Source organism: Mitsuaria sp. RG (genome assembly GCF_028369275.1).
In the GTDB taxonomy this organism is placed as follows: Bacteria; Pseudomonadota; Gammaproteobacteria; order Pseudomonadales; family Pseudomonadaceae; genus Aquipseudomonas; species Aquipseudomonas peradeniyensis.
Genome location: NZ_JAQMYQ010000026.1, coordinates 1 through 84,273 on the forward strand (window position 1 = coordinate 1; position 84,273 = coordinate 84,273).

The window sequence follows — 84,273 nt, forward strand, 5'->3', positions numbered from 1 at the left end:
ATTAGGCATGGAAAGTCCCTGTCCGCCTTCTGACGGTGGCTGAAGCCCGGGCAGGCGTGCCTGCCCGGAACCCTGCGGTCGGGTCAGACGACGGGCGCGCGCCAGTCGTCGGAGCCCGCGGTGCCCGCGACGGTGTGATCCCAGGTGATCTTGCGGTAGGCCAGGGACACCTCGATCAACTGCGTGAAGTCGGCGTTCTCCTTGTCCTGGGCATGGGGCATGACGGTGTTGATATCGACGATGGTGGCGTCGGTGAGCTCGGTGGTGAAGAAGTGCTCCTGCTTGCCCTCGACCGAGGTGCGGTACCAGTTGACCGTGACCTTGGGCAGCATTTCACCGGACGCCAGGGCGTTGTACATCAGCGGGGTCGCCTTGTTCAGCGCACTGGTGAAGATGAACGGCTTGTGTACCCGCTGCCCGGTCGGCTGGCCGCTTTGCGGGTCGGTGGGCACGGTCACCTTGTGCTTGATTTCCTGCACCAGGATCTCGTCTTCATGGCCTTCGACAAACACGTTGCCGACGGAGTCGGAGGTGAAGGCGCCTGCGGTGAGCAGGCCTTGGGTCTTGCCTTCGATCTTGATGTAAGCGGGTGTTGGCATGGCAGATATCTCCTGCATCCATGTGGGTAAACACGCACACGGGAAGTGGCGTGGCCATCGGGCTCGATGGGCTTGTCAACGGGGCGCAGGCCCCGAAAATCCATTGCTGCGGGCGCGCCGTTCACGGCTGCAGCAGGGTGTTCAGCGCCTCGATCGCCTCGCGGGTAAGCAGGTCCAGGCGGTAGCGGTAGTAGCCGTACAGCCCGGCCAGGGCGATCGCCGAAATCATCAGCGGGCTCCACCAGGGCCATTCGCGGCGCAGGCGCACGTCTCGCGGGGCGACGTTGGCCAGCGGGTCGCCGAAGAGGTCAGGGGGCGGGCCGCGCAGTTCGAGGATGATTTCGCGCAGCTTGAGAATGAGGGCCTGCAGCGCCTCGTCGCCCTTGGGGTCGATGCCGTACTTGCCGCGCAGGCCCAGGCACAGGCACAGGTAGATGAACTCCAGAACGTCCTGGTAGCGCTTGGGCTCCTGCATCATGCGCGACAGCACGGTGAAGATCTTCTCGCCGCCCCAGGTCTCGTGGTGGAAGACGCTGAGCAGGGGCTTCTGGCTCCACAGCGAGCTCTTGCCCCATGGCGTGGACATCACGGCCTCGTCGATATACAGGCACAGCGCGTAGGAGTGGGCCTGCAGTTGGGCCGGCTCGTAGTCGTACCGGCGCATCTCCTCGACGATGGCGTTGACCTGGTTGTAGACGGCGTTGTAGAGGAAAGGGATATCCCGGTGGCTTTCCTGCTTGCGCAGACGCATCACCAGGCCGAACAGGGGCATCGCCGCATCGATCATCTGGTTGCTGAAGGCTCCACGGAGCTGGAAGTCCGGGTCGGGTACGTAGTCCGGGTGGTCCATCGCGTTGGCGGGGGCCGGCACGGACTGCTGTGTCTGGCTCTCGCCGGCGAGCGCGCTCAGTAGGCTGGCGCCCGGCTCAGTGGGGCGATTGTTGGCAGCTTCGGTCATTTCATTCGCTCCGTATCGCCCAGAACTGCAACTGGAGCCCCGGGAACTCCCCCGCGACATGCAGGCCAAAGCCGTTGCTGTCCTTCATCGCGGCCCAGTTCGGGCTGCGCCGGTCGAGCTCGAAGTAGCTGAAGCCGGCATGGAACGGCAGCTCCCGCGGCGCCACGGGCATCGGTCGCAGCGCAATGCCGGGCAGTTGCAGCGGCACCAGGTCACCCAGTGCCTCGAGGGAGGTGATCTTGGTTTTCTGCAGGAACGACTGCTGGAATGTCTCGGCGGGCAGGTCGGCGTGCACCGCGAGGATGAACGTTGCTTCGTCGATCAGGCGGCGATCGTCCAGGGTCACGGTCAGCACGCCGAACGGCTGCTCCACCAATGGCAGGGAAACGGCCCGCGGTTGCCGGACGATGCTCAGGGTACGGCGCAGTGCATCCTCCAGCGGCTTGAACGACTGGCGCAGGGCGTTGTGCCGGTAGGCTGGCGGCTCCGGCGGCAGGCGCTCGTCGTCGGTGAAGGTCAGCAGCTCGCCGCACGCCTGGCTCAGGCTCAAGTACAGCTGCTCAGGGTGGGTATGGGGCTGACGGGCCAGGTGCTGGAAGCACGGCCACCAACGGTTCATGGCTTGCAGCAGATTGAAGTCGCGGATGTCGGCCACCCCCGACTGACCGGGCGAGCCGATACGCGCCGCGAGGTTGCGCGCGCGCTCGCGCAAGGTGTTGCTGACTTCGTCGAGAAACCGCTTGAGTGCCGGGGCCGCCTGAATCGAGACACAGGTGGGGTAGAAGTCGTCGTCCAGCAGCAGGCTGCCGTCGGGCCGGCGCTCGAGGATCCAGGCAAGAGACAGCCGGGAGTAGGCGCTGTTGTCCTCGGTCTCGCGCATGAGTTGAAGGTTGGGGACCGCCAGGTCCACCTGCACCAGGTCGCCGTCGGCGCTGTGGGTGTCCTTGATCTCCAGGGGCTGGGCGCCGTAGCGGTAGTTGCCGCCGCTCTCGGGCCAGCTGACTTCGCGTCCCCCTTCGGTGCGCAAAGGCAGGCACAGGAACACCTCGTTGCGTTGCGTGCCGTCGTCGGTGATTTCCAGGGCGGGCGGCGGCGGCAGGTCGCCGGGAATGTCGAATACCGTGCCGTCCGGCATGATGCCGCGGGCCCGGGTGATGGCCACCTTGCCAAGGCTCAGGTACTCCTGGTTCAGCTGCAGTTCGCTGAAACCGTAGAACGCCGCATTCAGGCTGCTGACGCGCTGCTGGACCGCGGCGTCGCTGGCCCTGGCCTGTTGCTGGAAATGCTGTGGCTTGACGAACATGCCTTCGGGCCAGAGAACTGGATTGCGTGAGCTCATGGGCGCTCCAAATAAAGGGGGAGGGTGGAGACCTGCAGGCGGGGCATCAGCTTTCCTCCTGCAGCAGGATCTGCGTGCCATCGAGGGTCACGGCGAGCACGACCTGACGGCCGCGTGGCGCGATGCGTATCACCTGCCGCCAGTCGGCGTTGGTGATGTCGTTGAACTTGGCGATTACGGCGATGAAGCGCGTGTCGGCGGCGATGGGCTCGAAGCGCACGAACTTGAACTGCCCCGGTGCCAGCAGGTAGTCGTCGTCGCGGATGTAGGTGCTGCGCAGGGCCTTGGCGAGGTCCTGGTCGAGTTGCGTATACAGGCTGTTGCGCAGCAGCGAGTCGTCACGCAGTTGCAGGATCTTGATCGCGACGGGGGTGGCGATCGACGGCGTCGCTTTCTGGCTGGGGGCGGCCACGTCGAACCGGACGTCCTTGGCGTCATAGCTGCCTGGGCCTTCATGCTCCATGGGTGAATGGGCCGGTGCCTGTTGGTCGTTCGGCTCCACGGGGGACATGGCTGGAAACAGCGCTTGAAGATGCGCCAGCAGACCGGCGACCTGCTCAGTCAACGCCAGCGGATCGCCTGCACGGAGGCTGACCGCATAAGGCGTGGGCTCCAGCGCTTCACCGGGTACCTTCGCATCGAGGCTGTGGGGGTTGGTGTTGATGGTTGGGCTGGCGTGCAGGCTGAAGGCGACCTCGGTGGGCTGGTCCGACAGCGCGCCCACTGGGATGGAAGGGTCCATCAACACCTGGCCGATCTTGCCGAGGGCCGTGCAGCCTGTGGCCGACCCGAGGGCAAGCAGAAGCGTGGCTACCCTCAGTGGATGAGACGTCATGGCTTCCCTCCGGCGATGAGTCGCTGCAGGGCGCTTGCCCCAGGCTGGGCCGGTTGCTGCGGTGCAGTTAGTGCGGCCAGGGGATCCGGGGCCTGAAGTCGATCGAACAGCGTGCAGATATCGACCGGGAGACTCGCTGTACGGGGCGCGGGATGCCAGGGGCTGGCCAACGAGCTGTCCAGCAGCGCTTCGAGCGCCTGCCGGCCAGGCTTGAGCAGGTCATCCAGGTCGCCGCGGATGAAGCTTTGATCGCTTGGCCCGGCTTGATAGCGGGCGTGCAGTTGATAGGGGCCGACCTGCAGGCAGTCGCCTTCGCGCACGCGCACCGGCTTGCCTGGGCCGGGAGGCAGCGGGCTGTCGTTGAGCAGGGTCTGGCCGCAGAGGTCGATCACGCAGAAGCTGCCTTCCAGCCAGCGGATCGCACAATGAGCGGGGTGAATCCGCCGCTGGCGATCCAGCAGCAACCAGTCGGCTTTGCGGCTGCCGATGATGCCGCCATCGCGGTCGAACAGATGGCACGCGACGACGCCGTGGTGCAGGCGATCGAGATTGGCGATGCTGAGGGCGAGTCTGGTCATGCGCGACCCCGTATCCGCACGACCGGGCTGACTTCACCCTTGCGGTCTTCGATGAAGCTGGTCCAGCCCAGGTGTGCACCCTGCTCGCGGTGCAGGCGGAACGGTGGCAGTTCACGTGGCTTCAGGCGCAGCTCGAGGTCATAGGCCAGGCCGTCGCGGAGCAGGAAGTCGATCAGTGCACGCAGTCGCTCGAAGTCGACGCCGCCGGGCAGCAGGCTGCGCAGGCGTGCCAGGTCGAGGTCGCCGATCAGCAAGGTGAACTTGCTGCTGCGGGTTCGCGTGCGGTCGCCGAGCATGAAGCTCTCGCCCAGTTGCCCGTTGCAGCGTCCCAGGCGCACCACCTGGCGGTGTGCGATGGTCACCGTGCGGGTCTCGAACTCGCGGATTTGCACCGACGGCAGATCGAAGCAGTGGGCAATGATCCCGGCGACCACACCGGGTGCCCGGCTGCGGCTGGCAATGACGCCGACGAAACTCAGCAGACGGCTCCAGGGCAGCGGCGTGTCGCCACGCAGGCGTTCGTCGCCGAGGCCGATCAGGGCGAAGGCGTAGCGCGAGAAGTCATCGCTCGCCCCGGTCTGGAAGCGCACGTAGTAGCGGTATTTGCGCCAGATGCGGTGCAGCAGGCTGAGCAGGCAGTGGTTGAAGAAATCGAACAGCGCGGGGCGCACGCCGATGCCCTGGGCGTATTCGTAGGCCAGTTCGTCGAGGTAGTAGCTGGGCAGGGGCGAGTCGGTGCCGTGCAGCCCCAGGAAGGTGGTGCGCACGCGATAGCGCGACGGCGCCTCGGCGATCCGCTCGGCGGCCAGCACATCGGCCACCGGAAAGCTCAGCCGCGGGTCGCTGGCAAGGTGCACGCGCTGGCGTGTGGAGGTGTCTGGCCAGCGCGGCTCGAGGTTGTCACCGTGCAAGCCATGCAGCCGCTCCAGCAGTTGGAAGAAGCTGTGCCGGTGGGCCTCGGCGAGTAGCGTTTCGGCTAGATCAGCGGTTGTCTGCCGGTCAGCAGTGGCCATGTGTAGTGCTCGTTGTTGGTGGTATTGATCACTTCCAGCTGGTGGAAGGAGTTGGTGCTCGCGTAGAGGGCGAAGAAGTGGGACAGCACGCAGCCGAACAGGTACAGGTCGCCTTCGCAGAGGAAGGCCTGCTGGTCGAGCCGCAGGCGGGTACGCAGGCCGCGAATGGGCAGGCCCTTGATCAACCAGTCCAGCGGTTCGGTGTGCGCCTCGCCGATGCCGTCCAGGCGTTTGCGCGTGGCCCTGGCCTGCTGGATGTCGTGCAGGGCGGCGAAATCGTAGGCGCCGATCACCGCCTTGAGCGGGGCGGCCGAGAGCAGCGACAGGTAGTTGAGCGAGAGGTTGGAGATGAGAGTCCACTGCAACTGGCCATCCAGCACCGGACGGTACGGGCGGGTCGGCAGGCAGATGTTGCGGTAGCGGATCAACGGCGCGGTGGCCTGGTTGATGACATCGATATCGCCCAGGCCCAGCGCCATCGGCAGGTCCCGATTGGTGCAGGTCAGCTCGATCGAGGCGGTTTCCATGTGACCGATGAACTGGCTTTCGTCGCCCCGCACGAAGGCGATCTGGTGATCCAGCCCGTCACCGAGCAGCGATTGCTCGACCCGGCAGCGGTAGTACAGCGCGGTGCGTCCCTGCACATGCTCGATCTCGTGGGCGAACGACTCGAAAGGCTGGAACACCCGCAGTTGCTCGCCAGGGCTGCCATCGGCGCTGGTGCGGGTGCTGATCACCCGGTCGACGCTGAAGATCTCGTGGCTGTCGCGGCGCAGGCCATGGGGTACCAGGCGATGCTGGTCAGCCGTTCCGGACAGGTCGATGGGCTCGGCTCCGTGCTCGAACAGATTTATGGCAGGGGCGCAGAACAGCCTGAAGTCATCGGGGCCGATCCGCGTCGAGCCGGGCAGTGGGCGCGCGAGGTGGAACTCGATGCGGATCGTGGAGCTGGCGTGCGCCGGCCAGATCCTGCCCAGGCCGGTCAGGTTGAAGAAGTGGAAGCGTTGCGGGAAGACCAGGTACTCCTGGAGGATCCGGTAGCCATCGAACACATTGCGCGGGTAGGGAAGCAACGCCTCGTCGGGGCTGAAGCCGGAGAAGCTCAGGTGGTTGGCCGGCAGGCGACGCACCTGGCCGTCGATGGTCACGCTGATGTGCTCGAGGTATTGCGCCAGCCACAGGTAAAGGGTCTGGGCGTTGCTGCGCTCGCCACCGAGGTGGAACTCCAGGCTGTCGCAGCCCAGGGTGTTCAGCGGGCGTTGCACCTGGGTCTCGAGCTGGAGGTGAATGACCGAGCTGTCGGGCGTCAGGGTCGCGCTCACCTCACCGAGCGTGAAGGGATAGAGCTTCACCTCGGTGCAGGTGCGGAACTCGCAATCCACGCCATCGACCGGCCGGGAAAACAGGCGTGAGCCTCTGGGAACGATCTGGGCCTGGCTGAGCGAAGCGTCCAGGGGCGAGAACTGAATGATCGTCGCGCTGGGCAGGGGCCGCAGGTAATTCGGCCAGAGCAGTTGCAGCATGCCATGGGTCAGTTCCGGCACCTCGTCCTCGAGTTTCAGGCGCAGCTTGGCGGTCAGGAAAGCGAGGCCTTCCAGCAGGCGCTCGACGCCGGGGTCGCCACTGTCCTTGCCCAGATAGCGGCTGAGCTGGGGATTGTCCCGCGCAAAGTCCTCCCCCAGTTCGCGCAGGTAGCGCAGTTCTTCGCCGAAGCGGTCCTTCAACGACATGGCCTACCTCACCTGGGTGTTGCGGTTGTGGCCGTTGACCAGCAGTTCGATCTGCAGCTGTTCGGCGTGGTTTTCCACCCGCACCTGGCAATCCAGGCGAAAGTGCAGTTCCAGCGGGTTGTCCGTGTCTGGCTGCCCCTGCAGGTTCAGCACCTGGATCCTCGGCTCGTAGCGCCGGATCGTGCGCTGGATGTCCGAGCTCACCTGGCGCAGCAGGTCGCCGTTGCCCTGGTCATGGCCGTTGAAGTCGCGCAAGCCGAGGTCGGGGCAGCTCTGCGAGCAGCCCCGACGGGCGTTGAGCAGCGTCTCGAGGTGGCGTTTGATCCGCTCGACGGTGCGCCCGGTGCTTTCTCGGCGGCCAGCGGGAGCGTCGCTGGCCAGGCGGTCGAAGAGGCTGCTCATTGGGTGTCGAGCCGGCCGACCAGGGAGATCTCGAAGTTCGCCCCCATGTACTTGAAGTGCGGGCGCACCGCGAGCGAGACCTGGTACCAACCCGGATCGCCCGCGACGTCGCTGACTTCGATCTGCGCGGCACGCAGGGGGCGGCGACTGCGGATGTCGGCCGAGGGGTTTTCCTGGTCGGCGATGTACTGCTTGAGCCAGCGGCTGAGCTCGCCTTCGAGGTCGTTGCGCTCCTTCCAGCTGCCGATCTGCTCGCGTTGCAGCACCTTGATGTAGTGGGCGAGCCGGTTGACGATGAACAGGTAGGGCAACTGGGTGCCGAGCTTGTAGTTGGTCTGTGCCTGCAAGCCTTCGGATGTCTTGGGGAACTGCTTGGGTTTCTGCACCGAGTTGGCCGAGAAGAATGCGGCGTTGTCGCTGTCCTTGCGCATGGTCAGGGCGATGAAGCCCTCTTCGGCCAGCTCGAACTCCTTGCGATCGGAGACCAGCACCTCGGTCGGGATCTTTGCCTGCAACTGCCCGAGGGCTTCGTACAGGTGCACCGGCAGGTCGTCCACGGCGCCACCGGATTGTGGGCCGATGATGTTCGGACACCAGCGATAACGGGCAAAGCTGTCGTTGATGCAGCTGGCCATCAGGAAGGCGGCGTTGCCCCACAGGTAGTTCTGGTGTCGAGCGTCGATGTTTTCGTCGTAGCTGAAGCTGCTGATGGGGTGTTCCTGGCGGTCATAGACCGAGCGCAACATGAAGCGCGGCAGCACCAGGCCGATATGGCGGGCATCTTCACTGTCGCGCAACGACCGCCACTTGGCGAAGCGTGGCCCTTCGAAGATGTCCTTGACCTCCTTGAGGTCGGGCAGGTCCTCGAAGCTGCTCAGGTTGAAAAACTCGGGAGCGGGGGCGGTGATGAAGGGGGCATGCGACATGGCGCCCACGGAGGCGACATAGCTCAGCAGCTTGATGTCAGGCGAGGAGGGACCGAAGTTGTAGTTGCCGATCATGGCCGCCACGGGTTCACCGCCAAACTGTCCGTAACCTGCGGTGTAGACATGTTTGTAAAGCCCGCTGCAAGTGATGTCCGCGGCATTGTCGAAGTCATCGAGCAAGTCGCTCTTGCTGACATGCAGGACTTCCAGCTTGATGTTCTCGCGAAAGTCGGTACGGTCGACCAGAAGTTTCAGCCCGCGCCATGCGGACTCCAGCGCCTGGAACTCGGATTGATGAAGAATGGCATCCATTTGTTTGCCGAGAAGTCGGTCGACTTCGGCAATCATCTGGTCGACCCGGTGCTTGTTGACCAACTGGTCCGGGGTATCGTCCTTGAGCATTTCCGATATGAATGCAGCCACGCCTTGCCTGGCGATCTGGTATCCCTCCTGGCTGGGTACCAGCATGGTTTCGACCATGATCTGGTCGAGCAGTGTCGAGTTACCGATGGTTTCAGCCGTGGTATCGGCAGTGATTGTCGTGTTGTTTGTGGTGGACATCCGAGACGCTCCGTTGTCTATGTCATATGCCATCTGTCAGAAGTGCGTTTTCATTCCGCTGGCGGGGCTTCGACTACCAGGTCCAGCTCCTGCGCGAGTTGCTTGCGTGCCTGCTGGTCCGTCAGCAGGTGCTGCAGGTGCCGGCGAAATGCCGGGACATTGCCCAGCGGGCCTTTCAGGGCGACCAGGGCCTCGCGCAGCGCCAGCAGCTTGTTCAGCTCCGGCACCTGGCGAGCGATCTGGTCGGGGCCGAAGTCGTTGATCGTCCTGAACTGCAGCTCGACCGCCAGCTCGGCGTCGGCGACAGGGTTGAGTGCCGAAGGGACCGAGAGGCTCAGCTTGACGTCGGCGTCCTTGAGCACGCTGTCGAAGCTGTGCTTGTCGATGCGCATGGGTTGGCGGTCCTCCAGGTTGCGGTTGTCGACCAGGCCGAAGTCACCCAGCACCAGCATCTTGTGCGGCAGTTCAACCTCGGCCTGTTGATCCCCCGTGGCGGGTACATACTTGATGTTGATGCGCTCTTTGGGCGCAACGGAACTTGAGTTTCTGGACATGATGTAAGTTTATTCCTGATGCTGAAGTTTGTGGGGTATTGTGCTTGTGGGAAGTTTTTTAGAATTTTGTAGGAGGGGTCCTACATATTTGTTTTTATATACACGTTAATGTTTTGGTGCTGTAAATTGCCCTTAGACGATGCTGAAATGAAGTAATCAAAGTCGAGTCTAAAAATGTAAGAAAATATTTGATTGTTTGTGGTGGTGAGGTTGTTCTAGGCTTGCGTCAAGTCTGTTTTTTAGCGATGGCTAATTGTCTTTTTTCTATTGCTTTGCATGTTCCCAATAAGAAGTTGCATCGAGCCGTGAGGTCTAATTCTGGTGTGCAATCCATATAGTTGCGTGCTTGGTCTGGCATTGTTCGCGCTGCTGGAACCGACCTTTGCAGCCCCTGTGCGGGACTGCACGGGGATTGTTTCCAATGTCGAGCGCCTGGCGTGTTTCGATGAGGCGGCGGGAACGCCGGCGCGCGTGCCGACGATCGGCAAGGGATGGTCGGCCCCGGAGCTCGATGCCCCGAGCGTGGCTCGGGTCATGGCCAACGAGACCCGACGAGCGCCCGACAATCTGGCATTCATCCTGGGGGCCGAGGACGACAAGCGGACAGGGCGGCGGCAGGTCGTGATCTCCGCACCGGCTATCGCGACCTCCGAGCCGCGCCCCTATCTCGCCGTCAGCTGTGTACAGAACATCTCCAGGCTGCAGTTGCTCACCGCCGAACCCGTCCAGGGCAATCGGGTGACCTTGCAACTGCGTACGGAGCATCGGTCGACCCGCTCGCTGGCCTGGCAGGTGCTGGAAAACGGCCAGGTGCTGGATGCCGGGCGCGGCTTGCCCGCCATCGAGCAGATCAAGGTACTGCAGGGTGCCCAGCGCATCCTTGTGGTCAGTGATCATCCGGCCCTCGATGGCTTGCGTTTCGATGCGCAGGGGTTGGACCCGTTGATTGACCAGGCGCGCACAGCATGTCGCTGGTAGCGCCGGTGTCGACCGAGGAGGTCGCCAGGTTGCTGGCGCCCGTCGACCCGCTCGCGCCAGCGGGTTATTTCGATATCGAGGACGAAACCTACCAGGCGATCGATCAGGAGATGGTCAAGCTGGGAGGGCTGCATGAAGCCGCCATCGATTGGCCCTACATCGAGGAAGCCTCCCGTCACTACCTGAGCGGCCAGTGCAAGCACTTGCGTATCATCGGGCACCTCAGTGTCGCCTGGCTGCGCACGGGATGCTGGGAGCGCTGGTGTTGCACGCTGACGTTGCTGGCAGGCATGGTCGAGCACTATTGGGAAAGCGCCCATCCCAAGCCAGGCCCCAAGGGCTTCCTGGGCAAGCGCAAGCTGGTCGGGCTGCTGCTCGGGCGCCTGTCGGCGGCGCTGCCCGGCCTCGACCGCTTCAGTTACACCCCGGCCTGCAAGCAGGCCGCCCAGCAGGCATTGGCCTGCCTGCAACAGCAGGCACCCCTGGCGCAGCTCGATCCTGCCGCGCTGGGCGAGCTGGAGCGCGCGCTGCTCAAGCAGGCCGAGCAGGCGATGGGGACTGCGCAACCCAGTCGCAAGGAATCCTCGCCACCCCAGGCGCCCGTCGCACCACTGACCGATGTGTTTCGACCTGCCAGTACCACTCTCTCCCTGGGGAACGAACGTGAGACCCGTCGTGCGGTACTGGGTATGGCCGAGTTCATCAACCAGCAGGATATCTACGATCCGACGGGCTACCAGCTGAGGCGCTTCGGCCTGTGGGCGCATATCCAGACACTGCCCTCCACGCGTCAGGGGCTTCGCACCGAGTTGATGGCGGTGCCGGCCGACATTGTCGGCGGGTACGAGGACGCGCTGTCTGCTTCGGCGATCGACCCGACCCTGCTGATGAAAGTCGAGCGAAGTGTCGCGGCCGCCCCTTACTGGATTCGCGGCAGCTATCTGGCGGCGGGCATCGCCACGCGCCTGGCAATGAACGAAGTCGCCGAGGCCATTCGCTGTGCCACCGCCAGGTTTGTGCGACGCCTGCCGGCGCTTGAGCAATTGTGCTTCAGCGATGGCACCGCGTTTGTCGATGACCAGTGCCTGGCCTGGCTCAGGGGCAGCCAGGCAACGCTGGCAGGGGATGGCGCCACTCAGGCGTTCATCGGCCTGCGCGAGGAGCTGGCCAGCCAGCTCGAGGTCGAGGGCGTGGAACCGGTGTTGTTGAAGCTGCAAGGGCTGCAAGCGGACTACCGCTCACCACGCGAGCGTTGCCATAGCACGGTGATCGCCGCCGACCTGCTGGCCTCACGGGGCGTGTCCTGGCTCGCCCAGGAGCTGTGCGCGAATGTCGCTCGCACCATGCGTGGCATGACTGCCGAGGCGTGGGAGCCCGAGGTCTACCAGCAGCTGCAGCAGTTCACCGCGACATCAGGATTGAACGATCAGAACAGGGAGTCTTGAACCGCCATGAGCAAACTCTGGGCGCTTTTCAAACGTTGGGGCCTGCCGCTGGCGTCCCGAATCAATCTGGCCATGCCGCTGTTGCTGGGGCTTGGGGCGGTGTTGCTGCTGGTGCTGATCTGGTGGCTCGGGCCGCAATGGCAGTGGCACGGGCAGCAGCCACTGGCCAGCCTGGCGCATCGCAGCGTCGCCACACTGCTGCTGGTGTTGTTGCCATTGCTGATCTGGCTGTTCGTGCTGCGTGCGCGCTTTCGCCGGCTGCAGGCCGAACGCCAGCGGGATATCGAGGCGAGCGCCGATCCAATACTGCCTGTGCTCCTGGCCCAGCAGCGTGCCCTCGATGCGGGGTTGGCAAGCTACCTGGAGCATGCCGGCGGGTATGGTGCGCTGTATCGGTTGCCCTGGTATCTGCTGCTGGGCGACGAGGGCGCGGGCAAGACCAGCCTGATGGAGCGCTCGGACCAGCGCTTTTCCCTGACGCGGATCGGCAAGGTCCAGGCACACGGGCGCCAGGACGAGGCGTTGGCCTATCCCGTGGACTGGTGGATCAGCGACGATGCGGTGGTCATCGATCCGCCGGGGGCGCTCATGACCCGGCAGGCCCCGGATGGCAACCTGCCCGACACGCTCGACAAGGCCAGGCCGGTACTGCCGGCTGGCACCCAGGCGCGGCTATGGATGCACCTGCTGGGTTGGCTGGCCCGCACGCGCAGTCGTAACGCCCTCAATGGCGTCGTGCTGGTCGTCGATCTTGCCGCCTTGCAGCTGGCCACGCCGCAGCAGCGCATGGCCTTGGCGCAGGTGCTGCGGGCTCGCCTGCATGAGGTAAGCAACCAGTTGGGTGCGCGTTTGCCTGTGTATGTGGTGCTGAGCAAGTTCGATTTGCTGGATGGGTTCGAGCAGTTGTTTGCGCGCCTGACGCAAGCCGAGCGAGAGCGGTTGCTCGGGTTCACCTTCAGGCTGGATGCCGTCAGCGCGTTCGATGCCTGGCTGGATGAACTGGCCGAGCAATACGACTGGCTGGTCAGGCGGACCGAGGAGCAGGTGCTCAACGACCTGGGCGTACTGGGCAAGACCGACCTGCGTGAACGGCTGGTGTCATTGCAGGGCCAGCTACTTGGCCTGCGTCCGATACTGCTGGCGTTCCTGCGCGAGATGCTGGTAAGTGATCGCTTCACCACGCCGGCACTGGTGCGGGGCCTGTATCTGTCCTCGATGCTTCAGCAGGGCCAGGTGCTCAACGCCTTCCAACGCAATGTGGCCCATCCCTTCAAGGCCGATGCGCCGGTCAGCGAGGGCAAGCCCCAGGGCAGGCAACAGGCGTACTTTGCCCAACGCCTGTTCCAGCAGGTGGTGTATCCGGAGGCCGGGCTGGCCGGCGACAACATCAGGGTGGCGCTAGGCAAGCGACGCCTGCTGTGGGCCGGCTCGGGGGTCGGGGCATTGGCGCTGGTCGTCATGGGCAGTGCCTGGCAGCGCTACTACGAGGCCAACAGCGACAAGGTGGCCAGCGTCCTGGACATGAGTCGGGCATTTGGCAGCCATGAACTGGATCAGCGGCTGGACCCTACCGGGCGCAACCTGCTGGCGCCACTGGAGCAGATTCGCGAGGCAGTGGCCGTGTTCGGCGACTATCGATCGGCCTGGCCGGTGGTGGCGGACCTGGGGCTCTACCAGGGGCGCCTGCTGGGGCCGCGGGTCGATGAGGCCTACCTGAGCCTGTTGTCCAGGCGCTTCCTGCCGGCCGTTGCCAGCGGAGTGATCGATGCCATGGATGCCGCTCCTGTGGGCAGCGAGCAGCAGATGGCCGCGCTCAGGGTGTACCGGATGATCGAGGACCGCCACAACCGTCGGCCGCAATGGGTCGAGCAGTGGATGGCCCGGCAATGGCAGGCAGCCTTTCCTGGCCAGGGGCAACTGCAGCAGGCCCTCATGCGTCACCTGCAATACGCCCTGGCCTATGCCGATACCGAGCTGCCACAGTTCCGCCAGCGGCTTGACCAGGCCCAGCAAGGCCTGCGTGAGGTGCCACTGGCGCAGCGGGTGTATGTCAGCCTGAAGCAGCAGGCCCAGGAGCAGTTGCACAATGGCCTGGACCTGCGCCACGAGGTCGGGCCTGCCTTCGATTCGGTGTTCCAGCTCAGGTCCGGCGATGCCCAGGTGCCCGCTGACCTGTTCCTGGCGCCCATGCTGACTGCCAAGGGCTTCAGCGAATACTTCATGCCCCGCAGCGCGCAGGTCACCGACCTGGCAATGGTCGATCAGTGGGCGCTGGGCGAGCGCCGCCAGTTGGACTATTCACCGGCTGATCGCGAAGTACTGATCGAGGGTATCCACAACCTCTACAGTGCGGACTATATCGACAGCTGGCGGCGAGCCCTGAACGCACTCGCGATTGCCCGTTTCCGCGACCTGGAGCACGGGGTCTCGGTACTGGGGCAATTGACCGGGCCGGCAGAGCCGTTGCGTCGACTGCTGGAGAGCGTGCGCGCCAATACGGCAATGCCCACACTGGCGGACAACGCAGAGGCCCCGAATCTGGCGGTGCAGGCGGCCGACCAGCATCTGGTTGGTGTTCGCCGGGCCTTCTTGGGCTTGAACGACATGCTGCAGGCCAAAGGCGACAGGCCCAGCTATTACGATGAAACCTTGAGCGCGATTGCCGCCGTCCACGACCAGGCGAGAGGGGTACAGGACAGCCCCGACAGGGGCAAGGCCGCTCTGCAGGCGGTGCTGCAGCGTTTTTCGATGAGCGGCGCGGACCCGATTGCCACCTTGCAGCGGGTTGCGACAGGGCTGCCAGAGCCGGTCGGACAGCAGGTGAGGGCCGTCGCGGACCAGACGGCGCAAGTGCTGGTCGTAGAGGCGCTGCGCGAGCTCGAGCGGCGCTGGGATGCCGACGTCTACAGCTTCTTCCAGCAGCGGCTGGCAGGACGATATCCCTTTGTGGCCGGAGGACCTGATGCCGCCCTCGATGATTTCGAGGCGTTCTTCGGGCCCAAGGGGCGCCTGCAGCAGTTCCAGGACCGGTACCTGAACGCATTCATCAAGGACAACCTCGACGCGCTGTACGCCGAGAACCAGGATGGCTACCTGATTCGCAACGAAGTCATCGACCAACTCGCCCTGGCAGACCGTATTCGCGAAACGTTCTTTGACCCGCGCGGCAACCTCGGCGTGCAGTTCAGCATCGAGCCCCTGGGGCTCAGCGCCAATCAGAGCACCAGCTTGCTGGACCTCGATGGTCAACTGGTCTCCTACACCCACGGCCCCAGCCAGATCATCGGTGTGATCTGGCCCAACACGCTTGGCCAGCAGGTACGCAGCAACCTCACCCTGCTCAGGCTCAATGGCAACAGCAGCAGCCTGGAATACCGGGGCCCCTGGTCGATGTTCCGCCTGCTCAGCCGTGGCGCCCTGAATGGCCGCAGCGCCACCGCGGTGGACCTGAGCTTCAAGACCGGTGACGGTGTGATGCGCTATCGGCTCAGTTCGGAGAAAGCCTTCAACCCGATCACCCAGCAGCCGTTCAAGGGCTTCAAGTTGCCGCGTACCTTGCTGCAGCAACCTATCGCAGATGCACCGCAGGCCATATGAGCCAAGGTTGATAGTGCACAAGAAACGGAGAGCTTCCCGGCACCACGCCACCCGATAGTACCCCGCGCACCCTGCACCCAACTTCAGGACGAGGTACTTATCATGCAACTGGCAGGCAAAGTGGCAATCATCACCGGCGCCAGCTCCGGTATCGGCCGAGCTGCGGCGACATTGTTCGCCCGGCACGGCGCCAACCTTGTGCTCACGGCTCGGCGCGAGGTCGAGCTTGAGCAGTTGACGGCGGACATCGCGGCGGCAGGGCAAGGCCAGGCCGTTGCCGTGGCCGGCGACATCACCGATACGGCATTGGTCAGGGAACTGGTGGACGTGGCGGTGGCGCGCTTCGGTGGCCTGGACATTGCCTTCAACAATGCCGGTACCCTCGGTGAACTGGCTGCCGTTCCCGAATTGTCCCTGGAGGGCTGGCAACACACCCTGCACACCAATCTCACCAGCGCCTTCCTCTGCGCCCAGGCGCAGATTCCGGCGTTGCTGGCCCGTGGCGGCGGCTCGCTGATTTTCACCTCGACCTTTGTCGGCCACAGCGTGGGCATGCCGGGCATGGCCGCCTATGCGGCGAGCAAGGCCGGGCTGGTCGGGCTGGTCCAGGTCATTGCGGCGGAGCAGGGCAGTCGCGGCATACGCGCCAACGCGTTGCTGCCCGGCGGTACCGATACGCCCATGGGCCGCAGTGCGATGAACAGCCCCGAGGCCAGGGCCCATGTCGAAGGGTTGCATGCCCTCAAGCGCCTGGCCCGACCCCAGGAAATCGCCGAGGCGGCGTTGTTTTTGGCGTCGCAGGCATCGAGTTTCATGACCGGGACGGCCATGGTGGTGGATGGCGGGGTGTCGGTGGTGCGGGGGTGAGGTGGGCTGCAGGTTCCGCGTGGCGCTGTAGAAACGATCGCGGGGCAAGCCCGCTCCCACGCAAGTCCAGTTACTACACGCAAGTTCAGTTACCAGTAGATTGAACGGGGCTGCCAGGCAGCCCCGAGTGCTTGTATCAATCCGCCGGCTTGGGCGCGAAACGCAGGATCAGGCAGGCGATCACCGCCGACAGCAGCGAGCCCAGCAGGATGCCGATCTTGGCCGCGTCGATCTTCTCGGTCTGGCCGGGGAAGGCCAGCTCGCCGATGAACAGGCTCATGGTGAAGCCGATGCCGCACAGCATTGCCACGCCGTAGATCTGCAGCCAGCTGGCGCCATGGGGCTTGCTGGCCAGGCCGGTCTTGACCGCCAGCAGCACGCCGCCGAACACGCCGAGCTGCTTGCCCAGCAGCAGGCCCAGGGCAATGGCCAGTGGCAGCGGGGCGAAGATGTCGCTCAGGCCCAGGTCGCCGAACGAGACGCCGGCGTTGGCGAAGCCGAAGGCCGGCACGATGAGGAAGCCGACCCAGGGCGCCAGGCCATGTTCCAGCTTGAGCAGCGGGCTGGCTTCGCGGGCCTCGCTGTCGCCGGTGCTGTAGGGGATCAGCAGGGCACCGACCACGCCGGCGATGGTGGCGTGCACGCCCGACAGCAGGGTCACGTACCACAGCGCGGCCACGCCGATCAGGTAGGGCCACAGGCTGACCACACGCAGGCGATTGCACGCCAGCAGCACGGCGACGATGCCGGCGGCGCCGGCCAGGGCCAGCAGGTTCAGCGACGAGGTGTAGAACACGGCGATGATCGCCACCGCGCCCATGTCGTCGATGATCGCCACCGACACCAGCATCACCTTGAGCGACAGCGGCGCGTGCCGGCCGAGCAGGGCCAGGGCGCCGACGGCGAAGGCGATGTCGGTGGCGGCCGGGATCGCCCAGCCGTCGGCCAGGCCCGGCTCGCCACGGGACACCGCCAGGTAGATGAGCGCCGGCACGGCCATGCCCATCAGTGCCGGCAGGGCCGGCAGGCGACGCTGCTCCCAACTGGCCAGGCGACCGTCGACCAGCTCGCGCTTGATCTCCAGGCCCACCAGCAGGAAGAAGATCGCCATCAGGCCATCGTTGATCCACATGTGCACGGTCATCGGGCCGAGCTTGTCGGTCAGCACCGGGCCGACGGGCAGGTGCAGCAGGTGCTGGTAGGCACTGGCCCAGGGGCTGTTGGCGATGACGATGGCCAGCGCGGCGGTGAACATCAGCAAGACGCCGCCGGCCGCCTCGGTGGCCAGCAGGTGCCGCAGCATCGAGCGCGGCTTGACGGGTGGAAGGGGTGCGGTCATGTAACGCTCCTCGTTCATGGCATCACCCTCGCGGTGGCAGTGGCGCGGCGGGCAACGGGCACGGCGGGACGCTGGCTCCGGACAAGACGGGCCACTGCGGCGAAGGGCGAGAAGAAGGATGGGGAATGCGGCGCAACAACCCACGCCGTGAAGACACGGGGCAGGAAGGGCCATGGGGAATGGAGGCATGCGTGCAACATGGACAAATCTCACGGAAAACAAATGAATGTTCTCCGTATTCGGGAAGGCTCCCGGGCGCACGCAGCACACGCCAGGCGGCCATTCTAACGGTACGGGCGCAGGTGTGTGTTGCATTTTTGCATCGAAATGTTGCCAAGCGAAGGTATCGCTTCGTGGCATCGTGTTCGACGACAGAGTTGCAGCGTTCTTGAGATCGAGCGCCGCGCGGGCGGCGTTCGATCTCATAGGCGCTGCAAGGGTTGCGGCGAACACCTGGAGACCCCCACCCGGTCTAACGTCGGCGGTTTCGTCATCGGTGGCGCGATGGCCACGGTGCTGGCCCACATGCTCGGTTAGCTGCTGATGACCGAGCCGGCCATGCCCACGCCGGACAGGTCAATGCCCGACCAGTTGCGCCAACAGGCGCTGCTTGTGCTGGAACAACAGCGCCGTATCGCGTTGTCGCGGATGTGCCAGCTCCAGTTGCACCTGCTCGCCGATGCGCCCCGGATTGGCCTCCATCACGATCACCCGGTCCCCCAGGTACAAGGCCTCCTCGATATCGTGGGTGACCATGATCACCGTGCAGCGCTCCTGTATCCAGATGCGCTGCAGCTCCTGCTGCAGGCGCACGCGGGTCAGGGCATCGAGGGCGCCGAAGGGCTCGTCGAGCAGCAGCACCTTGGGCTTGTTCACCAGCGCCCGGGCGATCGCGCCGCGCTGGGCCATGCCGCCGGAGAGCTGGTGCGGATAGGCCTGCTCGTAGCCTCGCAGGCCGACCAGGGCGATGTGCTCATCGACCAGGCGCTGCTTCTGCGCCGTGCCCAGGTCATGGTTCTTCAAGGCCAGGGCGATGTTCTGCTGCAACGTCATCCAGGGGAACAGGCGGTGGTCCTGGAACACGATGCCGCGCTCCAGGCCCGGGCCGTTCAGCGGCTGGCCGTCGAGCAGGATCTGCCCCTGGTAGTCCGGGTCCAGGCCGACGAGCAGGCGCAGCAGGGTGGACTTGCCGCAGCCGCTGGCGCCAAGGATGCTGACGAACTCGCCAGGGCGGATGTCCAGGTCGATGCCTTGCAGCACCGGCACGGGCCGGCCCTTGAGCGGGTAGGTCTTGCTCAGGTTGCGGATGCTCAGCGCGCCGGTCTGCACGTGGGCGGGAAGGGATTGGGCGATGGCGGTCATGGTCGGGCCTTTCAACGGGTGGGGCGCCAGCGCAGCAAGCGGCGGGCGAGCAGGGTGGACAGCCAGGTCATCAGGTAGCCGCACAGGCCGATGCACAGCACGCAGATCACGATGATCTCCATGCGTGCGCCGGCCTCGGCGTTCATCATCAGGTTGCCCAGGCCGGCGCCGGAGGCGAGGAACAGCTCGCTGCCGACCGCCGTGACCCAGGCGAAGGCCAGGGCCTGCAGCACACCGGTGACGATGCTCGGCAGGGCGGCGGGCAGCAGCACCAGGCGCAATTGCTGCCAGTGCCCGAGCGCCAGCACCTGGCCGACTTCGCGATGGCGCACATCGACCTGGCGCAGGCCCTCGAAGGTGTTGAGCACCATCGGGTACAGTGCCGCCAGGCTGACGATCAGCAGCTTCGACGCTTCGCCGTTGCCCAGCCATAGGGCGATCAGCGGGATCCAGCCGAGCATCGGCACCTGGCGCAGGGCGTGGAACAACGGTGCCACCAGGCGGTTGGCCAGGGGCGACAGGGCCATGAGCGCGCCCAGAGCGACGCCACCGACGATGCCCAGGGCGAGGCCGGCGCTGGTGCGGGCCAGGCTGGCCAGCAGGTTGACCAGCAGCTCGCCGTTGCCCAGCAGTTCCACCAGGGCCTGGCCGATGGTCGCCAATGGCACGAAGGCGTAGGCGCCGGCGGCGTCCTGGCGCGAGGCCAGTTCCCAGGCGCCGATCAGCAGCAGTGGCAGCAGCAGGCCACGCAGGTTGCGCAGATTCATCATTACCTCCCGGCTTGCCAGCCGGACAGGCGCCGTTCGACACGGCGCAGCGAGAAGTCCAGGGCAAAGCCGATCACCCCGGTGATCGCCACGCCCACCATCACCACATCGATGCGCAGCATCTGCCGGCCCATCTCGATCATCTGCCCCAGGCCGCTGTCGGCCGCCAGCAACTCGCAGGCCACCAGCACCACCCAGGCGCGGGTCAGGGCCACGCGCACGCCGGTGACGATGGCCGGCACCGCGGCGGGCAGGGCGATGCGTGCGACCAGGGTCGGCCAGCGCAGGCGGTACACGGCGGCCACTTCGAAGTGGCTGCGGGGGATGGCGCGGATGCCCTCGACCGTGGCCAGGGCCACCGGGAAGAACGCGGTCTTGGCGACGATCACCACCTTGAAGGTCTCGTCGATACCCAATAGCAGCACCAGCATCGGGATCAGGGCGATGCTGGGGATCTGCCGCAGGGTATGGAACAGCGGCGCGCAATAGGCCTCGACCGTGTCTGACAGGGCCATGGCCGTGCCGAACGCAAGGCCGGCCAGCGCGCCGGCGGCGAAGCCCAGCGACAGGCGCGACAGGCTGCCGGCCAGGTGCTCCTGCAATTCGCCGGTGGCCAGCAGGTCGGCGAAGCTGCGCCAGACCTCCAGGGGCGGCACCAGCAGGTTGGCCGGGAACAGTGCGGCGTCGGCGACTGCAGCCCACAAGGCGAGCAGGGCCAGGGGCGAGACCAGCCAGGTGAGGGCTTTGAATGGGGACATGGCGAACCTTGTGCACGGCGGGTGATACCGAGGTATCGCAATCGCCGTGCCAGGGATCAGGTTACGGTTTTACAGGGGCTGCGAGCGGGGCTGCTGGTGGCGCAGCAGTGGGGTGTTGCTGTGGCAACAGTCGCTCAGCAATGGCTCGGGATATTCGCGGGGGACTGGCTTGCAGCGTCCTGGCGGGAAAGCCAAGCCACGGCACACAGCGCCATCCCCGCCACATTCAGCGAAACCGGGTTGAAGGCATCCACCAGCATCGAGGGTTGCATCACCGCCACATCCACCAGCAGGCCCAGCAATACCGCTGCGCCGACCAGCAACGGCCAGACCAGCCGTGGCATCAGCAGCAGGGCGGCGAGCGCCAGTTCGGCCACGCCGGCGGCCTGTGACAACCAGGTGGCGTGTGCCAGCCCGTGGGCTTGCAGCAGCACCTGTTCACCGGGGCTAAGAATGATCAGCTTGGGTACCAGCCCATGGTAGGCGAACACGAAGGCCAGGCTGGCCCGGGCCAGCCAATGGACCTGGTGGAGACGGCTCATGGCTGCTCCTCGAGGAAACGATGCCGGTGGTCCGGGCTGGGCAGCAGGCATTGGTCGTATCGGCCGAACAGCCGATAGCGGTTGAGCGCCACGCGGTCGTACAGCCAGTCCCGCAATCTGCGGGGACACAGGCGCAGCACGCGCAGCAGCGGCCAGGCACCGGGCAGCTGGCGGACCACCTCGAAGAAGGCCTCGGAGCGTACCCAGTAGTGTCGATCGCGGATCACCGCCATGGTGTCGAACGCTGTCACCGGCAGGCCTGCCCAGGCCAGCAGGGCCTGGCCTTGCGCTGATTGGACCGTGGCCAGGCGGATACGCAAGTGGCGATCATGGCGGATAACGAACCTCGCCCAGCCGTTGCACAGCCTGCACACACCGTCGAACAGCAACACGGTTTCCCCTGGCGCAAGCAGTGGGGCAGGGGAAGGGCGTATCAGTGAGGCGAGCATGGCTTGCTTCCGTTCAGGCTGGAAGTGGCATTTTAGAGGGCTTGAGTGGGAAATGGCGAGCCACCGGCGGTGGGCGCAAACCACTTCCTCAGGGATGGGTCGGTTCAAGGGCGATAGCCGAACCGTTATCATGCGCGCCCGACATTGGAGTGCCCCATGGCCAAAGACATCGACAACCCCTGCGTCTCGCTGTGCCAGCTCAACAGCGAGTTGTGCGTGAGCTGCGGCCGTACCCGGGACGAGATCCGCAAATGGCGGGGCATGAAACGCCCGGAGAAGATGGCGACCGTGCAGCGGGCCGCGACGCGGATGAAGGCCATCGTCAAGAAAAACGCCAGGCGTTCGATCTGAGAGACGCCGAACACCTTGAGAGGGCTGGCCTAGACTTGCGCTGACGACCGTATCCGTGGGAGAGCCCCATGCGCAGACTCTGGCAAAAGTACCTCGCACTGCTCGACGCCGACCTCAGTGCCAAGGTCTTCGACAATTTCAAGAACCTGCTGGTGTGCGCGCTGCTGTTCGCCGCAGGCACCGAGGCGATCCACGGCAACCAGCAGGTCCTGCTGGGGCTGTGGGTGTTCAGTTTCACCGGCTGGGGGTTGATCCTGGTGTCGGCGCTGCTGTTTCTGCTGAATGTCAGCGATACCTTGCACCGCCTGGCGAAGTTGCCCTATCACACGGTACTGCAGGTGACCCTGTGCCTGGTCTACCTGATCCTGGCGTCGCGGGTGGTCGAGATCGTCTGGAGTTTCAGGGCGGAGTAGGCATCGCGGCGGATTCGGGCCTGGGGTTGTCCCTTTTATGGCCTTTGGGGTGTAAGGGTTATTGACCGGGTGAGGGCCTCCAGGTGTCCACCGCAACCGTTACAGCGCCTATCAGATCGAGCGCCGCCCGCGCGGCGCATCGCGGCACAAGGCCGCTCCCACAGGCGTGGCGCGTGGCTTTAGGGCTGCACGGTCGCTGTGGGAGCGGGCTTGCCCGCGAACACCGGCATAGCCGGTGCCAGGTACCGCGTCGCCTGCTTCGCGGGTAAACCCACTCCCACAGGGATCGCGCCAGATTCTAAAAATTGAGCAAGACAGTTGCTCCCACATCTGTTTCGGGCCAATTTCTCCTGTGCCATTACCTGGTCCGCCTTGTTGGTACAACGCGGTTTCAGCGTGGGCACCACTGTCGCTCCACCTGTCTCAAGACATGCGCCAAGGCGGGCAACCATGGCCTGACAGGTTCGGCACGTTGCAACAAATGTGGGAGCGGCCTTGCGTCGCGATGCGCCGCGTGGGCGGCGCTCGATCTCATAGGCGCTGCAACGCTAACGTCGAACACCTTGAAAAGCCCGGGCACCGCATGCAGGTGAGCGGCCGACCTCCAACTCGTCGCCAGCCAACACTTCCCGGCAAAAATCCCGGATAATGCCCGCCATTTATCCGTTCCCGCCCGCTTTTGGTACCCCTGCGCATGGAAATCAAGGTCAATTTTCTCGACAACCTTCGTCTCGAAGCCAAGTTCGACGACTTCACGGTGATCGCCGACCAGCCGATCCGCTACAAGGGCGACGGCTCGGCCCCGGGGCCGTTCGACTACTTCCTGGCGTCGTCGGCCCTGTGCGCGGCGTACTTCGTCAAGCTGTACTGCCAGACCCGCGATATTCCGACCGAGAACATCCGCCTGTCGCAGAACAACATCGTCGACCCCGAGAACCGCTACAACCAGATCTTCAAGATCCAGGTCGAGCTGCCCGAGGACATCTCCGAGAAGGACCGCCAGGGCATCCTGCGCTCCATCGACCGCTGCACCGTGAAGAAGGTGGTGCAGACCGGCCCCGAGTTCATCATCGAGGAGGTCGACAACCTCGACGCCGATGCCCAGGCGCTGCTGATGCCGGTGTCCGACAGCACCACCTACATCCCGGGCAAGGACCTGCCGCTGGAGCAGACCATCGCCAACATGTCGGCGATCCTCGCAGGCCTGGGGATGAAGATCGAGATCGCCTCGTGGCGCAACATCGTGCCCAACGTCTGGTCGCTGCACGTGCGCGACGCGCAGTCGCCGATGTGCTTTACCAACGGCAAGGGCGCGACCAAGGAAGCGGCGCTGGCCTCGGCGCTGGGCGAGTTCATCGAGCGGCTGAACTGCAACTTCTTCTACAACGACCAGTTCTGGGGCGAGGACATCGCCAACGCGGCGTTCGTGCACTACCCCAACGAGCAGTGGTTCAAACCAGGGCCCAAGGACGCGCTGCCGGCCGAGATCCTCGACGAGCACTGCCTGCAGATCTTCAACCCCGACGGCGAGCTGCGCGGTTCGCACCTGTACGACACCAACTCGGGCAACAAGGAGCGTGGCATCTGCTCGCTGCCGTTCGTGCGCCAGTCGGACGGTGAGACGGTGTACTTCCCGTCCAACCTGATCGAGAACCTGTACCTGAGCAACGGCATGAGCGCCGGCAACACCCTGGCCGAGGCGCAGGTGCAGTGCCTGTCGGAGATCTTCGAGCGGGCGGTCAAGCGCGAGATCCTCGAAGGCGAGCTGTGCCTGCCGGACGTGCCGCAGGAAGTGCTGGCCAAGTACCCGGGCATCGTCGCCGGCATCCAGGGGCTGGAGGAGCAGGGCTTCCCGGTGCTGGTCAAGGACGCGTCGCTGGGCGGTGAGTTCCCGGTGATGTGCGTGACCCTGATGAACCCGCGCACCGGTGGCGTGTTCGCCTCGTTCGGCGCTCACCCGAGCTTCGAGGTGGCGCTGGAACGCAGCCTCACCGAGCTGCTCCAGGGCCGCAGCTTCGAGGGCCTGAACGACCTGCCGCAACCGACCTTCGACAGCCTGGCGCTGACCGAGCCGAACAACTTCGTCGAGCACTTCATCGATTCCAGCGGCGTGGTGTCGTGGCGCTTCTTCGGCGCCAAGGCCGACTTCGAGTTCGTCGAGTGGGACTTCTCGGGCCACGGCGAGGACTCCAACCAGCAGGAGGCCCAGACCCTGTTCGGCATCCTCGAAGACCTGGGCAAGGAGGTGTACATGGCCGTGTACGACGACCTCGGCGCCACCGCCTGCCGCATTCTGGTGCCGGGCTATTCGGAGATCTACCCGGTCGAGGACCTGATCTGGGACAACACCAACCGCGCCCTGGGTTTCCGGGCCGACATCCTCAACCTGCACAAGCTGGACAACCGTTCGCTGAAGCTGCTGCTCAAGCGCCTGGACAACGCCGAGGTGGACGACTACACCACCATCACCACGCTGATCGGCGTCGAGTTCGACGACAACACGGTGTGGGGCCAGCTGACCATCCTCGAGCTGAAGCTGCTGATCCACCTGGTGCTGCAGCGTTTCGAGGACGCCAAGGAGCTGGTCGAGATGTTCCTGCAGTTCAACGACAACACCGTCGAGCGCGGGCTGTTCTACCAGGCGCTGAACGTGGTGCTGGAGGTGGTGCTGGACGATGAGCTGGAGATGGCCGACTACGAGCACAACTTCCGGCGCATGTTCGGCAATGAGCGGATGGACGCGGTGCTGGGCTCGGTGGATGGCAGCGTGCGCTTCCATGGGCTGACGCCGACCAACCTGCAACTCGAAGGGATGGACCGCCACCTGCGCCTGGTGGAAAGCTACAAGAAACTGCACGCGGCGCGGGCGCGGGCGGCAGGGCTCTGAGCCGAGCCGCTCGAATGAGTGAAAAGGGTCGCCTGGCGACTAATGCCAGTCAGTTAAGACCGTTGGGTCGCTGCGCGACCCTTCGCGGGTAAACCCGCTCCCACAAGTACAGCGCTCGCTTCAGCGTTTGCGCGATCCTGTGGGAGCGGGTTTACCCGCGAAGGGCTGCAAAGCAGCCCCAATAAGTGCGATGAAGCGCAATCCCACAGGCATTAGCCTGGCAACCCTTTTTCTTTAGCGCAACCGCAGCACCCGGTCCAGGGACAGTGCCCCGCCGCCCCGGGCGATCAGCAGCAGGAGCAGGCCGGCCCAGGAAAGGTGGGTGGGCCAGGCATCCGGGTAGACGAAGATCTCGATCACCAGGGTCATGCCCAGCAGGGCCAGGGCCGACAGTCGGGTGAACAGGCCGAGCACCAGCAACAGCGGGAACAAGTGCTCGGCGTAAGTCGCCAGGTGCGCCGCCAGCCAGGGTGACACCAGTGGCAAGGCGTACTCGCTCTGGAACAGCTCGTAGGTGCCGGGGGTGATGCTCAGCAGGCCTTCGACCTTGGTCCGACCGGACAGAAAGAAGATCGAGGCGATGCCCAGGCGGGCGACCAGGCACAGGACACTGTCGCCGAGCAAGCGTTGCAGCTGTGCGGCGGCGCGGTTCCAGTAAAGGCGCAGGCCGTGGGGCGATGGGCTGGCGTGGCTGATGTCCATGGCGTTTTCCTCAGGCGAAGGCGAGCGGGCGCAAGGCCCGGGCATTCAGCAGCCCGCCAAGCAGGTCACTGAAGTCCAGGTCGGGTTGGGCGTGCAGGGCAAGCTGTGAGGCCTTGTCCAATGTGTAGCCGGCGGCACAGGCATCGAGGAAGGTGCATCCCCCCAGGCTCAACGGCTGGTGGACGACGCCTTCACGGGCGCCGCTGAGCAGGGCGCCCTCGGCCACCCAGGGCCGATCCTCGGGCCAGGCCCTGCCGTCGCGGCTGTGGTGCCAGAGGCTGTAGGCAGGATGCTGGTCGAACCAGTGCCAGCGTACGCCGGAGCACGGGCTCAAGTGGCTGCGTTCGAGGTCCGAGGCGGTCATGCCGGCCAGGTCGGCCAATGTCAGCCAGGGCTCGTCGTCGGCGCCGAACGCTTCGCACCAGGCGTAGTCCAGCCGTGCGACGTCCGCCAGGTAGCAAAGCCCATGGACGGGCTGCAACGCCTCGAGAAATGCCGGAAACGCCGCGCCATATCGGATCAGTCGCACATCACAGGGCGGCGATTGCCGGGCATATTCCGCGGTGGCGTCGTGCATCCATTGGCGCCCGACCAGGGTTTCGACGCTGGGAAAGTTGGCGCGCAGGGCCTCGACGCAACCGGCCAGCACCGTGTTGCGGTACACCGTGAACGCGGGCTGTGCTGTCAGTGCCGCCAGCTCAGGCGCGGGGCGCTGATAGACGGCGTCGATGAAGGCATTCTGGAACTGTCCGAGGCGCAGGTTCATGGCAAGGCTCCTGCCAGGTCGAGGGTGGCCTGGGCGAGGGCGCGTTCGGCGAGCAGTTCGTCAAACGCGGGGATGTTGCCGTCGCGTTCAATCAGGGTCGGACGCGGACCGATGCGGGCGATCAACTGCTGGTACAGCGACCACACCGGCGCGGCGATGGCGGCGTCGTGGGAATCGACCAGCAGTGCGCCCTGGGCGTCGTGACGGTGTCCGGCCAGGTGGATCTCGGTGATGGCCTGGGCAGGGAAGCGGGCGAGGTAGTTGGCGGCATCGAAGCCGAGATTGTAGGCACTGACGTACACATTGTTGACGTCCAGCAACAGGCCGCAGCCGGTGCGTCGCACCAGCTCGGCGAGGAAGTCGATCTCATCCAGGTCATGGCCCTGCAGGTGCAGGTAGTGGCTGGGGTTCTCGATGGAGATGCGGCACCCCAAAGCGTCCTGGGTGCGCTGGATGTTGTCGGCAATGCGGGCCAGGGCCTCGTCGCTGCGGGGGAAGGGCAGCAGGTCCGGATGATACTGGCCGCGCCAGGTCGACCAGGCCAGGTGTTCCGACACCAGGGCCGGGTGTACCTGGTCGATCAGGGTACGCAGGCGCCGCAGGTGCGTGGCGTCAGGTTCGGCATCCGCCGCCAGTGACAGTGCCACGCCGTGCAGCGACAGCGGATGGCGCTCGGCCATCCGCGCCAGCCAGGCCAGGCGAGGGCCGCCGACCATGTAGTTTTCCGGATGGACTTCGAACCACAACCCTTCGGCGTGGCAGGCCCAGGCCTGGTCATAGTGCTCGGCCTTGAGGCCGAGCCCTGCGCCCATCGGCGTATTTCCGTTCATGGTCGATGGCCTGTGCTCAGGATTTGATCGGGGTCAGCGAACCCATGCCGTTGGGGGTCTTGATCGAGGTGCAGGTACCCGTCGGCACGTTTTTCCACTGCATGCCGTCGTAGTCTTTTTTCGCGCTGCCGGCGCAGGTGGTGCCGGCGCCGGCCTTGCAGTCGTTCTTGCCGGCCATGGCCACGCCGTAGCATTTCTCCATGGTGGCCGCCTTGGTGGTGTCGTCGGCCAGGGCTGCGCCTGCCAGCGAGGCAAGGGCGAGGGCGGCGGTGGCGAGGGCGAGGGTTTTCATGGTGTCGTCTCCAGAAGATGGGGCCGTGGCGATGTACCGGCGGCTCATGGAGTAGTTCGCGGCGATAGGCGAGGCGGTTACAGCGCTTGCAAAATATTTTTCGCCACCTGCGCCGGCCACCTAAGGTAAGGAAGCGGCGTCGGTGCTTGCGCAGGGCGTTGCGGCGATGGTTGGATAAAAAAGAAACCCACAGACGGTGTAACCCCGGCGGCCGATGCAACGAACTAACCCACAGGATGTGCTCAGTGCACGCGAATCACAGCTGCAGGCCCTGCTGTTGCTTGGTCTGGCCGGTGACGCCGGGGCCTATCGCGAATTCCTCGCGGCGCTGGCGGTGCACTTGCGTGGTTTTTTGCGTCGGCGCCTGGCGCAACGACCGGCCGAGGTCGAAGACTTGCTGCAGGAGGTGCTGCTGGCGGTGCACAATGCCCGCCACACCTACCAGGCGCAGCAACCGTTGACCGCCTGGGTGCAGGCGATCGCCCGCTACAAGCTGGCCGACCACTGGCGCGGCCAGGCCCGGCGCGAGGCGCGCCACGAGCCGCTGGAGGATGACAGCGAGTTGTTCGCCTGTGGCGAAGAAGAGCCGGCCCAGGCCAGCCGGGACCTGAACAAGCTGCTCGGGCAGTTGCCCGACCGCCAGCGCCTGCCCATCGTTCACGTCAAGCTGGAAGGGCTGTCGGTGGAGGAAACCGCGCGTATCACCGGGTTGTCCAGTTCGGCGGTGAAGGTGGGCATACACCGGGGGCTCAAGGCCCTGGGAAGGTTGATTCGAGGTAAAGACGACCATGAAGACCGATGAGTTGATCAGCCTTTTGGCGACCGCCGCAGAGCCGGTGGATCGTCACGTGCTGGCGCGCCGCCTGCTGCTGGCGCTGCTGGCCGGCATGCTGGGCGCATTGTTGATGACCGTGGCCATCTACGGCGTGCGCAGCGATCTGGCCGAGGTGGCGCGCACGCCGTTGTTCTGGGCCAAGCTGGCCTTGCCCACCAGCCTGGGCCTGCTGGCCCTGTGGCTGACCCAGCGCCTGGCCAGGCCAGGTGTGCGCGGCGGCGCGCTGTGGGGATTGCTCGGCCTGCCGCTGCTGCTGGTGTGGCTGGGGGCAGCCGTCAGCCTGGCCGGCGCGCCGGTGGAGGCCCGCGCCGACCTGATCTTCGGCCGCACCTGGCGCACCTGCGCGTTGAACATCGCCCTGCTCTCGGCACCCGTATTCGCCGCCGTGTTCTGGGCCCTGCGCGGCCTGGCGCCGACCCGGCTGCGCCAGGCAGGCGCCGCCGGCGGGTTGCTCGCCGGATCCACCGCGACCCTCGTGTACTGCCTGCACTGCCCGGAAATGACGGTGCCGTTCTGGGGGCTGTGGTACCTGCTGGGGATGTTGCTGCCGACCGTCGTCGGGGCGTTGGCAGGGCCTCGGCTGCTGCGTTGGTGATCGGGTGCGGTTTTGCCGCACTAGACATTGGTCTATTGGCGCATTTGCGGGGATGGTCTTTTCTGTTGCATGCCCGACGTTCGAGCGTATGGGCGCAATCGATGTTTCGACCAGGGAGGTCATCATGAATGGAAAATGGCTGGCAGCCGCGATGCTGCTGTGGATGTTCTCGCTGACGGCACAGGCCGACTGCGCGGTACTGGGGCCAGGGGAGGATCCGTGCGCAGGTCCGGTGCTGGGCCCCACGACCTGCGTGTGCGAGCCCTGATCGCCTGAGGGCGCAAGGAAGACAATCATTGACCAGGAGGTTATCCGTGAAGAAAGCCATGTTGGCTGTGCTGCTGTCGTGGGGGCTCGTCGCCACGGCCCAGGCGTCGTGCCCGGTGTTTGGTCCAGGTAAGGATCCATGTGCCGGGCCGGTGTTCGGCCCAACCACCTGCCAGTGTCCCTGAAGCTCGATCAGGGCAGGAGCCGCGCTTGTGTTTCCCTGTAGGAGCGGCCTTGTGCCGCGAAAGGGCTGCGCGTAGCAGCCCCGGCGATTTTGCATGATGTAGAGATCCTGGGGCCGCTACGCGCCCCTTTCGCGGCACAAGGCCGCTCCTACAGGGCAACGTGTGAAGCCTTCAGGCTGTGGTGACCAGGGGCAATGTCACCTGCAGCGCCAGCCCGCCCTCGGCCCGGCGCTGCGCCGAAATGCGGCCGCCATGGGCCTCGCAGATCGCCTGGGCGATCGACAGGCCCAGGCCACCACCACCGCTGACCCGTGCCCGTGACTGTTCGGCGCGCCAGAAGCGCACGAACATGTTGCCCAGGTCCTTCTGCTCGACCGCTTGCCCACGATCAAGAAACTCCAACTGCACGCAGCCTTTGGCCTGGCACACGGCGACGCTGAGCTCGCGGCCGTCGGAGGCATATTTCAGGGCATTCTCGATCAGGATGTTGATCAGCTGGCCAACCCGCGCCGGGTCGGCCTCGATCACCACGTCATCGGCCAGCGCCGAGTGCAATTGCATTCCGGCGGCCTCGAACTGCGGCGCGAACCAGGCCAGGCGCTCCTCGACCAGCCTGGCCGGGGAGAACAGGCTGATGTGCAGGGGCAACTGCCCGGCATGGGCCAGGGACAGCAGGTGCAGGTCGCCCACCAGGGTATTGAGGTTGTACAGCTGGTTCTGCACCAGGCGCAGTTGCTCGGGGCACAGCGGGAACACCTCGTCGAGCATCCCCTGTACCCGGCCCAGCGCGGCATTGAGCGGGGTGCGCAGTTCATGGGCCAGGTTGGAGCTCGACTCGGCCACTTCGCTTTCGTACAGCGCCAGGCGCTCGACCAGCTTGTTGAAGTCGGTGCACAGGCGCTGCATTTCCTTGGGCTGGCGCGGGTGCTGGCTGACCCGCACGCTGAGGTCGCCCTCGGCCACCCGCCGTGCCCCTACGGCGATCTGGCGGAACTGCCGGGACAGCGGCCTGGACAGGTACAGGCCGACCATCAGGGTGAACGGGATGACTACGATGACAAAGCCGTACAGCACCAGCCAGTCGATGCTGTTGCCGGGGCCGGGGAGAAAGTCGTGGATGTCGTAGTAGGTCTGCAGCAACTGCCACAGCCGGGACTCGTTGCGCGGCACATCGGCCAGGCCGGCCAGCAGCGCGGCGCGGTCCTCGGGCCGCATCGACTGCAGCACCAGGTAGTCGCTGATCCAGAAGTACAGGTACATGCACACGGTGATGGTGATCACCGCGCCAACGGCGAGCAGGGTCATTCTCAGGCCGACCCACAGCCACAGCGGACGTTTGCTCATGGCGGTCAGCGGAACCGATAGCCAACGGAGCGCACGGTCACCAGCGCGCCGCTGACGCCCAGGGCTGCGAGCTTGCGCCGCAGGTTGAGCACGTGGGTGTCGATGATACGTACCAGCGCATCGCTCTCGGGCATGCACAATTCGAGCAGTTCCTCGCGGCTGAAGGCCTTGCTCGGAGTGCGCAGCAGCGCGGCGAGCAGGAGCAGTTCCGAGCGGGTCAGGTCGAGCACCTGCTCCTCGCCATCGCTGGCCCGCACCCCGGCCACGAAACGCTCGGCATCGACCCAGACGCCCAGGCATTCCAGGCGCTGGCGACTGTCGGCCGATGCGCCGTAGCGGCGCAGCACCGCGTGTACCCGGGCCACCACTTCCTTGGGGTTGCAGGGCTTGACCACGTAGTCGTCGGCGCCGTAGCGCAGGGCGCCGATCTTGTCCGGCTCGTCGCCGATGGCGGTGACCATGATCACCGGGGTGTCGGCGCCGCGGCGGATCTCGGTCAGCAGCTCCGGCCCTGACATTTTTGGCAGCATCATGTCCAGCAGCACGATCGCTGGCGTGCGCTGGCGGAACAGGGCCAGCCCGCGGGCGCCGTCCTCGGCGATGTCCACCTCGAAGCCATCGCGCTTCAGGTAGGCTTCCAGAATGCTTGCACTATCGGCGTCGTCCTCGACGATCAATACGCGCTTGGCGCTCATGGGTTGCCTCGTGGGTCGCGCAGCCCGGACAGCACCTCGGCGGCGGTAGTGACGTGGCCGAAGTGGTGTTTCCACAGGTCGATGCCCAGCTGCCCGGAGCGGTCCAGCGAAGAGCCCATGGTCAGGTCGGTAACCAGCGTTGGCGTCAGGCCCGCATCGAACAGGGCGAAGCCGGCGGCCAGCACGCAGGTTTCGGTTTGCAACCCGCAGACCAGCACCCGCTCGACGCCGAGGCGCTTGATGTAGTCGAGGGTCTCGGTGGCCTGGCCGTAGCCATGCTTGACGAACACCTTGTCCGCCTCGACCAGGGCCACATCTTCAGCAGCCGGGTGCCAGCCGAGCTGGCGCTGGAACGGGGTCACCTGCTCGTCGTGCAGCTCGATCGAGGCGATGGTGGGGATGTGCGCCGACAACACGCGGATGCCATCCACCAGTTTCTCGGAGGGGCTGAAGGTGGATTGCACATCGACGATGAGCAGGACTTGCTGCATGGCGGATTCCCGGGCGCGGTTCGAAGGTGGGCGAGTATACCGCCGCGCGCGGGAATTTTGCGCCAAGGGGCCGACACCGGGCTAAGCCAAGGCTCACGGACGGTGAATGTGTAACGTGGGAGCGGGCCTGTCGGAACGCCGCACCGCCCGGAACACCGGCACCGCCCGTGCCATGCATCGCGTCGCCTGCATTCCGGGCGGTGCGGCGTTCCGACAAGCCCGTTCCCACGCAGCCCTCTCACCGCAAGGGCTCATACAAGCTGCTAGGCCGCCAACCGCCCGCTGGCAATCGCCTCCGATGCCGCCAGCATCGCCCGCAGCAGCACCGCGCAACCGGCCGCGAGGTCCTCGGGGGCGGCGTTCTCGATTTCGTTGTGGCTGATGCCGCCCTCGCAGGGCACGAAGATCATCCCGGCCGGGCCCAGCTCGGCGAGGAAGATCGCGTCGTGCCCGGCGCCGCTGACGATGTCCATGTGCGCCAGGCCCAGGTTGCGCGCAGAGTTGCGCACCGCCTCGACACAGCCCTTGTCGAAGTACAAGGCGGGGAAGTCGGCGGTGGGCACCAGCTCGTAGCTCAGCCCGTGTTTCGCGGTGGTGGCCTCGATCACCTGGCGCACCTCGGCGATCATCGCGTCCAGTTGCTCGCCTTCGAGGTGACGGAAGTCCAGGGTCATGCGCACTTCGCCGGGGATCACATTGCGCGAGCCAGGGTAGGCCTGCAGGCAGCCGACCGTACCGCAGGCATGGGGTTGGTGGGCGAGGGCGGTGCGGTTGACCGCCTCGACCACGGCGGCGGCGCCGACCAGAGCGTCCTTGCGCAGGTGCATGGGGGTTGGGCCGGCGTGGGCCTCGACACCGCGCAGGGTCAGGTCGAACCACTTCTGGCCGAGGGCGCCGAGCACCACGCCGATGGTCTTGCGCTGGTCCTCGAGGATCGGGCCCTGTTCGATGTGCGCCTCGAAGTAGGCGCCCACCGGGTGGCCGGTCACGACGCGGCTGCCGGCGTAGCCGATGGCGTTCAGTGCCTCGCCGACGCTCACGCCCTGGGCGTCGCGCTTGGCCAGGGTCTGTTCGAGGGTGAACTTGCTGGCGAACACCCCCGAGCCCATCATGCACGGGGCGAAGCGCGAGCCTTCCTCGTTGGTCCACACCACCACCTCCAGCGGTGCCTCGGTCTCCACGCCCAGGTCATTGAGGGTGCGGATCACCTCCAGCCCGGCCATCACGCCGAAGCAACCGTCGAACTTGCCACCGGTGGGCTGGGTGTCGATATGGCTGCCGGTCATCACCGGTGGCAGCTTGGGATTGCGGCCTGGGCGGCGGGCGAATATGTTGCCGACCGCGTCGATGCTCACCGTGCAGCCGGCCGCCTCGCACCACTGCACGAACAGGTCGCGGGCCTGGCGGTCGAGGTCGGTCAGCGCCAGGCGGCAGACGCCGCCCTTGGCCGTGGCGCCGAGGCGGGCGAGGTCCATCAGTGACTGCCACAGGCGGGCGCTGCTGACATGCTGTTCGGTGGACTGCAGGACTTCCTTGGCGGGAGTGGTCATGGGTGCCTCCTCAGGTTGTTTTATTCTTCGGCCCTGTTCGCCGGCAAGTCGGCTCTCATGGCGCTGCACATCACTTATCGATTTTGCAGGGGCCTGTGGGAGCGGCTTTAGCCGCGAACACCGGCCAAGCCGGTGCCATCCACCGCGTCGCTTGCTTCGCGGCTGAAGCCGCTCCCACAGGGAACATCACGGCAACGGCTTGGCCAGCCGCGCCGGCCCGCGCACCGCGAGGCCGCCGAGTGCGTAGTAGAGCCCGCCGCCGAGCAGCGAGCCGGTGAACCAGCCATAGTCGTAGAACCAGCTGAAACTGCTGTTGCCGATGGCCATCACGGTCAGCGCCACCGGCACGCCGAAGGCGACGAACCCGGCCCAGTTCCAGGCCGGGTACACGTCGTCGCGGTACAGCCCGGCCAGGTCCAGGTGCTGGCGGCGCACCAGGAAGTAGTCCACCACCATGATCCCGGCGATCGGCCCGAGCAGGCTGGAGTAGCCCAGCAGCCAGTTGGAGTACACGCTCTCAAGGCTCAGGTCGGAGACGATCCAGCCGAGCTTCTTGAGCAACTCGTGGCCCATCAGCGCCAGGCCGATGAAACCGGTCAGCCAGACCGCGCGGCTGCGCCCGATCAGGCGCGGGGCGATGTTCTGGAAGTCGTTGGTGGGCGAGACGATGTTAGCCGCAGTGTTGGTCGACAGCGTGGCGATGATGATCAGCGCCATGGCCAGGGCCACCCAGCCGGGGCTCTGGATATGGCCGATCAGGCTCACCGGGTCGGACACTGTCTTGCCCACCAGCGAGGCGGACGCGGCGGTCATGATCACGCCCAGCGAAGCGAACAGGAACATGGTCAGCGGCAGGCCGAAGATCTGCCCGAGGATCTGGTCCTTCTGGCTTTTCGCGTAACGGCTGAAATCGGGGATGTTCAGCGACAGCGTGGCCCAGAAGCCGACCATGGCGGTAAGCCCGGCGCAGAAGTAGCCGACCACGCTGGCGCCCTCGGGGCGCTTGGGTGGCTGCGCCAGCAGCTCGCTCATCGACATGTGCGGCAGCGCCCAGAACAGCAGGCCGACACCCACCGCCACCAGCAGCGGCGCCGACAGCGTCTCCAGCCACTTGATCGATTCGGCGCCGCGCAGCACCACCCACAGGTTCAGTGACCAGAACAGCATGAAGCCGATCACCTCACCGGTGCCGCCCAGGGCCTTCCACTCGGGGAACAGCGAACCGAGGAAGAGGTGGATGGCCAGCCCGCCGAACATCGTCTGGATACCGAACCAGCCGCAGGCCACCACGGCGCGGATCAGGCACGGTACGTTGGAGCCGAAGACGCCGAACGAGGCGCGCAGCAGCACCGGGAACGGGATGCCGTACTTGGTGCCGGGGAAGGCGTTGAGGGTCAGCGGAATCAGCACGATGAGGTTGGCCAGCAGGATCGCCAGCAGCGCCTCGCCCACGCTCAGGCCGAAGTAGGCGGTGAGCACGCCGCCGAGGGTGTAGGTGGGCACGCAGATGGACATGCCCACCCACAGCGCGGTGATGTGCCACTTGTTCCAGGTGCGCTGGTGCACCTTGGTCGGGGCGATGTCGTGGTTGTAGCGGGGGCTGTCGAGGACGTCGCTGCCGGCGTCGAGCTCGAACAGGCCATGCTGCTCGACCACTTGCGATCTGCTCTGTTGCATGGGGTTCTCCAGGTCTTTTTTCTTGTAGTTGTCGCTCATCGGGCTGACGCGATGGCCGGAGTACACACACCACCAGTACTGCACCTGCGGCCCGGCCAGGCGGTTGTGGCCTGCGTTTTCAACAAACGTGCCGGGAAAGCCCGCGCCTTCCCGACGGCCGCCGCCAACCGGAGGTAACTCACTGTCTTGCAAAGGCATTCTTCAGCGCGACGACGAGGGCGGGGTGGGCACCCTGGTACGCCGTCTGTCTGGCCGGTCCATCACCCGCGTGGTTCAAACGGGTGCAACCTGGGAAACCACCGGCGCGGCCTGCGCCATCCAGCCAGGAAACAAACAGCTGATTTTGCATAGGAAATCTTGACCAATTTGGCTTCCTGTCAAGTGCGTCAAAATGGTGAAGGGGTGTCACATTTTGGTGATTTTGATAAATTATTGTTAATAATCAATAAGATACAAAATAAGATATTTGCATATATTTTTTCTTGATCAATATCCGATCAGATACTAGCCTCGATTCTTGTCAGGCCTGACAGGATTGAACGAATCGCCTCCAGCGCCCGGCCCGAAACAATTCCAAGAACCGGCCAGAAGACCGGTCAGCCTGCGAGGAAAACGGCATGTCCCTGTTGATCCGTGGCGCCACCGTGGTTACCCATGAAGAGAGCTACCGTGCAGATGTCCTGTGTGTCGATGGCCTGATCCGCGCCATCGGCAGCCACCTCGAAACCCCCACCGATTGCGAAGTCCTCGACGGTTCTGGCCAGTACCTGATGCCCGGTGGCATCGATCCGCATACCCACATGCAACTGCCGTTCATGGGCACGGTGGCCAGCGAGGACTTCTTCAGCGGCACCGCCGCAGGCTTGGCCGGGGGCACCACCTCGATCATCGACTTCGTCATCCCCAACCCGCAGCAATCGCTGCTCGAGGCGTTTCACACCTGGCGCGGCTGGGCGCAGAAGAGCGCCAGCGACTACGGCTTCCACGTCGCCATCACCTGGTGGAGCGAGCAGGTGGCCGAGGAGATGGGCGAGCTGGTGGCCAAGCATGGGGTGAACAGCTTCAAGCACTTCATGGCCTACAAGAACGCGATCATGGCCGCCGACGACACCCTGGTGGCCAGCTTCGAACGCTGCCTGCAACTGGGCGCGGTGCCGACGGTGCACGCCGAGAACGGCGAGCTGGTCTATCACCTGCAGAAGAAACTGCTGGCCCAGGGCCTGACCGGGCCCGAGGCGCATCCGCTGTCGCGCCCGTCGCAGGTGGAGGGCGAGGCCGCCAGCCGCGCCATTCGCATCGCCGAGACCCTCGGCACGCCGCTGTACCTGGTGCATGTCTCCAGCCGCGAGGCGCTGGACGAGATCACCTATGCCCGGGCCAAGGGCCAGCCGGTGTACGGCGAGGTGCTGCCGGGCCACCTGCTGCTGGACGACAGCGTCTACCGCGACCCGGACTGGGCCACCGCCGCCGGCTACGTGATGAGCCCGCCGTTCCGCCCGCGCGAGCACCAGGACGCACTGTGGGGGGGCCTGCAGTCGGGCAACCTGCACACCACGGCCACCGACCACTGCTGCTTCTGCGCCGAGCAGAAGGCCATGGGCCGCGACGATTTCAGCCGCATTCCCAACGGCACTGCAGGTATCGAGGACCGCATGGCGGTGCTGTGGGATGCCGGGGTGAACAGCGGGCGCCTGTCGATCCACGAGTTCGTCGCGCTGACCTCCACCAATACCGCGAAGATCTTCAACCTGTTCCCGCGCAAGGGCGCCATCCGCGTCGGTGCCGACGCCGACCTGGTGCTGTGGGATCCGCAGGGCACGCGCACGATCAGCGCCCAGACCCATCACCAGCGGGTCGACTTCAACATCTTCGAAGGCCGCACCGTGCGCGGCATCCCCAGCCACACCATCAGCCAGGGCAAGGTGCTCTGGGCCGATGGCGACCTGCGTGCCGAGCCGGGCGCGGGGCGCTACGTGGAGCGGCCGGCGTATCCGTCGGTGTACGAGGTGCTGGAGCGCCGGGCCGAGCACCAAAAACCGACCCCCGTTTCGCGCTGATGCCCTGATCTGCGTGGGAGCGGGCTTGTCCCGCGATGACCATGGCCGCCATCGCGGGGCAAGCCCGCTCCCACGTTGAGCCATGCCTGCACCTATAAAAAAGAGGCTACTCACCGTGATCGATGCCCTGAACCACTTGCCGCGCCCCCGGGCCGGCGCCGACCAGCTGGCCGAGGCCTTCAGCGACCTCGCGCCCCCGCTCACCGCCCGTCAGGCCGCCGTCGAAAGCGCGCGCTGCCTGTACTGCTACGACGCGCCCTGCGTCAATGCGTGCCCCAGCGAGATCGACATCCCCTCGTTCATCCACCGCATCAGCGACGAGAACCTGCAGGGCGCCGCCGAGCGCATCCTCTCGGCCAACATCCTCGGCGGCAGCTGCGCCCGGGTGTGCCCGACCGAGATCCTCTGCCAGCAGGCCTGCGTGCGCAACAACGCCCAGGAATGCGCGCCGGTGCTGATCGGCCAGCTGCAGCGCTACGCCCTGGACCACGCCGGCTTCACCGAGCATCCGTTCCAGCGCTCGCCGGCCAGCGGCAAGCGCATCGCCGTGGTCGGCGCCGGCCCCGCCGGGCTGTCCTGCGCGCACCGCCTGGCCATGCACGGCCATGACGTGGTGATCTTCGAGGCGCGGGAGAAAGCCGGTGGTCTCAATGAGTACGGCATCGCCCGCTACAAACTGGTGGACGACTACGCCCAGCGCGAGGTGGAGTTCCTGCTGGGCATTGGCGGTATCGAGATCCGCCATGGCCAGCGCCTGGGCGGCAACCTGTCGCTGGGCGAGCTGCATGCCCAGTACGACGCGGTGTTCCTCGGCCTGGGCCTGGCTGCCGTGCGCCAGCTGGGCCTGGCGGACGAGGACGCGCCGGGCCTGCTCGCCGCCACCGAGTACATTCGCGAGCTGCGCCAGGCCGACGACCTCACCCAACTGCCGCTGGCCGACCGCTGCCTGGTGCTCGGTGCCGGCAACACCGCCATCGACATGGCCGTGCAGATGAGTTGCCTGGGCGCCCGTGACGTCAACCTGGTGTACCGCCGCGGCGTGTCCGACATGGGCGCCACCGACCATGAGCAGGAGATTGCCAAGCACAACCAGGTGCGTCTGCACACCTGGGCCCGGCCCGATGCCGTGCTGCTGGATGAGGCAGGGCGTGTACGCGGCATGCGTTTCGCGCGCACCCAGCTGGTCGACGGACGCCTGGGCGATACCGGCGAGACTTTCGAGCTGGCGGCCGACGCCATCTTCAAGGCCATCGGCCAGCGCTTCGACGACACAAGCCTGGCTGATCCGCTGGCGGCGCAATTGGCCCGTGACGGCGAGCGCATCCAGGTGGACGCGCACCTGCAGACCTCCATACCGGGCATCTACGCCGGCGGCGACTGCACCGCGCTGGGCCAGGACCTTACCGTCCAGGCCGTGCAACATGGCAAGCTGGCCGCCGAAGCCATCCATGCCCAACTCATGCTCAACGTGGAGGCTGCGTAAATGGCCGACCTGTCCATCGAATTCGCCGGCATCAAGGCACCCAATCCATTCTGGCTGGCCTCCGCGCCACCCACCGACAAAGCCTACAACGTGGTCCGCGCCTTCGAGGCCGGGTGGGGCGGGGTGGTGTGGAAGACCCTGGGCGAGGACCCGGCGGCGGTCAACGTGTCGTCGCGCTACTCGGCGCACTTCGGCGCCAACCGCCAGGTGCAGGGCATCAACAACATCGAGCTGATCACCGACCGCTCGCTGGAGATCAACCTGCGCGAGATCACCCAGGTGAAGAAGGACTGGCCCGACCGCGCGCTGATCGTGTCGCTGATGGTGCCGTGTATCGAGGAGTCCTGGAAGTTCATCCTGCCGTTGGTGGAGGCCACCGGCGCCGACGGCATCGAACTCAACTTCGGTTGCCCCCACGGCATGCCCGAGCGCGGCATGGGCGCCGCCGTCGGCCAGGTGCCGGAGTACGTGGAGATGGTCACCCGCTGGTGCAAGACCCACTGCGCGCTGCCGGTGATCGTCAAGCTCACCCCCAACATCACCGACATCCGCCAGTCGGCGCGCGCCGCGCACCGGGGCGGGGCGGATGCGGTGTCATTGATCAACACCATCAACTCGATCACCAGCGTCGACCTCGACCGCATGGTCGCCCACCCCATCGTCGGCGACCAGAGCACCCATGGCGGCTACTGCGGTTCGGCGGTCAAGCCGATCGCCCTGAACATGGTCGCGGAAATCGCCCGTGACCCGGAGACCCATGGGCTGCCGATCTGCGGCATCGGCGGTATCGGCACCTGGCGCGACGCCGCCGAGTTCATCGCCCTGGGCAGTGGCGCGGTGCAGGTATGCACGGCGGCGATGCTGCACGGCTTTCGCATCGTCGACGACATGAAGGACGGCCTGGCGCGCTGGATGGACCAGCACGGCCACCGCAACCTCGAGGCGTTTCGCGGCCAGGCCGTGGGGCACACCACCGACTGGAAGTACCTGGACATCAACTACCAGTCGGTGGCGCACATCGACCAGGACGCCTGCATCGGCTGCGGGCGCTGCCACATCGCCTGCGAGGACACCTCGCACCAGGCCATCGCCAGCACCCTCAAGGCCGACGGCACCCACGCCTACAGCGTGATCGAGGCCGAGTGCGTCGGCTGCAACCTGTGCCAGATCACCTGCCCGGTGGAGGGCTGCATCGACATGCAGGCGCAGGACACCGGCAAGCCGTACATGAACTGGACGCAGGATCCCCGTAATCCCTATCGCGAGGCGGGTTGAGGTCGGCGCAAGCCCGCTCCCACGAAGTTTTCGTCTACCCGGCCAGACCGCCGCGCAAGGTCTGCTCGATCACCTCGACGAACGCCCGCACCAGCGGGCTGCGCTCGTGCCTGCGGGTCAGCACCAGCAGCGGCGCGCAGGCGCCGGGCTCGGCCAGCGGCAGGTAGGACACGCCACGCCTGACCAAGGTCCGGGTGCACTGCGGCACCACCGCGACACCACGACCCGCGGCAACCAGGGCGATGATCGAGGTGATCTGCCGACCGCTTGGCGCCGGGCGCGGCGTCAGCCCGTGGCGGCGGTACAGGCCGAGGATGATTTCGTTCAAGCCCGAGCCGTAGTCCGGGGGGAAGGTGATCAGCGGCAGTTCGCCGAGCTCGGCCAGGCTGACCTGCAACTGCTGGGCGAGGGGGCTGTCGCTGGGAACGGCCGCGACCAGTGGCTCGTTGTCCACACAGATGGCCTGGACCTGAGGATCGTCACCTGATGGGCGCATGCGGCTCATGCCGATATCCAGGCGGCCTTCGATCAGTTGCGTCCACTGGGTGCTGGAAGCACCTTCCTCCACATTCAGTTGCACATCCGGGTACTTCGAACAGAACGCCTGGATGGTATGGCTGAAGGTGTCCGACAGGGCGATCGAACTGGCGTAGCCGACCGTCAGTTGGCCGGCCGAGCCCGCCGCCAGCTTGCTGGTGATCGCCGTGGTCAGGTCGACCTGTTCGAGCACGCCGCGGGCGTAGGGCAGCAGGTGACGGCCCGCGGTGGTAAGGCTGACGTTGCGGGTGCTGCGGTCGAACAGGCGAAACCCGAGCTCCGTCTCCAGGGCCGATATCTGTCGGGTCAGCGGCGGCTGGGCCATGTGCAGGCGCGCTGCCGCTCGGCCGAAGTGCAATTCCTCGCTGACAACCAGGAAACAGCGCAGACGGCGCAAATCCATCATGTTCATCCTTGAGTATCAATCGGTCGGGAATAGGTATTGGATCCAAAGTTCGTCCTACCTTATAAACCTGTAACAATTTTTTACGAGTGTTTGTATGCGTTTTCCCGCCGATTTCCCCCGAATTGCCCTATTTCTTGGCGGATGTGCCGCATTTCTCAACCTCTATTCCACCCAGGGCCTGCTCACGGAACTGACCCGGGCTTTTCCGGTAACGCTGCGCCAGGCCAGTTGGAGCATTACCGTGACCATCCTCGCCGTGGCCTTGACCGCGCCTTTTGTCGGCTGGCTGACGGCACGCGGCGAACAGCACCGGGTCATCGCCGGGGCGGCGCTGTTGCTGGCGCTGCCTGCATTGTTGGCGGCGTGGGCGGGCAGCTATGGCGAATTCCTGCTGTGGCGTTCGGTGCAGGGGATGTTCATCCCGATGGTGTTCGCCACCAGCGTGGCCTACATCGGCGTGCGCTGGCAGGGCGGTGCTGTGACCGAAATGACCAGCATCTATGTTGCCGGCACGATCTTCGGCGGTTTCTGTGGGCGTTTCCTCACCGGTCTGGTCACCGAGCTTGCCGACTGGCGCGTGGCATTGACGGTCCAGGCGGGGCTCAGCCTGGCGGTTGCGCTGGGTATCGCGCTGCTGTTGCCGCGCAATCCACCCGCAGCCAGGCGCGAGCCGCTGGCGCTTGGCGAACTCGCCAGCAGGCCATTGCTGGGGGCCTATGCCGTGGGGTTCTGCGTCTTGTTTGCCCAGGTCGCGACCTTCACCTATGTCGGCCTGCACCTGAGCGAGGCCCCGTTTGCCCTGGGTACCGCCGCGCTGGGTGCCATCTACGCCGTGTTCCTGCTGGCGCTGGTGGTGGTGCCGCTGGCCGGACGTCTGAGCAAGGCGCGGCCCCATGCCGACCTGGTGCGGGTAGCCGGTTGCCTGGGCATCGCCGGCTCGGCCCTGACCCTGTCCGCGTCGCTGTGGTTGATCGTGCTGGGCCTGGCGCTCAGCTCCACTGGCGTGTTTCTCGCCCAGGCCGCTGCCAATGCCTTCATCACCGCCCAGGCGCCACGGCAGAAATCCGCCGCGGTCGGCCTGTACCTGAGCTGCTACTACCTGGGTGGCAGCTTCGGCGCCTTCGTGCCCGGCGGGCTGTGGGAACGCTGGGGGTGGGGCGGCTGCGTCGCCCTGATCGTGGTGTTCCAGCTGCTGCCGCTGCTGATCGCGCGGGGCAGCTGGCGGGTGGCGCCGGTCCGTGGGCCGGCGGTCCAGCCATTGCAATGAATCGCTTCCTCAACGCGCTACATCATCATCCAACAAGGAAAAGAGTGAGATGACCGTGAGTAACTTGCCGACCGTGCACAGCCAGTTGCTGTATGTGATTGAACCGGTGTTGCAGGAGATGCCTGCCGGTGTGCTGAAACAGGCGCTATGGGATGAGTTCCGCAACCAGGAGGCCGCGCTGGTCGACATCGAGCAGGCGTTCCAGGTGCTGACTTCGCGGCGCCATGGCGCCGCGGCGTTGCGCAAGTTCTTCGCCAGTTGGTCGAAGACCAACAATTCGGCCGCCAGCGTCTCCGGCCTGGCCAATCGCCTGACCCTGCTGGCGCGTTCCGAGCAGGGCAGCGCCGCGGCGCAGCAGATCTACCAGGTGTGTGGCAGTCTGCAGCGGATCACCGACGAGGACCTGGGGGCGCTGGGCAACACCTTGCATGCCGACCTGTTCTACAACATGGCCACGCCCCTCTGCGGCGACGACCAGTGGTTGCTCAAGGAAAACTGCCTGCCGTCGGCGCAGGCGTTCAAGGACTGGACCGATGCCCGCCGCCTGCGTGATCGCGACCTGCTCCAGGGCCTGCTGACCACGCTGGTGCATGAGGTCTACACCCACGGTGAGGTGGAGTACATCCATCCGCTGTACACCCGCTGGTTCGAGCGCGACATGGGTGTCCCGCCCGAGCAGGTGCGCAAGACCGTGGCCTGGGTCACCGTGCATACCGGGGGGACCGAGAGCAATCATTTCGCCCACGCGGTCGAGGCGGTCGAGGCCTTCGTCAAGGCCATGGGCATCGCGGTGGACAGGACCACGGCCCGTGAAGTGTTTGCCCAGTACCTGCAGCGCAAGGCCGAGGTGATGCGCGACTGCGCCGCCTGCCTGATCTGACCGGCTGAATCCTGCGTGAAAGTCGCCTGCCATGTTCCCCGACATGGCAGCGCTTTCGCGCGCCTTGCAAACCGCCTGCGCGGGCAAGGCGAGGAGTATCAATAACGACTGAATCGGTATTGGCATCGGCCACCGACTCCTCAGCAGAATCATTGGTGAGCCTGGCCCTGATGCCTGGTCACTTTCTGACTCATGTAAGCACGCAAGGAACGCCCCATGCAGCTGATCGTCTTCTGTCCCCCCAAGATCATTCTCCAGCACAGCGCGCAAAGCTGGGCCGACGCGCTAGGGCCGGGAGGCATGCTGCTGAGCTGCAACTCCCGCGCCCAGGAAATCACCGCGCACCTTGGCGAACAGGTGGCGTACCGGTTGTTCGACTATTTCAACGACAACGCGCTGGTCGAGGTGGATGTCCATGACATGGCCCGCGAGATGCGTGATCCGCTGTGCGTGGCACTGGCCGAGATCGACGTGCTGCGGGTGGCGCGCATCAATGACCGACTGGGTGTCAGCCAGGGCGCCGAGGGGCGCGCGATGTTCTATCGCGACAAGTTCTTCATGAAGCAGCGGGCCCGCGACCGTGGTTTCGCCGTCGCCGACATGGCGCCGCTGACCCACGCCACCGGGGCGATCCAGTTCAGTGAGCAACACGGCTTCCCGGTGGTGGTCAAACCGCGCGATGGTCGTGGCTCGAACGGCGTGGAAGTGCTCAGGGACCTGCCGCAGCTGCGCCAGTGGCTGGCCGCGCGCGGCGCCACCACTTTCCACAACCTGATGATCGAGCGCTATGTGCGGGGCAGCCACTACATCGTCAACGGCCTGTACATCGACGGCAAGCCGATCCTGGTGTCGCCGGTACGGGTGATGACCTCGGCGCTGGACTTCCTCGGCGGCAAGGCCCACGACCTGCACATGCTCGATGCCGGCAATCCGATGCGCGACAAGCTGGTGCGCTACGCCCGCGCGCTGGTCGAGGACGTGTTGCCTTCCGAGCCGACCCTGCTGTTCCACCTCGAACTGTTCGTCACCGACGCGGGCGAGATCGTCCTGTGCGAAATCGCTTCGCGGCTGGGCGGGGTGTTCTTCAACCAGGAGATCAGCCATGCCTGGGGCCTGGACCCGCGCATGAGCTTCCTGCGCGCGCTGCGCGATCCCGAGTATCGTCCGGCGGCCATGATCGAGCCGCGGCAGATGGTCGGGCACATCAGCATTCCACCGCGGGTCGGCCTGTTGCGCGAGGTGCCGAGCGACTGCCCGCTCGACGGCGTGCTGGAGTACCGCATCTCGGCGAGCCGGATGACCGCCTACCGGTCGATGGAGTTCACCAACTCGGAAATCCTCAACGCCATCGTCGCCGGGCGCAACGAGCGTGAACTGCAATTGCGGCTTGGTGAAGTCGAGCGCTGGTTCCACGAAAGCTGCGACTGGGCGGGCAACGAAGCGGCCGCCGTCTAGCCGCTGATCCGTCCCGTTCCTCCATCACTTTTGCTGACCGTGCCGCCAGTCGGGACGGTCATGCCTGCAGACAGGTGACGATGCCATGAAACCTTTGATCGAGAGCCTCATCCCCATTCCGGTCGCGGCCCTGGGCGCCTGGCTGGGATTTCTCACCGGGCTGCCGCTCGGTGAACTGATCGGCGCCATCTGCGCGGTCACGGCGCTGAGCAAGTGGGGCGTGCGCATGCGCATGCCGTTTCCGTTCGTGGCCACCGTGCAGTTGCTGCTCGGCATCAGCGTCGGCTCCACGGTCACCGCCTCGATGATGCACGAGCTCACCGACGTCAGCATCCTGCTCGGGCTGCTGGTGTGCATGACCACGCAGATCCTGGTGGGCTACAACTGGCTGCGACGCATGGAGAAGTGGGGCCATATCGAAAGCCTGCTCAGTGCCATCCCGGGCGCCATGGCGGCGGTGATGACGGTGTCGGGGGAAGAGGGGCCGGCCTCCGGACGCATCGCCTTCGTGCACATCGTCCGCCTGCTCGCGCTGTTGCTGGTGGTCACCCTGATCGCCGGCGGCCATGGCGACAGCGCGGCGCATGCGGCCGGAACCCTGGGCGACTACCTGCGCATCGTGCCGGTCGCGGTCGTCGCGGTCGTTGCCGGCTACTTGCTGGAACGTCTGGACGTGCCTGCGCCCTACATGCTGACCGGGCTGGTGTGCGCCGCCGCGGTGAACATCGGCATGCCCCAGTTCAACCTGCATGTGCCCGACCCGGTGGCGATGGTGGCGTTGATCCTGCTGGGCGGCTTGATCGGCATCCGCCTGCGCGACATCACCCTGGGGGACGTGCTGCGCTACGTGCGTGCTGGCCTGGTGGTGACCACGCTGACGTTCTGCACCACCTTGCTGGTGGCCGCGCTCGCCGCCCAGATCACCGGCAAGCCCTTCCTGGCGCTGTTCATGTCCTGGGTGCCGGGCGGTGTCGAGGTGATGACCGCGGCAGCCCTGTTGCTCAAGCTCGACCCTGCCTTCGTCATGCTCAACCACGTGGTGCGCATGTCGATCATCCATATCTCGCCGGCGTTCCTGCCCAAGCGGCTGCTCCAGCCCGAGCCGGCTGCCGACGCTCCACGCAACTGAACCTTCGATCACAAGGACTCGATCTCGATGACCGCTGCAATCGCCATTCATGATCCGACCCTGCGCGACGGCAACCATGCCGTTTCCCATTCGTTGAGCCTGGAGGATATCGCCGCCTATTGCCGTGCCGTCGACGGCTGCGGCCTGAGCGTGGTCGAGGTGGGCCACGGCAACGGCCTGGGGGCATCGTCCCTGCAACTGGGCCTGGCCCGCCATGCCGACACCGAGATGCTCGAGACGGCGCGTGCCAACCTCAGTCGCACGCGCCTGGGCATCCATATGATTCCCGGCTTCGCCAGGCTCGACGATATCGATACCGCCTTGCGGATCGGTGTCGAGGTGTTGCGCATCGCCTCCCATTGCACCGAGGCGAGCGTGACCGAAAGCTATATCGAGCATGCCCGCGGCAACGGCGCCTATGTGCATGGCGTACTGATGATGTGCCACATGGCCAGCCCCGAGCGCTTGCTCGAGGAGGCGATGAAGCAACAGGGCTATGGTGCCAACGCCATTGTGCTGATGGACTCGGCGGGCCACCTTGATCCGGACAGCACCCGTGAGCGTATTGCCTTGCTCAGCAGCGAACTGTCGATTCCGCTGGGCTTCCATGGCCACAACAACCTGGGCCTGGCCATCGCCAACTCGCTGGCCGCGGTCCAGGCCGGGGCGACCATCGTCGACGGCTGCATGCGCGGCTTCGGCGCCGGCGCCGGCAACACCCAGCTGGAGACATTGTGCGCGGTGCTGGAGCGCTACCGCTTCGCCACCGGCGTGGACATCTTCGCCCTGTGCCGCGCCATCGAGCAGCTGGAGAGCATCGCCCCGGTCAGCACGCCCACGGTCGTCAAGACCGCCAACCTGATCAGTGGCCTGTATGGCGTATGCAGCGGTTTCGAGAAGCATGTCGCGCGCGCCGCCAGCGAGTTCGGCGTCGAACCACGGCGAATCTATGAAGCCCTGGCCGAGTGCAATGCGGTGGCCGGCCAGGAAGACCTGATCATCTCGGTGGCCAGCCGCCTTTCCCAACCTTCCGTTGCCTGACCCTGGAGTGCATTCATGTCCCTGAAAACCGCCATCATCGGCAGCGGCAACATTGGCTGCGACATCCTGTGCAAGGTCCTGGCCCACCCGGACCTGGACTGCACGCTGGTTGCCGGACGTTCCCCGCACTCCGCGGGCCTGGCCTTCGCCCGGGAGCGCGGGGTCGCCACCACCGCCGATGGCATCGACGGTCTGTTCGCCCGGATCGGCGAGTTCGACCTGGTGTTCGACGCCACCTCGGCCGCCGACCATGAGCGCCACGCGCCACGCCTGATCGAGGCCGGCAAGGTGATCATCAACCTCACCCCGGCGGCCCTGGGTCAACTGTGCGTGCCTTCGCTCAACGGCCTGGAGCTGACCGGGGCGAGCAACGTCAACATGATCACCTGTGGGGGGCAGGCCTCGATTCCGCTGGCCGCCGCCATCGCCCGGGCCAACCCGGGGGTGCGCTACATCGAGGTGGTGTCGTCGATCAGCGCCGAAAGCGCAGGCCCCGCCACCCGCCGCAACCTGAGCAACTACATCACCACCACCGAACAGGCGTTGCGGCGCTTCACCGGCTGCGCTCAGGTCAAGGCGATCCTCAACATCAACCCGGCCAAGCCCAATGTCTACATGCAGACGGCGGTCTCGGCACTGATCGCCCAGGCCGACCTGGCCGCCACCCGTCGCGAGGTGGAGCGGGCCGTGGCGCTGGTGCGCGAGGCCGTGCCGGGCTACGAGGTGATCGTCGACCTGCATTACAGCGAAGGTCGCCTGTTCACCATGGTGCGGGTCGAGGGGGCGGGGGACTACCTCGATCCGAGTGCCGGCAATCTCGACATCATCACTGCGACGGCCACCCACATGGCCGCGCTCATGGCGCGTGGCCGCATGGCCGTGCGCGCCGCCTGAAACGGACTTCTGGAGAATCCTGCATGCCTACGCTTTCAGCAGACCTGGAATTCGCGCGATTCTGTCCGATCCTCGGGGTGGCGCAGAAGGTCAGGGAGGCGCCGCAGCCGGTCATCGACCTGGGTGTCGGCGTGCCCGGCTTCCTGCCGGCGCCCCATATCGTCGAGGCGGCAGTGCGGGCGGCCCACGAGGACACCGGCGGCTATGGCGCCAGCCGTGGCGATCCGGCATTGCTCAAGGCCTACCTGGGTTACCTGCGGCGCCTTGGCCACGTGCATTTCGACGAACGCAACCTGGTCGCCGGCCTCGGCGCCAAGCACCTGCTGTTCAGCGTGCTGCGGGCGATCATCCGCCCGGGCGACAAGCTGCTGGTGTCGACCCCGTGCTGGCCGACCTACTTCGATATCGCCGATCTGGTCGGGGCGGGTGTCGTCGATGTGCGCTGCACCGCGCAGAGCGGCTACAAGATGTCCCCCCAGGCCCTGGAACAGGCGCTCGACGAACAGGTGCGGGTGGTGCTGCTCAATTCACCCGGCAACCCTACGGGCGCCGTGTACTCGGTCGAGGAGCTCCAGGGGCTGGCGCAAGTGCTGCGCAAGCATGACGTCTGGATCATTTGCGATGACGTCTACCAGCGCTTCGTCTACGACATGGACCGCTGTCCCGACCTGCTGACGGTAGCGCCGGATCTCGCCGGGCGCATCATCAAGATCGACAGCGTCTCCAAACTCTATGGCATGCCGGGGTGGCGGGTCGGCTTGCTGGCGGCGGACCGGCGGATCGCCGACGCGGTCACCACGCTCAACTCCAACTCGATCTCCAACCTGCCGGCCCCCGCGGCGGCGGCGGCAACGGCGGCACTCGACGGTGACCAGGCGTTCTCCATCGCCGCCCGGCAGCGTCTGGCCGGGCAGCGCCAGGCCTTGCTCGAGGTGCTGCGCGGTACACCGTTGCTGCGCTTTTGCGAGCCGGCCGGGGCGTTCTACCTGTTCCTCGATATCGGCCAGGCGCTGGGCCGGTCGTTCCGCGGGCAGGTGATCAGTGATGACGAGTCGTTCTGCGACGTACTGCTCAGGGACTTCGGCGTTGCCCTGATTCCCGGCAGTTTCTTCGGCGCGGCGGGGCATGCCCGGCTGTCGTATTCCGGCGAAGCCGGCAACGTCCTGGGCGGTGCCGAGCGCATCAAGGCCTTCCTGGGCGAGCTCGCCTGAGGCTGGAACGCAATCCGTGGACAGGGAAGCATTACTGGAGAGGGACGCACGTTGATGAAAAACACCTTTGCAATCGTCGGCTGCGGCGCGACGGCCATCGCCTTCCTGCAACGCCATCTGGACCGCGTGGCCGCCGGCAGCGCGCCGGCCGGCGTCATCCACCTGTTCGAGAAGCGGGATGATTTCGGGCGCGGCGCGGCCTACGAGGCCGACCTGGAGAGCAACCTGCTCAACACCAGGACCGGCCTCATTACGCCATACCCGCATCTGCCCGGGCATTTCCTGCAGTGGTTGCAGCAGAGCCCGCAGGCCTGGCGCCGCGCGTACCCCGATTTTCGTCCAGAGGCGGACGGTTTCGCGCCTCGGGCCCTGTTCGGCATCTACCTGCAGCATCAGCTCAAGCAGATCGTGCTGCGCGGCGCGACCCTGGGTTGCCAGCTGGTGCAATTGCACGCGGAGGTCTGCGCCATCGACCTGATCGATGGCGTGGAAACCCTGCGCACACGTTGTGGCCTCAGCCTGCCGACCGGCAAGGTCGTGCTGTGCTGTGGCCCGCTGGGCAAGAAGCCGGAGCCGTCCGGCGACCCGCGGGTGCTGGATACGCCGTATCCGGTTTCCCGCCTGCTGCGCGTGGTGGCGCCCCACGAGCGGGTGGCGGTGGTCGGCGCACGGCTGAGCGCCATCGACACCGTCATAGCCCTGATCGAGCGGGGGCATCGAGGCCCCATCCGCATGCATTCGCGCAGTGGCTACTTTCCCGTGGTGCGGGGTACCCAGGAGCCGGTCACGCTGCGCTACCTGACCCGCGAAGGCCTCCATGCGCTGGTGGCGCAGAACGGCCGCCTGCAGATCAGCGACCTGGTCGGCCTGTTCCGCAAGGAGCTGGCCTTCCAGGACCCGGGCAAGGCCAGCGCGGTGATCCCCATGCCCGCGCCACCGGCCGACATCGCCGGTTTCATCGAGGCTGAACTCGAGCATGCCCGCTCACCGCGGACCTGGCAGGCGATCCTCTATGCCACCAATGGGTTCGTCGAGGACATCTGGCAGGCACTGGACGATGCCGCGCAGGCGCGTTTCCTGCGCGAGTACTTCAGCTTCTTCATGGCCTATCGGGTTTCCATCCCGGCGCAGAATGCGCGCAAGATCCTCAGCTACCTGCGCAGTGGCCAACTGGAGTTCGTCGCCGGGCCATTCACCGCGCCGCAGCAGGGCGGCGACGGGTTGGTCCTGCAGGGCAGCGGCTGGCGCCATGTCTACGACCGGCTGATCCATGCCATCGGCTCTCCGCGCGACGCCGACCTGCTCGACTCGCCGTTGCTCGCCACGCTGCTGGAAAACGGCACGGTCACCCGCCACCCGCAGGGGGGGATCTGCATCGATCCGACGAGCTATCGCGTGCAGGGGCGGGCCGGCAGCAACCGGCAGATTCATGCGGTGGGCGAGCTGACGGTTGGCCAGTTCTTCTTCACCTCCGCGTTGGACATCAATGGTCGCCACGCCGCCAGCTGCGCCGATGGGCTCGACTGGAAGCAGGGCGTGCACACGATCGGGCGTGTGGAGGAGCATGTCTGAGCTATCGTTGCCGGGGCACCTTTGACCGGCAACTTCACAGGATGAACCATGACCTATCGATTCGAACGCATTCTGTTGACCAACGACGATGGCATCGACGCGCCCGGCCTGGCCGTGCTGGAACAGGTGGCGGCCAGGCTGGCCAGGGAGGTGTGGGTGGTGGCGCCGCACCGGGACCAGAGCGGCACTTCCCATTCGCTGAGCCTGCACGCCCCGCTGCGGGTGAGCAGCCATGGCGAGCGGCGCTTCGCCGTCACCGGCACGCCGGGTGACTGCGTGGCGCTGGCGCTGGGGCATCTGCTCAAGGATGCCAGGCCCGACCTGGTGTTATCCGGTATCAACCGTGGGGCGAACCTGGGCACTGAAACCGTATTCTCCGGAACGGTCGGCGCGGCGATGACCGGGCTGCTGCTGGGGGTACGTTCGATCGCCTTGAGCCAGGCCTATGGCGACCGCGACGCAGTGCCCTGGGACATCGGCCTGAACCTGGCGCCCGAGGTGATTCTCGGTGTGCTGGACATGCCATGGCCGGCCGATGCCTGCCTCAACGTCAACTTCCCTGATTGTGCCCTGGAGGCCGTCCGGCCGTTGAAGGTGACGCGCCAGGGTGTCGGGCCGTTGAACAGTGTCTCGGTGCGTACCGAGGTCGACCCGCGACACTTCGAGTACCACTGGTTGCAGCTGAACAATCACCGCACCGAGGATGAGCCCGGCAGCGAAATGGCGGAACTGGCACGAGGTCACGTGACGGTGACGCCGTTGCAGTTCGAGCGTACCCATGGCGCTGTAGAACAAGCCATGTCTGATTGATTGGCCGGGGCTGCAGACGCGCAGTCGCCTAGGCAATCGCGGTTTCATGCAGGCAGCGCCACACCACCCCGCGATCGCCGCATTCGAGCAAAGCCAGCGACCAGCGCGCCTGCGCCATGCCCTGCAAACGGTGGGTTTCCTTGTAGCGCACCGCCACATTCAACCCGGCCTGCCACACCACTTGCACATCGCTGACGGTGATCTGCAGGCCTGGCCTGGTCCCGGCGGCCCCCTTGAACAGCTGCTCGACCTGCTGGCGAGTGACCTGCGTGCCTGTCGTGGCAACCATGCTGAAATCATCGGCGAACACCGCCATCAGCCCACCGAGCACCGACTGGGATTCGGCCACCGGGCGAGTGAAGACCATCTGGATCAGTTCGTGGACGTGATGAATGCTGCGTTCGGCGCGGGCAATCGCGTGTTCAGGCATGGGCGTGGTTCTCCTTGGGTAGTGTGTTCAGTGATAGCAGTGGCGCCAACCCCAGCAGCGCGGCCAGGGTAAAGGTCAGGTGATAGGCTGCGGACGCGTCCAGGCCCACCCGCAACAGGTTGAAGATCATCAGCAGCAAGGCGGCCCCAACGCTGAAAGCCATTTGCCGATTGAGGTTCCACAGCACGCTGGCCTGCTGCATCCGCTCGCCGCTGAAGTCGAGCAGCGTGAGCGTGGTGGGCAGGGCGGCCTACCAGTCCAATGCGTCCCACGCCATCCGCGCGATGGCCTGCGCCGCGCTGGGAGTGGCGGTGCTGCCTGCCTGGCTGGTCGAGGAGGATCTGGTCGCCGGCAAGTTGCGGCAGGTGTTGCCGGACTACAGTCTGCCGGCGCAGCCGATCAGCGTGGTCTACCCCAACGGCAACCATGTGCCGCACAAGACCCGGGTGTTCATCGACTTCCTGTGTGAGCACCTGGGGCGCTAAGGCTCCAGGCCGATACCGCGCAGGATGACGCCGGTGACGGTCTGCACCGCTTGCTCGAACGCCAGGTCGGACAGCGGCTCGCCGCCATTGAGCAGGTTGACCTGGTAACCGAAGTCGGCGTAGTGCTGGGTCGCGGCCCAGATCATGTACAGCAGCGCCGACGGCTCCACTGGCAGGATGCGCCGGTCCGCGACCCAACTGCGGATCTTCGCCTCCTTGAGCTGCGCCCAGGGCACCAGGATGTCGTCCAGGCTGGCGCCGAGCAGCGGGGCGCCATGGAGCATCTCCTCGGCCCAGATCTTCGAGCCCAACGGCCTTGAGCGCGAGTGTCCCATCTTGGCGCGGATGTAGCTGGTCAACACCACCCGCGGGTCGTCGAAGTGCTCGAAGCACAGGGCGTCCTGCTTCCATACATCCAGCAGGTCCTGCAGCACGGCGCGGTACAGCTCGTCCTTGGTGCTGAAGTAGTAGTGCAGATTGGAGCGCGGCAGTTGCGCCAGCTCGGCGATATCGCCCATGGAAGTGGCGCCGTAGCCCTTGTCGGCGAACACCTGCTCGGCGGCTTGCAGGATCTTCTCGACATTGCGCCGGCGGATCTCGATCTTGTGGTTGGCCATGGGCTGTCCGTGGTGACCTGAACAGGGCAAGGCTAACAGCTTTGCCGTGCCCGAGGTAAACGGCCGTGCGCGATCCCTGTAGGAGCGGCCTCGTGCCGCGAAAGGGCCGCAGAGCGGCCCCGGCAATTTCGGCTGCGAAGCTGAAATCCTGGGGCCGCTACGCAGCCCTTTCGCGGCACGAGGCCGCTCCTACAGGTGAGCGCGTCAGCCCTGGGTGTTCGGCAGCAGGGTCAATGCCTGGCGGCTTGCGTCGCGCAGGTCGTGCGCGGGTACGCCGTCGCGGGCCTGCACGGAAATGCCGTGGAGGAAGGTGGCATAGAAGTGGCCGAGTGCCTCGACCTGCGTGTCGGCCGGCAGTTGCCCTTGTTCACGGGCCAGACGCAGGCGCTCGACGATCGACTCGGTGCGTTGCCGGCGGTGCCCGGACAACCACTGCTGGACGGCCAGGTTGTCCGGCGCCACGCCGCTGGCGGCGCTGACCACCAGGCAGCCCCTGGGCTCGTCGGCGCGGGTGTAGGTGCTGATGGCGTCCTCGAACATCCGCGCCAGGGCCTGGTGGATGTCCGGCAGGGCCAGGGCGCGGTCGGCGAAGCCGCCCTCGGCTGACTCGTACAAAGCCACGGCCTCCTCGAACAGTTGCTGCTTGCTGCCGAAGGCCGCGTAGATCCGTGCGGAGGCAATGCCCAGCGCGGATACCAGGGCCGACATCGAGGTGCCCTCGTAGCCATGCTCCCAGAACAACCGCATCGCCTTGCGCAGCGCCTGTTGCTTGTCGAATTCCCGAGGTCGCCCTGCCATCGCTCGTCTGCCTGATTACGCAAAACGCGCATTCTAGCCAATTTGCGATTGACGGGAAGCGTCGTTCGATTCTATTGTTTGTCGATCGACAAATAATGAGATCGCATCATGAGAACACTCAAGGGACCCAGCCTGCACCTCGCGCAGTTCAGCAGCGACAAACCGCCGTTCGACAGCCTGGACAGTATTGCCGATTGGGCGGCGGGGCTTGGCTTCAAGGGGCTGCAGGTACCGGCCTGGGATGCCCGGCTGTTCGACCTGGAACTGGCCGCGCAGAGCACGGGCTACTGCGATGAGATCAAGGGGCGACTGGCCGAGCGCGGCTTGCAGGTCAGCGAGCTGACCACCCACATGATCGGCCAGCTGGTCGCCGTGCATCCGGCCTACGATCCGATGTGCGATGCCTTTGCCCCGGCCGCGCTGGCCGGACACCCGGCGCAGCGCACCGCCTGGGCGATCGAACAGATGAAGCTGGCGGCGCGGGCCAGCCGCAACCTGGGGCTGGACGATATGGGCACGTTCTCCGGCGCGCTGGCCTGGCCCTACCTGTTCCCGTTCCCGCAGCGTCCCCAGGGCCTGGTCGAGGCCGCCTTCGAGGAACTGGCGCGGCGCTGGCGGCCGATCCTCGACTGCTGTGACGAGCAGGGCGTCAACCTGTGCTTCGAGATCCACCCGGCCGAGGACCTGCACGACGGCACCAGCTTCGAGCGCTTCCATGCCCTGGTGGGGGAGCACACGCGTTGCCGCATCCTCTTCGACCCCAGCCATTTCGTCCTGCAGCAGCTCGACTACCTGGCCTACCTGGACCTTTACCACCCGTTGATCCGCATGTTTCACGTCAAGGATGCCGAGTTCAATCCGAGCGGCCGGCAGGGTGTGTACGGTGGCTACAGCGACTGGACCGAACGTGCCGGGCGCTTCCGCTCGCTGGGCGATGGCCAGGTGGATTTCAAGGCGATTTTCTCCAAGCTGGCGCAATACGACTTCGCCGGCTGGGCAACCCTGGAGTGGGAATGCTGCCTGAAGAACCAGGAGGACGGCGCCCGTGAAGGCGTCGAGTTCATCAACCGCCATATCATCCAGGTCACCGACCAGGTGTTCGATGACTTCGCCGGCGCGCCGATCGACGCCCGGCAGATCCAGCGCATGCTCGGCATCGACAAGGAGGTACGGGTATGAGCCTGTCCGTCGAGTCCTTGGGCGATGCCTTCGAGCATGTCTATGTGCAGGTACAGGGCCAGCGTCTGCACTGCGTCGTGGCCGGTGCGGGCGAGCCGGTGCTATTGGTACCGGGCTGGCCGCAGACCTGGTACGCCTGGCGCCATGTGCTGCCGATCCTGGCCGCGCGCGGCTTTCGCGCCATCGCCATCGATCCGCCGGGCCTGGGGGATTCGGACCGTCCCGAGCAGGGCTACGACACCGGCAACGTCGCCCGCGTGCTGCACGCCGCCATGACCCGACTGGGGCATGAGCGCTACCACCTGGTCGGCCACGACGTGGGGATGTGGGTCGCCTATGCCATGGCCAGCGACCTGCCGCAGGCGGTCCGTTCATTGACGGTGGCCGAGGCGGTGATTCCCGGGCTGGCCGAGGCGCCGCCGATCTTCGTGGCGCCGCAGGAGAACATCTTCCTCTGGCATTTCCTGTTCAACCAGGTGCGCGACCTGCCGGAGTTCCTGATCGCCGGGCGTGAGGAGGGTTACCTCAACTTCATGTTCGATCGCTGGGCGGTACGCCGCCACGCGGTGGCGGCGGATGTCTATATCCGCGCCTACGCCTCGCCGGGCGGAATGCGGGCGGGCTTCGCCTATTACCGGGCGATCCCCGAGACCATCCGGCAGAACCGCGAGCGGGCCAAGCGTCCGCTGCCCATGCCGGTGCTGGCGATCGGTGCCGAGCACGCCACGGCCGATGCGCCACTGCTGACGATGCAGGGGCACGCCGACTCGGTGCGCGGCGTGATCCTGCCGGGTTGCGGGCATTTCGTGATGGAGGAAGCGCCGGTGTCGTTCAACGAGCACCTGCTGGCGTTCCTGGCGGAGGTCGAGCTCAGCCGCTGATCGCGGTCCTGGCCGTGGCGGCGTCGGTCACCACCTGTGGGTGGCCGGCGCGCGACACAGCCAGTTTGCGCTGCTCGTATTCCTCCAGACTCAGGCCCTGACGCTGCAATGCTTCGAGTTGCAGCTGGCGGGTTTCCTCGGCGGTATAGGGGCGCAGCTCGGGATGACTGGCACAGCCGCTCAGCACGGCGATGGCCAGTGCAGCGAGGAGGAGGCGGGCGGTGGTGTTCATCGGGGCGGTTCCGTGAGCCTGGGATTCGAGGGTGTCGAATCGATGAGCTCAGGTTATGGGCCACGTTGACGCTTTGGAAATTGCTGCGCTCGATAGTGATTATCGAAGCATACGCATATCCTGCAGGTATGGGCCTGCGCTGTTTGGTTCTTCCTCATCGCCAGCCCTTTCAAGGTGTGAGAATTGGCGTCCGGCTTGGCCTTGCCGGGGCTGCTTTGCAGCCCTTTCGCGGCACAAGGCCGCTCCTACAGACGACCGCGTGCCCCTGTAGGAGCGGCCTTGCCGAGGCGTCGGACCGGCCGGAAAGGGTCGCAAAGCGACCCCGGCAATCTTGAATTCGAGCGGTCATATCCCCCGAAACGCGAAAACTTTGAAAGGGGTGGTCCTCAACGCGGCATGTAGCCCAGTTGCCAGGCCCGCGGAATGAACACCGTCACCAGCGCCAGCAGACAGGCCAGGCCGCAACTGGCCGCCAGCGCCTGCAAGCCGAGCCGCTGCTGCAGCCAGGCGCCGAGCGCGGCGCCCAGCAGCATGCCGCTCCAGGGCACCAGTTGCACCCGCCAGCCATCGCGCCGCTCACCCAGCAGCCAACGTCCCAGGCCACGGCCGAAGCGCGACAGCGCGCCGGTGACGTAGGTCAGGCCGATCGGCAGGCCGTTCACCTGCTCGACCACGGCATTGAGCATGCCCATGGCCAGGGTGGCCGCGATCAGTGCGGGGAAGGTGATCGACGCCGGCCAGACTGCGGCGAATGCCAGCAGGGTGGCGACGATCAGCAGCAAGGGTGCGGCGCGCCGGTTCAGGCGCCGGGCCAGCAGGACACCCAGGGTGTTGCCCAGCACGAAACCGAGGATCGCCAGGGCCAGGCGCAGGATCAGCGCCAGGTCCGCCTGGCTGATGGCAACCGCCAGGCGCGTGGTGTTGCCGCTCATGAACGAGACGAAGTCGCCCAGCGCCAGCAGGCCGATGGCATCGGTCATGCCGGCCAGCACCGACAGCCCGGCCACCAGCCCCAGGCCGACCCGCCCGCGCAAGGCCTGCAAGCGAACGCGGCGGGCACTGTGCTGGGAGGAAGCGGTGGGCAGCATGGGACGGGTCTCCGGGGCAGGGGGCTCTGATCTTATACCCGGGCCATGGCCTTGCGCATGGGGATGCAGGACAGTTCGAGGCCAAAGGGCGACTGGTAGGTCGATAGCGCGTCGCCGACGTAGCCGCAGCGGCGATAGAACGCGGCGGCGTTGAGGGTGGCATCCAGATGGACCGTTTCCAGGCCTTCGGCCCGGGCGATGCCTTCGAGGTGTTCGACCATCCTGCGGGCGATGCCCCGGCCCTGCTCGGCTACGGCATCATGGCTTCGCCCGCCTGCTCGACTGACCGGGTTCAGAACGATCCCGTCTGCACCTCGCCGCTACGCACGTAATGCGCCAGCAGTACCCCATTGGGCGTGCTGTTCGATTCCACCAGCTTGAAGGCCGCGGCCTGTGCATCGTCACCGAACAGGCGCTTGCCGCGTCCCAGCAGCAAGGGATGGATCAACAGGCGCAGCTCGTCCACCAGCCCGGCCGCCAGCAGCTGGCGTACCAGTTCACCGCTGCCCTGGGTCAGCAGCGCCGGGCCGGTCTGTTGCTTGAGCGTGCGTACTGCCCCCGTCACATCGGCGCCCAACGGGTGGCTGTTTTGCCAGTCGATGGATTCGGGGCGGTGGGTGGCGACATGCTTGGCCACGCCATTGAACAGGTCGGCCAATGGACGATCCGGCGCATCGGGCCCGACTTCTGGCCAGAACCCGGCGAAGATGTCATAGGTGCGCCGCCCCAGCAGCAGTTCGAACGGTTGGCTGAACAAGGTCTGCATGGCCTGGCCGAAGGCCTCGTCGGCCAATGGCGGGATCCAGCCGCCATGGGTGAAGCCGCCGCTGGTGTCCTCCTGCGGACCGCCAGGGGCCTGCATGACGCCATCGAGGGTGATGAAGGCGGCGACGATGAGCTTGCGCATGGGATGAGTCTCCTCGGGTGGGTGTGCTGGATAGTCGAACGGGGTTGGCGAGAATCGACAGCAGTGCTGAACGATAGTCAGGGTTCGACGGGTAGGTGCACGGGAGGAGAGAAAGCAGGGGCGGGATATGCGTTCGTCTGTAGGAGATCGCCCAGCCCTTTGGGGCTGCGCTGTCGCGCAGGGAACTGAGTTCGCGGGTAGCCCGCGCGCCCTGTGGGAGCGGGTTCACCCGCGAACACCGGCGCAGCCGGTGCCAGGCACGGTGTTGGATTCTTCGCGGCTAAAGCCGCTCCCACAGGGTCCTGCTAAATCAATGAGTTATGTTCAGTTCCATAGGAGCGGCTACTACAGCCAGTAGGTCACCGCCCACCAGCCCAGGCCACCCATGACCACGGTGTAGGGCAAGGCCATCCACACCATGCGTCCATAGGACAGTCGCACCAGCGGCGCGATCGCCGAGGTCAGCAGGAACAGGAACGCCGCCTGGCCATTGGGTGTGGCCACGCTGGGCAGGTTGGTGCCGGTGTTGATCGCCACCGCCAGGGTCTCGAAGTGCTCGCGGCTCATCGCGCCATTGACGAACGCCTGCTTGACCTCGGTGATGTAGATGGTGGCGACGAACACGTTGTCGCTGATCGCCGACAGCAGGCCGTTGGCCAGGTACAGCATGCCTGGCTGCTGCTCGCTGGGCAGGGCCAGCACCCAGGCGATCAGCGGGCTGAACAGCTGCTGCTGGTGGATCACCGCGACCACGGCGAAGAACACCACCAGCAGCGCGGTAAACGGCATGGCGTCCTGGAACGCGCGGCCCAGGCGGTGTTCGTCGGTGATGCCGGTGAAGGCGGTGATCAGCACGATGACCATCAGGCCGATCAGGCCGACCTCGGCAATGTGCAGGCCCAGGCAGACGATCAGGATCAATGCGGCCAGGCCTTGCACCACCAGGGCGACGCGCTGGGCCGGGGTACGCGCGGCGTCGTCCTCGGCGGCGTAGGCGGCCAGCACCTGGCGCACGCGTTCGGGCATCAGCGTGCCGTAGCCGAACAAGCGCAGCTTCTCCAGCAGCACGCAAGTCACCAGACCCGCCGCCAGTACCGGCATCGACACTGGCGCGACCTTGAGGAAGAAGTCGGCGAAGTGCCAACCCATTTCATGGCCGATCAGCAGGTTTTGCGGCTCGCCCACCAGGGTGCACACGCCGCCCAGCGCCGTGCCCACCGCACCGTGCATCAGCAGGCTGCGCAGGAAGGCGCGGAATTGGTCGAGGTCGTCACGGTGCAGTTGTTCGACCTGGTGATCGCTGTCCAGCGCCGACTCCTCCCGTGGGTTGGTGCCCGAGGCGACCCGGTGGTAGACGGCATAGAAGCCCACCGCAGCGCTGATGATCACCGCGGTCACGGTCAGGGCGTCGAGGAACGCCGAGAGAAACGCCGAGAGCACGCAGAACAGCAGGCTAAGTATCGCCTTGGAGTGCACCCCCAGCAGGATCCGCGAGAATAGATACAGCAGCAGCTCCTTCATGAAGTGAATGCCGGCGACCATGAACATCAGCAGCAGGATCACCGGGAAGTTGTGCTGCAGCTCTTCGTACAGGGCCTCGGGCGTGGTCATGCGCAGCAGCAGCGCCTCGACCAGCAGCAGGCCGCCGGGCATCAGCGGGTAGCACTTGAGCGCCATCCCCAAGGTGAAGATGAACTGGATCACCAGCACCCAGCCGGTGACCACCGGGCCAAGGGTCGCCAGCAGCAACGGGTTGAGGACCAGGAACAGGCAGATGACGGCCTTGTACCAACGCGGCGACTGGCCCAGGAAGCCGTGGGCGAGGGCGCCGGTCAGGGAACGGGACATGAATTTGTATCCTTTTGATTCAGCAGTGGCGCAAGGTGCCGCATCGCGCCTCGGGGTGCAAGTCATCCAGTCCGGCTTTTGGCACATGTGCAGCCTTGCGGGTGCGCTAAGATCCGGCGTTGTGAATCCTTTTCCCACAGGAGTGCCGCTCGTGACCGAATACACCGCGTTCAAGGTCGAACTGACCGACAACATCGCCCACGTGCAGATCAATCGCCCGGACAAGATCAACGCGATGAACGCCGCCTTCTGGGAAGAGCTGGTCGAGATCTTCCAGTGGATCGACGACACCGACGCGGTGCGCGTGGTGGTCATCAGTGGCGCCGGCAAGCACTTCTCTTCCGGCATCGACCTGACGATGCTGGCCACCCTGGCGCAGCAACTGGGCAAGGATGTCGGACGCAACGCCCGGGTGATGCGCCGCACCATCCTGCGCCTGCAAGGCTCGTTCAACGCCGTGGACAACTGCCGCAAGCCAGTGCTGGCGGCGATCCAGGGCTACTGCATCGGCGGCGCCATCGATATGGTCTCGGCCTGCGACATGCGCTACTGCGCCGCTGACGCGCAGTTCTCGATCAAGGAGATCGACATGGGCATGGCCGCCGATGTCGGCACCCTGCAACGTTTGCCGCGTATCATCGGCGACGGCATCATGCGCGAGCTGGCCTACACCGGCCGCCGGGTCGACGCCCAGGAGGCGCTGCGCATCGGCCTGGTCAACCGCGTCTATGATGACCAGGCGGCGCTGCTCGACGGGGTCTTTGCCATCGCCCGCGAGATTGCCGCAAAATCGCCGATCGCCGTGGCCGGCACCAAGGAGATGATCAGCTACATGCGCGACCATCGCATCGACGATGGCCTGGAGTACATCGCCACCTGGAACGCGGCCATGCTGCAGTCCGAAGACCTGCGCGTGGCCATGGCCGCGCACATGAGCAAACAGCAACCGACGTTCGCCGACTGACTGGACAGAGGCGGGCGCCATCAAGGGACCCGAACCATGTCAGCACGCTGGACAACCGCAGTACTCGACCCGCAGATCACCGGGGGGCTGGCCGTCGCCCGCAGCCCGGAGGGGTTCCTGGTGGACGCCAACGGCGCGCTGTTTCCCCGCGACTGGCTCAAGCGCCAGGACCTTGATGTGCTGTGCGAGCATGGTATCGGCCATTTTGATGGCCAGCCGGTGTTCCTGCTGGAGCTGCGTGGTGCCGGTGAAGTGCCGGGGTGTCACTGGCAGGGGCTGCGCCGGTTCATGCTTGAGGGCGACTTCGACACCTACAAGGTACTCGGGTACGCCGCGCAAATCGGTACCTGGGCTCGCGAGCACCGTTTCTGCGGCAGTTGCGGGCAGGCCATGACGCAGATTCGCTGGGAGCGGGCGATGTACTGCCAGCCGTGCGACTTGCGCAGCTATCCGCGGATTTCACCGAGCATGATTGTGTTGATTACTCGTGGCGACGAGGTGCTTTTGGCCCGTTCGCCGCGTTTCGTTACCGGGGTCTACAGCACCCTGGCGGGCTTTGCGGAACCGGGGGAGTCGGCCGAGGACTGCCTGGTGCGCGAGGTGCGTGAAGAGGTGGCGGTGGAGGTCAGGAACATCCAGTACGTTGGCAGCCAGTGCTGGCCGTTTCCGCATTCGATGATGCTGGGGTTTCATGCCGAGTACGCTGGGGGGGAGATTGTCATGCAGGCGGATGAGATCGAGGATGCGCGGTGGTTCAATGTGCATGAGTTGCCGCCTTTGCCGGCGGGGCGGTCGATTGCTCGGTATCTGATTGATTTGTATGTTGCTCGGCGGTTGGGGCTTCCTGAGCCGGTGTTGTCTGCCTGAGTTGTTTTAGTTGGTTTTAGTTCGTTTCAGTTGGTTTTTGAAGTTGTATGCGCATTCATTTGTGATGTCGACGCTTATTCACCTTTCCGCCCTTACGGCGGGTTACTTTGGTCTTAACTCGCCGTCCGCGGCCAAAGTAACCAAAGCCGTTGCGCTCCATTCATCCGGCCCTACGCTTCGCTCCGGGTTCCCTCACTCCGGCCTTGCTCCCGGGAGGACCGCGCTGCAGGGCCCATCCTGGGCCCCAGCGCTTGACGGGCATCCATGCCCGTCACCTCCCTCCGCAAGTCCTGCGTTCGGCCTCCTGAAGTCGCGAAGTTACGGGCGGCGCCTGGACTGGCGCAGCTGTCGCTAGTGGGAGCTTAATTAATCTCTCGATCACATCGCGGGGCAAGCCCGCTCCCACGCAATAGTCGTCGCTATATATAACCCTGTAGGAGCGGGCTTGCCCCGCGAAAGGGCCGGAACAGCCAATACATAACTAACTGTAAAATAACTAACTTCGCATCTCTTGCTCTTGCTCTTGCTCTTGCTCTTGCTCTTGCTCTTGCTCTTGCTCTTGCTCTTGCTCTTGCTCTTGCTTCTAAGCGCGCGATAGTCCAGGCAACACCAATTGCGACTTCAGGAGGCCGAGCGGAGTTCTTGCGGAGGGAGGTGACGGCCATGGATGGCCGTCAAGCGCTGCGCCCCAGGATGGGGCGTTCAGCGCGGTCCTCCCGGGAGCAAACAATGGCGTGAGGGAATCCCGCCACGAGCGGGACGGATGAACGGAGCGGAACGGTTTTGCCTACTTTTCCCTAGAGAAAAGTAGGTCGCCGTAAAGGCGAAAAGGTGACTAACTGTCGACATCACCTACGAATGTGCATGCAAAAATCAAAAAAATCGCCAAAAAAACCTACCCGAACCAGTGTTGCCACGCCAAGCGAATGGTCAACGCCAACACCACGGCAATAAACACCGGCCGAATAAACTTGCTCCCCCCGCTGATCGCCGTACGCGCCCCAAAGAACGCCCCGACCATCACCGACACCCCCATGCACAGCCCAACGATGTAATCCACCTGCCCGGAAATGATGAACACCGTAAGCGCCGCGATATTGCTGACAAAGTTCATGCTCCGCGCCACGCCACTGGCGCGAACCAGGTCGATCGGATAGAGCAGCAACGTGCTAACGGTCCAGAAAGCACCGGTACCCGGCCCGGCGACGCCGTCATAGAAACCCAGGGTGAAACCTTGCGGGAACTGCCACTTCTTCCTGATCGGCGCCTCGGCGTCCAATGGCGCCTTGGGCGTGCCGCCGAACAGCAGGTAGACGCCACAGGCGAAGACGATCACCGGCAACATCTTGTTCAGCCATTCGGCGGGCATGTAGTGGGCCACCACCGCGCCGATCAGCGCGCCCACCAAGGTGCCGACGATCGCCAGGCGCCACTGCGCCGGATGGAACAGCTTGCGCCGGTAGTAGGTGATGCTGGCGGTAGCGGCACCGAAGGTCGAGCTGAGCTTGTTGGTGCCCAGCACCAGGTGCGGCGGCATGCCGGCGGTGAGTAGCGCGGGAGTGGTCAGCAGGCCACCGCCGCCGGCAATGGCGTCGATGAAGCCGGCGACGAAGGCGACCAGGGCGAGGATCAGCAGGGTGAGCGGTTCTACGGTGAGTTCGAAGGGCATGGGTGGTGTGCGCAGGCTGGAAGGCGGGGTGCGGCAAAAGGCCGCGCTAGAGGTGGTGCATGGTAATCCTGGGCGGCGCGTGATTCCAGTGCCAGCCTCTTCGCGGGTAAACCCGCTCCCACAGGTACGGCACTGGATTCTGGCTCAGTGGAACACCTGTGGGAGCGGGTTTACCCGCGAAGAGGCAGCAACAGTGCCTACAGGAACCAGCGATATTCCCGCGCACTGACCTCCTGCAGGAACGCCAGATGGTCCTGGCGCTTGTTCTCGCAATAGACCATCACGAATTCCGCACCCAACCCTTCGTTGACGGCCGGATGCCCGCGCATCGCCGCCACCGCGCCGAGCATGTCCTTGGGAAAGTCGATCCCGCTGCCACGATCCTCGTTCAGCGGTGCAATCGGCTCCTGCGCGGTGTCCAGCCCATGCTCCATCCCGCAGAGGATCGCCGCCAGTACCAGATACGGATTGGCATCCGCCCCGGCCAGCCGGTGCTCGATCCGCAGGTTGCGCGGATCCGACTCTGGAATGCGGATGCACGCGTCGCGGTCCTCGAAGCCCCAGCTTGCGCGGCTGGCGGCATTGACCATGGCGCCGTAGCGGCGAAACGCGTTGTGGTTGGCGGCGAACACCGGCATGCAGTGCGGCAGCAGCGCCAGGCAGCCGGCCACGGCGTGGCGCAGCGGGCGCTGGGCGTCGGCGGCGAGCAGGTTGTTGCCGGCCGGGTCGTAGAGGCTGACATGCACATGCATGCCGCTGCCCGGCGCATGCAGGTAGGGCTTGCTCATGAACGAGGCACGCAGCCCATGCTTGAGCGCCACGCCCCGAGTGCTGCGGCAGAACAGCGCCGCCCAGTCCGCGGCGCGCAGCCCATCGTCGCAGTGGCCGAAATTGATCTCGAACTGGCCAGGGCCCAGCTCGGCGGTGATGACGTTGGCGTCCACCCCCTGGGCGTTGGCGGTCTCGACCATCTCGCGCAGCACATCGGAAAACCGCGACAGGCGCTCGATATGCATGTTTGGCTGATCGTCGGCATCGCCACTGGCCGGGTCGCGGGGGAACTGCGGCAGGCCGTCTTTCAGCGCCCGGTCGAGCAGGTAGAACTCCAGTTCGAACGCCACCACCGGGCGGATGCCCCGGCGCTCCAGGCGTTGCAGGACACGGGCCAGCACCTCGCGGGGCTCGAATTCGATAGGCGCCGCGGTGCCGTCCGAGGTGATCAACATCTGCCCCAGCGGCTCACGCTCCCAGCTCACCGGTTTCAGCGTGCCGGGTACCAGGCGGCGCGGGGCGTCCGGGTCGCCGTCGTTGAAGCAGTAGTCGCCGATGGGGAACAGCCCGCCCTGCACGCCGAGCAGCACGCAGTTCTGCGGCAGCTTGAGCGGGCTGCCGGCGGCTACCTTTTCCAGCATGTCGATGGGATAGCGCTTGCCGTAGAAGTGCCCAGGGATGTCCAGGCTGAGCAGGTCGACGTAGCGCACCTGCGGGTGTTGGACGCGGAAGGCGCGTACTTCGCTGAGCAGATCGGGGAAGCCTGTTGTACTTGTCATTGGCATGCTCTCAACGGAAGACCCAGAGAACCCGGGTCGTTCGGGCGGTCAGGTTGGCGTAACGGAACTGGCTGTGGGGCGGCAGCTGGAAGCTGTCGTTGGGGTACAGGGTGATCGCATCCTCCTGGCCTTCGAGCCACAGGGTCAGCTCGCCCTCGAGAACGAAACCGCCCTGTTCCGAGCTGTCATCCAGATGCCCTTCGCCACTGCTGGCGCCGGGCGCCAGGTGGCTTTCGAGCATGGCGAAGCGGCCGGTGAGGGTCGGTGAGACCAGCACGTCGGTGACCCCGGCGGCGTAGTACAGGGTGCGCCGCTCACCGGGACGGGTGACCCAGTCGATCGCCCGGGGCGGCACGGCCTGGTAGAAGTAGGTGGTGGGGACCTGCAGCGCCTCGCTGATGGCGGTGAGGTCAGCCACCGTGGGGCGTGACAGGCCGCGCTCGACCTGGGAGAGAAAACCCAGCGAGCGCTTGACCCGACCGGCCAGCTCGTCCAGGGTCAGCCCGCGGTGCTTGCGCAGGTCGCGTACCAGCCGCGCCAGGCCCTGGTTGTCGTCGATCGGTTCAGACATGGTCGCGCATCCTGTACCAGGCCTTGGCGGCCGCTTCCAGCGGCGCGGCCAGCAGGTCGCCGCCGGGGAAGCGGCCATTTTCGATGCCCTGATAAAGCGCGAGCAGGTCGTCGTCACCCAGAATCGCGTCACTGACGGCGCGTGCGCCGGCCAGGGTCGGCAGCACGCCGTGGCCGGAGAATCCTTGCAGCCAGTAGCGTTGGCCCTGACGGCCGATATCCGGGGTGCGCTGGATGCTGCAGTCGATGTGGCCGCCCCAGGCATGTTCGATGGCCACCCCGCGCAGCTGTGGGAACACCCGCTCCAGATAGGGCCGGGTGGCGCTGGCGACGTCCTTGGGGATGCCGCCCAGGTAGGTGCAGCCGCCGCCGAACAGCAGGCGGTGGTCGGGCGTCAGGCGGAAGTAGTCGGGAACGAACTGGTTGTCGATCACGCAGCTGTTGCGCGGCAGCAGCGAGGCGGCGAACTCGGCATCCAGGGGGGCCGTGGCCACCTGGTAGGAGCCCACCGGCAGTAGCCGGCGCGAGAGCGTGCGGTCGAGGCGGTCGATATAGGCATTGCAGGCCAGCACCAGTACGCGACTGCGCACTTCGCCCTGTTCGGTGCGGGCGACGAAGCCGTTGGCGTGTTCGTGGTAGTCGAGCACCTGGCTCTGCTCGTAGATCCGCCCGCCGTTCGCCTCGATCACGCCGGCCAGGCCCTGGGCCAGCTTCAGCGGGTTGAGGTGGGCGCCATTGGGGTCGTACAGCGCGGCCTGGTAACGGGGGCTGTCGATCCACTCGGTCAGTTCGTCGCGGCCGATCAGGCGCAGGCAGTCGTAGTCGAACTTCTCCTGTGCTTCGCGTCGGGCCGCCTCCAGCAGTTTTACCCGGCGCGGCAGCACGGCGGTCCACAGGCTGCCCAGGTGATAGTCGACATCGAAGCCATGACGCTGGGGCAGTTCGCGCAGCTCGCGGGCAGCCCAGCACATGCTGTCCCACAGGCGTCGGCTGCGCTCCAGGCCCAGGGCTCGCTCCAGCGGGGGCATGTCGCACGACCAGCCCAGCAGTGCCTGGCCACCGTTGCGGCCCGAGGCGGCCCAGGCCACCCGGCTGGCTTCCAGCAGGGTCACGCGCTGGCCGGCCAGTGTCAGGCGCAGGGCCGTGTGCAGGCCGCTGAAACCGGCACCGACGATCAGGATGTCGGTGTCATGGGCGCCCTGCAGGGTGGGGCGCAGGGGGATGGTGGCGGGGTAGGTGCGGGCGTAGTAGCTGGCGACGTGCTGGGCGGATTGCTTGAACATGCCGGGGCCTCGTGAAATTTTTTATGATTATTTTCATGAAAAAATAGCAGAGGATTTTCATTGCGCCAGTAGATGGCGCCATCGCGAGGCAAGCCCGCTCCCACGCGCCGAATACAAACAGGCGTGGGAGCGGGCTTGCCCCGCGATTGGAACGCGCTAGGTCGCTGCCTTGCGCCGCGGCTGCCGAGGCTTGCCGGCTACTGTCTTGCCCTTGGCAGCACCCTTGCGCTTCTTCTTCCACGGCGCCGCCGCCTTGCCCGCTGCCGGCCCGCTGATGGTCAGGCGCAGGCCGCTGCAGCGTTGCACCAGCTTGCCCATCCAGGCCGACTGGCGGGTGACGAACTCGTCCAGGCTCATCTCGCCGCTCTGCACCATGTCCAGCGCCTGTTCCCAGATCGCCGTGGTGCCAGGGTCGGCGATGGCCCGAGGCACGGCGTCGATCAGGCTGAAGGCGGCGGGCGTGGCCGACAGGGCCTTGCCGTTCTTGACCAGATAGCCACGGTCGAGCAGGCCCTGGATGATGCTGGCGCGGGTGGCCTCGGTGCCGATGCCGGTGGTTTCCTTGAGCTTCTGTTTCAGCCGAGGGTCGTCCACCAGTTTGGCGACGTTCTTCATTGCCTTGATCAGGTCGCCTTCGGTGAAGGGCTTGGGTGGCTGGGTCCACAGGTCCTTCAGTTGCAGGTCCCGCACTGCGCAGTCCTGGCCTTCGCGCAGCGCCGGCAGCACCTGGGCCGGTGGCGCCTCACGGCCCTTGGTTGGGGTCAGTGCCTCGGGCAGCGCCCGGCGCCAGCCCGGCTCGACGATCTGCTTGCCCACCGCCCGCAGCGCATGGCCGGCGCAATCGAACTCGGCCTGGGTGCGGTCGTACTCGTGGTTGGGCAGGAACTGCGCCAGGTAGCGGGCGCGGATCAGGGTATACACCGCCTTGTACTTGGGCGGCAGGCGCGCCGGATCGCTGGCGGCGGCGGTGGGGATGATGCCGTGGTGGGCGCTGACCTTCTGGTCGTTCCATGCCCGTGAGCGGCGGACCGGATCCAGGTGCGCCCGCAGCGGCGCGAGGCTGTTGTCGGCCCGTTGCAGGGCGGCGAGGATACCGGCAGCCTCGCCGTGCTGGCTGAGGGGCAGGTAGCCGCTGTCGCTGCGTGGGTAGGTGATGAGCTTGTGGGTTTCGTACAGGGCCTGGGCGATATCCAGGGTCTCCTGGGCGCCGAGGCCGAGCTTCTTCGAGCACACTTCCTGCAGGGTGCCGAGGTCGAAGGGCAGGGGAGCCGCCTCGCGTACTCGTTCGGTGGCGATCTTGCGCACCCGGGCGCTGGCGGCCGCCTGCATGTCGGCGGCGGCCTGCTGGGCCAGGTCCTGCTTCAGGCAGCGGCCCTGGTCGTCGCAGGCGTCTTCCGGCGCACGCCACTGGGCGTTGAACACGCTGCCGGCGCTTTCCAGCTGCACCTCGATGGCCCAGAAGGGCACCGGCACGAAGTCGGCGATGCTGCGGTCGCGGTCCACCACCAGGCGCAGCGTCGGTGTCTGCACCCGTCCCACCGGCAGCACGCCCTGGTAGCCGGACTGGCGGCCGAGCAGGGTGAACAGGCGGCTCATGTTCATGCCGATCAGCCAGTCGGCGCGTGAGCGGCCAAGGGCCGAATGGTACAGGCTGAAGGTCTCCTGGCCCGGCAGCAGGCGGCCGAGTGCCTTGCGGATCGAGGCGTCGTCCAGTGCCGACAGCCACAGGCGCTGGATCGGTCCCCGGTAGCGGCAATGCTCGACCAGCTCCCGGGCGATCATCTCGCCCTCGCGGTCGGCGTCGGTGGCGATCACCAGCTCGCGGGCCTCGCCGAGCAGACGCTTGACTGCCTTGTACTGGCTGGCGGTTTTGGGCTTGACCGTCATCTTCCACTTCTCCGGGATGATCGGCAGGTCCTCGAGGGCCCAGCGCTTGTAGCGCTCGTCGTAGCTGTCCGGCGGCGCGGTCTCGAGCAGGTGGCCGATGCACCAGGTCACGCAGACATCGGTTCCTTGCCAGCAGCCGTCGCCACGACGCTGGGCGCCGAGGACCTTGGCGATGTCTTTTGCCTGGGAGGGTTTTTCGCAGAGGAAGAGGCGCATGGCCGAAACGCTTGATCGCGGAAGATGGGCACTAGGATGCGCAAGCCAGGGCGTGCAGGCAAGCTTTATCTGTATGCATGTACAGGTTTTTCGCCCGCATGTTTGGCAGGGTAGCCACCCCTTGGGGTTGGACGAGTCGGCAAATGCGTGCCAGCTTTGCCTTTCGCCCGCCAGTCGTGTCACTGGACGATGTCGCTGGGGTGTCCTTCCTACAATAACAACAGGGATGTAAACCAATGCCCGTTTTCGATTACCGACAGCTCGACAGCACTGCCTCTTCCTCGCTCTATAAAGATGCCATGGCCCTGGCCACCTATGCCTACCATGGTATCGACGATGGCTTCAGCGCCGGCTACCAGAAGTACGGCTTCGGTCTGGGCCTGCCGGCCACCCTGGTCAAGGCGCTGATCGGCGGCACCGACAGCCAGGGCGTGATCCCCGGCATCCCCTGGAACCCCGACTCCGAAGCCCGCGCCCTGGCCCAGGTCAAGGCCGCCGGCTGGACGCCGATCAGCGCGGCGCAGCTGGGCTACCAGGGCAAGACCGACGGCCGTGGCACCTTCCACGGCGAAGCGCCGGGCTACACATCGGCGCAGGTGGAAATCCTCGGCCGCTACGATGCCGCCGGCCAGCTCAGCGGCATCGGCATCGCCTTCCGCGGCACCAGCGGCCCGCGCGAGAACCTGCTGGGCGACACCATCGGCGATGCCATCAACGACCTGCTGGCGGCGATCGGCCCGGCTGGCTATGCCCGTGATTACGCCGGCAACGCCTTTGGCAAGTTGCTTGCCGATGTGGCGGCCTTTGCCAAGGCCAACGGTCTGAGTGGCGCCGATGTTACCGTCAGTGGTCACAGCCTCGGCGGCCTGGCGGTCAACAGCCTGGCCGACCTGAGCGGCTCGCGCTGGGGCGGTTTCTACCAGGATGCGCGCTACGTCGCCTTCGCCTCGCCGACCCAGGCCGCCGATGCCAGCAAGGTGCTCAATATCGGCTATGAGAACGATCCGGTGTTCCGCGTGCTCGACGGCACCTCGGCGACCTGGGGTACCCTGGGCGTGCACGATGGTGCCAAGGCCTCGGCCACCAACAACATCGTCAACTTCAACGACCACTATGCCTCCGACGCCTGGAACCTGCTGCCGTTCTCCATCGGCAACATCGCCACCTGGCTGTCGCACCTGCCGACGGCCTATGCCGATGGCCTTGGCCGGGTGCTGGGCTCGTCGTTCTATCAATGGACCAGTCGCGACTCGACCATCGTGGTCAGCAACCTGTCCGATGTCACCCGTGGCTCGACCTGGGTCGAGGACCTCAACCGCAATGCCGAGCCGCACAAGGGCAGCACCTTCATCATCGGCTCAGAGCAGGACGATCTGATCCATGGCGGGCGCGGCAACGACTACCTCGAAGGGCGGGCCGGCAACGACACCTTCCGCGATGACGGCGGCTTCAACCTGATCGATGGCGGCGCCGGTCATGACACCCTGAAGCTGCAGGACGCCCTGGCCAACCTGAGCATCGCCCGGGACGGCGAGGGCACGCTGTACGTGCGCGATGGCCAGGGCGGCATCAGCCTGGTGCGCAATGTCGAGAACCTGGTGAGCAAGGAGTCGAGCCTGCTGATCTTCAGCAAGGAGGTCAGCCACGGGGTGGCGGCGCAAGGTCTGTTCGAGAGCGGTAAGGTCACGCCCTATGCGTCCTCGCTCAATGGTACCCAATCCGGCGATCAGCTGGTGGCGGGCAATCAGGGCCAGTGGCTGTTCGGCCTGGGCGGCGACGACCGGCTGCAGGGCGGCGCCGGCAATGACGTGCTGGTCGGTGGTGCGGGCAATGATGTGCTCATTGGCGGCGGCGGGCGCGACACCTTCCTGTTCAGCGAGCATTTCGGCCAGGACCGGGTGCTGGACTTCACCGGGCAGGACCGGCTGGTGTTCATCGGTGTGGATGGTGGTACGGCGACGCCGGACTGGCGTGCCCATGCCAGCCAGGTTGGCGATGACCTGGTGCTGAAGTTCGGCGGGGACAGCGTGACGCTGGTGGGGATCTCTGCTCAGGGGGTGGGGGATGGGCAGATCGTGATTGCCTGAGGGGGCGGGCGTAACCCTGTAGGAGCGGCCTTGTGCCGCGAAAGGGCCGCATAGCGGCCCCGGCGATCTTTGCGCCAACGCTGAAATCCTGGGGCTGCTATGCAGCCCTTTCGCGGCACAAGGCCGCTCCTACAAAGAGTAGGCCGCCAACCTGGTGGCTCAGGCCATCTCGCGCGAGTCGCGAACCATGTCCACGTGCGGGATGCCGGCCTCGAGGAACTCCTCGCTGACCACGCGGAACCCCAGGCGCTCGTAGAACGGCGTGGCGTGTACCTGGGCGCTGAGCATCTGCTGCTTGAGGTCGCGGTTCTGCGCCTCGATGATCACCGCGCGCATCAGCGCGTCACCCACGTTCAGGCCGCGCCAGTCCTTGAGCACCGAGACCCGGCCGATGGTGCCGTCGGGCAGCAGGCGGGCGGTACCGATCGGGTAGTCGCCCTCCATGGCCAGGAAGTGCACGGCGGTCGGATCCTCGGCGTCGAATTCCAGCTCCGGCGGCACGTGCTGCTCGGCGACGAACACGGCGCTGCGGATGCGGTGGATGTCGGCGTTGTCCTTGTGCCAGTCGGCCAGTCGAACACTGATCTTATTCATCGGCGAATCCCAGGCTGCCTTGCATGACCAGCTGTTGTACCAGCATCAGGCCGTCTTCGTCCTGCAGCCACTGGCCAAGGTTGTCGATGTGCAAGGCATCGGCGGCGCACACCAGCTTAAGCAGTTCGCGCAGTTTGGCTGGCAGCGGGCAACTGCGCCCGCTGGCGAACAGCATCAGGTCGTCGTTGAGCTCGGACCAGGCCATGCGTGCGCTTGGGTTGCGGATCAGCACGGCGCCCTGTTCGAGATAGTTGATCAGGTCCTGCTCGCTCAGCTCTTCACCGACAACCTGCTCGGGATAACGCGGCTCGGTCATGAACTGGCCGAACCAGGTCAGCAGCAGGTCCTTGTCGGCCATGTGCTTGTCGATCAGCGCCTTGAGGCGGTCGAGGGCATCATGCTGGATCTGGTGCGGGTCGCTGACCGGCTGGGCGTCGGCGTCGCTGTAGCGCTCTTCATCGGGCAGGAACTGGCCGAGGAAGTCGGTGAAGTGGGTCAGCACTTCGGCGGCGCTCGGGGCGCGGAAACCCACCGAGTAGGTCAGGCACTCGCTCTCGGCAACACCATAGTGGGCCAGGCGCGGCGGCAGGTAGAGCATGTCGCCCGGCTCCAGCGTCCACTCCTCGCTCTGCTCGAAGTCGGCCAGGATGCGCAGGTCGGCGTGGTCGATCAGCGCGCTGTCGCTGTTGCACATCTGCCCGACTTTCCAGTTGCGCGTGCCGTCGCCCTGCAGCAGGAACACGTCGTAGTTGTCGAAGTGCGGGCCGACGCTGCCGCCGGGCGCCGCGTAGCTGATCATCACATCGTCGATGCGCCAGCTGGGCAGGAAACGGAACTCTTCTAGCAGCTCGGCGACTTCCGGCACGAACTGGTCAACCGCCTGCACCAGCAGGGTCCAGTCGCGCTCGGGCAGGTCGGCGAAGGCGTCCTCGGCGAACGGGCCGCGACGCAGCTCCCACGGGCGCTCGCCGTGCTCGAGCACCAGGCGCGACTCGACTTCTTCTTCCAGGGCCAGGCCGGCCAACTCGTCGGCGTCGATGGGGCTGACGAAGTCGGGGAAGGCCTGACGCACCAGCAGTGGCTTCTTCTGCCAGTAGTCGCGCAGGAATTCACGGGCCGTAAGGCCGCCCAACAGTTGCAGTGGAGTATCAGAATTCATGTTCAACCTATTGAAAAAACTTGGTTTTCGTACGGGAATAAAAACGCCCGGCCAGGCCGGGCGTTAGGCGCGGGGCGCAGGTCAGATGCGTTTGGCCTGGGCTACCGCGTTGCCGATGTAGGTGGCAGGAGTCAGTTGCTTGAGCTCGGCCTTGGCTTCGGCCGGCATGTCCAGGCCGTCGATGAAGGTCAGCAGCGCTTCAGGGGTGATGCCCTTGCCACGGGTCAGCTCCTTGAGCTTCTCGTAGGGGTTCTCGATGTTGAAGCGGCGCATCACGGTCTGGATCGGCTCGGCCAGGACTTCCCAGCAGGCGTCCAGGTCGGCGGCGATGCGGGCGGCGTTGACTTCCAGCTTGCCGATGCCCTTCAGGCTGGCTTCGTAGGCGATGACGCTATGGGCGAAGCCCACGCCCAGGTTGCGCAGCACGGTGGAGTCGGTCAGGTCACGCTGCCAGCGCGAGATCGGCAGCTTGCTGGCCAGGTGCTGGAACAGCGCGTTGGCGATCCCCAGGTTGCCTTCGGAGTTCTCGAAGTCGATCGGGTTGACCTTGTGCGGCATGGTCGAGGAGCCGATTTCGCCGGCGACGGTCTTCTGCTTGAAGTAGCCCAGCGAGATATAGCCCCAGACGTCACGGTCGAAGTCGATGAGGATGGTGTTGAAGCGGGCGATGGCGTCGAACAGCTCGGCGATGTAGTCGTGCGGCTCGATCTGGGTGGTGTAGGGGTTGAACACCAGGCCCAGCTCGTCCTCGATGAAGGCGCGGGCATTGGCTTCCCAGTCGATCTGCGAGTAGGCCGACAGGTGGGCGTTGTAGTTGCCCACGGCGCCGTTGATCTTGCCCAGCAGCGGCACGGCGGCCACCTGGGCGATCTGGCGCTCCAGGCGGTAGACGACGTTGGCCAGCTCTTTACCCAGGGTGGTCGGCGAGGCCGGCTGGCCGTGGGTGCGCGACAGCATCGGCACGTCGGCGTGGGCGTGGGCCAGGGCGCGGATGGATTCGGCGATCTGGCGCATCAGCGGCAGCAGCACATCGTCACGGCCAGCGCGCAGCATCAGGGCGTGGGACAGGTTGTTGATGTCCTCGCTGGTGCAGGCGAAGTGGATGAACTCGCTGACCTTGGCCAGCTCAGGCAGTTGAGCCGCTTGCTCCTTGAGCAGGTACTCGATGGCCTTGACGTCGTGGTTGGTGGTGCGCTCGATTTCCTTGACGCGTTCGGCGTGCTCGAGCTTGAAATCGGTGGCCAGGCTGTCCAGCAAGGCGTTGGCTTCGGCGGAGAACGCCGGCACTTCGCCGATCTGCGGGTGGGCGGCCAGGCGCTGCAGCCAGCGTACTTCGACCAGGGCGCGGAAACGGATCAGGCCGAATTCGCTGAAGATGGGGCGCAGGGCCTGGGTTTTGCCGGCATAACGGCCGTCTACAGGGGAAACCGCAGTGAGCGAGGAGAGCTGCATGGGGTGTTCTCGGACAGTCAGGCTTTTGGAAGGGCGCATATCATACATGAAAAACGCGCCCGAGTCGGGTGGCTGACCAAAGGTCGGGCCTGTGAATCATGTCGCAATACCCTGTGTAGGAGCGGCCTTGTGCCGCGAAAGGGGCGCGCAGCGGCCCCAGAACCTTCGCCCCGGCACAGATTGCCGGGGCTGCTGCGCAGCCCTTTCGCGGCACAAGGCCGCTCCTACACAGGGCGCAGTTTCAATCAGCGGTACGCATCATCCCGTACAGTTCATTGAGCAACTTGCGCCGGCTGAACACCAGTTGCCAGCGGTGTCCGCCCAGCTGTCGCCACAGGCGCGCGGCACGGATGCCGGCCAGCAGCAGGGCGCGGATCTTCGAGGCATTGCTGGCCTGCTGCAGGAAACGCATGTCGCCGTGTACCTGGATGCGTTGGCGCAGGGTGCTCAGGGTGTCCTGGTACAAGGCTCCGCTGGAAGCGATGACATTTTCGTGAACCAGGCCGAAATGCTCGGCCTGGGACTGGATCTGTGGCAGGCGGTTGCCGATGGTGTCGAGCAGGTCGCCACGCTTGTTCAACTGGCGCTCCAGGCCCAGCATCGACAGGGCGTAGCGCAGCGGTTCGCGCTGCAGGCTGCTGGGGTCGCGCTCCAGGGCGCCGACCAGCGCGCGGTAGCCGTCGCGCAGGTTGAGGTCGTCGCCGCCGAACACCTCCAGGGTGTCCTTCGGGTCGCGCACCAGCAGGCTGCCGAGCATGCAGCCGATATTGGCTTCGCTGGCCTGGCCGGTGCGGGCGATGCGGTCGACCAGCACCGCGGCCTGGAACACGCCGCCCAGGGCGATCAACTGCTCCTGGAGGTTGTTCATCGGCGCGGGCTCCATGGCTCGGCGGTTTCAATCACGCCGCCGCCCAGGCACACCTCGCCGTCATAGAACACCACCGACTGACCCGGGGTGACGGCGCGCTGTGGCTCGTCGAACACGGCACGGTAGCCGCTCTCGGTGCGTTCCAGGGTGCACTGCTGGTCGCCCTGGCGGTAACGCACCTTGGCAGTCAGGTGGCGCGGGCTGGACAGGTCGATCGGGTTGACCCAGAAGATCTCCGAGGCCAGCAGGGCGCGGGAGAACAGCCACGGGTGCTCGTTGCCCTGGCCTACCACCAGCACGTTGCGCGAGAGGTCTTTTTCCAGCACGTACCACGGCTCGTCGCCGGCGTCTTTCAGGCCGCCGATGCCCAGGCCCTGGCGCTGGCCGATGGTGTGGTACATCAGGCCATGGTGCTGGCCGATCACTTCACCTTCGGTGGTCTGGATCTCGCCGGGCTGGGCCGGCAGGTACTGCTTGAGGAAATCGCTGAAGCGGCGCTCGCCGATGAAGCAGATACCGGTGGAGTCCTTCTTCTTGGCGGTGGCCAGGCCGTGTTTCTCGGCGATGGCGCGCACCTCGGGCTTTTCCAGCTCGCCGACCGGGAACAGGGTACGGGCGATTTCCTTGCCGCCGACGGCGTGCAGGAAGTAGCTCTGGTCCTTGTTCGGGTCCAGGCCCTTGAGCAGCTCGGTAAGCTCGCCGGTATCGCGGCGGCGCACGTAGTGACCGGTGGCGATCAGGTCGGCGCCCAGGGACAGGGCGTAGTCGAGGAACGCCTTGAACTTGATCTCGCGGTTGCAGAGGATGTCCGGGTTGGGCGTGCGGCCGGCCTTGTACTCCTCGAGGAAGTGCTCGAACACGTTGTCCCAGTATTCGGCGGCGAAGTTGGCGGTGTGCAGCTTGATGCCGATGCGGTCGCACACGGCCTGGGCGTCGGCCAGGTCTTCGCGGGCGGTGCAGTATTCGGTGCCGTCGTCCTCTTCCCAGTTCTTCATGAACAGACCTTCCACCTGGTAGCCCTGCTCGATGAGCAGAAGGGCGGAGACGGAAGAGTCCACGCCGCCGGACATGCCGACGATGACGCGGGTCTTGGCGGGGTCTTTGAGTGCTGGGCTGGTCATGGCTACCGGTGTGTATCAGAGGGGAAAAACGCCGATTCTATCAAACCCGCGGGCTGGCGTCAGTCGCGCAGCAGATCGAGGCTATGCAGCGGGCCTGCGAGGTAGTCGTCGAGGCAGCGCGGTACCAGCTCGCTGCGCCAGCGCGACGGCTCGGCCAGCAGTTCGTCGCGGGTCAGCCACACGGCGCGGACAATGTCGCTGTCCAGCGCCAGGTCAGCGTGATGGCGCACGGGGCGGGCGGCGAAGCAGATGCGCTGGTAGGTGACGCCGTTGCTCGGGGCGGTATAGAGGTAGATGCCGACCACGCCGGTGAGCTCGACCTCCCAGGCGGTTTCCTCGAGGGTTTCGCGCAGGGCCGCCTGGGCGATGGTTTCGTTGGCTTCGAGGTGGCCAGCGGGTTGATTGAGTACGTGCTGGTCGGCCTTGAATTCCTCGACGAAGAGGAACTTGCCGTCGTGTTCGACGATGGTGGCGACGGTGATGTGGGGTTGCCAGGTCATGTGCGATTCCTATGGTAGGCGCGGGCCTTGTAGGAGCGGCCTTGTGCCGCGAATGGGCCGCAAGGCGGCCCCGGCAATGTTTGTTGCGAAGCTGAAAATCCGGGGCCGCTTCGCAGCCCATTCGCGGCACAAGGCCGCTCCTACAAGGGGCCGTTTCTGCGCTGCAGAAAGCACAAACCCCGGTGCGTGGCCGGGGTCTGTGCTGTTACGTCAAGCGAACCTTACAGTGCGGCGATGGCGCTGTTCAGGGTCTGGCTCGGGCGCATCACCTTGGCGGTCAGCTCGGCATCCGGGGCGTAGTAGCCACCGATGTCGGCCGGCTTGCCCTGGACGGCGTTGAGCTCGGCGACGATGGTCGCCTCGTTCTCGCTCAGGGTCTTGGCCAGCGGGGCGAAGCGCGCCTGCAGGGCGGCGTCGTCGGTTTGGGCGGCCAGTGCTTCTGCCCAGTACAGGGTCAGGTAGAAGTGGCTGCCACGGTTGTCGATACCGCCGACCTTGCGCGAAGGCGACTTGTTGGTGTCGAGGAACTTGCCGGTAGCCTGGTCCAGGGTGTTGGCCAGGACCTTGGCGCGCGGGTTGTCGTAGGTGTTGCCCAGGTGCTCCAGGGAGGCGGCCAGGGCCAGGAACTCACCCAGCGAGTCCCAGCGCAGGAAGTTCTCTTCGACCAGCTGCTGCACGTGCTTCGGTGCCGAACCGCCGGCACCGGTCTCGAACAGGCCACCGCCGTTCATCAGCGGGACGATCGACAGCATCTTGGCGCTGGTGCCCAGCTCCATGATCGGGAACAGGTCGGTCAGGTAGTCGCGCAGCACGTTGCCGGTCACCGAGATGGTGTCCTTGCCTTCGCGGATGCGGGCCAGGGAGAACTTGATGGCGTCGACCGGGGCCAGGATGCGGATGTCCAGGCCGGAGGTGTCGTGATCCTTAAGGTACTGTTGCACCTTCTCGATCATCACGCCGTCGTGGGCGCGGGCCGGGTCCAGCCAGAACACCGCCGGGGTGTTGCTCAGGCGGGCGCGGTTGACGGCCAGCTTGACCCAGTCCTGGATCGGCGCGTCCTTGGTCTGGCACATGCGGAAGATGTCACCGGCTTCGACGTTCTGCTCCAGCACGACCTGGCCCTTGCCATCGACCACGCGCACGACGCCGTCGGCCTTGATCTGGAAGGTCTTGTCGTGGGAACCGTATTCTTCGGCTTTTTGCGCCATCAGGCCGACGTTCGGCACGCTGCCCATGGTGGTCGGGTCGAAGGCGCCGTTGGCCTTGCAGTCTTCGATGGTGGCCTGGTAGATGCCGGCGTAGCAGCGGTCCGGGATGATCGCCTTGGCGTCCTGCAGTTCACCGGCGGTGTTCCACATCTTGCCCGAGTCGCGGATCATCGCAGGCATCGAGGCGTCGACGATGACGTCGCTCGGTACGTGCAGGTTGGTGATGCCCTTGTCCGAATTGACCATGGCCAGGGCCGGGCGAACGGCGTACAGGGCCTGGATGTCGGCTTCGATCTCGGCTTGCTTTTCAGCAGGCAGGTCCTTGATGCGGGCGTACAGGTCGCCGATGCCGTTGTTGGCGTTGAAGCCGACTTCGGCCAGGGCGGCGGCGTGCTTGGCCAGCACGTCGTTGTAGAACTCTTCGACGATCACGCCGAACATGATCGGGTCGGAGACCTTCATCATGGTGGCTTTCAGGTGCACCGACAGCAGCACGCCGGAGGCCTTGGCATCGGCGATCTGCTCGGCGATGAAGGCTTTCAGGGCCTTGCGGCTCAGGGTGGCGCAGTCGATGACTTCGGCGGCCTTGACTGCGGTTTTTTCTTTCAGGACGGTGGTGCTGCCGTCTTTACCGACCAGTTCGATGCGCAGGCTGTCGTCAGCCTCGATCAGCGCGGCTTTTTCGCTGCCGTAGAAGTCGCCCTGGGTCATGTGGGCAACGTGCGACTTGGAGTTGGCGGCCCAGGCGCCCATCTTGTGCGGGTGCTTGCGGGCGTAGTTCTTGACCGACAGCGGGGCGCGGCGGTCGGAGTTGCCTTCGCGCAGGACCGGGTTCACGGCGCTGCCCTTGATGCGGTCGTAGCGGGCGCGGGATTCTTTTTCCTCGGCGCTGGCTGGCTCGTCGGCGTAGTCGGGGATGTTGAAGCCCTTGGCTTGCAGCTCCTTGATCGCGGCCTTCAGCTGTGGAACCGATGCGGAGATGTTCGGCAGCTTGATGATGTTGGCTTCAGGGGTGGTGGCCAGCTGGCCCAGTTCCGCCAGGTGATCGCCTACCTGCTTACCTGCGCCCAGTTGCTCCGGGAAGGCGGCAAGGATACGGCCGGCCAGGGAGATGTCGCGGGTTTCGACGGCGATATCGGCCGAAGCGGTGAAGGCCTCGACGATCGGCAGCAGCGAGTAGGTGGCGAGGGCGGGGGCTTCGTCGGTGAAGGTGTAGATGATCTTGGAACGGGTGGGCATGCGGGTTAACTCTCTATGTGCTGAGCGTACTCGAGTCTCGAGGTGCGCAGGGTAGGCGCTTCGCCCTGGCGACGCCATGAGCGGAAAGTCGAGAGGCTGCGAGCGGTGATGGTGGATGCATCAGTCGAGCGTCAAGTGCTGGGCCGCGGTAACAACCCAGGCTTTGTGGTCATTCATGACCAAGGGCGAGCCGCATTTTCCTAGGGTTCGCCCCGATGACCCTATGGTCGCGCCGGAGTATATCAAACCCTTTGGGCTATTCAGCAAGGCGAAGTGGTATCAGCGCATTTATAAGACCAAAGACGTAGGAGCAATGTGGCGTGTTGCCGCAGGTTTGGGCGGTGAAACACACCCAGTTCTTTGGTGGTCGACGTGGGAGCGGGCTTGACCCGCGATGCGTGCGCCGCAGTGCGTGGCACCGGCTTCGCCGGTGTTCGCGGGGCAAGCCCGCTCCCACGTAGTGCTTGCAGGGATGGCGGTCCAGATCGGCGAGCGTACCTTGCAGGTCGGCAGATGTGGTTTAGGCTCAGTGGATCGCACGATTTCCAATCACCCCAGGAAAAGCGGAGTAGTGCAGCATGGGATACCAGAAAATCAAGGTTCCGTCTGATGGTGCCAAGATCACCGTCAATGCAGACCATTCGCTCAATGTTCCCGACAACCCCATCATTCCCTACATCGAAGGCGACGGTATCGGCGTGGATGTCTCGCCGGTGATGATCAAGGTGGTCGACGCCGCCGTGCAGAAAGCCTACGGCGGCAAGCGCAAGATCGCCTGGATGGAAGTGTACGCCGGCGAGAAAGCCACCCAGGTCTACGACCAGGACACCTGGTTGCCCCAGGAGACCCTGGATGCGGTAAAGGATTATGTCGTGTCGATCAAGGGGCCGTTGACCACCCCGGTCGGTGGCGGCATCCGTTCGCTCAACGTGGCCCTGCGCCAGCAGCTCGACCTTTATGTGTGCCTGCGTCCGGTGGTCTGGTTCCAGGGCGTGCCGAGCCCGGTGAAAAAGCCGGGTGACGTCGACATGGTGATCTTCCGCGAGAACTCCGAGGACATCTATGCCGGCATCGAGTGGAAGGCCGGCTCGCCCGAGGCGAACAAGGTGATCAAGTTCCTCAAGGAGGAGATGGGCGTCACCAAGATCCGCTTCGACCAGGACTGCGGCATCGGCGTCAAGCCGGTCTCGAAGGAGGGCACCAAGCGCCTGGTACGCAAGGCGTTGCAGTATGTGGTGGACAACGACCGCAAGTCGCTGACCCTGGTGCACAAGGGCAACATCATGAAATTCACCGAAGGGGCCTTCAAGGATTGGGGCTACGAGGTGGCGCGCGACGAGTTCGGCGCCGAGCTGCTCGATGGCGGCCCGTGGATGAAGTTCAGGAACCCGAGAACCGGCCGTGAGGTGGTCGTCAAGGATGCCATCGCCGACGCCATGCTCCAGCAGATCCTGCTGCGTCCGGCCGAGTACGATGTGATCGCCACCCTCAACCTCAACGGCGACTACCTGTCCGACGCGCTGGCGGCGGAAGTGGGCGGGATCGGCATCGCGCCGGGGGCCAACCTGTCGGACACCGTGGCCATGTTCGAGGCCACCCACGGCACCGCGCCGAAGTACGCCGGCAAGGACCAGGTCAACCCGGGGTCGGTGATTCTGTCGGCCGAAATGATGCTGCGGCACATGGGCTGGACCGAGGCGGCCGACTTGATCATCAAGGGCACCAATGGCGCCATCGCGGCCAAGACCGTGACCTACGACTTCGAGCGCCTGATGGACGGCGCGACCCTGGTCGGTAGCTCGGGCTTTGGCGAGGCGCTGATCAAGCACATGTAAGCGGGGCAAAAAAACCGGTCGCCTCTTTTATTAAAGGGGCGACCGGTTTTTTCGTTTACCGGCAGGCAGGTCGGGGATCAGACTTCGACGGTGTTGCCCGGGTTCGTCGCGCTGGCCTGGACGCTGCTGGTGGCGCTTCTGATGTCGGTCGCGTGCAGCCCTTTGGGGCCCTGGATGATCTCGAAGTTCACGGCTTGGCCTGCTTTCAGCGTCTTGTAACCGTCCATCTGGATCGCTGAATAATGGGCGAACAGATCATCAGTCTTGCCGTCCTCGTTGATGAATCCGTAGCCCTTGGCATTGTTGAACCACTTGACTTTACCGCTTGCCATCCCTATGTCCCTCTGCAAAGGACTCCATCACTGGAGTATCATCCACTTCATCCGCATACGAACCTTGCGAGAAAATCTGGTTGACTGCGCGGATCTTTATCGACCACGGTGGGTTCTTATTGGTTGTAACACCGTTTTGCCGATAGTCAAGGTCAGCCGGCGCCCGCGCCGGAAGTGGCCTGCGCGGTCAACCCACAACCTTAACCTGTCGCTCATGATGAAATTCTTTCCATGCATGTACCCAGTGAGATTCGACTAACATTCAATCAGGATCGCCCGCAGTCGAACGAGGACGGGCATGAGGACGATGGCGCCGGCCTTGCAGTCCAGGAGGCCAAGCCGATCCTGCAGGCGCCACCGATGTACAAGGTGGTTTTGTTCAACGATGACTACACGCCAATGGATTTCGTCGTCGAAGTGCTCGAGACGTTCTTCAATCTGAACCGCGAGCTGGCAACGAAGATCATGCTGACCGTCCATACCGAAGGACGGGCAGTATGCGGATTGTTTACCCGTGACATCGCCGAGACAAAGGCCATGCAGGTCAACCAATACGCCAGGGAAAGCCAGCATCCGCTACTCTGTGAAATCGAGAAGGACGGTTAATCGCCGACCACTTGGGTATGAGGTGAAGCTATGTTAAACCGCGAGCTCGAAGTCACCCTCAATCTGGCCTTCAAGGAGGCTCGTTCGAAGCGTCATGAGTTCATGACCGTCGAACATCTGCTGCTGGCACTCCTTGACAATGAGGCTGCCGCGACCGTTCTGCGCGCCTGTGGCGCCAATCTCGACAAACTCAAGCACGACCTGCAGGAGTTCATCGATTCGACCACCCCGCTGATCCCCGTGCATGACGAGGACCGCGAGACGCAACCGACCCTGGGCTTCCAGCGTGTGCTGCAGCGTGCCGTGTTCCACGTGCAGAGTTCCGGCAAGCGCGAAGTGACCGGCGCCAACGTGCTGGTGGCGATCTTCAGCGAACAGGAAAGCCAGGCGGTATTCCTGCTCAAGCAGCAGAGCGTGGCGCGCATCGACGTCGTCAACTACATCGCCCACGGCATCAGCAAGGTGCCGGGCCACGGTTCGCACAGCGAGAGCGAGCAGGACATGCAGGACGAGGAGGGCGGCGAAGCGTCGTCTTCCAGCAACCCGCTGGACGCCTATGCCAGCAACCTCAACGAACTGGCCCGGGCCGGGCGCATCGACCCGTTGGTCGGGCGTGAGCAGGAAGTCGAGCGCGTGGCGCAGATCCTCGCCCGCCGGCGCAAGAACAACCCGCTGCTGGTCGGTGAGGCCGGCGTGGGCAAGACCGCTATCGCCGAAGGCCTGGCCAAGCGCATTGTCGATGGCCAGGTGCCCGACCTGCTGGCCCAGAGCGTGGTCTACTCGCTCGATCTGGGCGCGCTGTTGGCCGGTACCAAGTACCGTGGCGACTTCGAAAAGCGCTTCAAGGCGCTGCTCGGCGAGCTGAAAAAACGTCCGCAGGCCATCCTGTTCATCGACGAGATCCACACCATCATCGGCGCCGGCGCGGCTTCCGGTGGCGTGATGGATGCGTCCAACCTGCTCAAGCCACTGTTGTCGTCCGGTGAGATCCGTTGCATCGGTTCCACCACCTTCCAGGAGTTCCGCGGCATCTTCGAGAAGGATCGCGCCCTGGCGCGGCGCTTCCAGAAGGTCGACGTCACCGAACCGTCGGTGGAGGACACCGTGGGCATCCTGCGCGGGCTCAAGGGCCGCTTCGAGAGCCACCACAACATCGAGTACAGCGACGAGGCCCTGCGCGCCGCCGCCGAACTGGCCTCGCGCTACATCAATGACCGGCACATGCCGGACAAGGCCATCGACGTGATCGACGAGGCTGGCGCCTACCAGCGCCTGCAGCCGGAAGCCAATCGGGTCAAGCGCATCGACGTGCCGCAGGTCGAGGACATCGTCGCCAAGATCGCGCGGATTCCGCCGAAGCACGTCACCAGCTCCGACAAGGAGCTGCTGCGCAACCTCGAGCGTGACCTGAAGCTGACCGTGTTCGGCCAGGATGCGGCGATCGACTCGCTGGCCACCGCCATCAAGCTGTCCCGTGCCGGCCTCAAGGCACCGGACAAGCCGGTCGGCTCGTTCCTGTTCGCCGGCCCCACCGGCGTGGGCAAGACCGAGGCCGCCCGCCAGCTGGCCAAGGCCCTGGGCGTGGAACTGGTGCGCTTCGACATGTCCGAGTACATGGAGCGGCACACCGTGTCGCGCCTGATCGGTGCGCCGCCCGGCTATGTCGGGTTCGACCAGGGTGGTCTGCTGACCGAGGCCATCACCAAGCAACCGCACTGCGTGCTGCTGCTCGACGAGATCGAGAAGGCCCACCCGGAAGTCTTCAACCTGCTGCTGCAGGTAATGGACCACGGCACCCTGACCGACAACAACGGGCGCAAGGCGGACTTCCGCAACGTGATCCTGATCATGACCACCAACGCCGGCGCCGAAACCGCCGCGCGGGCGTCGATCGGCTTCACCCACCAGGACCACTCGTCCGATGCGATGGAGGTCATCCGCAAGAGCTTCACGCCGGAGTTCCGCAACCGCCTGGACACCATCATCCAGTTCGGCCGCCTGTCCCACGAGACGATCAAGAGCATCGTCGACAAGTTCCTCATCGAACTGCAGGCGCAGCTGGAAGACAAGCGTGTGCTGCTGGAGGTCACCGACGCCGCCCGCGGCTGGCTGGCGGCCTCGGGCTACGACGTGCAGATGGGCGCGCGGCCGATGGCGCGGCTGATCCAGGACAAGATCAAGCGGCCGCTGGCCGAGGAGATCCTGTTCGGCGAGCTGGCCGAGCACGGTGGCGTGGTGCACATCGACCTGCGCGATGGCGAGCTGGTGTTCGATTACGAGACCACGGCCGAGGTCGCGTAACGAC

The 84,273-nt window shown here is 65.5% G+C and carries 80 protein-coding genes; 32 read left to right on the forward strand and 48 right to left on the reverse strand.

Translation table 11 applies throughout. The annotated features are described in order from the left end of the window. Positions 1-83: 83 nt before the first annotated feature. The 10 genes from POF53_RS15475 to tssB form a co-directional block, all read right to left on the reverse strand. Positions 84-599 carry an Hcp family type VI secretion system effector gene (locus POF53_RS15475; RefSeq protein ID WP_062574481.1) on the reverse strand — a complete coding sequence of 172 codons (516 nt, stop codon included), beginning with the start codon at positions 597-599 and terminating at the stop codon, positions 84-86. Between the two features lie 121 nt (positions 600-720). Then, complete coding sequence (gene icmH, locus POF53_RS15480) at positions 721-1,557, reverse strand: type IVB secretion system protein IcmH/DotU (protein ID WP_498968393.1); 837 nt, start codon at positions 1,555-1,557, stop codon at positions 721-723. Between the two features lies 1 nt (position 1,558). Continuing rightward, entirely contained in the window at positions 1,559-2,896 is a 1,338-nt protein-coding gene (gene tssK / locus POF53_RS15485; RefSeq protein ID WP_498968395.1) for a type VI secretion system baseplate subunit TssK, read from the reverse strand. Positions 2,897-2,942: 46 nt separating this feature from the next. Further along, complete coding sequence (gene tssJ / locus POF53_RS15490) at positions 2,943-3,731, reverse strand: type VI secretion system lipoprotein TssJ (RefSeq protein WP_475858931.1); 789 nt, start codon at positions 3,729-3,731, stop codon at positions 2,943-2,945. After that, positions 3,728-4,309, reverse strand: coding sequence for an FHA domain-containing protein (locus POF53_RS15495; RefSeq protein ID WP_498968397.1), 582 nt, complete (start codon positions 4,307-4,309; stop codon positions 3,728-3,730). The genes tssJ and POF53_RS15495 overlap by 4 nt, the downstream gene beginning before the upstream one ends. Beyond that, the gene (gene tssG / locus POF53_RS15500) at positions 4,306-5,322 is read right to left on the reverse strand and encodes a type VI secretion system baseplate subunit TssG (protein WP_475858929.1); all 1,017 of its coding nucleotides are present in this window, start codon (positions 5,320-5,322) and stop codon (positions 4,306-4,308) included. The genes POF53_RS15495 and tssG overlap by 4 nt, the downstream gene beginning before the upstream one ends. Continuing rightward, positions 5,286-7,052 carry a type VI secretion system baseplate subunit TssF gene (gene tssF, locus POF53_RS15505; protein ID WP_498968400.1) on the reverse strand — a complete coding sequence of 589 codons (1,767 nt, stop codon included), beginning with the start codon at positions 7,050-7,052 and terminating at the stop codon, positions 5,286-5,288. Before tssF ends, tssG begins: the two co-directional genes overlap by 37 nt. 3 nt (positions 7,053-7,055) lie before the next feature. Next, positions 7,056-7,454 carry a type VI secretion system baseplate subunit TssE gene (gene tssE, locus POF53_RS15510; protein WP_203652113.1) on the reverse strand — a complete coding sequence of 133 codons (399 nt, stop codon included), beginning with the start codon at positions 7,452-7,454 and terminating at the stop codon, positions 7,056-7,058. After that, positions 7,451-8,941 (reverse strand): type VI secretion system contractile sheath large subunit, encoded by a 1,491-nt coding sequence (tssC, locus tag POF53_RS15515; RefSeq protein ID WP_254465050.1) that lies wholly within the window; start codon positions 8,939-8,941, stop codon positions 7,451-7,453. The genes tssE and tssC overlap by 4 nt, the downstream gene beginning before the upstream one ends. Before the next feature lie 50 nt (positions 8,942-8,991). After that, positions 8,992-9,495: a type VI secretion system contractile sheath small subunit gene (gene tssB / locus POF53_RS15520; RefSeq protein WP_254465051.1), complete on the reverse strand. Its 504-nt coding sequence runs from the start codon at positions 9,493-9,495 to the stop codon at positions 8,992-8,994. A 357-nt stretch (positions 9,496-9,852) separates the two neighbouring features. Here tssB and vasI point away from each other — a divergent pair, with 357 nt between their 5' ends. From vasI to POF53_RS15540, 4 genes are all read left to right on the forward strand, one after another. Continuing rightward, on the forward strand, positions 9,853-10,473 hold the full coding sequence (vasI, locus tag POF53_RS15525; RefSeq protein WP_232857772.1) for a type VI secretion system-associated protein VasI: 621 nt from the start codon (positions 9,853-9,855) through the stop codon (positions 10,471-10,473). After that, complete coding sequence (gene tssA, locus POF53_RS15530; RefSeq protein ID WP_498968403.1) at positions 10,461-11,918, forward strand: type VI secretion system protein TssA; 1,458 nt, start codon at positions 10,461-10,463, stop codon at positions 11,916-11,918. The genes vasI and tssA overlap by 13 nt, the downstream gene beginning before the upstream one ends. Before the next feature lie 6 nt (positions 11,919-11,924). After that, positions 11,925-15,515, forward strand: a complete 3,591-nt coding sequence (gene tssM, locus POF53_RS15535; protein WP_498968405.1) for a type VI secretion system membrane subunit TssM — start codon at positions 11,925-11,927, stop codon at positions 15,513-15,515. 102 nt (positions 15,516-15,617) lie between these two features. Next, positions 15,618-16,382, forward strand: a complete 765-nt coding sequence (locus tag POF53_RS15540) for an SDR family oxidoreductase (protein ID WP_203652125.1) — start codon at positions 15,618-15,620, stop codon at positions 16,380-16,382. A 136-nt stretch (positions 16,383-16,518) separates the two neighbouring features. Here the strand turns inward: POF53_RS15540 and nhaA are convergent, their stop codons facing one another. From nhaA to POF53_RS15570, 6 genes are all read right to left on the reverse strand, one after another. After that, positions 16,519-17,721, reverse strand: coding sequence for a Na+/H+ antiporter NhaA (nhaA, locus tag POF53_RS15545; protein ID WP_203652126.1), 1,203 nt, complete (start codon positions 17,719-17,721; stop codon positions 16,519-16,521). Between the two features lie 576 nt (positions 17,722-18,297). Beyond that, positions 18,298-19,083, reverse strand: a complete 786-nt coding sequence (locus POF53_RS15550; RefSeq protein WP_498968408.1) for an ABC transporter ATP-binding protein — start codon at positions 19,081-19,083, stop codon at positions 18,298-18,300. 11 nt (positions 19,084-19,094) lie between these two features. Next, positions 19,095-19,850 (reverse strand): ABC transporter permease, encoded by a 756-nt coding sequence (locus POF53_RS15555; protein WP_203652128.1) that lies wholly within the window; start codon positions 19,848-19,850, stop codon positions 19,095-19,097. A 2-nt stretch (positions 19,851-19,852) separates the two neighbouring features. Beyond that, on the reverse strand, positions 19,853-20,608 hold the full coding sequence (locus POF53_RS15560) for an ABC transporter permease (protein ID WP_498968410.1): 756 nt from the start codon (positions 20,606-20,608) through the stop codon (positions 19,853-19,855). Between the two features lie 134 nt (positions 20,609-20,742). Beyond that, positions 20,743-21,150, reverse strand: coding sequence for a DoxX-like family protein (locus POF53_RS15565; RefSeq protein WP_498968412.1), 408 nt, complete (start codon positions 21,148-21,150; stop codon positions 20,743-20,745). Beyond that, on the reverse strand, positions 21,147-21,599 hold the full coding sequence (locus POF53_RS15570; protein WP_498968414.1) for a thiol-disulfide oxidoreductase DCC family protein: 453 nt from the start codon (positions 21,597-21,599) through the stop codon (positions 21,147-21,149). The genes POF53_RS15565 and POF53_RS15570 overlap by 4 nt, the downstream gene beginning before the upstream one ends. Positions 21,600-21,755: 156 nt before the next feature. On the opposite strand from POF53_RS15570, the gene POF53_RS15575 reads away from it, so the two are divergent. The 3 genes from POF53_RS15575 (at position 21,756) to POF53_RS15585 (ending at position 25,250) form a co-directional block, all read left to right on the forward strand. After that, positions 21,756-21,950, forward strand: coding sequence for a DUF1289 domain-containing protein (locus POF53_RS15575; protein WP_186734552.1), 195 nt, complete (start codon positions 21,756-21,758; stop codon positions 21,948-21,950). 68 nt (positions 21,951-22,018) lie between these two features. Continuing rightward, the gene (locus tag POF53_RS15580) at positions 22,019-22,363 is read left to right on the forward strand and encodes a hypothetical protein (RefSeq protein WP_498968417.1); all 345 of its coding nucleotides are present in this window, start codon (positions 22,019-22,021) and stop codon (positions 22,361-22,363) included. Positions 22,364-23,057: 694 nt separating this feature from the next. Then, positions 23,058-25,250, forward strand: coding sequence for an OsmC domain/YcaO domain-containing protein (locus POF53_RS15585; RefSeq protein ID WP_234562930.1), 2,193 nt, complete (start codon positions 23,058-23,060; stop codon positions 25,248-25,250). A 234-nt stretch (positions 25,251-25,484) separates the two neighbouring features. Here the strand turns inward: POF53_RS15585 and POF53_RS15590 are convergent, their stop codons facing one another. Genes POF53_RS15590 through POF53_RS15605 form a run of 4 tightly spaced genes read right to left on the reverse strand, consistent with a single transcriptional unit; the run spans position 25,485 to position 27,840 of the window. Next, the gene (locus POF53_RS15590) at positions 25,485-25,952 is read right to left on the reverse strand and encodes a DoxX family protein (RefSeq protein WP_203652135.1); all 468 of its coding nucleotides are present in this window, start codon (positions 25,950-25,952) and stop codon (positions 25,485-25,487) included. Positions 25,953-25,962: 10 nt separating this feature from the next. Further along, entirely contained in the window at positions 25,963-26,718 is a 756-nt protein-coding gene (locus tag POF53_RS15595) for an HvfC/BufC N-terminal domain-containing protein (RefSeq protein ID WP_498968420.1), read from the reverse strand. Then, positions 26,715-27,548 carry an MNIO family bufferin maturase gene (bufB, locus tag POF53_RS15600; RefSeq protein WP_203652136.1) on the reverse strand — a complete coding sequence of 278 codons (834 nt, stop codon included), beginning with the start codon at positions 27,546-27,548 and terminating at the stop codon, positions 26,715-26,717. Before bufB ends, POF53_RS15595 begins: the two co-directional genes overlap by 4 nt. Positions 27,549-27,564: 16 nt before the next feature. Then, a complete protein-coding gene (locus tag POF53_RS15605; RefSeq protein ID WP_203652138.1) occupies positions 27,565-27,840 on the reverse strand; it encodes a BufA1 family periplasmic bufferin-type metallophore in 276 nt (91 codons plus the stop codon). Between the two features lie 214 nt (positions 27,841-28,054). Between POF53_RS15605 and POF53_RS15610 the strand changes: the two genes are divergently transcribed. The 4 genes from POF53_RS15610 to POF53_RS15625 all read left to right on the forward strand — a co-directional run bounded on the left by POF53_RS15610 (position 28,055) and on the right by POF53_RS15625 (position 29,722). Continuing rightward, positions 28,055-28,642: a sigma-70 family RNA polymerase sigma factor gene (locus tag POF53_RS15610; protein ID WP_110738064.1), complete on the forward strand. Its 588-nt coding sequence runs from the start codon at positions 28,055-28,057 to the stop codon at positions 28,640-28,642. Further along, positions 28,629-29,270, forward strand: coding sequence for a DUF1109 domain-containing protein (locus POF53_RS15615; RefSeq protein WP_203652140.1), 642 nt, complete (start codon positions 28,629-28,631; stop codon positions 29,268-29,270). Before POF53_RS15610 ends, POF53_RS15615 begins: the two co-directional genes overlap by 14 nt. A 124-nt stretch (positions 29,271-29,394) precedes the next feature. Beyond that, positions 29,395-29,538 (forward strand): PA0050 family protein, encoded by a 144-nt coding sequence (locus POF53_RS15620; protein WP_110738062.1) that lies wholly within the window; start codon positions 29,395-29,397, stop codon positions 29,536-29,538. A gap of 58 nt (positions 29,539-29,596) precedes the next feature. Continuing rightward, positions 29,597-29,722: a PA0050 family protein gene (locus POF53_RS15625; RefSeq protein WP_267967284.1), complete on the forward strand. Its 126-nt coding sequence runs from the start codon at positions 29,597-29,599 to the stop codon at positions 29,720-29,722. Between the two features lie 171 nt (positions 29,723-29,893). Here the strand turns inward: POF53_RS15625 and POF53_RS15630 are convergent, their stop codons facing one another. From POF53_RS15630 to POF53_RS15650, 5 genes are all read right to left on the reverse strand, one after another. Beyond that, positions 29,894-31,066: an ATP-binding protein gene (locus POF53_RS15630; RefSeq protein WP_232857491.1), complete on the reverse strand. Its 1,173-nt coding sequence runs from the start codon at positions 31,064-31,066 to the stop codon at positions 29,894-29,896. 5 nt (positions 31,067-31,071) lie between these two features. Further along, a complete protein-coding gene (locus POF53_RS15635; RefSeq protein WP_203652142.1) occupies positions 31,072-31,761 on the reverse strand; it encodes a response regulator transcription factor in 690 nt (229 codons plus the stop codon). Beyond that, complete coding sequence (locus POF53_RS15640) at positions 31,758-32,252, reverse strand: cysteine hydrolase family protein (RefSeq protein ID WP_232857490.1); 495 nt, start codon at positions 32,250-32,252, stop codon at positions 31,758-31,760. Before POF53_RS15640 ends, POF53_RS15635 begins: the two co-directional genes overlap by 4 nt. Positions 32,253-32,515: 263 nt before the next feature. Further along, complete coding sequence (locus POF53_RS15645; RefSeq protein WP_232857489.1) at positions 32,516-33,802, reverse strand: Zn-dependent hydrolase; 1,287 nt, start codon at positions 33,800-33,802, stop codon at positions 32,516-32,518. A 186-nt stretch (positions 33,803-33,988) separates the two neighbouring features. Beyond that, entirely contained in the window at positions 33,989-35,479 is a 1,491-nt protein-coding gene (locus tag POF53_RS15650; RefSeq protein WP_232857488.1) for an NCS1 family nucleobase:cation symporter-1, read from the reverse strand. A 617-nt stretch (positions 35,480-36,096) separates the two neighbouring features. On the opposite strand from POF53_RS15650, the gene hydA reads away from it, so the two are divergent. The 3 genes from hydA to preA all read left to right on the forward strand — a co-directional run bounded on the left by hydA (position 36,097) and on the right by preA (position 40,294). Continuing rightward, positions 36,097-37,536: a dihydropyrimidinase gene (gene hydA, locus POF53_RS15655; RefSeq protein ID WP_498968426.1), complete on the forward strand. Its 1,440-nt coding sequence runs from the start codon at positions 36,097-36,099 to the stop codon at positions 37,534-37,536. Positions 37,537-37,651: 115 nt separating this feature from the next. Continuing rightward, positions 37,652-39,019: an NAD(P)-dependent oxidoreductase gene (locus tag POF53_RS15660; RefSeq protein ID WP_232857484.1), complete on the forward strand. Its 1,368-nt coding sequence runs from the start codon at positions 37,652-37,654 to the stop codon at positions 39,017-39,019. Then, positions 39,020-40,294 carry an NAD-dependent dihydropyrimidine dehydrogenase subunit PreA gene (gene preA / locus POF53_RS15665; RefSeq protein ID WP_203652156.1) on the forward strand — a complete coding sequence of 425 codons (1,275 nt, stop codon included), beginning with the start codon at positions 39,020-39,022 and terminating at the stop codon, positions 40,292-40,294. A 34-nt stretch (positions 40,295-40,328) separates the two neighbouring features. Here the strand turns inward: preA and POF53_RS15670 are convergent, their stop codons facing one another. Continuing rightward, positions 40,329-41,237 carry a LysR family transcriptional regulator gene (locus POF53_RS15670; protein WP_232857482.1) on the reverse strand — a complete coding sequence of 303 codons (909 nt, stop codon included), beginning with the start codon at positions 41,235-41,237 and terminating at the stop codon, positions 40,329-40,331. A 94-nt stretch (positions 41,238-41,331) separates the two neighbouring features. On the opposite strand from POF53_RS15670, the gene POF53_RS15675 reads away from it, so the two are divergent. The 9 genes from POF53_RS15675 (at position 41,332) to surE (ending at position 51,496) form a co-directional block, all read left to right on the forward strand. Further along, a complete protein-coding gene (locus POF53_RS15675) occupies positions 41,332-42,504 on the forward strand; it encodes an MFS transporter (protein WP_498968429.1) in 1,173 nt (390 codons plus the stop codon). 55 nt (positions 42,505-42,559) lie between these two features. Beyond that, a complete protein-coding gene (locus POF53_RS15680; RefSeq protein ID WP_232857506.1) occupies positions 42,560-43,384 on the forward strand; it encodes a hypothetical protein in 825 nt (274 codons plus the stop codon). A gap of 216 nt (positions 43,385-43,600) precedes the next feature. Then, the gene (locus POF53_RS15685; protein ID WP_232857478.1) at positions 43,601-44,839 is read left to right on the forward strand and encodes an ATP-grasp domain-containing protein; all 1,239 of its coding nucleotides are present in this window, start codon (positions 43,601-43,603) and stop codon (positions 44,837-44,839) included. 85 nt (positions 44,840-44,924) lie between these two features. After that, the gene (locus tag POF53_RS15690; protein ID WP_203652167.1) at positions 44,925-45,968 is read left to right on the forward strand and encodes an AbrB family transcriptional regulator; all 1,044 of its coding nucleotides are present in this window, start codon (positions 44,925-44,927) and stop codon (positions 45,966-45,968) included. Positions 45,969-45,995: 27 nt separating this feature from the next. Then, a complete protein-coding gene (dmpG, locus tag POF53_RS15695) occupies positions 45,996-47,009 on the forward strand; it encodes a 4-hydroxy-2-oxovalerate aldolase (RefSeq protein ID WP_203652169.1) in 1,014 nt (337 codons plus the stop codon). 15 nt (positions 47,010-47,024) lie between these two features. Then, positions 47,025-47,903: an acetaldehyde dehydrogenase (acetylating) gene (locus POF53_RS15700; protein ID WP_232857475.1), complete on the forward strand. Its 879-nt coding sequence runs from the start codon at positions 47,025-47,027 to the stop codon at positions 47,901-47,903. 23 nt (positions 47,904-47,926) lie between these two features. Next, positions 47,927-49,114 carry a pyridoxal phosphate-dependent aminotransferase gene (locus POF53_RS15705; RefSeq protein WP_498968433.1) on the forward strand — a complete coding sequence of 396 codons (1,188 nt, stop codon included), beginning with the start codon at positions 47,927-47,929 and terminating at the stop codon, positions 49,112-49,114. A gap of 54 nt (positions 49,115-49,168) precedes the next feature. Continuing rightward, positions 49,169-50,686, forward strand: a complete 1,518-nt coding sequence (locus tag POF53_RS15710) for an FAD/NAD(P)-binding protein (protein WP_232857470.1) — start codon at positions 49,169-49,171, stop codon at positions 50,684-50,686. A 48-nt stretch (positions 50,687-50,734) separates the two neighbouring features. After that, entirely contained in the window at positions 50,735-51,496 is a 762-nt protein-coding gene (gene surE / locus POF53_RS15715; RefSeq protein ID WP_203652177.1) for a 5'/3'-nucleotidase SurE, read from the forward strand. 28 nt (positions 51,497-51,524) lie between these two features. On the opposite strand, the gene POF53_RS15720 is transcribed toward surE, so the two are convergent. Both POF53_RS15720 and POF53_RS15725 read right to left on the reverse strand, forming a co-directional pair. Further along, positions 51,525-51,926, reverse strand: coding sequence for a DUF4440 domain-containing protein (locus tag POF53_RS15720; protein WP_203652179.1), 402 nt, complete (start codon positions 51,924-51,926; stop codon positions 51,525-51,527). Beyond that, entirely contained in the window at positions 51,919-52,089 is a 171-nt protein-coding gene (locus tag POF53_RS15725) for a hypothetical protein (RefSeq protein ID WP_234562860.1), read from the reverse strand. The genes POF53_RS15720 and POF53_RS15725 overlap by 8 nt, the downstream gene beginning before the upstream one ends. 7 nt (positions 52,090-52,096) lie before the next feature. Between POF53_RS15725 and POF53_RS15730 the strand changes: the two genes are divergently transcribed. Then, the gene (locus POF53_RS15730; protein WP_498968436.1) at positions 52,097-52,411 is read left to right on the forward strand and encodes a LysR substrate-binding domain-containing protein; all 315 of its coding nucleotides are present in this window, start codon (positions 52,097-52,099) and stop codon (positions 52,409-52,411) included. Here the strand turns inward: POF53_RS15730 and POF53_RS15735 are convergent. Together POF53_RS15735 and POF53_RS15740 are read right to left on the reverse strand one after the other, a co-directional pair. Beyond that, on the reverse strand, positions 52,408-53,028 hold the full coding sequence (locus tag POF53_RS15735) for a TetR/AcrR family transcriptional regulator (protein ID WP_203652183.1): 621 nt from the start codon (positions 53,026-53,028) through the stop codon (positions 52,408-52,410). The two genes, POF53_RS15730 and POF53_RS15735, sit on opposite strands and share 4 nt — an antisense overlap. 204 nt (positions 53,029-53,232) lie before the next feature. Further along, on the reverse strand, positions 53,233-53,826 hold the full coding sequence (locus POF53_RS15740) for a TetR/AcrR family transcriptional regulator (RefSeq protein WP_498968439.1): 594 nt from the start codon (positions 53,824-53,826) through the stop codon (positions 53,233-53,235). 108 nt (positions 53,827-53,934) lie between these two features. Between POF53_RS15740 and POF53_RS15745 the strand changes: the two genes are divergently transcribed. Continuing rightward, complete coding sequence (locus tag POF53_RS15745; protein WP_203652185.1) at positions 53,935-55,005, forward strand: sugar phosphate isomerase/epimerase family protein; 1,071 nt, start codon at positions 53,935-53,937, stop codon at positions 55,003-55,005. Beyond that, entirely contained in the window at positions 55,002-55,886 is an 885-nt protein-coding gene (locus tag POF53_RS15750; RefSeq protein WP_203652186.1) for an alpha/beta fold hydrolase, read from the forward strand. The genes POF53_RS15745 and POF53_RS15750 overlap by 4 nt, the downstream gene beginning before the upstream one ends. Here the strand turns inward: POF53_RS15750 and POF53_RS15755 are convergent. The 5 genes from POF53_RS15755 to nhaB form a co-directional block, all read right to left on the reverse strand. Then, the gene (locus POF53_RS15755) at positions 55,876-56,118 is read right to left on the reverse strand and encodes a hypothetical protein (protein WP_203652189.1); all 243 of its coding nucleotides are present in this window, start codon (positions 56,116-56,118) and stop codon (positions 55,876-55,878) included. The genes POF53_RS15750 and POF53_RS15755 overlap by 11 nt on opposite strands. A gap of 386 nt (positions 56,119-56,504) precedes the next feature. Further along, positions 56,505-57,206, reverse strand: a complete 702-nt coding sequence (locus tag POF53_RS15760) for a YoaK family protein (protein ID WP_232857456.1) — start codon at positions 57,204-57,206, stop codon at positions 56,505-56,507. Positions 57,207-57,238: 32 nt separating this feature from the next. Continuing rightward, positions 57,239-57,508, reverse strand: coding sequence for a GNAT family N-acetyltransferase (locus POF53_RS15765; RefSeq protein WP_498968465.1), 270 nt, complete (start codon positions 57,506-57,508; stop codon positions 57,239-57,241). Beyond that, a complete protein-coding gene (locus tag POF53_RS15770; protein WP_203652194.1) occupies positions 57,499-58,113 on the reverse strand; it encodes a dihydrofolate reductase family protein in 615 nt (204 codons plus the stop codon). The genes POF53_RS15765 and POF53_RS15770 overlap by 10 nt, the downstream gene beginning before the upstream one ends. A 345-nt stretch (positions 58,114-58,458) precedes the next feature. After that, on the reverse strand, positions 58,459-59,961 hold the full coding sequence (gene nhaB, locus POF53_RS15775; RefSeq protein WP_498968443.1) for a sodium/proton antiporter NhaB: 1,503 nt from the start codon (positions 59,959-59,961) through the stop codon (positions 58,459-58,461). 151 nt (positions 59,962-60,112) lie between these two features. On the opposite strand from nhaB, the gene POF53_RS15780 reads away from it, so the two are divergent. Continuing rightward, a complete protein-coding gene (locus POF53_RS15780) occupies positions 60,113-60,925 on the forward strand; it encodes a crotonase/enoyl-CoA hydratase family protein (RefSeq protein WP_028692407.1) in 813 nt (270 codons plus the stop codon). Between the two features lie 36 nt (positions 60,926-60,961). Further along, the gene (gene nudC / locus POF53_RS15785; RefSeq protein WP_203652196.1) at positions 60,962-61,792 is read left to right on the forward strand and encodes an NAD(+) diphosphatase; all 831 of its coding nucleotides are present in this window, start codon (positions 60,962-60,964) and stop codon (positions 61,790-61,792) included. A gap of 895 nt (positions 61,793-62,687) precedes the next feature. On the opposite strand, the gene POF53_RS15790 is transcribed toward nudC, so the two are convergent. The 5 genes from POF53_RS15790 to POF53_RS15810 all read right to left on the reverse strand — a co-directional run bounded on the left by POF53_RS15790 (position 62,688) and on the right by POF53_RS15810 (position 68,967). After that, positions 62,688-63,461: a TSUP family transporter gene (locus POF53_RS15790; RefSeq protein WP_110733608.1), complete on the reverse strand. Its 774-nt coding sequence runs from the start codon at positions 63,459-63,461 to the stop codon at positions 62,688-62,690. 197 nt (positions 63,462-63,658) lie between these two features. Then, positions 63,659-65,011 (reverse strand): glutamine synthetase family protein, encoded by a 1,353-nt coding sequence (locus POF53_RS15795; RefSeq protein ID WP_498968446.1) that lies wholly within the window; start codon positions 65,009-65,011, stop codon positions 63,659-63,661. 10 nt (positions 65,012-65,021) lie between these two features. After that, the gene (locus POF53_RS15800) at positions 65,022-65,582 is read right to left on the reverse strand and encodes a helix-turn-helix domain-containing protein (RefSeq protein WP_203652202.1); all 561 of its coding nucleotides are present in this window, start codon (positions 65,580-65,582) and stop codon (positions 65,022-65,024) included. Continuing rightward, positions 65,575-66,864, reverse strand: a complete 1,290-nt coding sequence (locus tag POF53_RS15805; protein ID WP_498968448.1) for an NAD(P)/FAD-dependent oxidoreductase — start codon at positions 66,862-66,864, stop codon at positions 65,575-65,577. Before POF53_RS15805 ends, POF53_RS15800 begins: the two co-directional genes overlap by 8 nt. Before the next feature lie 156 nt (positions 66,865-67,020). Next, positions 67,021-68,967 (reverse strand): DNA topoisomerase III, encoded by a 1,947-nt coding sequence (locus POF53_RS15810; protein WP_232855654.1) that lies wholly within the window; start codon positions 68,965-68,967, stop codon positions 67,021-67,023. A gap of 236 nt (positions 68,968-69,203) precedes the next feature. Here POF53_RS15810 and POF53_RS15815 point away from each other — a divergent pair, with 236 nt between their 5' ends. Continuing rightward, a complete protein-coding gene (locus POF53_RS15815) occupies positions 69,204-71,054 on the forward strand; it encodes a polyurethane esterase (protein WP_498968451.1) in 1,851 nt (616 codons plus the stop codon). 159 nt (positions 71,055-71,213) lie between these two features. Here the strand turns inward: POF53_RS15815 and POF53_RS15820 are convergent, their stop codons facing one another. The 7 genes from POF53_RS15820 to POF53_RS15850 form a co-directional block, all read right to left on the reverse strand. Beyond that, entirely contained in the window at positions 71,214-71,648 is a 435-nt protein-coding gene (locus POF53_RS15820) for a GNAT family N-acetyltransferase (RefSeq protein ID WP_203652207.1), read from the reverse strand. After that, a complete protein-coding gene (locus POF53_RS15825) occupies positions 71,641-72,807 on the reverse strand; it encodes a ribosomal protein uL16 3-hydroxylase (RefSeq protein ID WP_232855652.1) in 1,167 nt (388 codons plus the stop codon). The genes POF53_RS15820 and POF53_RS15825 overlap by 8 nt, the downstream gene beginning before the upstream one ends. Before the next feature lie 81 nt (positions 72,808-72,888). After that, positions 72,889-74,259, reverse strand: a complete 1,371-nt coding sequence (gene purB, locus POF53_RS15830) for an adenylosuccinate lyase (protein WP_498968454.1) — start codon at positions 74,257-74,259, stop codon at positions 72,889-72,891. A 241-nt stretch (positions 74,260-74,500) separates the two neighbouring features. Beyond that, positions 74,501-75,127 carry a high frequency lysogenization protein HflD gene (hflD, locus tag POF53_RS15835; protein WP_203652209.1) on the reverse strand — a complete coding sequence of 209 codons (627 nt, stop codon included), beginning with the start codon at positions 75,125-75,127 and terminating at the stop codon, positions 74,501-74,503. Beyond that, the gene (gene mnmA / locus POF53_RS15840; RefSeq protein ID WP_498968456.1) at positions 75,124-76,248 is read right to left on the reverse strand and encodes a tRNA 2-thiouridine(34) synthase MnmA; all 1,125 of its coding nucleotides are present in this window, start codon (positions 76,246-76,248) and stop codon (positions 75,124-75,126) included. Before mnmA ends, hflD begins: the two co-directional genes overlap by 4 nt. Positions 76,249-76,307: 59 nt before the next feature. After that, a complete protein-coding gene (locus POF53_RS15845) occupies positions 76,308-76,748 on the reverse strand; it encodes an NUDIX hydrolase (RefSeq protein WP_498968459.1) in 441 nt (146 codons plus the stop codon). 221 nt (positions 76,749-76,969) lie between these two features. Next, entirely contained in the window at positions 76,970-79,195 is a 2,226-nt protein-coding gene (locus tag POF53_RS15850; RefSeq protein WP_498968461.1) for an NADP-dependent isocitrate dehydrogenase, read from the reverse strand. A 578-nt stretch (positions 79,196-79,773) separates the two neighbouring features. On the opposite strand from POF53_RS15850, the gene icd reads away from it, so the two are divergent. After that, complete coding sequence (gene icd / locus POF53_RS15855) at positions 79,774-81,030, forward strand: NADP-dependent isocitrate dehydrogenase (protein WP_203652214.1); 1,257 nt, start codon at positions 79,774-79,776, stop codon at positions 81,028-81,030. 77 nt (positions 81,031-81,107) lie between these two features. Here icd and cspD read toward each other — a convergent pair whose 3' ends face one another. Next, entirely contained in the window at positions 81,108-81,362 is a 255-nt protein-coding gene (cspD, locus tag POF53_RS15860) for a cold shock domain-containing protein CspD (RefSeq protein ID WP_186716100.1), read from the reverse strand. A gap of 231 nt (positions 81,363-81,593) precedes the next feature. On the opposite strand from cspD, the gene clpS reads away from it, so the two are divergent. Beyond that, entirely contained in the window at positions 81,594-81,968 is a 375-nt protein-coding gene (clpS, locus tag POF53_RS15865; RefSeq protein ID WP_203652216.1) for an ATP-dependent Clp protease adapter ClpS, read from the forward strand. 30 nt (positions 81,969-81,998) lie between these two features. Then, the gene (gene clpA, locus POF53_RS15870) at positions 81,999-84,269 is read left to right on the forward strand and encodes an ATP-dependent Clp protease ATP-binding subunit ClpA (RefSeq protein ID WP_203652218.1); all 2,271 of its coding nucleotides are present in this window, start codon (positions 81,999-82,001) and stop codon (positions 84,267-84,269) included. The last annotated feature ends 4 nt before the right edge of the window (positions 84,270-84,273 follow it).

Coding starts and splice junctions, on each gene's coding strand:
- POF53_RS15475 (WP_062574481.1), bottom strand. CDS start 599: ATGCCAACACCCGCTTACATCAAGATCGAAGGCAAGACCCAAGGCCTG.
- icmH (WP_498968393.1), bottom strand. CDS start 1,557: ATGACCGAAGCTGCCAACAATCGCCCCACTGAGCCGGGCGCCAGCCTA.
- tssK (WP_498968395.1), bottom strand. CDS start 2,896: ATGAGCTCACGCAATCCAGTTCTCTGGCCCGAAGGCATGTTCGTCAAG.
- tssJ (WP_475858931.1), bottom strand. CDS start 3,731: ATGACGTCTCATCCACTGAGGGTAGCCACGCTTCTGCTTGCCCTCGGG.
- POF53_RS15495 (WP_498968397.1), bottom strand. CDS start 4,309: ATGACCAGACTCGCCCTCAGCATCGCCAATCTCGATCGCCTGCACCAC.
- tssG (WP_475858929.1), bottom strand. CDS start 5,322: ATGGCCACTGCTGACCGGCAGACAACCGCTGATCTAGCCGAAACGCTA.
- tssF (WP_498968400.1), bottom strand. CDS start 7,052: ATGTCGTTGAAGGACCGCTTCGGCGAAGAACTGCGCTACCTGCGCGAA.
- tssE (WP_203652113.1), bottom strand. CDS start 7,454: ATGAGCAGCCTCTTCGACCGCCTGGCCAGCGACGCTCCCGCTGGCCGC.
- tssC (WP_254465050.1), bottom strand. CDS start 8,941: ATGTCCACCACAAACAACACGACAATCACTGCCGATACCACGGCTGAA.
- tssB (WP_254465051.1), bottom strand. CDS start 9,495: ATGTCCAGAAACTCAAGTTCCGTTGCGCCCAAAGAGCGCATCAACATC.
- tssA (WP_498968403.1), top strand. CDS start 10,461: ATGTCGCTGGTAGCGCCGGTGTCGACCGAGGAGGTCGCCAGGTTGCTG.
- tssM (WP_498968405.1), top strand. CDS start 11,925: ATGAGCAAACTCTGGGCGCTTTTCAAACGTTGGGGCCTGCCGCTGGCG.
- POF53_RS15540 (WP_203652125.1), top strand. CDS start 15,618: ATGCAACTGGCAGGCAAAGTGGCAATCATCACCGGCGCCAGCTCCGGT.
- nhaA (WP_203652126.1), bottom strand. CDS start 17,721: ATGACCGCACCCCTTCCACCCGTCAAGCCGCGCTCGATGCTGCGGCAC.
- POF53_RS15550 (WP_498968408.1), bottom strand. CDS start 19,083: ATGACCGCCATCGCCCAATCCCTTCCCGCCCACGTGCAGACCGGCGCG.
- POF53_RS15555 (WP_203652128.1), bottom strand. CDS start 19,850: ATGAATCTGCGCAACCTGCGTGGCCTGCTGCTGCCACTGCTGCTGATC.
- POF53_RS15560 (WP_498968410.1), bottom strand. CDS start 20,608: ATGTCCCCATTCAAAGCCCTCACCTGGCTGGTCTCGCCCCTGGCCCTG.
- POF53_RS15565 (WP_498968412.1), bottom strand. CDS start 21,150: ATGAGCCGTCTCCACCAGGTCCATTGGCTGGCCCGGGCCAGCCTGGCC.
- POF53_RS15570 (WP_498968414.1), bottom strand. CDS start 21,599: ATGCTCGCCTCACTGATACGCCCTTCCCCTGCCCCACTGCTTGCGCCA.
- POF53_RS15575 (WP_186734552.1), top strand. CDS start 21,756: ATGGCCAAAGACATCGACAACCCCTGCGTCTCGCTGTGCCAGCTCAAC.
- POF53_RS15580 (WP_498968417.1), top strand. CDS start 22,019: ATGCGCAGACTCTGGCAAAAGTACCTCGCACTGCTCGACGCCGACCTC.
- POF53_RS15585 (WP_234562930.1), top strand. CDS start 23,058: ATGGAAATCAAGGTCAATTTTCTCGACAACCTTCGTCTCGAAGCCAAG.
- POF53_RS15590 (WP_203652135.1), bottom strand. CDS start 25,952: ATGGACATCAGCCACGCCAGCCCATCGCCCCACGGCCTGCGCCTTTAC.
- POF53_RS15595 (WP_498968420.1), bottom strand. CDS start 26,718: ATGAACCTGCGCCTCGGACAGTTCCAGAATGCCTTCATCGACGCCGTC.
- bufB (WP_203652136.1), bottom strand. CDS start 27,548: ATGAACGGAAATACGCCGATGGGCGCAGGGCTCGGCCTCAAGGCCGAG.
- POF53_RS15605 (WP_203652138.1), bottom strand. CDS start 27,840: ATGAAAACCCTCGCCCTCGCCACCGCCGCCCTCGCCCTTGCCTCGCTG.
- POF53_RS15610 (WP_110738064.1), top strand. CDS start 28,055: ATGCAACGAACTAACCCACAGGATGTGCTCAGTGCACGCGAATCACAG.
- POF53_RS15615 (WP_203652140.1), top strand. CDS start 28,629: ATGAAGACCGATGAGTTGATCAGCCTTTTGGCGACCGCCGCAGAGCCG.
- POF53_RS15620 (WP_110738062.1), top strand. CDS start 29,395: ATGAATGGAAAATGGCTGGCAGCCGCGATGCTGCTGTGGATGTTCTCG.
- POF53_RS15625 (WP_267967284.1), top strand. CDS start 29,597: ATGTTGGCTGTGCTGCTGTCGTGGGGGCTCGTCGCCACGGCCCAGGCG.
- POF53_RS15630 (WP_232857491.1), bottom strand. CDS start 31,066: ATGAGCAAACGTCCGCTGTGGCTGTGGGTCGGCCTGAGAATGACCCTG.
- POF53_RS15635 (WP_203652142.1), bottom strand. CDS start 31,761: ATGAGCGCCAAGCGCGTATTGATCGTCGAGGACGACGCCGATAGTGCA.
- POF53_RS15640 (WP_232857490.1), bottom strand. CDS start 32,252: ATGCAGCAAGTCCTGCTCATCGTCGATGTGCAATCCACCTTCAGCCCC.
- POF53_RS15645 (WP_232857489.1), bottom strand. CDS start 33,802: ATGACCACTCCCGCCAAGGAAGTCCTGCAGTCCACCGAACAGCATGTC.
- POF53_RS15650 (WP_232857488.1), bottom strand. CDS start 35,479: ATGCAACAGAGCAGATCGCAAGTGGTCGAGCAGCATGGCCTGTTCGAG.
- hydA (WP_498968426.1), top strand. CDS start 36,097: ATGTCCCTGTTGATCCGTGGCGCCACCGTGGTTACCCATGAAGAGAGC.
- preA (WP_203652156.1), top strand. CDS start 39,020: ATGGCCGACCTGTCCATCGAATTCGCCGGCATCAAGGCACCCAATCCA.
- POF53_RS15670 (WP_232857482.1), bottom strand. CDS start 41,237: ATGATGGATTTGCGCCGTCTGCGCTGTTTCCTGGTTGTCAGCGAGGAA.
- POF53_RS15675 (WP_498968429.1), top strand. CDS start 41,332: ATGCGTTTTCCCGCCGATTTCCCCCGAATTGCCCTATTTCTTGGCGGA.
- POF53_RS15685 (WP_232857478.1), top strand. CDS start 43,601: ATGCAGCTGATCGTCTTCTGTCCCCCCAAGATCATTCTCCAGCACAGC.
- POF53_RS15690 (WP_203652167.1), top strand. CDS start 44,925: ATGAAACCTTTGATCGAGAGCCTCATCCCCATTCCGGTCGCGGCCCTG.
- dmpG (WP_203652169.1), top strand. CDS start 45,996: ATGACCGCTGCAATCGCCATTCATGATCCGACCCTGCGCGACGGCAAC.
- POF53_RS15700 (WP_232857475.1), top strand. CDS start 47,025: ATGTCCCTGAAAACCGCCATCATCGGCAGCGGCAACATTGGCTGCGAC.
- POF53_RS15705 (WP_498968433.1), top strand. CDS start 47,927: ATGCCTACGCTTTCAGCAGACCTGGAATTCGCGCGATTCTGTCCGATC.
- POF53_RS15710 (WP_232857470.1), top strand. CDS start 49,169: ATGAAAAACACCTTTGCAATCGTCGGCTGCGGCGCGACGGCCATCGCC.
- surE (WP_203652177.1), top strand. CDS start 50,735: ATGACCTATCGATTCGAACGCATTCTGTTGACCAACGACGATGGCATC.
- POF53_RS15720 (WP_203652179.1), bottom strand. CDS start 51,926: ATGCCTGAACACGCGATTGCCCGCGCCGAACGCAGCATTCATCACGTC.
- POF53_RS15725 (WP_234562860.1), bottom strand. CDS start 52,089: ATGGCTTTCAGCGTTGGGGCCGCCTTGCTGCTGATGATCTTCAACCTG.
- POF53_RS15735 (WP_203652183.1), bottom strand. CDS start 53,028: ATGGCCAACCACAAGATCGAGATCCGCCGGCGCAATGTCGAGAAGATC.
- POF53_RS15740 (WP_498968439.1), bottom strand. CDS start 53,826: ATGGCAGGGCGACCTCGGGAATTCGACAAGCAACAGGCGCTGCGCAAG.
- POF53_RS15745 (WP_203652185.1), top strand. CDS start 53,935: ATGAGAACACTCAAGGGACCCAGCCTGCACCTCGCGCAGTTCAGCAGC.
- POF53_RS15750 (WP_203652186.1), top strand. CDS start 55,002: ATGAGCCTGTCCGTCGAGTCCTTGGGCGATGCCTTCGAGCATGTCTAT.
- POF53_RS15755 (WP_203652189.1), bottom strand. CDS start 56,118: ATGAACACCACCGCCCGCCTCCTCCTCGCTGCACTGGCCATCGCCGTG.
- POF53_RS15760 (WP_232857456.1), bottom strand. CDS start 57,206: ATGCTGCCCACCGCTTCCTCCCAGCACAGTGCCCGCCGCGTTCGCTTG.
- POF53_RS15770 (WP_203652194.1), bottom strand. CDS start 58,113: ATGCGCAAGCTCATCGTCGCCGCCTTCATCACCCTCGATGGCGTCATG.
- nhaB (WP_498968443.1), bottom strand. CDS start 59,961: ATGTCCCGTTCCCTGACCGGCGCCCTCGCCCACGGCTTCCTGGGCCAG.
- nudC (WP_203652196.1), top strand. CDS start 60,962: ATGTCAGCACGCTGGACAACCGCAGTACTCGACCCGCAGATCACCGGG.
- POF53_RS15790 (WP_110733608.1), bottom strand. CDS start 63,461: ATGCCCTTCGAACTCACCGTAGAACCGCTCACCCTGCTGATCCTCGCC.
- POF53_RS15795 (WP_498968446.1), bottom strand. CDS start 65,011: ATGACAAGTACAACAGGCTTCCCCGATCTGCTCAGCGAAGTACGCGCC.
- POF53_RS15800 (WP_203652202.1), bottom strand. CDS start 65,582: ATGTCTGAACCGATCGACGACAACCAGGGCCTGGCGCGGCTGGTACGC.
- POF53_RS15805 (WP_498968448.1), bottom strand. CDS start 66,864: ATGTTCAAGCAATCCGCCCAGCACGTCGCCAGCTACTACGCCCGCACC.
- POF53_RS15810 (WP_232855654.1), bottom strand. CDS start 68,967: ATGCGCCTCTTCCTCTGCGAAAAACCCTCCCAGGCAAAAGACATCGCC.
- POF53_RS15815 (WP_498968451.1), top strand. CDS start 69,204: ATGCCCGTTTTCGATTACCGACAGCTCGACAGCACTGCCTCTTCCTCG.
- POF53_RS15820 (WP_203652207.1), bottom strand. CDS start 71,648: ATGAATAAGATCAGTGTTCGACTGGCCGACTGGCACAAGGACAACGCC.
- POF53_RS15825 (WP_232855652.1), bottom strand. CDS start 72,807: ATGAATTCTGATACTCCACTGCAACTGTTGGGCGGCCTTACGGCCCGT.
- purB (WP_498968454.1), bottom strand. CDS start 74,259: ATGCAGCTCTCCTCGCTCACTGCGGTTTCCCCTGTAGACGGCCGTTAT.
- hflD (WP_203652209.1), bottom strand. CDS start 75,127: ATGAACAACCTCCAGGAGCAGTTGATCGCCCTGGGCGGCGTGTTCCAG.
- mnmA (WP_498968456.1), bottom strand. CDS start 76,248: ATGACCAGCCCAGCACTCAAAGACCCCGCCAAGACCCGCGTCATCGTC.
- POF53_RS15845 (WP_498968459.1), bottom strand. CDS start 76,748: ATGACCTGGCAACCCCACATCACCGTCGCCACCATCGTCGAACACGAC.
- POF53_RS15850 (WP_498968461.1), bottom strand. CDS start 79,195: ATGCCCACCCGTTCCAAGATCATCTACACCTTCACCGACGAAGCCCCC.
- icd (WP_203652214.1), top strand. CDS start 79,774: ATGGGATACCAGAAAATCAAGGTTCCGTCTGATGGTGCCAAGATCACC.
- cspD (WP_186716100.1), bottom strand. CDS start 81,362: ATGGCAAGCGGTAAAGTCAAGTGGTTCAACAATGCCAAGGGCTACGGA.
- clpS (WP_203652216.1), top strand. CDS start 81,594: ATGCATGTACCCAGTGAGATTCGACTAACATTCAATCAGGATCGCCCG.
- clpA (WP_203652218.1), top strand. CDS start 81,999: ATGTTAAACCGCGAGCTCGAAGTCACCCTCAATCTGGCCTTCAAGGAG.